At 44.4% G+C, this 115,343-nt stretch carries 108 protein-coding genes and 1 riboswitch (1 of these 109 running past the window's edge); of the genes, 49 read left to right on the forward strand and 59 right to left on the reverse strand.

What is annotated here, in order from left to right; genetic code table 11:
* From OH460_RS16355 to rfbB, 6 genes are all read right to left on the reverse strand, one after another.
* Positions 1–1,237: glycosyltransferase family 2 protein (locus OH460_RS16355; protein WP_269998680.1), on the reverse strand; the 1,237-nt coding region annotated here is incomplete at its 3' end.
* Positions 1,227–2,312: a DegT/DnrJ/EryC1/StrS family aminotransferase gene (locus OH460_RS16360; protein WP_269998682.1), complete on the reverse strand. Its 1,086-nt coding sequence runs from the start codon at positions 2,310–2,312 to the stop codon at positions 1,227–1,229. The genes OH460_RS16355 and OH460_RS16360, both read right to left, overlap by 11 nt.
* A gap of 1 nt (position 2,313) precedes the next feature.
* The gene (locus tag OH460_RS16365) at positions 2,314–3,597 is read right to left on the reverse strand and encodes an ATP-grasp domain-containing protein (protein ID WP_269998684.1); all 1,284 of its coding nucleotides are present in this window, start codon (positions 3,595–3,597) and stop codon (positions 2,314–2,316) included.
* Positions 3,594–5,483 carry a CDP-glycerol glycerophosphotransferase family protein gene (locus OH460_RS16370; RefSeq protein WP_269998686.1) on the reverse strand — a complete coding sequence of 630 codons (1,890 nt, stop codon included), beginning with the start codon at positions 5,481–5,483 and terminating at the stop codon, positions 3,594–3,596. The genes OH460_RS16365 and OH460_RS16370 overlap by 4 nt, the downstream gene beginning before the upstream one ends.
* Entirely contained in the window at positions 5,483–6,364 is an 882-nt protein-coding gene (rfbA, locus tag OH460_RS16375) for a glucose-1-phosphate thymidylyltransferase RfbA (RefSeq protein ID WP_269998689.1), read from the reverse strand. Before rfbA ends, OH460_RS16370 begins: the two co-directional genes overlap by 1 nt.
* Positions 6,364–7,449, reverse strand: a complete 1,086-nt coding sequence (gene rfbB / locus OH460_RS16380) for a dTDP-glucose 4,6-dehydratase (protein WP_269998690.1) — start codon at positions 7,447–7,449, stop codon at positions 6,364–6,366. The genes rfbA and rfbB overlap by 1 nt, the downstream gene beginning before the upstream one ends.
* A 288-nt stretch (positions 7,450–7,737) precedes the next feature.
* Between rfbB and OH460_RS16385 the strand changes: the two genes are divergently transcribed.
* The 5 genes from OH460_RS16385 to OH460_RS16405 all read left to right on the forward strand — a co-directional run bounded on the left by OH460_RS16385 (position 7,738) and on the right by OH460_RS16405 (position 12,140).
* On the forward strand, positions 7,738–8,172 hold the full coding sequence (locus OH460_RS16385; RefSeq protein ID WP_269998692.1) for a rhodanese-like domain-containing protein: 435 nt from the start codon (positions 7,738–7,740) through the stop codon (positions 8,170–8,172).
* An 81-nt stretch (positions 8,173–8,253) separates the two neighbouring features.
* On the forward strand, positions 8,254–8,721 hold the full coding sequence (secB, locus tag OH460_RS16390; RefSeq protein WP_004741403.1) for a protein-export chaperone SecB: 468 nt from the start codon (positions 8,254–8,256) through the stop codon (positions 8,719–8,721).
* A 176-nt stretch (positions 8,722–8,897) separates the two neighbouring features.
* Positions 8,898–9,962 (forward strand): NAD(P)H-dependent glycerol-3-phosphate dehydrogenase, encoded by a 1,065-nt coding sequence (gpsA, locus tag OH460_RS16395; RefSeq protein WP_116869805.1) that lies wholly within the window; start codon positions 8,898–8,900, stop codon positions 9,960–9,962.
* A gap of 130 nt (positions 9,963–10,092) precedes the next feature.
* Positions 10,093–10,914, forward strand: coding sequence for a serine O-acetyltransferase (cysE, locus tag OH460_RS16400; protein ID WP_102424919.1), 822 nt, complete (start codon positions 10,093–10,095; stop codon positions 10,912–10,914).
* 74 nt (positions 10,915–10,988) lie between these two features.
* A complete protein-coding gene (locus OH460_RS16405) occupies positions 10,989–12,140 on the forward strand; it encodes a murein hydrolase activator EnvC family protein (RefSeq protein WP_269998915.1) in 1,152 nt (383 codons plus the stop codon).
* A 157-nt stretch (positions 12,141–12,297) separates the two neighbouring features.
* Here the strand turns inward: OH460_RS16405 and OH460_RS16410 are convergent, their stop codons facing one another.
* Entirely contained in the window at positions 12,298–12,936 is a 639-nt protein-coding gene (locus OH460_RS16410) for a TetR/AcrR family transcriptional regulator (RefSeq protein WP_269998703.1), read from the reverse strand.
* Positions 12,937–13,044: 108 nt separating this feature from the next.
* The gene (locus tag OH460_RS16415; RefSeq protein ID WP_269998705.1) at positions 13,045–14,208 is read right to left on the reverse strand and encodes a nucleotide sugar dehydrogenase; all 1,164 of its coding nucleotides are present in this window, start codon (positions 14,206–14,208) and stop codon (positions 13,045–13,047) included.
* A 152-nt stretch (positions 14,209–14,360) separates the two neighbouring features.
* On the opposite strand from OH460_RS16415, the gene rfaD reads away from it, so the two are divergent.
* The 4 genes from rfaD (at position 14,361) to OH460_RS16435 (ending at position 18,663) form a co-directional block, all read left to right on the forward strand.
* Positions 14,361–15,302 (forward strand): ADP-glyceromanno-heptose 6-epimerase, encoded by a 942-nt coding sequence (rfaD, locus tag OH460_RS16420; protein ID WP_171367953.1) that lies wholly within the window; start codon positions 14,361–14,363, stop codon positions 15,300–15,302.
* Between the two features lie 122 nt (positions 15,303–15,424).
* On the forward strand, positions 15,425–16,381 hold the full coding sequence (gene lpxM, locus OH460_RS16425) for a lauroyl-Kdo(2)-lipid IV(A) myristoyltransferase (protein WP_269998709.1): 957 nt from the start codon (positions 15,425–15,427) through the stop codon (positions 16,379–16,381).
* A 19-nt stretch (positions 16,382–16,400) separates the two neighbouring features.
* On the forward strand, positions 16,401–17,576 hold the full coding sequence (locus tag OH460_RS16430; protein WP_171367955.1) for an O-antigen ligase family protein: 1,176 nt from the start codon (positions 16,401–16,403) through the stop codon (positions 17,574–17,576).
* Position 17,577: 1 nt separating this feature from the next.
* Positions 17,578–18,663 (forward strand): glycosyltransferase family 4 protein, encoded by a 1,086-nt coding sequence (locus OH460_RS16435; protein WP_269998712.1) that lies wholly within the window; start codon positions 17,578–17,580, stop codon positions 18,661–18,663.
* Positions 18,664–18,673: 10 nt separating this feature from the next.
* On the opposite strand, the gene OH460_RS16440 is transcribed toward OH460_RS16435, so the two are convergent.
* Genes OH460_RS16440 through OH460_RS16450 form a run of 3 tightly spaced genes read right to left on the reverse strand, consistent with a single transcriptional unit; the run spans position 18,674 to position 21,742 of the window.
* On the reverse strand, positions 18,674–19,615 hold the full coding sequence (locus tag OH460_RS16440; RefSeq protein WP_171367957.1) for a glycosyltransferase: 942 nt from the start codon (positions 19,613–19,615) through the stop codon (positions 18,674–18,676).
* Positions 19,612–20,619: a WavE lipopolysaccharide synthesis family protein gene (locus tag OH460_RS16445; protein WP_269998715.1), complete on the reverse strand. Its 1,008-nt coding sequence runs from the start codon at positions 20,617–20,619 to the stop codon at positions 19,612–19,614. Before OH460_RS16445 ends, OH460_RS16440 begins: the two co-directional genes overlap by 4 nt.
* Positions 20,612–21,742 (reverse strand): glycosyltransferase, encoded by a 1,131-nt coding sequence (locus OH460_RS16450; protein WP_269998717.1) that lies wholly within the window; start codon positions 21,740–21,742, stop codon positions 20,612–20,614. Before OH460_RS16450 ends, OH460_RS16445 begins: the two co-directional genes overlap by 8 nt.
* Positions 21,743–21,819: 77 nt before the next feature.
* On the opposite strand from OH460_RS16450, the gene OH460_RS16455 reads away from it, so the two are divergent.
* Genes OH460_RS16455 through OH460_RS16480 form a run of 6 tightly spaced genes read left to right on the forward strand, consistent with a single transcriptional unit; the run spans position 21,820 to position 27,907 of the window.
* A complete protein-coding gene (locus tag OH460_RS16455) occupies positions 21,820–22,191 on the forward strand; it encodes an HAD hydrolase family protein (protein WP_171367960.1) in 372 nt (123 codons plus the stop codon).
* Positions 22,192–22,193: 2 nt separating this feature from the next.
* Positions 22,194–23,771, forward strand: a complete 1,578-nt coding sequence (locus OH460_RS16460; RefSeq protein WP_269998721.1) for a capsular biosynthesis protein — start codon at positions 22,194–22,196, stop codon at positions 23,769–23,771.
* On the forward strand, positions 23,768–24,490 hold the full coding sequence (locus OH460_RS16465; RefSeq protein ID WP_269998723.1) for a glycosyltransferase family 2 protein: 723 nt from the start codon (positions 23,768–23,770) through the stop codon (positions 24,488–24,490). Before OH460_RS16460 ends, OH460_RS16465 begins: the two co-directional genes overlap by 4 nt.
* A gap of 31 nt (positions 24,491–24,521) precedes the next feature.
* Positions 24,522–25,601 carry a lipopolysaccharide heptosyltransferase II gene (gene waaF, locus OH460_RS16470; RefSeq protein ID WP_269998725.1) on the forward strand — a complete coding sequence of 360 codons (1,080 nt, stop codon included), beginning with the start codon at positions 24,522–24,524 and terminating at the stop codon, positions 25,599–25,601.
* Positions 25,602–25,603: 2 nt separating this feature from the next.
* Positions 25,604–26,866, forward strand: a complete 1,263-nt coding sequence (waaA, locus tag OH460_RS16475; protein ID WP_269998727.1) for a lipid IV(A) 3-deoxy-D-manno-octulosonic acid transferase — start codon at positions 25,604–25,606, stop codon at positions 26,864–26,866.
* 3 nt (positions 26,867–26,869) lie between these two features.
* A complete protein-coding gene (locus OH460_RS16480; protein ID WP_269998729.1) occupies positions 26,870–27,907 on the forward strand; it encodes a glycosyltransferase family 4 protein in 1,038 nt (345 codons plus the stop codon).
* On the opposite strand, the gene OH460_RS16485 is transcribed toward OH460_RS16480, so the two are convergent.
* Entirely contained in the window at positions 27,904–28,617 is a 714-nt protein-coding gene (locus OH460_RS16485; RefSeq protein ID WP_269998731.1) for a 3-deoxy-D-manno-octulosonic acid kinase, read from the reverse strand. The two genes, OH460_RS16480 and OH460_RS16485, sit on opposite strands and share 4 nt — an antisense overlap.
* A 105-nt stretch (positions 28,618–28,722) precedes the next feature.
* Between OH460_RS16485 and OH460_RS16490 the strand changes: the two genes are divergently transcribed.
* From OH460_RS16490 to coaD, 4 genes are read left to right on the forward strand one after another with little or no spacing between them, the layout of a single operon-like run.
* On the forward strand, positions 28,723–29,769 hold the full coding sequence (locus OH460_RS16490; protein ID WP_269998733.1) for a glycosyltransferase family 9 protein: 1,047 nt from the start codon (positions 28,723–28,725) through the stop codon (positions 29,767–29,769).
* Between the two features lies 1 nt (position 29,770).
* Entirely contained in the window at positions 29,771–30,550 is a 780-nt protein-coding gene (locus OH460_RS16495; RefSeq protein ID WP_269998735.1) for a glycosyltransferase family 2 protein, read from the forward strand.
* 8 nt (positions 30,551–30,558) lie between these two features.
* The gene (locus OH460_RS16500) at positions 30,559–31,593 is read left to right on the forward strand and encodes a glycosyltransferase family 4 protein (protein WP_269998737.1); all 1,035 of its coding nucleotides are present in this window, start codon (positions 30,559–30,561) and stop codon (positions 31,591–31,593) included.
* 4 nt (positions 31,594–31,597) lie between these two features.
* On the forward strand, positions 31,598–32,080 hold the full coding sequence (coaD, locus tag OH460_RS16505; protein ID WP_269998738.1) for a pantetheine-phosphate adenylyltransferase: 483 nt from the start codon (positions 31,598–31,600) through the stop codon (positions 32,078–32,080).
* 63 nt (positions 32,081–32,143) lie between these two features.
* Here the strand turns inward: coaD and OH460_RS16510 are convergent, their stop codons facing one another.
* The 6 genes from OH460_RS16510 to radC form a co-directional block, all read right to left on the reverse strand.
* Positions 32,144–33,148: an NAD-dependent epimerase gene (locus OH460_RS16510; RefSeq protein ID WP_269998740.1), complete on the reverse strand. Its 1,005-nt coding sequence runs from the start codon at positions 33,146–33,148 to the stop codon at positions 32,144–32,146.
* Positions 33,149–33,239: 91 nt separating this feature from the next.
* Complete coding sequence (gene mutM / locus OH460_RS16515; protein ID WP_269998742.1) at positions 33,240–34,049, reverse strand: bifunctional DNA-formamidopyrimidine glycosylase/DNA-(apurinic or apyrimidinic site) lyase; 810 nt, start codon at positions 34,047–34,049, stop codon at positions 33,240–33,242.
* 3 nt (positions 34,050–34,052) lie between these two features.
* Entirely contained in the window at positions 34,053–34,583 is a 531-nt protein-coding gene (locus tag OH460_RS16520; protein WP_269998744.1) for a hypothetical protein, read from the reverse strand.
* Between the two features lie 202 nt (positions 34,584–34,785).
* Positions 34,786–34,953 carry a 50S ribosomal protein L33 gene (gene rpmG / locus OH460_RS16525; RefSeq protein ID WP_002535344.1) on the reverse strand — a complete coding sequence of 56 codons (168 nt, stop codon included), beginning with the start codon at positions 34,951–34,953 and terminating at the stop codon, positions 34,786–34,788.
* A 13-nt stretch (positions 34,954–34,966) separates the two neighbouring features.
* Positions 34,967–35,203 (reverse strand): 50S ribosomal protein L28, encoded by a 237-nt coding sequence (gene rpmB, locus OH460_RS16530; protein WP_004728407.1) that lies wholly within the window; start codon positions 35,201–35,203, stop codon positions 34,967–34,969.
* 291 nt (positions 35,204–35,494) lie between these two features.
* The gene (radC, locus tag OH460_RS16535) at positions 35,495–36,169 is read right to left on the reverse strand and encodes a RadC family protein (RefSeq protein ID WP_269998745.1); all 675 of its coding nucleotides are present in this window, start codon (positions 36,167–36,169) and stop codon (positions 35,495–35,497) included.
* A 225-nt stretch (positions 36,170–36,394) separates the two neighbouring features.
* Here radC and coaBC point away from each other — a divergent pair, with 225 nt between their 5' ends.
* The 3 genes from coaBC (at position 36,395) to lpxL (ending at position 39,403) form a co-directional block, all read left to right on the forward strand.
* A complete protein-coding gene (gene coaBC, locus OH460_RS16540; RefSeq protein ID WP_269998747.1) occupies positions 36,395–37,642 on the forward strand; it encodes a bifunctional phosphopantothenoylcysteine decarboxylase/phosphopantothenate--cysteine ligase CoaBC in 1,248 nt (415 codons plus the stop codon).
* 169 nt (positions 37,643–37,811) lie between these two features.
* Positions 37,812–38,402, forward strand: coding sequence for a nucleoid occlusion factor SlmA (gene slmA, locus OH460_RS16545; protein ID WP_004741428.1), 591 nt, complete (start codon positions 37,812–37,814; stop codon positions 38,400–38,402).
* Positions 38,403–38,419: 17 nt separating this feature from the next.
* On the forward strand, positions 38,420–39,403 hold the full coding sequence (lpxL, locus tag OH460_RS16550; protein ID WP_269998917.1) for an LpxL/LpxP family Kdo(2)-lipid IV(A) lauroyl/palmitoleoyl acyltransferase: 984 nt from the start codon (positions 38,420–38,422) through the stop codon (positions 39,401–39,403).
* An 87-nt stretch (positions 39,404–39,490) separates the two neighbouring features.
* Here the strand turns inward: lpxL and pyrE are convergent, their stop codons facing one another.
* Together pyrE and rph are read right to left on the reverse strand one after the other, a co-directional pair.
* Entirely contained in the window at positions 39,491–40,132 is a 642-nt protein-coding gene (pyrE, locus tag OH460_RS16555) for an orotate phosphoribosyltransferase (protein WP_269998749.1), read from the reverse strand.
* Positions 40,133–40,237: 105 nt separating this feature from the next.
* Positions 40,238–40,954, reverse strand: coding sequence for a ribonuclease PH (gene rph, locus OH460_RS16560; RefSeq protein WP_105057741.1), 717 nt, complete (start codon positions 40,952–40,954; stop codon positions 40,238–40,240).
* 248 nt (positions 40,955–41,202) lie between these two features.
* On the opposite strand from rph, the gene OH460_RS16565 reads away from it, so the two are divergent.
* Positions 41,203–42,069, forward strand: coding sequence for a YicC/YloC family endoribonuclease (locus OH460_RS16565; protein ID WP_061033127.1), 867 nt, complete (start codon positions 41,203–41,205; stop codon positions 42,067–42,069).
* A 79-nt stretch (positions 42,070–42,148) separates the two neighbouring features.
* Here OH460_RS16565 and OH460_RS16570 read toward each other — a convergent pair whose 3' ends face one another.
* The 3 genes from OH460_RS16570 to OH460_RS16580 all read right to left on the reverse strand — a co-directional run bounded on the left by OH460_RS16570 (position 42,149) and on the right by OH460_RS16580 (position 44,976).
* Positions 42,149–42,781, reverse strand: a complete 633-nt coding sequence (locus OH460_RS16570; RefSeq protein ID WP_186171440.1) for an alternative oxidase — start codon at positions 42,779–42,781, stop codon at positions 42,149–42,151.
* 213 nt (positions 42,782–42,994) lie between these two features.
* Positions 42,995–43,420, reverse strand: coding sequence for a phosphate-starvation-inducible protein PsiE (locus OH460_RS16575; RefSeq protein ID WP_008224461.1), 426 nt, complete (start codon positions 43,418–43,420; stop codon positions 42,995–42,997).
* A gap of 185 nt (positions 43,421–43,605) precedes the next feature.
* Complete coding sequence (locus tag OH460_RS16580; RefSeq protein WP_239916901.1) at positions 43,606–44,976, reverse strand: NCS2 family permease; 1,371 nt, start codon at positions 44,974–44,976, stop codon at positions 43,606–43,608.
* Positions 44,977–45,034: 58 nt separating this feature from the next.
* A riboswitch (purine riboswitch) is annotated at positions 45,035–45,134 on the reverse strand.
* A 301-nt stretch (positions 45,135–45,435) separates the two neighbouring features.
* Here OH460_RS16580 and gmk point away from each other — a divergent pair.
* From gmk to recG, 4 genes are all read left to right on the forward strand, one after another.
* Positions 45,436–46,059 (forward strand): guanylate kinase, encoded by a 624-nt coding sequence (gene gmk / locus OH460_RS16585; protein ID WP_269998757.1) that lies wholly within the window; start codon positions 45,436–45,438, stop codon positions 46,057–46,059.
* A gap of 119 nt (positions 46,060–46,178) precedes the next feature.
* Positions 46,179–46,451 (forward strand): DNA-directed RNA polymerase subunit omega, encoded by a 273-nt coding sequence (gene rpoZ / locus OH460_RS16590; RefSeq protein ID WP_009848003.1) that lies wholly within the window; start codon positions 46,179–46,181, stop codon positions 46,449–46,451.
* Between the two features lie 39 nt (positions 46,452–46,490).
* On the forward strand, positions 46,491–48,617 hold the full coding sequence (gene spoT, locus OH460_RS16595; protein WP_019826453.1) for a bifunctional GTP diphosphokinase/guanosine-3',5'-bis pyrophosphate 3'-pyrophosphohydrolase: 2,127 nt from the start codon (positions 46,491–46,493) through the stop codon (positions 48,615–48,617).
* A 593-nt stretch (positions 48,618–49,210) separates the two neighbouring features.
* Entirely contained in the window at positions 49,211–51,289 is a 2,079-nt protein-coding gene (recG, locus tag OH460_RS16600) for an ATP-dependent DNA helicase RecG (protein ID WP_269998766.1), read from the forward strand.
* Positions 51,290–51,649: 360 nt separating this feature from the next.
* On the opposite strand, the gene envZ is transcribed toward recG, so the two are convergent.
* Both envZ and ompR read right to left on the reverse strand, forming a co-directional pair.
* Positions 51,650–52,945, reverse strand: coding sequence for a two-component system sensor histidine kinase EnvZ (gene envZ / locus OH460_RS16605; protein ID WP_105057739.1), 1,296 nt, complete (start codon positions 52,943–52,945; stop codon positions 51,650–51,652).
* Between the two features lie 166 nt (positions 52,946–53,111).
* Positions 53,112–53,831, reverse strand: coding sequence for an osmolarity response regulator transcription factor OmpR (gene ompR, locus OH460_RS16610; protein WP_008218409.1), 720 nt, complete (start codon positions 53,829–53,831; stop codon positions 53,112–53,114).
* Between the two features lie 178 nt (positions 53,832–54,009).
* Between ompR and greB the strand changes: the two genes are divergently transcribed.
* Both greB and OH460_RS16620 read left to right on the forward strand, forming a co-directional pair.
* The gene (gene greB, locus OH460_RS16615; protein ID WP_269998772.1) at positions 54,010–54,492 is read left to right on the forward strand and encodes a transcription elongation factor GreB; all 483 of its coding nucleotides are present in this window, start codon (positions 54,010–54,012) and stop codon (positions 54,490–54,492) included.
* A 663-nt stretch (positions 54,493–55,155) separates the two neighbouring features.
* Positions 55,156–57,486: a Tex family protein gene (locus tag OH460_RS16620; protein WP_269998774.1), complete on the forward strand. Its 2,331-nt coding sequence runs from the start codon at positions 55,156–55,158 to the stop codon at positions 57,484–57,486.
* A 126-nt stretch (positions 57,487–57,612) separates the two neighbouring features.
* Here the strand turns inward: OH460_RS16620 and OH460_RS16625 are convergent, their stop codons facing one another.
* Together OH460_RS16625 and bioH are read right to left on the reverse strand one after the other, a co-directional pair.
* Complete coding sequence (locus tag OH460_RS16625; RefSeq protein WP_269998775.1) at positions 57,613–58,086, reverse strand: ATP-dependent Lon protease; 474 nt, start codon at positions 58,084–58,086, stop codon at positions 57,613–57,615.
* Between the two features lie 174 nt (positions 58,087–58,260).
* Complete coding sequence (gene bioH, locus OH460_RS16630) at positions 58,261–59,037, reverse strand: pimeloyl-ACP methyl ester esterase BioH (RefSeq protein ID WP_269998777.1); 777 nt, start codon at positions 59,035–59,037, stop codon at positions 58,261–58,263.
* A 93-nt stretch (positions 59,038–59,130) separates the two neighbouring features.
* Between bioH and OH460_RS16635 the strand changes: the two genes are divergently transcribed.
* From OH460_RS16635 to cysQ, 4 genes are all read left to right on the forward strand, one after another.
* Positions 59,131–59,844 carry a ComF family protein gene (locus OH460_RS16635; RefSeq protein WP_269998919.1) on the forward strand — a complete coding sequence of 238 codons (714 nt, stop codon included), beginning with the start codon at positions 59,131–59,133 and terminating at the stop codon, positions 59,842–59,844.
* A gap of 109 nt (positions 59,845–59,953) precedes the next feature.
* Complete coding sequence (nfuA, locus tag OH460_RS16640) at positions 59,954–60,538, forward strand: Fe-S biogenesis protein NfuA (RefSeq protein WP_026084098.1); 585 nt, start codon at positions 59,954–59,956, stop codon at positions 60,536–60,538.
* A 298-nt stretch (positions 60,539–60,836) separates the two neighbouring features.
* Positions 60,837–61,388: an ADP compounds hydrolase NudE gene (gene nudE / locus OH460_RS16645; protein WP_176680704.1), complete on the forward strand. Its 552-nt coding sequence runs from the start codon at positions 60,837–60,839 to the stop codon at positions 61,386–61,388.
* Between the two features lie 34 nt (positions 61,389–61,422).
* A complete protein-coding gene (cysQ, locus tag OH460_RS16650) occupies positions 61,423–62,250 on the forward strand; it encodes a 3'(2'),5'-bisphosphate nucleotidase CysQ (RefSeq protein ID WP_269998783.1) in 828 nt (275 codons plus the stop codon).
* 130 nt (positions 62,251–62,380) lie between these two features.
* On the opposite strand, the gene OH460_RS16655 is transcribed toward cysQ, so the two are convergent.
* From OH460_RS16655 to gspC, 12 genes are all read right to left on the reverse strand, one after another.
* Entirely contained in the window at positions 62,381–63,160 is a 780-nt protein-coding gene (locus OH460_RS16655) for a type II secretion system protein N (RefSeq protein WP_269998785.1), read from the reverse strand.
* A gap of 1 nt (position 63,161) precedes the next feature.
* Complete coding sequence (locus OH460_RS16660) at positions 63,162–63,650, reverse strand: type II secretion system protein M (protein ID WP_017629483.1); 489 nt, start codon at positions 63,648–63,650, stop codon at positions 63,162–63,164.
* A 20-nt stretch (positions 63,651–63,670) separates the two neighbouring features.
* Entirely contained in the window at positions 63,671–64,900 is a 1,230-nt protein-coding gene (gspL, locus tag OH460_RS16665) for a type II secretion system protein GspL (protein WP_269998789.1), read from the reverse strand.
* Positions 64,869–65,918 carry a type II secretion system minor pseudopilin GspK gene (gspK, locus tag OH460_RS16670; protein WP_269998791.1) on the reverse strand — a complete coding sequence of 350 codons (1,050 nt, stop codon included), beginning with the start codon at positions 65,916–65,918 and terminating at the stop codon, positions 64,869–64,871. The genes gspL and gspK overlap by 32 nt, the downstream gene beginning before the upstream one ends.
* On the reverse strand, positions 65,902–66,669 hold the full coding sequence (gspJ, locus tag OH460_RS16675) for a type II secretion system minor pseudopilin GspJ (protein ID WP_269998793.1): 768 nt from the start codon (positions 66,667–66,669) through the stop codon (positions 65,902–65,904). Before gspJ ends, gspK begins: the two co-directional genes overlap by 17 nt.
* Positions 66,656–67,051: a type II secretion system minor pseudopilin GspI gene (gene gspI / locus OH460_RS16680; protein ID WP_269998794.1), complete on the reverse strand. Its 396-nt coding sequence runs from the start codon at positions 67,049–67,051 to the stop codon at positions 66,656–66,658. Before gspI ends, gspJ begins: the two co-directional genes overlap by 14 nt.
* A complete protein-coding gene (gene gspH, locus OH460_RS16685; protein ID WP_269998796.1) occupies positions 67,038–67,631 on the reverse strand; it encodes a type II secretion system minor pseudopilin GspH in 594 nt (197 codons plus the stop codon). The genes gspI and gspH overlap by 14 nt, the downstream gene beginning before the upstream one ends.
* A 78-nt stretch (positions 67,632–67,709) precedes the next feature.
* Positions 67,710–68,153, reverse strand: a complete 444-nt coding sequence (gene gspG / locus OH460_RS16690) for a type II secretion system major pseudopilin GspG (protein ID WP_269998798.1) — start codon at positions 68,151–68,153, stop codon at positions 67,710–67,712.
* A gap of 88 nt (positions 68,154–68,241) precedes the next feature.
* On the reverse strand, positions 68,242–69,465 hold the full coding sequence (gspF, locus tag OH460_RS16695) for a type II secretion system inner membrane protein GspF (protein ID WP_269998800.1): 1,224 nt from the start codon (positions 69,463–69,465) through the stop codon (positions 68,242–68,244).
* Between the two features lies 1 nt (position 69,466).
* Complete coding sequence (gene gspE, locus OH460_RS16700) at positions 69,467–70,969, reverse strand: type II secretion system ATPase GspE (protein WP_269998802.1); 1,503 nt, start codon at positions 70,967–70,969, stop codon at positions 69,467–69,469.
* Positions 70,969–72,993, reverse strand: coding sequence for a type II secretion system secretin GspD (gene gspD / locus OH460_RS16705; RefSeq protein ID WP_269998804.1), 2,025 nt, complete (start codon positions 72,991–72,993; stop codon positions 70,969–70,971). The genes gspE and gspD overlap by 1 nt, the downstream gene beginning before the upstream one ends.
* Positions 72,994–73,034: 41 nt before the next feature.
* Positions 73,035–73,916 carry a type II secretion system protein GspC gene (gene gspC / locus OH460_RS16710; RefSeq protein WP_269998806.1) on the reverse strand — a complete coding sequence of 294 codons (882 nt, stop codon included), beginning with the start codon at positions 73,914–73,916 and terminating at the stop codon, positions 73,035–73,037.
* A gap of 330 nt (positions 73,917–74,246) precedes the next feature.
* On the opposite strand from gspC, the gene hslR reads away from it, so the two are divergent.
* The 4 genes from hslR (at position 74,247) to OH460_RS16730 (ending at position 79,617) form a co-directional block, all read left to right on the forward strand.
* Complete coding sequence (hslR, locus tag OH460_RS16715) at positions 74,247–74,633, forward strand: ribosome-associated heat shock protein Hsp15 (RefSeq protein ID WP_004741464.1); 387 nt, start codon at positions 74,247–74,249, stop codon at positions 74,631–74,633.
* Between the two features lie 18 nt (positions 74,634–74,651).
* Positions 74,652–75,530 carry an Hsp33 family molecular chaperone HslO gene (gene hslO / locus OH460_RS16720; protein WP_061033109.1) on the forward strand — a complete coding sequence of 293 codons (879 nt, stop codon included), beginning with the start codon at positions 74,652–74,654 and terminating at the stop codon, positions 75,528–75,530.
* Between the two features lie 337 nt (positions 75,531–75,867).
* The gene (gene pckA / locus OH460_RS16725) at positions 75,868–77,493 is read left to right on the forward strand and encodes a phosphoenolpyruvate carboxykinase (ATP) (RefSeq protein ID WP_008218454.1); all 1,626 of its coding nucleotides are present in this window, start codon (positions 75,868–75,870) and stop codon (positions 77,491–77,493) included.
* A gap of 153 nt (positions 77,494–77,646) precedes the next feature.
* A complete protein-coding gene (locus tag OH460_RS16730) occupies positions 77,647–79,617 on the forward strand; it encodes an AsmA family protein (protein WP_269998812.1) in 1,971 nt (656 codons plus the stop codon).
* A gap of 44 nt (positions 79,618–79,661) precedes the next feature.
* On the opposite strand, the gene OH460_RS16735 is transcribed toward OH460_RS16730, so the two are convergent.
* Genes OH460_RS16735 through OH460_RS16745 form a run of 3 tightly spaced genes read right to left on the reverse strand, consistent with a single transcriptional unit; the run spans position 79,662 to position 81,964 of the window.
* Positions 79,662–80,597 (reverse strand): bifunctional GNAT family N-acetyltransferase/hotdog fold thioesterase, encoded by a 936-nt coding sequence (locus OH460_RS16735; RefSeq protein ID WP_269998814.1) that lies wholly within the window; start codon positions 80,595–80,597, stop codon positions 79,662–79,664.
* A 16-nt stretch (positions 80,598–80,613) separates the two neighbouring features.
* A complete protein-coding gene (dtd, locus tag OH460_RS16740) occupies positions 80,614–81,048 on the reverse strand; it encodes a D-aminoacyl-tRNA deacylase (protein WP_004741469.1) in 435 nt (144 codons plus the stop codon).
* Positions 81,020–81,964 (reverse strand): virulence factor BrkB family protein, encoded by a 945-nt coding sequence (locus OH460_RS16745; RefSeq protein WP_269998819.1) that lies wholly within the window; start codon positions 81,962–81,964, stop codon positions 81,020–81,022. Before OH460_RS16745 ends, dtd begins: the two co-directional genes overlap by 29 nt.
* Positions 81,965–82,169: 205 nt before the next feature.
* Here OH460_RS16745 and OH460_RS16750 point away from each other — a divergent pair, with 205 nt between their 5' ends.
* Positions 82,170–82,811 carry a DUF2959 domain-containing protein gene (locus OH460_RS16750; protein ID WP_269998821.1) on the forward strand — a complete coding sequence of 214 codons (642 nt, stop codon included), beginning with the start codon at positions 82,170–82,172 and terminating at the stop codon, positions 82,809–82,811.
* A 20-nt stretch (positions 82,812–82,831) separates the two neighbouring features.
* A complete protein-coding gene (locus OH460_RS16755; protein ID WP_269998822.1) occupies positions 82,832–83,362 on the forward strand; it encodes an AAA family ATPase in 531 nt (176 codons plus the stop codon).
* A gap of 556 nt (positions 83,363–83,918) precedes the next feature.
* Here the strand turns inward: OH460_RS16755 and typA are convergent.
* Entirely contained in the window at positions 83,919–85,754 is a 1,836-nt protein-coding gene (typA, locus tag OH460_RS16760; protein WP_008218470.1) for a translational GTPase TypA, read from the reverse strand.
* A gap of 562 nt (positions 85,755–86,316) precedes the next feature.
* Here typA and glnA point away from each other — a divergent pair.
* From glnA to OH460_RS16785, 5 genes are all read left to right on the forward strand, one after another.
* Entirely contained in the window at positions 86,317–87,726 is a 1,410-nt protein-coding gene (gene glnA / locus OH460_RS16765; protein WP_008218471.1) for a glutamate--ammonia ligase, read from the forward strand.
* 233 nt (positions 87,727–87,959) lie between these two features.
* The gene (locus OH460_RS16770) at positions 87,960–88,517 is read left to right on the forward strand and encodes a DUF4124 domain-containing protein (protein ID WP_269998825.1); all 558 of its coding nucleotides are present in this window, start codon (positions 87,960–87,962) and stop codon (positions 88,515–88,517) included.
* A 168-nt stretch (positions 88,518–88,685) separates the two neighbouring features.
* Complete coding sequence (glnL, locus tag OH460_RS16775; RefSeq protein ID WP_061033103.1) at positions 88,686–89,762, forward strand: nitrogen regulation protein NR(II); 1,077 nt, start codon at positions 88,686–88,688, stop codon at positions 89,760–89,762.
* A 107-nt stretch (positions 89,763–89,869) separates the two neighbouring features.
* Positions 89,870–91,273 (forward strand): nitrogen regulation protein NR(I), encoded by a 1,404-nt coding sequence (gene glnG / locus OH460_RS16780; RefSeq protein ID WP_269998827.1) that lies wholly within the window; start codon positions 89,870–89,872, stop codon positions 91,271–91,273.
* Between the two features lie 107 nt (positions 91,274–91,380).
* Positions 91,381–93,945, forward strand: coding sequence for a bifunctional diguanylate cyclase/phosphodiesterase (locus OH460_RS16785; protein WP_269998829.1), 2,565 nt, complete (start codon positions 91,381–91,383; stop codon positions 93,943–93,945).
* 83 nt (positions 93,946–94,028) lie between these two features.
* Here the strand turns inward: OH460_RS16785 and hemN are convergent, their stop codons facing one another.
* The 5 genes from hemN to OH460_RS16810 form a co-directional block, all read right to left on the reverse strand.
* Positions 94,029–95,420 carry an oxygen-independent coproporphyrinogen III oxidase gene (gene hemN / locus OH460_RS16790; RefSeq protein WP_269998831.1) on the reverse strand — a complete coding sequence of 464 codons (1,392 nt, stop codon included), beginning with the start codon at positions 95,418–95,420 and terminating at the stop codon, positions 94,029–94,031.
* 282 nt (positions 95,421–95,702) lie between these two features.
* Positions 95,703–96,191: a DUF2489 domain-containing protein gene (locus tag OH460_RS16795; RefSeq protein ID WP_008218483.1), complete on the reverse strand. Its 489-nt coding sequence runs from the start codon at positions 96,189–96,191 to the stop codon at positions 95,703–95,705.
* 6 nt (positions 96,192–96,197) lie between these two features.
* Positions 96,198–96,755, reverse strand: a complete 558-nt coding sequence (gene yihI / locus OH460_RS16800; RefSeq protein WP_008218484.1) for a Der GTPase-activating protein YihI — start codon at positions 96,753–96,755, stop codon at positions 96,198–96,200.
* A complete protein-coding gene (locus OH460_RS16805) occupies positions 96,755–97,393 on the reverse strand; it encodes a class I SAM-dependent methyltransferase (protein WP_269998837.1) in 639 nt (212 codons plus the stop codon). Before OH460_RS16805 ends, yihI begins: the two co-directional genes overlap by 1 nt.
* A gap of 570 nt (positions 97,394–97,963) precedes the next feature.
* Complete coding sequence (locus OH460_RS16810; RefSeq protein ID WP_061033100.1) at positions 97,964–98,581, reverse strand: c-type cytochrome; 618 nt, start codon at positions 98,579–98,581, stop codon at positions 97,964–97,966.
* A gap of 148 nt (positions 98,582–98,729) precedes the next feature.
* On the opposite strand from OH460_RS16810, the gene yihA reads away from it, so the two are divergent.
* Together yihA and OH460_RS16820 are read left to right on the forward strand one after the other, a co-directional pair.
* On the forward strand, positions 98,730–99,389 hold the full coding sequence (gene yihA, locus OH460_RS16815) for a ribosome biogenesis GTP-binding protein YihA/YsxC (RefSeq protein WP_032498332.1): 660 nt from the start codon (positions 98,730–98,732) through the stop codon (positions 99,387–99,389).
* Between the two features lie 224 nt (positions 99,390–99,613).
* Positions 99,614–100,213: a GTP-binding protein gene (locus tag OH460_RS16820; RefSeq protein ID WP_116869839.1), complete on the forward strand. Its 600-nt coding sequence runs from the start codon at positions 99,614–99,616 to the stop codon at positions 100,211–100,213.
* 265 nt (positions 100,214–100,478) lie between these two features.
* On the opposite strand, the gene OH460_RS27455 is transcribed toward OH460_RS16820, so the two are convergent.
* The 4 genes from OH460_RS27455 to hemB all read right to left on the reverse strand — a co-directional run bounded on the left by OH460_RS27455 (position 100,479) and on the right by hemB (position 105,775).
* Complete coding sequence (locus tag OH460_RS27455; protein ID WP_438356636.1) at positions 100,479–100,526, reverse strand: hypothetical protein; 48 nt, start codon at positions 100,524–100,526, stop codon at positions 100,479–100,481.
* 193 nt (positions 100,527–100,719) lie between these two features.
* Entirely contained in the window at positions 100,720–103,518 is a 2,799-nt protein-coding gene (polA, locus tag OH460_RS16825) for a DNA polymerase I (protein ID WP_269998841.1), read from the reverse strand.
* A 695-nt stretch (positions 103,519–104,213) separates the two neighbouring features.
* On the reverse strand, positions 104,214–104,654 hold the full coding sequence (locus OH460_RS16830; protein WP_269998843.1) for a GNAT family N-acetyltransferase: 441 nt from the start codon (positions 104,652–104,654) through the stop codon (positions 104,214–104,216).
* Between the two features lie 77 nt (positions 104,655–104,731).
* Positions 104,732–105,775 carry a porphobilinogen synthase gene (gene hemB / locus OH460_RS16835; protein WP_004741486.1) on the reverse strand — a complete coding sequence of 348 codons (1,044 nt, stop codon included), beginning with the start codon at positions 105,773–105,775 and terminating at the stop codon, positions 104,732–104,734.
* Positions 105,776–105,983: 208 nt separating this feature from the next.
* On the opposite strand from hemB, the gene OH460_RS16840 reads away from it, so the two are divergent.
* Positions 105,984–106,745 (forward strand): TatD family hydrolase, encoded by a 762-nt coding sequence (locus tag OH460_RS16840; protein WP_269998847.1) that lies wholly within the window; start codon positions 105,984–105,986, stop codon positions 106,743–106,745.
* A 287-nt stretch (positions 106,746–107,032) separates the two neighbouring features.
* On the opposite strand, the gene tatC is transcribed toward OH460_RS16840, so the two are convergent.
* The 7 genes from tatC to rmuC all read right to left on the reverse strand — a co-directional run bounded on the left by tatC (position 107,033) and on the right by rmuC (position 113,276).
* Positions 107,033–107,785 carry a twin-arginine translocase subunit TatC gene (gene tatC / locus OH460_RS16845; protein ID WP_102425553.1) on the reverse strand — a complete coding sequence of 251 codons (753 nt, stop codon included), beginning with the start codon at positions 107,783–107,785 and terminating at the stop codon, positions 107,033–107,035.
* A gap of 66 nt (positions 107,786–107,851) precedes the next feature.
* The gene (tatB, locus tag OH460_RS16850) at positions 107,852–108,259 is read right to left on the reverse strand and encodes a Sec-independent protein translocase protein TatB (RefSeq protein ID WP_269998850.1); all 408 of its coding nucleotides are present in this window, start codon (positions 108,257–108,259) and stop codon (positions 107,852–107,854) included.
* 3 nt (positions 108,260–108,262) lie between these two features.
* Positions 108,263–108,505: a Sec-independent protein translocase subunit TatA gene (gene tatA / locus OH460_RS16855; protein WP_008218506.1), complete on the reverse strand. Its 243-nt coding sequence runs from the start codon at positions 108,503–108,505 to the stop codon at positions 108,263–108,265.
* Between the two features lie 53 nt (positions 108,506–108,558).
* The gene (ubiB, locus tag OH460_RS16860) at positions 108,559–110,193 is read right to left on the reverse strand and encodes a ubiquinone biosynthesis regulatory protein kinase UbiB (RefSeq protein ID WP_102425552.1); all 1,635 of its coding nucleotides are present in this window, start codon (positions 110,191–110,193) and stop codon (positions 108,559–108,561) included.
* Entirely contained in the window at positions 110,190–110,795 is a 606-nt protein-coding gene (locus tag OH460_RS16865) for a ubiquinone biosynthesis accessory factor UbiJ (RefSeq protein WP_004740977.1), read from the reverse strand. The genes ubiB and OH460_RS16865 overlap by 4 nt, the downstream gene beginning before the upstream one ends.
* A 103-nt stretch (positions 110,796–110,898) precedes the next feature.
* Positions 110,899–111,678 carry a bifunctional demethylmenaquinone methyltransferase/2-methoxy-6-polyprenyl-1,4-benzoquinol methylase UbiE gene (gene ubiE / locus OH460_RS16870; protein WP_032554326.1) on the reverse strand — a complete coding sequence of 260 codons (780 nt, stop codon included), beginning with the start codon at positions 111,676–111,678 and terminating at the stop codon, positions 110,899–110,901.
* A gap of 65 nt (positions 111,679–111,743) precedes the next feature.
* Entirely contained in the window at positions 111,744–113,276 is a 1,533-nt protein-coding gene (rmuC, locus tag OH460_RS16875; protein WP_269998853.1) for a DNA recombination protein RmuC, read from the reverse strand.
* 138 nt (positions 113,277–113,414) lie between these two features.
* Here rmuC and OH460_RS16880 point away from each other — a divergent pair, with 138 nt between their 5' ends.
* Positions 113,415–114,296, forward strand: a complete 882-nt coding sequence (locus tag OH460_RS16880; protein ID WP_269998855.1) for a DMT family transporter — start codon at positions 113,415–113,417, stop codon at positions 114,294–114,296.
* 258 nt (positions 114,297–114,554) lie between these two features.
* On the forward strand, positions 114,555–115,343 hold the 5' portion of the coding sequence (locus OH460_RS16885) for a substrate-binding domain-containing protein (RefSeq protein ID WP_269998857.1). It continues 9 nt past the right edge of the window; 789 of the gene's 798 nt are visible here — the first part of the coding sequence; it begins with the start codon at positions 114,555–114,557; its stop codon lies beyond the right edge, outside the window.

Genomic DNA, 115,343 nt, shown 5'->3' on the forward strand with positions numbered 1-115,343 from the left:
AATCACCAAAACACTCAGTTTCTAGTTCAATTAGTTCATCATCCGATATAAGTTTAATCTTAATATCCATATTTGACGAATATTCTCGGATGAGACACTGAATTTCAACTTCATTTCCAGAAGATATAAACTGTGAATTTCTTATATTTGCTGATTCTAACTTTTTATTTTCAAATATGAAGGAAGGTACATTTTCAGTTAAGGTGATAGGTAATTGACTATATAACTTACCATTTTCATAGATATAAGGGAATTGCTTCCACATTTGGTTTAGATAATAGCCAAGCTCAAACTCCATCTTCTCTGAAATAAAGAAGCAAAGTAACTTTTCTCTAGGAGTCAGGCTATTCATGCTACTTAGATCAAACATTTGAAAAAACTTGCTCACCTCATTTAAATAAAATTCCCTAGTATTTCGATTTGACAGGTTACTATTTATATTAAATAGCAAGCGACTAATTGAATCTTGGGCAATGTTCAAACAAAATTCTTCATTGTTACTGAAAATAGTATTTTCATGCTCAAACGATTTCAAACGTTCTTTTAGGTTATTTAAGTCACCACTGCTCTGGATAATAGACTTGTTAGTGGTTGTTGCATCTCTTTTTCTCCAAAGATAAACAACCTGATTTGTAATTGCGATCTTTTTCGCATGAAGATATGCAGAATGAACCATAGTTCGATCTGCATATAAGAAACCATCAGGCATTCCTATTTGATATTTAGTAACAAAATCTCTCTTGAATATTTTGTTCCAATAATAGCCATCTGAAGTAATAGCCTCAAAGTCGACATATGAATTTATTACTCGCTCTTTTTGCCAAACGTGCTTTTCTCGGTCTAAAGCTATATCGACAACCTTTCCAGAAACAAGCCTCATGGGCTTGCCTATAGAGATATCTGCTTGATTTTTCTGAGCCTGCTCAAATAATAGTTGGTAGGCATTAGAAGGTACAATATCATCACTATCGATGATTGCAACATATTCGCCAGTAGCATGCTTAACACCATTATTACCGGCTACTGCTCCCCCTTGGTTACTCTGATGGATGACTTTGACATTATTATGGTTTTCTTCATACTCTCTACATATAAATAACGAATCGTCTGTACTATCATCATCAACTAAAATAATTTCTATATCATTTAAAGATTGAGACAATAATGAATCAATACACTCGTGTAAATATTCGGCTGTATTATAAACTAAAACGACAACGCTTAAATTATATTTCATTTAAAACCTCAAGTACCTTATCACAAACTAGGTTCGCGTCTTCTAAAGACAAGTCAGCGTAGAGCGGTAATGTTAAGATACTATTAGAAACCCTTTTCGCATTAATGTATTCATCGCAAGACTTTACAAAATCATAGTCAGTTGCTAACGGATAAAAATATTTCCTGACATTTACGCCGTAATCGTTTAATTTATTAAATACATAGTCTCTATCTATTTCTTGGGAAAGAACTATAGGGAAATATGCATAATTCTTTGTAAAGTTAACTTCAGAATCATGTTGAAAAGATAGTTTATTTTCAATTTGTAATCTATCTAAGTAAACTTGAGAAATGGATTTTCGTTTCTCAATTATGCTATCAATATAATTTAAATTAATCATCCCCATGGCAGCGCTGAACTCGTTCATCTTCAAGTTGCCCCCAGAAAGGACTACTGTATCACCTTGAATCCCAAAGTTTTTAAGCAATTTAAATTTTTCAAGATCACTCTCTTCTTTAAATGTAAGTAACCCCCCCTCAACAGAATGCATTACTTTTGTTGCATGTAAGCTAAACATTGAAGCATCACCCAATAAGGAAACATTTTCGTCGTCCTTATAACAACCGAAACAGTGTGCTGCATCATAAATTAACTTTAAACCATACTTATCAGCTATTTTACGAAGTGCATTATGATCCGATAGATTTCCAAAAACGTGAACTGCGAATATTGCTGTTGTTTTTGATGTAATCTTCTTTTCGATCTCTTTAGGGTCGATATTGAATGTTCTTACATCAATATCAGCAAATATAGGGGTTAAACCCTTTCGATGAATAGCAGTAATTGTTGATGCGAAAGTAAATGGTGTAGTGATTACTTCACCCGTCAAATCAAATACATCAATACACGCCTCTAATGCCATATGTCCATTAACTACAGTACTGACATTTTTAAATCCTAGACCTTCAAGCTTAGTTACGAACTCTTGTTCGATTGGGCCACTATTGGTTAGGTGCTTGGATTCCCAAATTCGTTTAATCAAATTACTATATTCTTCAAAAGGAGGAAGAAATGGTATATTTTGAGGGATCATATTAATACTTCCAATCTAACAAGAGTTCAATTGAGTCGACATCGAAAACAGGAATTTTTAATGTTCTTTTTACATCAAACCTTTCTCTAAATGAATCATCTATAAAAATACTACTTTCTGCTGATATGTGACTAGATTTCTTACTGCCATCTTTAATATGTATAATATCAGAGAATAGTCCTTTGGATATTTCAAGACTATTCAATGTTTTATAAATATCCTTATCATGCCTAGTAATTAAAAATAAGTTCACTCCCTTATTTCTACATTGATAAATAAATGACATTACAAGCGAATTAACTTTGTCAGCTCTGGTAATTGTGTCGTCAAAGTCGATGTAAACGTTATTGTATTCAAGGTTATTTGAATACCTTGATATAAGAGCTCTATCAACCGTTTGAGTAATATCATTAACACATGGCTTTACGTCTATTCCATCACGAATATAAAGACTGTTTAGGGCAAAATTCATACCTAGGTTTCTGTGCAACCCCATAGAGCCAGCAATTCGGCATGCTACTTCAAGTAAAATAAGTTTGCCTTGTGAGTTTCTCTTAACTTGGAAGAACCATGCGCCCTTCATATTCAGCCTTCTTGATATCTGGCTAGCAATACCAGCAAACTCTGACTTCAAATCTTGGACGTTAGTTGTTGATACACTGATTCCATTTCTAACCCTAGCTCTTACCCTTGGGCTCGAATAAAGTACCTTAGAGTCAGTACAACTCAAACAGTCAACAGTATACTCACTCCCTTCGAGGTACTCACATATAACGTATTCTTGGATATTCGCTATAGACTTTAACTCATCAGCATTTAATACTTTCTGAGCTCCATTAGAACCTTGGCCTCGATCGGGCTTTATGAATAGTGGAAAATCTGAACTTTTAAGATTTTCCAGGCTGTATGTTCTAGGTATAAAACCTTGGCCTGACAATGCAGAATATGTTTTTGATTTATATCTGCATATGTTAGCAACTTCCTCCCCTGAAGATACTACTTTGCAACCTAATCTTTCCTCATTTTCACTCAGGAAAACAACAGCATCATCATGTGCTGGGAATATGTAGTCAATTTTATTTATCGCCACATACTCTTTAATGAAGCCTAGCAATTGATCATCACCTAAATAAGGAGCATCGGATACTATATTTTCAAAAACAACGTTGCTATGGTCATGAGCGCTAGATATCCCAAATAATTCAATGTCTTTTGCAAACCTCAAACTATTATGTATCTCTAGACCTATTTCTGTTCCCGCAGGGAAAATAGCCACTCGTTTCATCTAAAAACTTCCTCTACTACTTGCTGTGCACAATTGCCGTTATCCAGATAGTTATATTTACGTGTAAAGTTTTCGTATCTTAACTTATACTCTTCACATATATCTTCGATATTTTCTATTGCGTCGATCAAATCTTCATGCTTATAAATGAGGGGACCTGGCATCTCTGTATCCATATCCACATAAAATCCACGCAGCTTCTCTTTATACTCTTTATAATCATACACATAGAAAAGTATTGGTTTTCTTGTCACTGCAAAGTCAAAGAAAACAGATGAATAGTCTGTAATTAGAATGTCAGATATTAACGCTAAGTCTTGTACGTCATCAAACTTTGACACATCATAAATAAAGTCTTTATATTCCTCTGAAACTAAAAGTTCGTTAACGAGATGGTGCCCTCTAATAAGAAATACAGTATCTTCCTTAAATTGACTTGCTAGCTCTTTAAAGTCTAAAGCTAGACCAAACTCATACTCCCATGCTCCTGTTGCTTGATCATCTCGCCAAGTAGGGGCGTATAAAACTACTTTTTTATTTTTAGGAAGGCCTATCTTGTCCCTTATCTCTTCTAGCTTAAGTTCATCGACCTTGTTTGATAATGGATCATTGTGAGGATAGCCAACCTCCAAAACTTTACCTTTATATTTAAACGCTCGTTTAAATATATCAGTTGAGTAACGGTTCTGACTTATCAGGTAATCCCAGTTTCTAGATTCAATAAAAAAGTTTTCTCTTGCTAAAACTTCGGGGCCCTCAACCTCTATATCAAAGCCTAAGCGCTTTAAAGGTGTGCCATGCCATGTCTGTAGATAAATGGTCTCTTTTCGCTTTGTATGAATCGGAAACACAATATTACCGACCCAATACTTTGCTCTTGCAAGGTAACGATAATACTCTTTGCTTCCACGCTTTACGCAGTCGTCAGCCCCCAAAATAGGCTCTTCTTTATTATAGCTCCAAACACATTTAAACTCGGGAAAGTTTTCTTTAATATATTCGTATATGTACTTAGGTTGACCCGAGTAGTTTTTACCGAAGAAGCTTTCAAACACAATTAGGTTTTCAATTATCGGATTATTTATCTCATTATAATAAACTGTCTTTCCTTCCGCGAAGCTGATAACTTCATCAATTCTCTTTGTATTTGCAACCCATAGAGATAGTGTTTTTGATCCCTCGGTCATATACATACAAACTTCCAAGCCATCCTCTACTTCATAAGAAATTTTTTCACGAACTTGGTAACGATCTTCATCATTTAGTATATCAGTAGATTTTTTTATTTTTAGAGGGATCTCTTGCCCATTAATTTTAGTATAGAAGTCCCAGCGAGAATCATTTTCAAAATGTTTTTCTAAAGAAAATGATATTACGCTTCCATTCTTTTTACATTCAACAATATCGCCACTATCACGGCGTTTAAGGTAAATATTTTCAACACCACTTAAGAAAAGATCAGGCCCTCTCAACTCAAATGTCTTTCCATCGATGATTTTAGTTTCCATTTCATCAAAAATTGCATTTTTGATTACCGACAAATTAAAAGAAAGGCCATCCCTCTTTGTTGCTATTGTTGTCGAGTTTCCTTTTAAACTTGATTGCTTAGAACATTTAATAAAAGGCGATATTAAAGGTAATGAAATACTTTTATTAAATATCGATACTATCACGTACAGTGAAAGATGCTGGTTTGTCGTAATGGTCGATAAATCGATATTATGATTTTTATTCCTACTAGTAAGATAGATGACATTAACACCATTAGTTAGAAAAAACTTTTTAACTAACGGAATCCTAGACGAGCACGTTATATTGGTTTTGTTTATTTTTGCTAAAAGAAAAAACCTACATATTCTTAGCAACACCAATTTTATTAAATTCATCAATAAAGTCCTTTGGCCAACTTGTTTAAATATTCGCCATATGAGTTTTTACTTAGTTCTTTAGCTCGGTTCTTAAGATGCTCCAAAGATATCCATCCTTGACGAAATGCGATCTCTTCTAAACATGCAATTTTATAACCCTGTCGATGCTCTATAGTTTGAACAAAGTTCGCCGCCTCAAGTAAGCTGTCATATGTACCTGTGTCTAACCAAGCATTACCTCTGCCTAGTAACTCCACATTTAATGCATCTCTTTTCAAGTACTCTTCGTTTATGCTGGTAATTTCCAGCTCTCCGCGCTCTGAAGGCTCGACGTTCTTCGCTATTTCTATAACTCGATTATCATAGAAATATAAACCAGTTACCGCAAAGTTTGATTTTGGTTTTGTAGGCTTTTCTTCAATAGATATAGCTTTTTGGCTGTGGTCAAACTCCACAACACCAAAACGTTCAGGGTCTGCAACTTGATATCCAAAAACGCTCGCGTTTCCTTTTTCCTCAGTTTCGTTTTTTGCTTTAATTAATTTCTCTGAGAAATGGCTTCCATAGAATATATTGTCACCTAAAACTAAACATACACTATCATCACCAATAAAGTCCTCTCCGATAATGAAGGCTTGCGCTAGACCATCCGGACTTGGTTGAACCTCATATTTAAGATTAACCCCAAAATCGGCTCCGTCACCTAATAAGCGCTGAAAACCAGCACTGTCTTCAGGTGTCGTGATTATCAGAATGTCCCTTATTCCAGCTAGCATTAAGGTCGATATAGGATAAAAAACCATTGGTTTATCATAAATTGGGAGCAGTTGTTTAGAAACACCACGGGTCATTGGGTAAAGACGGGTACCAGAACCGCCAGCTAATACAATACCTTTCATTATTTACCTCCTACCATAACACCTAGACGCTCACGCTGGTAACTGCCATCTTGTACATTTTGACACCATTTGGAATTATCGAGATACCATTGAACTGTCTTACGAAGACCTGTCTCGAAAGTCTCCTCAGGTGTCCAACCCAATTCACGTTTCATCTTAGATGAATCAATAGCATAGCGACGGTCATGACCAGGGCGGTCTTGAACATAGGTGATTTGCTCTGCGTATTTGGTCTCTTTAGGTACTAGCGTGTCAAGGATTTCACAAATCGTGTTCACAACTTCAATGTTTTTCTTTTCGTTATGGCCACCAATATTGTAAGTTTCACCTACTTTACCTTCGGTCACAACTTTGTAGAGCGCTCGTGCATGGTCTTCTACGAACAACCAGTCACGAATCTGGTCACCTTTACCGTAGATAGGAAGGTCTTTCCCTTCCAAAGCATTAAGAATAACCAGTGGGATCAGTTTTTCAGGAAAATGATAAGGGCCGTAGTTATTCGAGCAGTTGGTGACAATAGTTGGCAGACCATAGGTACGAAGCCACGCACGTACTAAATGGTCACTTGATGCTTTTGAAGCAGAGTAAGGGCTGGATGGTTCATAAGATGTCGCCTCCAAGAACATCGGGAGAGCTACCCCCTCAGGCACATCATCTGGATGAGGAAGGTCACCATAAACTTCGTCAGTAGATATATGATGGAAGCGAAACTCAGCTTTGGCTTGATCTTCAAGTTTATTCCAGTACTCACGTGTCGCTTCCAATAACGTATATGTTCCAACTACGTTCGTTTCAATAAATGCAGCAGGTCCAGTAATAGAACGGTCAACATGCGACTCAGCGGCTAAGTGCATTACTGCATCAGGTTTATGTTCTGCAAAAACGCGGTCAAGTTCTGAACGATTACAAATATCTACTTGTTCAAATACATAACGTTCATTTGAATCAACCTCGACAAGTGACTCTAAGTTCCCAGCATAAGTGAGCTTATCAACGTTTATAACGCAGTTCGATGTATTCCTGATAATATGGCGAACTACCGCAGAACCGATAAAACCAGCACCGCCAGTGACTAATATCTTCACAAAAACCCCTAACCTAACTCTTTTTGATTTATGGACTATGCACAGTGTAAACATCTTACCAAGCACGCTACCGCCCATTGGTAACAAAGCGAAAACCACACTACGCATTAAAAATTGAAAATGTAAATGGGTTCATTATCTATCTAACGGGGAATATAATCAAAAAAATCGTTAAACTTTACTTCTGATGCTGTTCAAAAATTCAGAACTCTATGTACACCAAACTCCAAACCTCGCTATACTCCTACCCTACAATTTTTCGCCCAATAACGAATAAGAGTTCAAGACATGCAAGAGTTAGTTCCATTTGTTCAAGAGAATATGATTTTAGCCATCGTATGGATCGGCTTGGTTGTTGCCATCATTGCGAACGTAATCAAAACATCAAATGCAGCGTACAAAGAGATCACTGCAGCACAAACTACACAGCTGATTAACCGTGAGAACGGCGTTGTGGTTGATATTCGTACTAAAGATGAGTTCAAAAAGGGCCATATTACTGACGCACTTCACATTTTGCCGTCAGACATCAAATCAAATAACTTAGGTAACCTTGAAAGCCGCAAAGCTGACCCAATCATCGTAGTATGCAAGACAGGTCAAACCGCTCAAGAAAGCGCTAACTTGTTAGTTAAAGCAGGCTTCGAAAACGTAAGCGTGCTGAAAAGCGGTCTAGTAGCTTGGAGCGAAGCTAACCTACCTTTAGTGAAAGGTAAAAAGTAAGCTGACCTAATCAACTAACTTTCGGGTTTTGTTCGACAGATATAAGAACAAAATCTAATTTAAATTTTTAAGGACAAGAAAATGGCTGAAGCAGCACAACAAGACGCACAACAGAACTTCGCAATCCAACGTATCTTCCTAAAAGACGTATCTTTCGAAGCGCCAAACTCTCCAGACATGTTTCAAAAAGAGTGGAATCCAGATGTAAAACTGGACCTAGACACTCAAAGCCGTGAACTTGGTCAAGGTGTTTACGAAGTAATCTTACGCCTAACGGTTACGGTGAAGAACGCAGACGACACTGCATTCCTTTGTGAAGTTCAGCAAGGTGGTATCTTCTCTGCAAGCGAAATGGAAGCGGGTCAACTAGCACATTGCCTAGGCGCATTCTGCCCGAACATCCTATTCCCATACGCTCGTGAAACAATCTCTAGCCTAGTGGTTAAAGGTACGTTCCCACAACTGAACCTAGCACCTGTAAACTTCGATGCTTTGTTTATGAACTACCTACAGAACCAAGCTCAACAAGCTGAAGGCGAGCAGGCTTAAGTCTCAAAGTAGAACTTAATCCTAACGTTTCAAACGCTAGTTAACTCTTAAATGCACATCGTAACTTCTGCGATGTGCATTTTTTCTTTACACTGTAATAAGATAGAAAGCCTTCTGATTGTTAGGAAGCTTTTCCAGAATTCTTCGATTTCCCTCATTATTTTTTAGGTGGAAGCATGACAGACACAACTCGCCCGACTAACACGGCAGACGCTTACGGTAAAGACAGCGCATACGGCAAAGAGATCTCCATGACAGTAATTGGCGCAGGTTCTTACGGAACCTCTTTAGCTATTTCCCTAGCGCGTAACGGTGCAAACGTTGTTCTTTGGGGACATGACCCTATCCACATGGCACGCCTCGAATCTGAACGAGCAAATAATGAGTTTCTTCCTAATATCGATTTTCCAGAAAGCCTGATCATCGAGTCAGACCTCGAGAAGGCTGTAACAGCCAGTCGTGACCTCCTAGTCGTTGTTCCTAGCCACGTGTTTGGTATCGTTTTAAATAGTTTAAAGCCTCATTTGTCAGCAAATTCTCGTATTTGCTGGGCTACAAAAGGGTTGGAACCAGAGACTGGCCGACTACTTAAAGATGTCGCACACGATGTGCTTGGTGACAATTACTCTCTAGCGGTTCTATCTGGCCCTACTTTCGCCAAAGAACTTGCGATGGGTATGCCGACCGCTATTTCAGTTGCGTCACCGGATGAGTGCTTCTTAGAAGAGCTGCAAGAAAAGATTCACTGTGGCAAGACATTCCGCGTATACGCAAACTCAGATTTCATTGGTATGCAGCTTGGTGGTGCGGTTAAAAACGTTATCGCGATTGGGGCTGGTATGTCAGATGGTATTGGCTTCGGTGCTAATGCACGTACAGCCTTAATTACCCGTGGTTTAGCAGAAATGAGCCGACTAGGTGCAGCTCTAGGTGCACAACCAGAGACATTTATGGGAATGGCGGGACTTGGCGACCTAGTACTGACATGTACCGACAACCAATCGCGTAACCGTCGCTTCGGTTTAGCATTAGGCTCAGGTAAAGACGTTGACACCGCACAAGAAGAAATTGGCCAAGTGGTCGAAGGTTATCGCAACACCAAAGAAGTTTGGTTACTATCAGAACGTATGGGCGTCGAGATGCCAATTGTTGAACAAATTTATCAAGTGTTGTATCAAGGAAAAGACGCACACTTAGCTGCGCAAGATCTGCTTGCTAGAGATAAGAAGTCAGAAAGATAATTTGAGCAGATGCGGGATGCGAGTAATCGAGATGCGAAGAGAATAAAAGCAGATACGAGATTCTGTTCTCATAGCTCTTCGAAACTCTCATCTCGTCACTCGCATCAGCCCCTTAAAAATGGATGGAAAAATGAAACACTGTGAACAACAAAAAGTTTGGCAATGCATTGTAAAAGAAGCTCGACAGCAGTCTGAGCAAGAACCTATGCTTGCGAGTTTTTACCATGCCACGATTATCAACCATGAAAGCCTGGGGGCTGCACTCAGTTACATTCTTGCTAACAAGTTAAAGACTGCTTCGATGCCAGCAATGGCAGTACGTGAAGTTGTTGAACAAGCCTTTGAAGAAGATGACTCAATCATTGATGCGGCCGCTTGTGATATCTGCGCGACAGTTACTCGAGACCCGGCTGTAGAAATGTACTCTATGCCATTGCTCTACCTTAAAGGCTATCACGCCCTACAAGGTTATCGCGTGGCTAACTGGTTATGGAAGCAAGGGCGTATTGCACTGGCCACTTACCTGCAAAACCAAATTTCAGTCGCATGCCAAGTGGATATCCACCCTGCAGCACGTATCGGCAAAGCTATCATGCTCGACCACGCAACTGGTATTGTTATCGGTGAAACGGCGGTAGTCGAAAACGACGTATCCATCCTTCAAGATGTTACTCTCGGCGGTACCGGTAAAGAAGGCGGTGACCGTCACCCTAAAATCCGTGAAGGCGTGATGATTGGTGCTGGTGCGAAAATACTCGGCAATATTGAAGTAGGTGAAGGCGCTAAGATTGGTTCTTGTTCTGTGGTACTACAAGCTGTACCACCACATACTACGGTCGCAGGTGTTCCCGCTAAGATTGTTGGTAAGCCAAAGACAGATAAACCTTCTCTAGATATGGACCAGGGGTTCAATGGTCGCTCACAAAGCTTTATCCATGGTGATGGAATTTAAGAGCAGATTCGGGATGCGAGTAACCGAGATGCGAAAAGATTTAAAAGCAGCTGTTGATAATGAATAAGAGCAAAATGACGATAATGATGAAACACATTCGAGCTATCAGCCGAACTCTTCTTATATCAGCCAGCCTCAGTGCTGCGCTTTTATCAATATCGTCATTTGCCGCATCTCAAGGTGAATTAAAAGGTGTGTCTAGCGAGATCTCTCGCCAGCAAAAAGCCCTCTCTTCACAGCAAAAGAAACTCGATAGCTTACAGGCAAGCCTAAAGAAACAAGAGCTATCTATAGCTGCGCTCGAAAAAGCTATCCAAGACAGTAAAAGGCAGCTTAATACGGCGAATGCAAATATTGCTAGCTTAGATACTAAGATCAAAGCACTTACCGCTCAGAAAAAAGTGCATACCGATAAGTTGGAACAACTGCTCCAAACTTACTACATGACAAGTCGTGCTAAAGCCTCATCCCACATTCTCAACACGGGTGTCGAAGAAGATCGCATAAGCCATTACTATCAACATCTTGCTAAAGCCCGTTCTGCAACAATCAAAACAATTGAACAAACACAACTCGAGTTAGAAGAAAGCCATAAGCAGCGCCAACTTGAACAAGAGCAAATTGCAACTCTATTAAAACAACAGACAACAAAGCGCGATAAATTAGCCCAGACTCAAACGCAGCGTAAGAAAACCGTTGGCAGTATAAAGAAAAACATCTCAGGTGATAAAAATTACTTAGCCGAGCTACAGCGTAATGAGACTCGCCTCAAAGCGGAGATCGCCAAAGCAGAGAAAGCAGCTCGAGAAAGACGTAACGCGGTGCCTATGGATGGCTTAGCAAAACGTAAAGGAAAACTACCTTGGCCAATCAAAGGAAAAGTTCTGCATAACTACGGTTCACGCCAAACCGGACAAGTTAATTGGAAAGGGATAGTAATCAATGCCAAATATGGTCAGCAGGTTAAATCTGTTTACTCAGGCACCGTTGTTTTTGCCGAGTATCTGCGTGGTTATGGCTTAGTAGTCCTTCTTGATCACGGCAAAGGTGACATGACGCTTTATGGCTTCAACCAAGCACTACTCAAGAAGGAAGGCGATAAGGTTAAAGCCGGTGAAGCGATTGCCCTTGCTGGTGATACTGGTGGTCAAACCCGCCCATCACTGTACTTTGAAATTCGCAGAAACAGCCAAGCTCAAAACCCAAAGCGTTGGTTGGTTAGGTAAAAGCAGATACGGGATTCGAGTAACCGAGATACGAAGAGCTTAAGAGCAGGCGCGGGACTCGAGTAATAGAGGTACGAAAAGCTTAAGAGCAGACGTAAGGTCCGAGTCGCCAATATACTCAGCTTTTCGTTTGCTCGAATCTCGTTACCCGTATCTTCTATTTAGAATTCAACGCCCTTACGCCATCTTCCAACAATGTCAGCTGTTCAAAACCTTGTACGGTCGCAATTGGTTTAACGGTCGCGATCATCTGTAGCATACCTTGATGAACAACTTGCTCAGTTATTTGCGCTTTTGGAGACATTGCAGATTGATAAGCCAACCAGCCCGATGCGATCAAGTGAAGGGAAATCACCATCGACTTCATCTCTGAATCTGTCGCTTTCAGCAAATTCAAGTCAACGAAAGCCCTCATAATATCGACAAGGTTAGTTTGCAATCTCTCTTGAACAGCCATGTAATCGAGGTGAAGTTGCTCGTCACGAGACAAAATTTCAGGAAGGTTTGCGTAGAAGAATCGGTACTTCCACATCAGAGTAAATATAGAATCTAAATAGTGTTTTAATAGCGTCAGGCTCTCTTTCTGACCTTGGATGGGAGTAAACCTTTCAAGCAATTCAGTAGAGTAGAGGGTAAAGATATCACGGACAATCTCTTGCTTGTTACGAAAGTGGTAGTATAGGTTACCAGGGCTGATCTCGATGTGGTCAGCAATATGATTAGTCGTAATACTACGCTCACCATGCTCGTTAAAAAGCTCTAAAGCAGCGTAAACAATCTTGTCACGTGTTTTCATTATTTATTAGTATCCCTATCCGTTTAGTGCTTCAGTATATCGCCACTAAACAGATAGATCGAGCTGTTAACATCTGGTCTAATTAGCACGAGCTAAAATAGAACCAAATCAATCACTACCAAACAGATCTCGAGTGTAAACCTTGTCTGCCACGTCTGCGATCTCTTCAACCATTCGATTTGAAACAATCACATCGGATACCGCTTTGAACTCAGCAAGATCAGAATAGACTTTCGAGTTGAAAAAGTGCTCTTCTTTCAATACCGGCTCAAACACAACAACTTCGATACCTTTAGCTTTCAAGCGCTTCATGATCCCTTGAATTGAAGAAGCACGGAAGTTATCCGAACCTGCCTTCATGATCAAACGATAAATGCCGACCACTTTAGGAGAACGCTTTATGATTGAATCCGCAATAAAATCTTTGCGGGTACGGTTAGCGTCAACAATAGCACCGACAATATTATTTGGTACATCTTGGTAGTTGGCTAATAGCTGTTTGGTATCTTTCGGTAGACAATAGCCACCATAACCAAACGAAGGATTATTGTAGTGATTGCCAATTCGAGGATCTAAGCCCACACCCTCAATGATCTGGCGAGAATCCAAGCCATGTGCTTCCGCATAAGAGTCAAGTTCATTGAAATATGCAACACGCATTGCTAAATACGTATTAGAGAAAAGTTTTACAGCTTCCGCTTCGGTCGAGTTAGTAAACAAAACATCAATGTTCTCTTTCTCCGCACCTTCAACAAGAAGATCGGCAAACACTTTAGCTCGTTCAGAGCACTCACCAACAATAATTCGAGAAGGGTTCAAATTATCATGCAACGCTTTACCTTCTCGCAAGAATTCAGGGGAGAACATGATATTTTCGGAGTTCAGTTCTTGTTTGATGCGTTCGGTGTAGCCAACAGGTACCGTTGATTTGATGACCATTACAGCTTTAGGATTTACTGCCATCACATCTTTGATAACAGACTCAACGGAGCTAGTGTCAAAGTAGTTGTTTTTAGGATCATAATCGGTAGGCGTTGCAATGATGACAAACTCAGCACCTTCATACACTGATTTATCGGTCGTTGCCCTGAAGTTCAGTATTTTATTTGCCAGAAAGTGTTCTATTTCAACATCAACAATAGGTGATTGCTTATTATTAAGCATTTTCACTTTTTTCTCGATGATATCCACCGCGATCACTTCATGATGCTGTGCTAGCAACATCGCATTTGAGAGACCAACGTACCCTGTACCTGCTATTACAATTTTCATAACAATACCTATATTTTTGAGCAATTAACTCAACAAAACTTATAACTTAGCTTGCCGTATCATACTCCGGTTGGGGAATTATTCCACTAGCCCGCCTTATCCATTCCTTGCTATACTCGTGATAGTTTTGTATTCAAAAGAGTTAGAGAATTATGATTATCGTAACCGGTGGTGCTGGCATGATTGGCAGCAATATTGTTAAGGCGCTTAACGAAGCGGGCCACAACGATATTCTAGTCGTCGACAACTTAAAAGACGGTAAGAAGTTCAAAAACCTAGTAGACTTAGACATCACAGATTATATGGATCGTGATGACTTTCTAACTCAAGTAATGGCTGGCGATGACTTCGGTCATATTGAAGCGATTTTCCACGAGGGTGCATGCTCTGCGACCACTGAGTGGGATGGCAAGTACATGATGCTTAACAACTATGAGTACTCAAAAGAACTGCTTCATTACTGTGTTGAACGTGAAATTCCATTCCTATATGCCTCTTCCGCTGCGACATATGGTGAAACTGACACTTTCATTGAAGAGCGCGAATACGAAGGTGCATTGAATGTCTACGGCTATTCAAAACAGCAGTTCGATAACTACGTTCGTCGCCTAACGGCTGATGCAGCAGCGCACAACGAAACACTTTCGCAAATCGTTGGCTTCAGATACTTCAATGTTTATGGTCCGCGAGAACAACACAAAGGCAGCATGGCATCCGTTGCCTTCCACCTGAACAATCAAATGAACGCCGGTGAAAATCCAAAACTGTTTGCAGGCAGCGAAACCTTCAAGCGCGATTTTGTTTATGTTGGTGATGTAGCGGCAGTAAACCTCTGGTTCTTAGAAAGTGGCGTTTCTGGTATTTTTAATCTAGGTACTGGCAATGCAGAGTCCTTTGATGAAGTCGCAAAAGCGGTGATTAAACACCACGGTAAAGGAGAAATTGAAACCATCCCATTCCCAGAGCACCTCAAAGGCGCTTATCAAGAGTTTACGCAAGCCGACTTAACTAAGCTACGTAATACAGGCTGCGATATTGAATTTAAGTCTGTCGCCGATGGCGTTGCGGAATACATGAAGCTTATTAACGTATGATAAGTTATCAAAAATTTTAGTTAGTGGCGGGCTCTATTGTCAGAGCCATCATTATTAAAATATGATCTCTCCCTGAGTTGTAAGCTCATAGCTTGCTCCCTTAATAAAAATGTAGTGTATTGATGACCACACAACGTAATGACTTTGACCCAAAAGCATACAATCCTGAGTTTGAATGGGGCTTTCTAGCACCTAAATACTGGGGTACCTGGGTCGCCGTGCTGCTGTCTTCGTTAGTTAGTTTTTTGCCTAATAGTATTCGTTTAGCTATTGCGAAATTTATGGCTAAACAAGCTGTGAAGGTCAAGAATAAAGCCAACCGTCGCGCTCGTGTAAACCTTGAGATGTGTTTTCCTGAGAAATCAATCGAAGAGCGTGAAGCACTTCTTTACCAGTCATACGTTACATCCATCTCATTTTTGATGGGCTTTGCATCCCTGACACTCAAAAGCAAAGATTGGTTAGAGAATAACACCTCGATTAACGGCCTGAGCAACCTAACCGATATTACGGATAGTGACGAGAATGTTATCTTGTTAGTACCACACACATGGGCGATCGATATCCCAGCAGTATTACTCGCGTCACGTAATCTCCCGGTATCTGCAATGGCTAAAGCCCAGAAAAACAAGCTCAGTGACTGGCTGATGCATCGACAGCGCGTACAATACGGCGGTCGAGTTTATGACCGTAGTGGTGGTATAAAACCTTTCATAAAGTCCGTAAGAGATGGTTACCTAGGTTATTACCTTCCGGATGAAGATCTTGGCCGTGAGCACAGTGTCTTCGTGGATTTCTTTGCTACTCAAAAAGCAACTATTTCTGGCCTTGGTCGATTATCTAAGCTGAGTAAAGCTAAGATTGTCCCACTATTCGCTCAATACGATAGCAACACTGGTCAATATACTCTGGACTTCTACCCCGCTTTGCCATTTCCAACAGGAAGCGAAGAAGAGGATGCGCGTATGATGAACCAGTGCATTGAAGCTTACGTAGGTAATAATCCAGAGCAATACATGTGGATATTACGTTTGTTGAAAACTCGCCCTGACACTAATCATAATCCATATGCAGTATAAACTCGAACGTGCTTTATTAATGAAAAATAGTATTACTAGTAGTTTAATATTACTCCCTTATTTCTACCTATTTATCTTTATCGCCATCTTACCTGGCGGTGAAAAGAATATGGTCGTTGGGGCCCTTATTTCTATCTTTGCAAGTTTAGCTGTTATATCAAAACAAAACATAAAGCAGAACTTATCTAATTATACATTTTGGATCGTTCTGTTATTTACCACTTTCATATCTCTAAAATATCTATTGCAAAGCGCAAGCCCAAGTATGCTTCGAGCTACATTATCGGTATCACTACTTATGCTTGTATTCCCTTTAAGACTAATCAATCAACGGTCTTTAATGTGGATGTCATTTGTTGGTTCGATTGCCCTTACAGCTTTTATAAGCTATCACCTGCTGTACTTAGGTACACGCCGAGGAGATCTTCTTCTCAATGCAATCCCATATTCCACTCTCTGTGGAACTATAGCTGTCCTTGCTCTCTATCAATTTATAGAGACAAAGAAATTACTACCTATCGCGACCACACTGCTGTCAGTTAGTAGTATCTTAATATCGGAAACCAGAGGGGTTTGGTTGGCTCTGTTATGCGCATTCTCGATTTTGCTCTTTACTTACCTCAGAACCCAAAAAAAGCGTTGGAAAATTTTAGGAGCAATGCTCACCATCTTCTTTACTATCTCTTTTGTATTCAAAGACCAACTAACAGAAAGGTACGAGAAAACTGAAAGAGAATACGCTGCGATTCAAAGTGGTGACTATGGCACATCTATCGGTCTAAGATTTCAGATGTGGCAAGCAGCAACAGAGATTGGTAAACGCAATTTTTGGATAGGTGCAGGGTCAGAGCATAAAGAGGTATTCTTAAATTTAGTTGATGAGGGGTTAATCGAGCGGAGTCTGGCTAAATTCCACCCGGATCAGTATCATAACCAGTTTTTTGAAAATTTCGCAAAAATGGGAATTATTGGATTAATTTTTACATTGATGTTGTTTTTCGTGCCGCTATATTATGCAGCAACCAAAAGAAATGAAAAAAGCAGCTTAATATTTTCTTTAGTCGCTTTCTATTTTATAGCTTGCTTAACTGATTCACCACTTTGGTATGCAGAGACGACTCTAATGTATCTAATGCTGATAATTCCGTTATGTAATGATCAACTCTCTTTCAAACAAAAAATAAAGACGAACTAGTATGAATATTTTGATTTTTAGCTCCTATAAAGATGCATGGAATAGCGTTAGACCCGAAGCAGAAATGTTCATTGAAATGTCTCGTCTTGGGCATAATATTACGATTGTAACTCAAGGTGATGCTGACTATGTTAGCCGGTTCATAGATTGTGGTATAAAAATCATCGACTGCTATCCAAAGAAAAAAATTTGTTTATCAGCAATAAAAGTGCTTCGCACAGAGTTAAAAAGTAAAACATATGACATCGTCTATGCGATGAACTCTAAGACTATACCAAATGCGGCGTTCGCTTGTATCGGGTTCAAAAAGACTCGATTAGTGACATACCGAGGGACTGTTGGTGGTCTCTACCGCCATGATCCATCAGCTTACCTAACTCACCTACACCCACGAGTTAATGGTATTAGTTGTGTAGCCCAAGCTGTAGCTGATGACGTAAAGAAACGAGTTTGGAAAATTAAAGAAAATGTCAAAGCCATTTATAAAGGTCATGACATGAGCTGGTACCAAGCTCAGCCTGCAGACCTTACTCAATTAGGTATTCCCAAAGATTCAATTATTGTAATTTGTATCGCTAACGCACGACCGAGTAAAGGTGTACACATACTTCTAGACAGTATGCGCCAGCTCGTTGATATCCCTAATCTACATCTTGCTCTCGTTGGGAGAGATATGGATACACCCGAGAATCTATTGCTGTCGGAAAAAAGTGGCATGGCAAAACGTATTCACTTTTTAGGTTATCGAAAGGATGTTCCTGAACTGCTAGCAGCAAGCGACATCCAAATCCAGCCATCGATCAGCGGGGAGGGGCTACCCAAAACTATCATTGAAGCAATGGCAATGGGCGTACCATCAATAGTAACAACGACTGGTGGTGGTAAAGAACTCCTTTTAGATGGCGAATCAGGATTTGTTGTACCAGTTAAAGACAGCACTGCGATAGCCGAAAAAATTCGATTTCTAAGCCAAAACAAAACCAAGCGAATTGAGATGGGAGAAAAAGCTAAGGGAAGAATTCGTGACGAATTCTCCACTCAGGCAACAGCAGAGCAACACATTAGTTTTTTCAAGTCACTATTTTAAGCCTCTAACCTCACTTAATGCTCTTAAAATATCCTCTAACCTTATGTCTATAGCCAGAGACTAGTCGATACGGAAGCTTAGCAGAAAAGAACGCAAGCCAAGCTTCCATTTTAGTGTCGTACTTAGCATTGAATAAGTTGAGTAGTAAAGCAATATACTTCTGGCGAGTAATAAGCTTGGGGATATATTCATGGGCGCCAATATGCCCACAATCTTTTATAATCATAGGTAAGTCATAAGACTCCCTAAGTAATATAGTTCGCCAAGATGATATAAAAGCACTCTTTGTCTCCATTTTGAGTGTGCTATTACCTACTTCATGGCGATACAAAATTAGAGAACTCATTATTTTTATAGCCTTCCCCTTCAGAAGGCTTCTAAACAAAAAAATCCTATCTTCATTAATAACCTTTGCATCAATCGGAGGGAAGTCATTGAATAAAGAGCTGTCTATAGCCATTGAGCATCCTGATGGCATGATTTTTCGTTTAATCAGAGTGTCCACATCAAAGTTAAACTTTTCTGATGTATCTCTTCTAGATACAACATTAGAATCTTCATCAATACAGTCAAATTGACTTAAAATCAGCGTTGGTTTTTGTTCAGACTTCCATAACCTGTATTGCTCTTCAATGCGTGTAGGAACTGCAATATCGTCACAATGCTGAGTGATGATAAGTGTTTGACTAAATTTCCCTCGAAGTTTGTTTATTTGAGTTGCTAGTCCAGAGTTTTTAAGGCTAATTTCTACCTCGACATCCAACCCAATAGGCTTATCTTTTAAAGCATCTTTAATAACTTCTTCGGTGTAATCGCTTGAGCCGTCATCAAAGATCATTAACTTTCTAGGCCACACTGTCTGATTAAATATGGACAGGATAGACTCTCTTGTATATTTATCTTGGTTATAAGTAAACAGCGCGACAACAACGTCATCTAATATTTCTTTCATTGGGAAGCCTTACTAATTTTTTTCTTTCTCTTTTTTAACTTGCTAGCTGTTTCAAACCTCGTTGGGAATATATGTATGCAGCGTAGTAAGAAAACCCAAAATTGTTTCCTATAGTACTTAGTAATTTTATAGTCGCGATCGCAATAACGCTTATACAACAACTCCCACTCGAAGAGTTGAATGTGTGCAACCTTTCCAGAGGTTCTCGACACTCTTGCTTTGCCTAAAAACTTCAAACACAATCCGAGCCCCAATTCACTAGCGGGCGCGACAACCAGGTTGTTTGCAATAATTTGATTGGAACGCTCAATTGCTCTATGACTACGATCCAATAAATGCTCAAGTCGAATGGATGAATCAAATTGTTTGAGCGCAGCAAGAAAAAGTGCCTGCGTACAGTCTATGATAAAATTGGGATCGCCGGGACTAATCTGCTGGCTTCCTGACGGTTTAAAGTCTTTAAATAACGGGAAGTTCCATAAAGAGAAAACATCTTTGGTTAACCCAAAGTAAAAGAAATCACTTATATGGTACGCAACTGGATAACCTTTAGCATATTTCCTAGAAAAAATATCACAAACCACGACACGTTCTTCAAGAAATGCGTCGACATCAGAACGCTTTAAGTACTTTTGCTGCAACTCTACAAAATGATTAGAGGTTAGATAGTTATCACTACGAAGTTTTAGAGCATACTTAGTCTTGACTCTTTTCAACCCTTCAACAGAAGATACAATTTGACGGTTATTGTTATACTTCTGAGGCTCACCTTCTAATGTGTAGTTACGACTGTTACTACCTGGATCTGGGGAGATAACAAGCTCATCAAAGTCTAACCCTGTGAGGTCTTGTTCTGGCCAAGTAGACAGAATAATTTGCGCGCCAGGTAGTTGCTCCCGGACCGAATTTAAGCATTTAATCGTAATATTAGGTTCTTGAGGGCGATCATTAAAATTTTGAACAGGTCCCTGAACCACAACAGTTATATCTTTAAAGTCAATCACAAAGTTTCTCGATCAGTTTAGAGTAGTGTCTGCTAACCACTTGATTTGATAAAAATGAAATGTCGTCCGGCCCTACTTTCGGAGGGCACTCCAACACTAAATCGATTTTATTAGCAAGGCTATCAACATCTCCTTTCGGAACGATCCATTCAGATAGTCGACCAGAAAGTAGCTCACCAACACCGCCAACATCCGTTGCTACTACAGGGGTGTTCAACGCCAAACTTTCAACGACAACAGTCGGTAAGCCTTCAACATCAGAGCTTAAAATATAGGCACTGGCCTTTTTATAATAGGGTAACAAGTTTTTACAGAACCCCCAAAAGACGACGTCGTCAATGACACCTAACTGCTCCGCTAGTTGCTTAAGCTCCTTAAGTTTGCGCCCTTCACCAAAGATCACCAACTTATGAGTTCTCTTCGTTTTTGCATAAGCTCGAATTAATACATCAAAACGCTTTGTTCGATCTGGACGCCCCGCAGCCATGATAAACTTATCAGGAATTCTCTCTGTAACGCCTAATTCAGCACGCATCGCTAAATCAGAAAAATCAAATCCATTATAGATTGTTTCAAGGCTAGTTGGTGTCGCTCTCATCTTGTCTAACATATCGGCTTTTACAGAGTTAGATACAGCCAACAATCGTTTGCCACTGTATACAGACTGGTAAACTAGCTGATGAAAAACTTTCGATAGTCCTTTCCTTCTTCCTAAGAAGTTATCGTACTTACAGCTATGTAAAACACCATAATGCGGTAAAGACATAGAGCTAAAGCTAATAAATATTGAGCCATGAACTATTGCAGCATCATAACCTTGCAAATGTGAATCCAGCTGTCGACTGAAGTATCTGCTGCATAAGAATTGATAGATATGTCTTCCAAAAGTGTATTTTAGGAGCCTAAACTTAAAACCAGACAAACTGCGTTGACTTTGGTTACTAAGGCCATGGACGTCAACGTGCTTATCGTTGTCTTTTAAGTCTTCCTCAGGGCGTTCAATAAAAACATAATCAACTTGCCAACCACCTTGACGTAGCTCCTTAACTACATCACGGGTTACAAGGTATAAACTCGTGTGGTAATTACCACTTAACACAAACGCTATCTTCTTCGTGTTCATTTATAGGTCTCATTTACTATAAATACATACGCCTAAATGCTAACATATCTTCTCCTCTAACATGTACTTTGCCTACGATGAAAAGACTAATTGTTGACCTAGACGGCACCATAACAACTGCCGACACCTCTGATTATAGAAATGTATCTCCTGATTTAGAGGTTATCTCACGCCTACGAGAATATAGAGCTAAAGGCTTTAGTATTACGATTTCAACAGCAAGAAATATGCGTACTTACGAGGGGAATGTAGGTAAGATAAACATTCATACTTTACCTATAATTACTGAATGGCTAGATAAGCATGATGTACCTTATGATGAAATCTTAGTTGGGAAGCCATGGTGTGGGCATGAGGGCTTCTACATCGATGACAAAGCAATTCGTCCATCTGAGTTTCGAAAAATGTCATTAGATGAGATCTATAATCTACTTGATGAGGAGCGCTAACCTTGTTCTTAATTATGTCTGCAGCCTATGTTGGTCAAGATCTAAGAGCCGAGTTTGGTTCAATTCCACCCGCTTTTCTACCTCTGGGTAATCGACGATTATTTCAACATCAAGTTGCAAAGGTTCCGCAAGGAAAGAGTATCTATTTATCTGTACCTAAATCTTACCCGGTACAGGAGTTTGACCGTCTGTGGTTAGAGGAACATAACGTCACACTATTGCCACTTCCTGACAACCTATCATTGGGTGAGTCTTTGATGGCAGCTTTAGCTCTCATTGAGCATTCTTTTGATACTGATTTAAGCATTCTCTATGGTGATACTCTAATAACTCCACCGAGTACACAAGATGTTGTATCAATATCCAAAACGGACAGTACATACAATTGGGCAACCGTTGATGAAGGAAAACCTGAATGGCTTGATACCGAGGGCGCTAACATTGGCGTGCATAGCCAAGTTGTTAGTGGTTACTTTAATTTTGCCTCACCAAGGACCTTAATTCGCTGCCTGAGCCAAACACATTGGAACTTTTTACAAGCGCTAAGCCTTTATCATGATATCAATGGTATCCAAACCTGCCAGTGTGATGATTGGTTAGACTTCGGTCATATCAATACCTATTACCGTTCTAAAGCCCTCTACACAACACAGCGAGCGTTTAACGAACTCACGATTACTGCTGATTGGATTGAAAAAAGTAGCGCAAAAGATAAAAAAATTGCAGCTGAGTCTAACTGGTTCAAGACACTTCCGAGCTCGCTAAAACACTTTGCACCACAGTACCTGGGAGAAAAAAAAGTCGATAAACGAACTGCTTATCGCCTTGAATATTTATACAACATCGCTCTGAATGAACTATTTGTATTCGCTCACCTCCCGGAGATGACTTGGAAGCAGATCTTAGATCAGATGCTTTCTTTTCTATCTGCATGTCAGAAGGAAAAAGCCCCCCTTGACGCGGCAACTGACTCCTTAGATAGTCTATTTTCTGGTAAAACAGAACAACGGCTGCAAGAGTTTTGTCAAGATAGAAGCTACGATTGGGAGCTTCCGTGGCGTTTTAACGGCAAAGCCTCTTTGAGTTTAAAAGCACTTTATGAAGCCACTCTGGATGATATACCAAAAGGCCAACAACCAAGCTTAATGCATGGCGACTTTTGTTTTAGCAATATACTTTACGATTTCCGAAAAGATCGAATCAAAGTAATCGACCCGAGAGGAATTACCTCGAGTAATATCCAAAGCATCTACGGACACATCCAATATGACATAGCAAAAATATGTCATTCAGTTATCGGGCTGTATGATTGGATCATCGCTGGCTATTATCACGTTGATACTCATGATTATCGAGTAAACTTTTCTCTTGCTGATACCGAACATTTAACCAGTATCCAACAGATGTTTATTGATGCATTAACTAAACACTACGCTTTGTCAGAATCAGCATTGTATGCAATGCAAATTCAACTGTTTTTATCTATGCTTCCATTACATAGTGATGATCCAGAACGACAAGATGCTCTGATGGCTAACGCCTACAGACTCTATTATCTAATGCTAGAGAACAAGAAATGATCATAATTCCAATGGCGGGGCTGAGTTCTCGTTTCTTTAAAGCTGGTTTTAAGCAGCCTAAATACATGCTTGAAGCACATGGTTGTACATTATTCGCTCACGCAATCAACAGTTTTAAAGACTACTTCTCTTCCGAGCATTTCCTATTTATTGTTCGTGATGTTCAGGACACTCCTCAGTTTGTGGATCAGCAGGCAACCTCTCTAGGTATAGTGTCTTATGAAATTAAGATTTTGAACGAGGAAACGAGGGGCCAAGCAGAGACAGTATATTTAGGAAGTCAACACTGTAATGATCATGAACCTATCACCATTTTTAATATTGATACTTTTAGACCCGGCTTTAACTATCCGGCTTCGATGGATCAATGGGATGGATATCTAGAGGTTTTTTCAGGTGAAGGGGATAATTGGTCTTATGCTCGCCCTGTATCCAGTAAAACTACCAAGGTCATTGAAACCGCAGAAAAAAGACGTATTTCTGATTTGTGCTGCACAGGGCTATACCAGTTTTCGTCACTGAAAGACTATCGAGATAGTTACCTTCACTATCTATCTTTGCCTGCAGAGCAATGGGATAAGGGAGAACTCTATGTCGCTCCTCTTTATAACTATTTGATTCAGAGAAACAAGAATATCCATTACCACTTAATAGACCGCAACGAGGTTATCTTTTGTGGTGTTCCTGATGAATACTACGAGTTTTTAGAGCAAAAATAGTATCAATCAAAGAATAAGAAGTAGCACATCGATGAAACGAATTTTAGTTATTGGCCCATCTTGGGTTGGAGATATGGTCATGTCTCAATGCCTTTATAGCACTCTCAAACAACAAAAACCTGATGCTATCATAGATGTGATGGCTCCAGCGTGGTGTCGGCCAATACTAGAGCGTATGCCCGAAGTAAATAAAGCTCTGTCTTTACCTTTTGGTCATGGCGATTTCAAATTCTCAGAGCGCCGTTCTCTTGGGAAATCTTTGCAAGGAAAATACGATGAGGCCTACGTACTACCCAACTCAGCAAAATCGGCCTTAATTCCATGGTTTGCCAAAATTCCTGTCAGAACAGGGTGGAAAGGAGAGATGCGCTTCGGTCTTTTGAATGATATTAGACCAAACAAAAAGTCCTTCCAATTCATGACTGAACGCTATGCTGCACTAGCCTACCCAAAAGAAAAAATGACGGGCTCGGAAGCACTTGGCGGATTAGAAAAGCTACCCAAACCTAATCTCTATATAGACAAAAAATCACAGAAGCTGGCTGTCGAAAAGTTTAACTTAAAAACTAAACGCCCAACTGTAGGTCTATGCCCTGGAGCTGAGTTTGGTCCAGCAAAACAATGGCCAACAGCGCATTATGCAGAAGTTGCATCCGCTCAAATAAAGAAAGGGGCACAAGTTTGGTTATTTGGTTCAGCAAAAGACAGTGCTACGACTCAGGAAATCATTTCACACATCCCCGAGCCATTAAGAGAGCATGTCTTCGACCTAGCGGGAAAAACAAGCTTAATCGAGGCCGTTGATCTATTAGCATGCTGTCAGACTGTAGTCAGTAATGACTCAGGGTTAATGCATGTCGCTTGTGCTGCCGGCTGTGATGTTGTAGGTGTCTACGGCTCTACTTCACCCAGTTATACTCCACCATTAGCGAAACGCAGCACCGTTGTACATACTGAAATAGAATGCCGTCCTTGTTTCAAGCGTGAATGCCCCTATGAGCATTTAAAATGCTTGACTGAGCTAAAGCCAGAAAAAGTTAATCATGCAATTCAAGAGCTGATTAAACAAAGGCTAGAAACGATTATCACAACTTCCAAAGTAAACTCGTAATTATGGCGATTCGCTTTATCTATACACTCCTACTAGCGTTAGTTGCACCTTTCCTATTGCTTTCCTTGTATAAGAACAAGCCTGGAAAGCCCAAATTTGGGTCTCGCTGGAAGGAGCATTGGGGACAGACTCCAAAAACCGATGGCGTGGATCCTATTTGGATCCACGCCGTATCAGTAGGCGAATCTATCGCAGCCACTCCGATCATCCGAGAGCTAAAAGCTCTTAACTCACAACGTGAGATTGTAGTTACCACAACTACAAGTACTGGTGCTGCGCAAATAGATAAGCTCGGCGATTTAGTCACGCACCGCTACATGCCCATAGATTTTCCTTGGTGCATAAGCGGCTTTCTAAAATCCGTGCAGCCTTCGAAAATGATAATCATTGAAACTGAGTTGTGGCCAAACACGCTACATCAAGTGGCGAAACTTGGTATCCCTATTGTTGTGGTCAATGCTCGCCTTTCCGAGCGCTCCTGCTTAAGGTATCGAAGATTCCAATATGTTTTTAATTTGCTATCAAAAAATATCACAGCGTTACTTTGCCAGTACCAAAGTGATGCGGACCGATTTATAAGGCTCGGTATTCAAAAAGAGCGAATTAATGTAACTGGCTCGATTAAATTTGATATCGATGTATCACAGAAAATAGTTGATGAAGGTAACTCTTTGCGTAAGCAACTAGGGAAAGATCGTCCAGTATGGATTGCAGCTAGCACTCACAAGGGTGAAGATGAAATTATCCTTGCTGCGCATCAATTGATTTTACAAAAGAAACCGAATGCTCTTTTAGTTCTCGTTCCTCGTCACCCAGAAAGGTTCCATGACGTCGAGTCGCTTTGCAAAAATTCAGGAATGAATGTAACAAGAAGAACAAACGATAAACTTTATAGTAATAATACAAACGTCTACTTAGCAGATACTATGGGAGAGATGATGACTCTGATTTCTGCAAGTGATATTTGTTTTATGGGAGGAAGTTTGTTGGGTGGCAAAGTCGGAGGTCATAATTTCATTGAGCCTGCTGCACTAAAAAAGCCTTGTCTAACAGGTCCAAGTTATTTTAATTTTTCAGATATTGCACAGCAACTTATACAAGTTGAAGCGCTCCAAGTTATAAAATCACACGATGAGCTTAGTCTCCATATACTCGGTTTAATTGATTCTCCAGCTAAGAGTGTTCAGATGGGAACCAACGCACTAAGTGTAGTAAAGCAGAATCAAGGGGCTCTCAAAAAAACAATTGGCATGATAGAGGTTTGATTGATGAAACTAGTAATTTACAGAAGAAAAATATTTACCTCTAGCGGTGCAGGCCAGCTCATTGTCATGCAAGCAAAGAAACTGAAAAAATTAGGTAGAGCCTTTGAATTAACTTGCCAAAAAGGCTGGGGAACCCTTTGGTTTAAGCACTTTCAACCTGCAAAGAAAGCAAAGGTGGTCAACGATAAGTTAATAATTAATGAGTCACAAAACACTGCTATCATTGACCATGAAGGTAGCCTCCGGAATGCTGATCTTACATTTATCCACAATGTTCCATTAACGAATATTGTACATGATGAAAATAGCTTCACGGGATGGCTTAGACGAAGTGAAAACCATGTGTTTACTCCCTCACAATGCGCAAAAAATGTAATGGTCGGCCTAGGAATAGAGGAATCTCGAATATCTGTTATCCACCCGGGTTACAACCACCAAAAATTTAACCCAACAGCCAAAGCACAACATCAGCATAAAGCCAAACAAGCTCTTGGTTTAGGGGAGTACTCAAAAGTTATTGGCTTCATCACCTCTGGACACTTTGAGAAGCGTGGATTAAAGGAGTTTTTGGACATTTGCCAAAAGGTAGCGACAGAAAGAGACGACATTGCATTTTTTGTTCTAGGTGCCAAAAGAATCCCAAAAGAGTTAAGTCAGCATCCAGCTCTATCTCTCAAACAGTTCCGCTACAAACCAAGTAACTCTAAACCCAATTTTTGGTTAAGCTCGTTGGATATTTTTGTCTACCCTGCAAAATTCGAAGAGTTTGGAATGGTTGTAGCTGAAGCTCTGGCTATGGGCACCCCTGTCATTACGACGCAAAACGTTGGGGCTCACGAGATATTAAGTGAAGAATTTAAAGACTGGATAAACCCTTCTGTAGATGTAGATTGGTTTTCAGAACGCATACTTCGATTAGCAGACGACAACAATCTTTTCGAAGGCCTAGTCAAGGCTGCCGTTAAATCAGCAGCCTATGACGATACCGACTATGCTACCCGCTCTTTGGCCGCTATAGATAAACATCTACTGCAAAGTTAGTATTCAATAGAATGGTAGCCCTCAAGTAGGTGTTGCCATTCTTCCTCTCGCCAATGAATTCCTAAGTTCTTTTTTTCTTTTCTATAAGACCGCAATAAACGCGCAAGATTATCACTTTTCCACTTATCGCCAGCTTCTACACGGCACTTATCAAAGTCAATAATCCACACGGAATCCGATTGATCCAATAGAATATTATGAATATTGAGATCGGTATGGTTAACTTGTTCTTGATGCATTTTGGCTATCATCTTTCCAATACCTTGATAAAGCTCCTTAGTTAACTCCTTGTCTTTAAGGATAGCGACCAAATCTTTAGCTACTGGGATTTTTTCAACTAAAATATCGGCTTGATAAGTCCAACCAGTTTTCACAGCGCTAGCGGCTACGGGCCTAGGCACATTGACATTGGCTCTATGAAGCCTATCCAAGATCATCATTTCTTCATAACAACGTGTTTTGTTCCAATTAGAAAAGCGATAACGATCTTCTACCAATCTTCCAAACAAGCCACCGCGGCGATAATGACGCAGAGCAGCATGAATATTGCCTAAATTAACAAACCAAGTCGTGCCTCTGCCTTGAGCACTACCGATCACTTTATCGTGCTCCTTCCAAAAGTCAGGATCAAACAATTGCGGTGATGCTTCATCAATCAGTCGACTCTCATACCATATAACCTGATTTTCTAGCAGATATTGTTTAATCATTTTATAAATCACCAATTAAAGATACTGACTAAATAACCTGAATATTTTACATTTATTCTCCGTATCTGCATAATTCGTATTAGTCGTTTCTGATTGAAGTCCCTTATGGCTCTATTTTCTTCTGCCCCAAAAAAATTATGTGTGCTCCGTCTTTCAGCAATTGGAGACGTTTGTCATGCTATCTCGGTAATACAAGCTATTCAGCAGCACTGGCCTACTACTGAAATCACTTGGGTCACAGGCAAAGTGGAAGCCCAACTCATTCAGGATCTACCAAATCTTAAAGTAGTCGTGTTCGATAAACAGCAGGGCTTTGCTGGAATGCGAAATGTTTGGAAGGAATTGTCAAATACCCGCTTTGATTGCCTTTTACATATGCAAGCTGCTCTTAGAGCAAGCGTACTTTCTCTCGGTATAAAAGCTAGGTATAAAGTAGGATTTAGTCGTAATCGAACTAGAGAAGGGCAATATTTCTTCACTAACAAACACCTACCAAATACCAGTGCTTTCCATGTTCTAGACAACTTTGCAGAATTCGCACGCTACATCGGTGTCCCGTTTGATAAACCGCAATGGGATATTCCTTTGAAACAGCAAGAATTAGACTTTGCAAAAGAGAATATACCCAACAATACATTGGTGATATGTCCTTCTGCGAGTAAGGATGAACGTAACTGGTTGACAGATAGGTATGTTCAGCTAATCGACTACGCTCATAGAAAAGGTTTAAGTATTACTCTATGCGGTTCTCCCTCTGAGAGAGAGGTGTTATTGGGACAAAAGATTGAAGCTTTATGTACATCACCTGTTAACAATTTAATAGGCCAAACAAATCTCAAGCAACTTATCGCAGTGCTCGCTAAAGCTCGTGTCGTAGTAGCCCCTGACTCCGGACCTGCTCATATGGCAACAACACAAGGTACACCCGTAATAGGGCTTTACGCACATAGTAACCCTGAACGAACAGGGCCATATAATAGCCTCGACCTCGTTGTAACTTCCTACGATCGCCATATTAAAAGTCAATCTAAATCAGCTTCATGGGGAACTAGAGCCAAAGGTGATACACTTATGGAAGCTATTACTTTTGAATCAGTAAAGGAAAAGCTAGATAGCACCTTAAACAAAAAACGTAAGTTGAGCGAAAACTGATATGGCAACTCGTGTGAGTATAGGCGTTCTTATGATCGTCAAAAATGCAGAACAACACTTGGAGAAGACCTTGTCTTCCGTTTCAAGCTGGGTGGATGAAATCGTGATTTTGGACTCTGGCAGTACTGACGGTACCTTGGATATCGCAAAAAAATATACCGATTCTGTCTATCACCAAGACTGGCTTGGTTTTGGTCCTCAGCGACAAAAAGCGCAAAGCTTGATGAGCAGTGATTGGGTTCTACCACTCGACTCTGATGAAGAGGTATCTCCTGAACTTAAAGCATCTATTCTTCATGCAATAAAAACAGATGATGGTAAATCAGTATATAAAATTAACCGTTTAACTGAAGCTTTTGGCAAATTTATTCATCACTCAGGGTGGTACCCTGACCGAGTAACTCGTCTCTACCCAAGGCTAGTCACACAATATAATGACGTCCTAGTGCATGAATCAGTGATTGTGCCTGAGGGTTTTAAAGTCAAGCAATTAGATGGTGACCTATTTCACTATACAATTGACTCTATGCCGAATTACGTCCGAAAGACTCAACACTATATGGAAGCTTGGGCAGATCAACGAGAAGGAAAAAAGTCGGTATCACTGAGTAGTGCAATCAGTCATGGTTTTTTCCGATTTTTCAAAATGTATATTATCAAACGCGGATTTCTTGATGGAAGACATGGGTTGTTACTAGCCCTACTTAGCGCTAATACAACATTTACACGCTATGCGGACCTATGGCTACGAGATTACATGAAGAAGAAGAGAGTTGAGTAATAACTACTATGAAAATATGTCACGTTAATCTAGCTTCAGGGTACCATGGAGGCGAGAATCAAACACTTCAGCTCATAAAACAGCAGCTTAACCTGGGATATGAACTAACGGTTGTCGCTAACCCGAAAAGCCCTTTCGCTAAAGCAGTGCAAGAGCTAGGGTGCAACTGTATTTTAACCAAGCATTATCTATTCAAACATCAACGTTCAATTACTCAAGGCTTTCAGGTTATCCATGTTCATGAAGGTCGTGCTATTTATTGGGCTCTGATTCAACATTTACTCTTCAATATCCCTTATATAATCACACGCCGAATCGACAACTCGCTCAAGAAGAAATGGCTCTCTAACTTAGCGTACGAGAAAGCAGATGCTCTTGTTGGACTGAGCCGGGAGATTGTATCGCGAATTAAATCTGTATATCCGAATAAACTGGTGGAATGTATCCCTAGCTCTCCTGTACGTTACCCTAGCAATAAACAGAATATATCTAGAATCCGCCAGCAGTTTACAGGTGACTATTTAGTCATCCATGCCGCAAATATGCTTGACCACAAGGGCTTCGATGTAACAGTAGAGGCAGCCAGAACTCTCTCTAAACAGGACCCAAGTATCCATTTTGCTTTGCTTGGTGATGGGAAAATCCGATCTGAGTTAGAGAAAAAGGCTCACGGATTAGACAATATTAGTTTCGTCGGAAAACAAGAGCAAATGGGTGACTGGTTCGCAGCTGCGGATATGCTTGTTCACCCGTCATATTCAGAAGGACTTGGCTCAGTGATTCTCGAAGCTCTTGACGCAGGGCTGCCAGTAGCAGCCAGCAACGCCGGCGGTATTCCAGACATTATTGACCATGAGAAGTCAGGTTTATTAATTGAGCCCGGGAATTCAGATCAACTAGCCCAAGCTATTCTAAATACAAAAAATAACGAGCGACTTCGCACGTCAATCCTCCATGGCGCAAAGCTAAAACTCAAGACTTTCCGTATTGAGTACACAGCTCAACGTTATGAAGAACTATACGCAAACCTAAGAAAAGAGTAACTCAATGAAGAAGAAAGTTATTTACCCAGGTACTTTTGATCCTATAACTAACGGACATCTTGACCTCATTGAGCGTGCAACGAAGATGTTTGATGAGATCATTATTGCGGTAGCTGCAAGTCCAAGTAAAAACACTTTGTTTACCTTAGAAGAGCGTGTAAACCTAGTGACAGATGTCACTGCAGATATGCCTAATGTTATAGTCAAAGGTTTCTCTGGCTTAATGGTTGATTTTGCTAAACAAGAACAAGCTAACATACTCATCCGTGGCTTGCGTACTACGGTAGACTTTGAATATGAGTTCGGCTTAACCAATATGTACCGAAGGCTCTTACCCGGTCTTGAAAGTGTGTTTCTAACCCCATCCGAAGAGTATGCATTCCTCTCTTCGACAATAGTTCGAGAAGTGGCTATACATGGTGGAGACATAAGTCAGTTTGTGCCACAGAAAGTTGCAGATGAGATCAAACTGAAAACAGTGAAATAACCTTGCATTCAAAAACAAAAATAGCGCTCGTTGAGCGCTATTTTTTATGACTGCAAATGGGTTTTACAGTGAGTAGTAATCCTTGTACCAATCTGCGAATGCCTTCGCGCCTTCTTGGATTTTAACTTGTGGTTTGTAGCCTACTGCTTCAAATAGATCTTCAGTATCTGCGTAAGTTGCGTATACGTCACCAGGTTGTATTGGCATGAAGTTCTTCTTCGCTTCGATACCTAAAGCCGTTTCCAATGCTTCAACGTAATCCATCAATTTAACTGGGCTACCATGACCGATGTTAAATACGCGGTATGGTGCAGAGCTGGTTGCTGGTGAACCTTGCTCTACTGTCCAATCTGGCTGTTTTTCTGGAACTCGGTCTTGTACACGAATAATGCCTTCAACGATATCATCGATATAAGTGAAGTCACGCATCATGTCGCCGTTGTTGTAAATGTCGATCTCTTTACCCGCCACGATTAAGTTCGCAAACTTAAACATCGCCATATCAGGGCGGCTCCAAGGGCCGTAAACCGTAAAGAAGCGTAGACCTGTTGTCGGCACATCGTATAGGTGAGAATAGGTATGCGCCATCAGCTCATTCGACTTCTTAGTCGCTGCGTACAATGAAATTGGATGGTCAACACTGTCAGCCGTGTGGAATGGCATTTTCTGGTTCAAGCCATATACCGAGCTTGAAGAAGCATAAACTAGGTGTTCAACCTTATTATGACGGCAGCCTTCCAAAATAGCTAAGTGGCCAACAAGGTTGCTGTCCGCATAGGCCATTGGGTTATCGATTGAATAACGAACGCCAGCTTGTGCTGCTAGGTGAATCACACGGTCAAATTTTTGCTGCGCAAAAAGCTCAGCAATACCTTCTCTATCAGCAAGGTCAAGCTCGATAAAGGTAAGGTTTTCATGCTCAATGCGCTTAAGGCGGTCATGTTTCAGAGAGACTTCGTAGTAGTCATTAAGGTTATCGATACCAACAACCTCATGTCCTGCTGCACATAGTCGCTCTGACACTGCAGAGCCAATAAAACCAGCAACGCCAGTTACTAAATATTTCATTCTACTATTCTCAATTCATATAATTAGTACAATTGTAGCCACTCGCTAGCCTACCGACTAGCAATAAAAAGTGAACACGAGTTCAGATTTTCTATACTTGGCACTCTTCGCAATAAAACGTATTGCGCTGACCGATTTTTAGCTCTTGAATCAGCGCTTCGCAGCTTGGGCACTTTTCACCTGCTTTACCATACACTTGCAGCTCTTGTGCGAAGTAGCCTGGTTTACCATCAGCCTGAGAAAAATCTTTCAGCGTAGTACCACCTTGCTTGATAGCCGTCGCGAGTACTTGCTTGATCTCATCGGTTAATAAGATCCATTCGGCTTTGGTCACCTTGTTTGCTAATCGTAACGGGTGGATTTTTGCAGAGAACAAGGCTTCGTTAGCGTAGATATTCCCGACACCAACCACCACTTTGTTGTCCATTATGAACTGCTTAACCGCAACTTTGCGCTTTTCTGCCTTTTCAGCGATGTAGATAGCATTAAAGTCGTCGGTTAACGGCTCAGGACCAGAGCCAAGCAACACAGAGTGGACTTCATCAGGCGCTGACCACAACCAAGCACCAAAACGGCGTGGATCGTTATAGCGCAGCACTTTACCGTTAGTGAGCTTGAGATCGACGTGATCGTGCTTTGCCGCCGGAAAATCGGCATCTAATACACGCAGTGATCCTGACATCCCAAGATGAACGATGGCAGTTCCCGCATCGGTTTCAATCAACAGGTACTTAGCACGACGCGAGATCGCACGAATCACCTGCCCTTCTAGATTTTTAAGCTCTTGTGGAATATCCCAGCGCAACTTCGGTGTGCGAAAGGTCAGTGTCTTAATAGTCTCGCCGACTAAATGAGGCGAGATCCCCATGCGGCTTACTTCGACTTCGGGTAACTCAGGCATAATCTAATCGTCCGATGTTGAAGGATTGTCTTGGCTAAGACTTGGAAACAGGTAGCTCTCTTCAATAGACACCGCTAACCACTGATCATTCCAGTTTTTTAACAACCAAAACTCAGGCAGCTGATAATAAGTAATGCGTTGCGGCTCTTCTTGGTCTTGATACCACACTTCTATGGTATGAGGAGTGCTGAGCTGAGAGGCAAGGTCAGTATAGGTTTGTGAGTCAATCTCGGTGCCAACAAGCTGTTGCCAGCGTTGAGCGCGTTCTTGAGCGCTAATGCTTTGAGCTGGGGCGGAGCCTTTCAATTGATAACCCCACTGACCATCTTCGAGTACCAATGACCACTTAGCAAAGTGCAACGCTTGAAGCTCTGCTCCAGGATTTAACAGATAGGGATAAGGGCTACTAACCTGTTGCTCAGGTTCTGGCTCGATAAGATACGCTTTGATCAAAGTAGGAAGGTTGAGCACCCCAATAAAAGCGATCACGCTTAACATGAGTATGTTGTTCCACCTGCGTCCACGATATCTCATCTGATTCTGCCATCTAACCTATTGAGCCTTCAGTATATCGTGAAAGTGGCGATACTTTCTATGTTGCTATTTGTACCAGCTAGATCCTTGTAAAGACTAAAAGGTACGTGAGGTCACCAAATTTTAGATATAAAAAAACCCAGCGATTAAGCTGGGTTTTTCAATTCTTTCTTCTACTGAAGAAGAGCCAAAAAAGCATCAATTACTTGATTTTCGCTTCTTTGTACATAACGTGTTGGCGAACTACTGGATCAAACTTTTTGATCTCAAATTTGCCTGGCATGTTACGCTTGTTCTTATCAGTTGTGTAGAAGTGACCAGTACCTGCAGAAGATACTAGACGAATTTTCTCACGAATGCCTTTAGCCATTGCTTAATTCCTCTTAAACGTTTTCGCCACGTGCACGGATATCAACAAGAACAGCATCGATGCCTTTCTTATCAATGATACGCATGCCTTTAGCAGTTAGACGTAGTTTAACAAAACGTTTTTCGCTCTCTACCCAGAAACGATGAGTTTGTAGGTTCGGCAGAAAACGGCGCTTAGTAGCATTGCGTGCGTGTGAACGGTTGTTACCCGTTACTGGACGCTTACCAGTTACTTGGCATACTCGGGACATGAATGTCTTCTCCAATCGTTTCAGCTCGATATCAACCTTGGTGGCCGAACCTCTCTATCAATTAAAATAGAAGGTAAAAACCGTTATGGAAAATCCATACAAGGCTATCAAAGGTCGCGCATTATACTAACTTGACACGCATTGCTCAAGACCCGAACAGATCCTTTTTGCGGATTTCGTGATCTTTTTTTGTGCAGCGCAGCTTGCTTGAGTAATCAGAGCTGATTTTAGGTCTAAAAATGTGGGCGGAATGATAGCAGATTTAACGTAGTTAACAACCTAAAATGTGATTCAAATCCATCCGCGCTCAGCAAAAGAGACAACTTCGCCGTCTCCGACCACAAAATGGTCGAGAATTCGAATGTCCACCAGCGCTAAGGCATCAGTCAATCGACGAGTTATTCGTCTGTCTGCTTGGCTTGGCTCTGCAATACCCGAAGGGTGGTTATGTGCCAGAATGAGGGCGGCTGCATTATGGTGAAGTGCCCGTTTAACGACCTCTCTGGGATAAACCGATGCAGCATCAATCGTCCCCTCAAACATCACCTCATCCTTTATTACCCTATTTTGGTTATCAAGAAACAATATATAGAAGGCTTCTCGCTGGCGGTCGCGCAACATACTCGAGAGATAAAGCTTAGTATGGCTTGGGCTGGTCAGTGCATCGCCTCGAGATAAGGTCTCAGCAAGGTAACGCTGCGTCATCTCCAGTACGGCTTGCAATTGAACATACTTCGCCTGCCCCATCCCCTTGTGAGCACAGAACTCAGCTTGTGTTGCTGAAAAAAGGTGCCTAAGCGAACCAAAGTTCTTAAGCAGCTTGTCTGCCAGCTCTAGAACGTTCATTCCTTGCGTGCCCGTTCGAAGAAATATGGCTAGCAGCTCTGCATCACTCAAAGAATCAGGCCCTCTGGTGAGTAGTTTCTCTCTTGGCATCGATTCAGCAGGCATTTTATTTATCGGCATAGAAGAGCAAATCCATTGCTTATGAACATAACCCATCAGCGTAACTATCGTGTATCCAGAGATCCTTTTATAAAGAGAAAGTCAGCCGAGCCATCAACACAATCGTGTAATTGATAAGTTTGATAACGCCAATTTGATGAGCGTCAAGTCTGTTCAAGTTCTGCTTCTAGGCACTCATCCTTTGTTCTGATATCGTAAGTTGCAGAAAAATTAAGGAACAGAATCATGCAAACACAGGTTAATCCACTGAGTAACGCTGACCAACAAGGCCTAGCAGGGAAAAAAATTCTTCTTGGTATTAGTGGTGGTATCGCTGCTTATAAATGTGCCGAGCTGACTCGACGTTTGGTTGAGCGAGGGGCACAAGTGCAGGTCGTTATGACCAATGCCGCTAAGGAGTTCATCACTCCACTGACCATGCAGGCGGTCTCAGGAAGGCCTGTATCTGATAGTTTGCTTGATCCTGCTGCTGAAGCTTCAATGGGTCACATCGAACTCGCAAAATGGGCTGATTTAGTATTGTTAGCACCGGCGACTGCCGATCTTATTGCACGCATGACTGCAGGCATGGGTAATGACCTACTGACCACTTTGGTTTTAGCGACCGATGCACCAGTTGCGGTATCACCGGCAATGAACCAACAAATGTATAGCCACCCTGCGACTCAAGAGAACATCGCGACGCTAAAACGTCGTGGTTGTGAGATTTGGGGGCCAGCGGCTGGCGAACAAGCGTGTGGTGATGTAGGCATGGGCCGCATGTTAGAGCCAATGCAGCTTGTGCACCGCTGTGAAGACTTCCTCCAACCTAAGCCACTTGCAGGTCGTTCAGTGCTTATTACTGCAGGGCCAACTCGTGAAGCCATTGACCCTGTGCGTTACATCACCAACCATAGCTCAGGAAAAATGGGCTACGCGTTAGCTGAAGCCGCAGCTAAACAAGGTGCGACGGTCACGCTAGTGAGTGGTCCTGTGTCACTCACTACTCCAGACAAAGTGACTCGCGTCGATGTCGATAGTGCTCAACAGATGTTTGATGCCGTTACTGCTCACGCCGCTCAACACGATGTTTTCATCAGCTGCGCCGCGGTTGCCGATTACCGCCCAGAGAGCATTGCAGACCAGAAACTTAAAAAAGTAGATGGTAAAGATGACATGTCTATTCACATGGTGAAGAACCCTGATATCGTCGCTTCTGTCGCGGCAATGACTGAAGGTCGTCCATTTACAGTAGGGTTTGCGGCTGAAACCCAAGATGTTGAGAAATATGCGCGCGGTAAGCTAGAGCGAAAGAACCTCGATATGATTTGCGCTAATGATGTATCTGTTGAAGGTCAAGGCTTCAATAGTAGCAGTAACGAATTGCACCTTTATTGGAAAGATGGCGATAAATCTCTGCCATTGGATAGCAAAGGTGCGCTTGGATTCCAGATCCTTGAGCAGATCCAACAACTGCTAGAAAAGAATCACTAACTCACTGATTAGAGCAACATTGTCGGATAAATAGACAATTTTGAGCTGACAATCTGCTGACACCTCTCGATTCTGTTGACCTAGGGCTTACAAAACTAGGAAACAGAATTGAATGGTGTTTATAATCCTTCTTCACTCAATCCTCATCTTTAGGAAAGGAAGTAAATAGATGGCTGGTACTCGAAAATCAAACCGTCGTGAAGAAATCCTACAAGCTCTCGCACAAATGTTGGAATCGACCGAAGGTGCTTCTCGTATCACGACGGTAAAATTAGCCAAGCAAGTTGGCGTTTCTGAAGCAGCACTTTACCGCCACTTCCCTAGCAAAGCTCGCATGTTTGAAGGCCTTATCGAGTTTATTGAAGAAGCCTTGATGTCTCGAATCAACCGCATTCTGGATGAAGAGAAAGACACGCTAGAGCGTATACGCCTAGTACTGCAACTGATCTTAGTTTTCTCAGAACGTAACCCAGGCCTGACTCGAATTTTATCTGGCCATGCTCTAATGTTTGAAAACGAGCGCCTACGTGACCGCATCAATCAGCTATTCGAACGCATTGAGACTCAACTTCGCCAAATTCTGCGAGAAAGAAAGCTTCGTGAAGGGAAATCATTCCCGGTTGATGAGAAAATCTTAGCGGCACAATTGCTCGGCCAAGTTGAAGGCAGCCTAAATCGCTTTGTGCGTTCTGACTTCAAGTATCAACCAACAGAAAACTTCGATGCTTATTGGGCACTACTCAGCGCTCAGATTAAGTAGCAATCCAACTTTAAGTGATGGTTATGACGAAAACTTCTCCGACAAGCAGCACTGCACAACACGTTATTACTAAGCCGCCTTTTACACTGGCACTGCTTCACCCGAAATATTGGGGAGTATGGTTCGGCTTTGGGTTGTTGGCGCTTATTGTTAACGTTCTACCTTACCGCCTACTATTGCTGTTAGGCCGCTCATTGGGCACTCTAGGCGCCCGCTATGGCAAAAAACGCGTCGCAGTCGCCACTCGCAATTTAGAACTCGCCTTCCCAGACAAGCCAGCAGATGAAGTTGCGGCTATGGTGAACGAGAACTTTAAGAATACGGGCATGGCACTGATCGAAACCGGTATTACTTGGTTCTGGCCGACGTGGCGCTTTAAGCGAATCTTAGTAGATAAAGACACTCAGATGCTGCGTGCGCACAAAGCCAATGGTAAAGGTGTTCTTCTGTGCTGTGTGCATGCCTTGAACCTAGAGATCACCGCACGAGCGATGGCTGTTCTGGGTATCCCTGGCTTAGGGGTGTATCGCCCACACAACAACCCTGCTTATGAGTTCATTCAATACCGTGGTCGTACCCAAAACGGCAACCGCCTAATTCACCGTAAAGATGTGAAGCGCATGATCCGAATCTTGCGTCAGGGTGAGATCCTTTTCTACCTTCCAGATCATGATTACGGCCGCAATAAGTCAGTGTTTGTACCGTTCTTCGCCGTGCCTGATGCGTGTACGACTACTGGTACTAGTATTCTAGCTTACACCAGCCGCTGCGCGATTGTTCCAGGCTCTGGTTTTAGAAACGACAACGGCAAATATGAAATCATGGCCGATGAGTCCATCGAAGATAACTATCCACAAAAAGATGAAAAAGCGGCCGCCGCTTACATGAATAGCTATCTTGAGAAGATTATCTTACGCGCACCAGAGCAGTGGATGTGGCTACACAAGCGTTTCAAAACCATGGAAGACCCAGAAGCTGAACGCGGTATTCGTTATAAGTAGAGTAGCCGCTATAAATAATTGAACCAAAAGAAAAGGGGCTGATGATTCATCAGCCCCTTTTGCATTCTATAGCTATAACAAATTGTATTAGATGCCGTACTGAGCGCGGTACGCTTTCACTGCTTCAAGGTGCGCTACGTCAGTGCCCTTCTCTTCAAGGAAAGTTACTAGGTCAGTCAGGCTCACGATAGAGATAATCGCACAACCAAAGTCACGTTCTACTTCTTGAATCGCAGATAGCTCGCCTTTACCTTTCTCTTGGCGGTCAATCGCAACAAGAACGCCAGCTAGGTCAGCACCGTTCGCTTGGATGATTTCCATCGATTCACGAATTGCAGTACCTGCAGTGATTACGTCGTCCACCAGCATGATACGACCTTCCAGTGCGCTACCGACTAGGTTGCCGCCTTCACCGTGGTCTTTCGCTTCTTTACGGTTAAAGCAGTAAGGCGTGTCTACATCGTGGTGATCGGCCAGTGCAACTGCTGTTGTCGTTGAGATTGGAATACCTTTGTATGCAGGGCCAAACAGTACATCAAATTCAATACCAGAGTCCGCTAGTGCTGCGGCGTAAAAACGGCCCAAGCGCGCTAGGTCACGGCCTGTGTTAAACAATCCAGCATTGAAGAAGTAAGGGCTCTTACGGCCAGACTTTAAAGTAAACTCACCAAACTTAAGTACTTCTTTCTCTAGTGCAAATTCAATAAATTCACGTTGATATGCTTTCATGCTCATCCTCTATGTTTACTCAATAAAACTTAAATTACGCTCTGCACTGCCCTTTAGGGTTTTACAGACAAAAAAATAGCCCCCAATCTGGGAGCTATCTAAAAACTATTCTGCCAACGCTGCTTTCTGCGCTTCGACGATATCGGCAATGCCCTTATTCGCCAGGGCTAAAAGCTTCATCAGCTCTTCGTGGCTGAACGGTTCGCCTTCTGCGGTGCCTTGAATCTCAATCATCTTACCGTCTTCCGTCATTACAACGTTCATATCGGTATCGGCTGCTGAGTCTTCAACGTACTCAAGGTCACACAGTGCTTCTGCACCAACGATACCCACTGAAACTGCCGCTACGTGGCCTTTCATTGGGTTCTTTTTCAGTTTACCGCTGTCTAGTAGGCTCTTGATTGCGTCAGCCATTGCTACGCTTGCACCAGAGATAGACGCAGTACGTGTGCCGCCGTCTGCTTGAATAACATCACAATCAACCGTGATCATGATTTCACCCATCGCTTTAAGATCCACAACAGCACGTAGGCTACGAGCGATCAGACGTTGGATTTCCATCGTACGACCACCTTGCTTACCGCTCGCCGCTTCACGACGGTTACGAGTGTGCGTTGCACGTGGCAGCATGCCGTATTCAGCCGTTACCCAACCCTTTCCTTGACCTTTCAACCAACGCGGTACGTTTTCTTCTACCGTCGCATTACATAGAACTTTTGTGTTGCCGAACTCAACTAATACAGAACCCTCAGCATAAGCTGTGTAGTTACGAGTAATTTTAATTGGACGAATTTGATCTACAGCGCGGTCATTTGGACGCATTGGTATCTACCTTATTAACAGTCTGAAGTGATTTACTATCGAAAGCGTGCATCACCTAAGAAAGGGGTGAGACATATTTGATTGGGGCGAGATTATATAGCAGTTTACTGTGCAAAGCTATTTACCATTCGAAGACGCTGTTCAAGAAAAGCGATTCCTTAGTGAAAGTGATGAGCTTCGGCTGTCACCCGTAACGTGATACTATGCGTGCGCGTTATTTTCAGAATGATAAAAGACAGGAAAATTCGATGATTTATAGTATGACCGCGTACGCACGCAAAGAAGTAAAAGGCGATTGGGGCAGCGCAGTATGGGAAATCCGTAGTGTAAACCAACGCTACCTAGAAACTTACTTCCGTATGCCTGAACAGTTCCGTGGTTTAGAGCCAATCCTACGTGAGCGTTTCCGTAAGCGCCTAGCGCGCGGCAAAGTAGAATGTAACCTACGCTTTGAAGCTAACCCAGCAGCAAAAGGCGAGCTAAGCATCAACGAAGGTTTAGCGCAGCAAGTGATCAATGCGGCGAACCAAGTGATGACCATGACAGGTGAAGAAAGCCGTCTGAACCCATTCCAAGTCATGAACTGGCCTGGTGTGATGGAAACGCCTGAGCAAGACATGGATGCGATCAACAAAGACCTGCTAGCAGCGTTCAACGATGCGATTGCAGAGTTCATTGATGCTCGTGCTCGTGAAGGTGAGAACATGAAGGCGCTAATCGTACAGCGCTTAGACGCAATCACTGAAGAAGTAGTAAAAGTACGTGCACGCATGCCTGAGATCCTAGAATGGCAACGTGAGAGACTGCTTAACAAATTTGAAGAAGCGAAAATTGAGCTTGAAGGTTCTCGCGTTGAGCAAGAGCTAATCCTACTCGCACAGAAGTCCGACGTAGCCGAAGAGCTAGACCGCCTAGACTCTCACGTGAAAGAAGCCAATGCAGTATTGAAAAAAGGCGGCGCATGTGGCCGTAAACTGGACTTCATGATGCAAGAGTTCAACCGTGAATCAAACACGCTAGCGTCTAAGTCTATCAGCACTGACATCACAGCATCAGGCGTAGAGCTAAAGGTTCTTATCGAACAAATGCGTGAGCAAATTCAGAATATTGAATAAGCCAACGCAGAGCTAATACAAGTAAGCCTCTGCATCGAAAGATGCAGGGGCTTTTCTTTATTTTAGTAATAAAGGACCATCAACATTGATGCTCAGGTAAGTCTTTCGTTTTGTAGAGATTGGCAATGTCGTGATTCTTGTCGCGATGCTTGGCTTCATCCTCTCTGATACGGAAAAGCACATCTAAGAATGTTGCGCCCTCAGGCAAGCGATAGTAGGTAATCGCGATTTCTGGCGCAGGGTGGTTGGGCAGAGCCCCCTCTTCAATTTTGGATATGTACTCTGAATAGCTGTTGCAAGCTTCCTCTTCAAAGTAACCGACAATCCGATGCGCAGTTTTAGATGAAACTAGGTAGATAACACCGTAGATGATGAGAAAGACAAACTGCAGTAACATCACTAAGATGCGTTCTATAATGGACGGCTTGGTAACGGTCAGGAAAATCATCAAATGCATCCGTTCATTGTCTGCTTCATCCAATAGCTCTTTGATCCAGCCGCCGTCATCTTTCATACGACGTAGTGCTTTAAGATGGTTAAACACCCCTGCGACCATGCCTGGTACAGCCGCAATAGTTTCCAACAACATCGCACGTTTGGCTAAATGTTTTCCATAAAACAGGTTAAGCGTTTTTTTGAGAAGTCGAGTAACAAGAAGCGCAACCTTTTCGGAGAATATTTCAGGTTTATAATGAGTGCTTTCAAAATGCATAGCGTGTTCCTTATATGAGTCTAATACTAACCAATCAACATTCATGCCAGAACACAAAGCTTTATATATCAAGGTAAAACCAAACAAAAGAGTCATTAAGACACAACAGGAGCAAACAACAAAAAGACACCAAAATGTCTTTTTGACACTCAAGAGATAATAAAAAACCCAGCAACATGGCTGGGCTCTTAAATAACTTATAAATCGACGGTTTTACTCGTCCGGCTGCTTGGTTCGAAGGTCCACATACGGCCAGTAGTGATGACCAACTCGAATCAGCAAGGTTGCGGCCGCTAGAATAAATGCTGCTAAAGATAGCCAAACAATCAGAACCGCATCGAGTTCCTTCATTCCCAGAGTAATGTAACGAGCGATCGCCATCATCGCGATGTAGATTGGATAACGCACAGGGATCTTACCGTTCATCACAAACTGCTGAACCATGGCCAACACTTCGAGATAGATGAACATCAGCAGAATATCGGTCAGTTGTACTCTGCGCTCTGTGAAGACGTGCATGAACTCCTCAAGCATCGCAAACAGTGTTGCAAGGGTAATCGCCACCAGCAGCACCGCTTCAAGAATATGGAAAACCTTTAAGAAAGGCTTACTGAAAGATTTGGGTAAATGAGAAGGCATAGTCACTCTTCAAAAATAATTAATCCAATCTCTACAATAGCATGCCTCAATATAAGTCGCTCCTTCTCTATCGGAGAACACCATCAATGGCACACCTTTTGTTGAAGCAGATACAAAAATAGCCCCACATTCACTGCAGAGCCATTTATTCATTCTTTGTCTCAGCTTAACTCGGCAGATTAACCTTAAAGCAGAATCAGGTAGGTTAGGAACACCACACACAGGCCATAGATTAACGGGTGAACTTCTTTACCCTTACCCGCAACAACCATAGTGAATGCGTAGCTGATAAAGCCCATCGCCATGCCGTTTGCAGGTGAGAAGCTTAGTACCGTAAACATGATGGTGAAGAAGGCTGCGATGCGTGACTCTTTCTTCTCCCAGTTGATCTGACCAAGGCGACCCACCATGTAGATGCCTACTACAACCATCGCTGGCGCAACCATAGCTGCCGAGAAAATAGAAAAGATTGGGTATAGGAATAGCGAGATTAGGAACAAGCCCGCAACCATCACGGCCGCTAAGCCCGTTTTTGCACCTTGAGAAGAGGCAATGCCCGACTCAGAGAAAGCAGTAATCGATGTGGTACCAAGAATCGAACCAATCACCGTACCACCCGCATCTGCCACTAGAGCAGACTTCGCATTTGGCACCTTACCGTCTTTATCGATAATACCTGCATCACGGCCAACACCAACAATCGTGCTCAAGCCATCAAAAAAATCAACAATCAGGAAGATAAGTACGATGAACAATAGGTCGAACATTTTCTCAGCAGTAAACGCAGAGAAGTCGAAGATAGCGCCGAAGCTACCTGCCATACTCGGTGGCATCGCCACTAGCTGCTCTGGGATTGGCGCATTTGATGTCCCCATGAACACGTCAGCTAGGATTGTCAGTGCAATCGCTGATACGAATGAGATAAATGTCGCTAGCTTGATATCACGAACCATACAGCCAAGCGCAATAAAAATACTGATGTAAGCGATGATCACTTGTGGGTCTGAGATATCCCCTAAGCCAACCAATACAAACGGATTAGAAACGATGATGCCCGCATTCTTAAGGCCTAAGAACGCGATGAACAAACCGAGCGATACCGTAATCGCCAACTTTAAGTCCTCAGGGATCGATTCAATCATCGATTTACGAATATTGGTCAGAGAGAACGCAAGGTACAAAATACCAGAAAGGAAGATACCAAATAGCGCTTCATTCCAAAGCACGGCAACAGAACCACTCAATAACAGGCCTTTGAAAAAGCCATTCATGCTCATGCCCGGTGCTAGCATCACAGGGTAATTACCCCAGATGCCCATAATTAACGTCGAGATAGCCGCAGCCAAAGCCGTTGCAGTAAATACCGCACCTTTATCCATACCCGGGATACCACCCAAAATCGCTGGGTTAACCGCCAGAATGTAGCTCATTGCTAAGAAAGTAATGAAACCTGCGTACAGCTCAGTGCCGATCGTGGTCTTTCTTTCAGTGATTTTAAACATTGAATCAAGCGAACCAGAGGTGTTCTGGGCTTTCAGGGTGGAATCGGTACTCACAACAAAACCTTTGCAATAAATTAAGAATTTGGGGATTCAAATGCTGTGAGAATAGAGAGGTCTCTACACTAAAAACTGTAGTCACCAAGATAGGCTCGGTAGTAGAAACATTTGACCCATTTCATCAAACATATACAGCATTTAATCGTTTGCGCGGATTGTAAGGATTGAGATTAAAACTTCAACAAATTTTGTTCAGATCACATAAAAAAGTACCGATGACGAGTCATTACATTTCTACAAAGATCGTCGAGAAGATCATTCGCTAATAAATAACGATCAAGCCAGTTGTTCTCAATCATCTAAATATGCTACTCTTCGCCTCCATTTTTCTGACCTAATTTTCACCAGTTGCCGCTATATACGCGCAATTACCGGAACGTAATTAAGGTCAGTGCTATCTTTTATAGTGTAGGTTTATCGCCTTCACTCAATCCAACCAACAGTGGAAATATACAGATGGGCAAAGGTACTCTTTACATCGTATCTGCACCTAGTGGCGCAGGTAAGTCGAGCTTGATCTCAGCAATGCTAGAAACCAATCCAACCTACGCAATGAAGGTATCTGTTTCACACACCACTCGCGGTATGCGCCCTGGTGAAGAAAATGGTGTTCACTACCACTTCGTAGAGAAGCACCACTTCGAAGACCTGATCAATAAAGGTGAGTTCCTAGAGTACGCTGAAGTATTCGGCAACTACTACGGTACTTCACGCGTTTGGATTGAAGAAAACCTAGACCGCGGTATCGATGTATTCCTAGATATCGACTGGCAAGGTGCTCGTCAGATCCGTGAACAAATGCCTCAAGCGAAGAGTGTATTCATTCTTCCACCATCAAATGGTGAGCTAGAGCGTCGTCTAAACGTTCGTGGTCAAGACAGCGACGAAGTTATTGCGAAACGCATGAGCGAAGCGAAGTCAGAAATCTCTCATTATAATGAGTATGACTACGTGATCGTGAATGATGACTTTGATGCAGCCCTAATGGACTTCAGAGCTATCATTCGTGCGGAACGCTTAAAAGAAGATAAGCAAGCAGCTAAATACAGCGGCATGCTTACTGCTCTACTGGCGGAATAAGCTAGCAAGGCTAGATTTTCCATTGAGATAAGTATACGGTGATCTAGAAAGTCTCTAGTTAAACTTGTATACTTTCTCGTCATCAAAAATTTATTAGTTAATTACTATTTGGAGTCCTCATGGCACGCGTAACTGTTCAAGACGCTGTTGAAAAAGTTGGCAACCGTTTCGACCTAGTTCTTATTGCGGCTCGCCGCGCACGTCAAATGCAAACTGGCGGTAAAGATTCACTAGTGCCTGAAGAAAACGATAAGCCAACGGTTATCGCTCTTCGCGAAATCGAAGAAGGTCTTATCACTAAAGACGTACTAGATGCTCGTGAACGTCAAGAGCAACAAGAGCAAGAAGCGGCTGAACTTGCAGCAGTAAGCAGCATCGCTCACACTCGATAAGAACGTCATTCGAACTAATTAACCTTCCGGGCCTTTAATTTGTATCTATTCGATAGCCTCAAAGACGTTGCCCAAGAATACCTAACAGAGCCTCAAATTGAGGCTCTGCGTCAATCTTATGTGGTAGCGAGAGACGCCCATGAAGGGCAAACCCGCTCAAGCGGTGAACCATACATTATCCACCCTGTAGCTGTTTCAAGAATCCTGGCAGAAATGCGTCTGGATATCGAAACCCTACAAGCTGCTCTACTTCATGATGTGATTGAAGACTGTGATGTCACTAAAGAAGATCTAGAGGAAAAATTTGGCAATACCGTTGCTGAATTGGTAGATGGTGTATCTAAGCTGGATAAGCTTAAATTTCGTGATCGCAAAGAAGCGCAAGCAGAGAACTTCCGTAAGATGGTTCTCGCCATGGTGCAAGACATCCGCGTTATCTTGATCAAATTAGCTGACCGTACTCACAACATGCGTACGCTTGGGGCACTTCGCCCTGACAAAAAGCGTCGTATTGCTCGTGAAACCCTAGAAATCTATTCTCCACTAGCTCACCGTCTTGGTATTCATAACATCAAGACCGAACTAGAAGAGCTGGGCTTCGAAGCCCTCTACCCTAACCGTTATCGCGTACTGAAAAACGTAGTGAAAGCTGCGCGTGGTAACCGTAAGGAGATGATTCAACGTATCCATAGCGAAATTGAAGGCCGCCTTGAAGAAGTTGGTTTACCTGCTCGCGTACTTGGTCGTGAAAAGAACCTGTTCTCCATCTATAACAAGATGAAAACTAAAGAGCAGCGTTTCCACACCATTATGGACATCTACGCTTTCCGCGTGGTGGTTGATACCCCAGATACTTGTTATCGCGTACTTGGTCAGGCCCATAGCCTGTACAAGCCTCGCCCAGGCCGCATGAAAGATTACATCGCGGTACCAAAAGCCAACGGCTACCAATCTCTGCACACATCAATGATCGGCCCTCACGGGGTGCCCGTTGAGGTTCAGATCCGTACTGAAGATATGGATCAAATGGCAGACAAAGGTGTCGCGGCGCACTGGTCTTACAAAGGCAATGGCTCACGCAGCAGTAATGGCACAACCGCACAGGTTAAAGCACAACGTTGGATGCAGAGCTTACTTGAGCTACAACAAAGCGCGGGTAACTCATTCGAATTCATTGAAAACGTTAAGTCTGATCTGTTCCCAGATGAGATCTTCGTGTTCACGCCGAAGGGTCGCATTGTCGAACTTCCTGCTGGCGCAACAGCGGTCGATTTTGCTTATGCGGTACATACCGATGTCGGCAACATGTGTGTAGGTGCTCGTGTAGACATGAACCCTTACCCACTCAGCAAATCGCTGAAGAACGGTCAAACGATTGAGATCATCAGTGCTCCGGGCGCACGTCCGAATGCAGCATGGCTCAACTACGTGGTGACATCACGTGCGCGTACTAAGATCCGTCAGGTTCTGAAGACTATGCGCCGTGAAGAGTCGATTACCCTTGGTCGTCGCCTACTGAACCACGCACTTGGTGAACACTCGATTGGTGATATCGGCCAAGAGAACGTTGAACATGTATTGTCTGATCTTCGTCTCGACAGCATTGAAGACTTGCTAGCGTCAATTGGTCTTGGTGAGCTGATGAGTATCGTGATTGCTCGTCGCCTACTAGGTGATGCTGACGAACTGACTGAAGTAGAAAACAACAGCGACACGCCTAGGAAGAAACTTCCAATCCGTGGTGCTGAAGGTCTACTGCTAACGTTCGCCAACTGTTGTCACCCGATTCCAGATGATCACATCATTGCCCATGTCTCTCCAGGTCGTGGTCTTGTGGTTCACCGTGAAACGTGTCCAAACGTTCGTGGTTACCAAAAAGAACCAGACAAGTACATGGCGGTGGAATGGTCTGACGATTACGACCAAGAGTTCACAGCTGAACTTCAGGTTGATCTGCAGAACCACCAAGGTGCACTGGCTGAGTTAACTAACGTTATCTCGAAAACAGGCTCAAACATTCACGGTATTTCAACCGAAGAACGTGATGGACGCTTGTACACCGTGACAATCTTGCTGACCACCAAAGATCGTGTTCACCTTGCGAGCATTATGAAGAAGCTACGTGTGATGCCACACGCACTCAAAGTAAGACGCCGTAAGAACTAATCAAAGTAAAGATGAGGGATTCGAGATGGCGAGATGGCGAGATGCGAAGAGCAAAAGACTTCGTGACTCACTATCTTGGCTCCACATCTGATTTAGTTTTTTGAATATCGATAGATAAAGCGATAAGGCAGATGAGAGATACGAGTCTCGAGATGCGAAGAGCAAAAGCTTTTCACCACTCAACTTTTCGTATTTCGAGTCTGCTTTAGTTTTTTATAGCGCCCTATTCCTCTCATATCCCATTTACATACACCCCGTACTCGCTCTTAGTCTTTTCGTATCCCGTTTACTCGAATCCCATAACTGCTCTTATCCTTCCGAATCCCGCATACTCGCATCCCATATCTGCTCTTACCCTTTCGCATCTCGTTTACCCGCATCCCATATCTGTTCTTACCTTTTCGCATCTCGCTTACTCGCATCCCATATCTGCTCTTATCCTTTCGTATCTCATTTACCCGCATCCCGTATCTGCTCTTATCTCTTCGAATCTCGTTTACCCGCATCCCGCATCTGCTTCTAAGCTTTATCCTGTACAAAAATCCAGTAAAATGCTTGAATAGATCATCACTCTTACGTTTATGAGCCTTGTTATGTCACAGCTTTTATCTGCTATCCCTCTCAACTCTTTATCTGGAGTCGGCGCTAAAGTCGCAGAGAAACTGGAAAAGGTTGGGCTTAACAATGTGCAAGACCTGCTGTTTCATCTGCCTTTGCGCTATGAAGATAGAACGCGTATCTATCCGATCATCAAACTGCACGCCGGAATCTGGGCCGCAGTTCAAGGCAAGGTGATGAGTGTCGATACCATTTTCGGTAAACGTAAGATGTTGGCGGTAAAGATCAGCGACGGTAATGGCACCATTACACTGCGCTTTTTCAACTTCACTGCAGGTATGAAGAACAACTTTGCCGAGGGCAAGCAAGTCCATGCTTACGGTGAAATCAAGCGTGGCAATATGGGGCTTGAGATCGTCCATCCCGATTACAAATTCTTTGCTCCAAGACAGCAACCAGACGTGGAAGCAAACCTGACTCCAGTGTACCCAACCACTGAAGGACTGAGACAAGTCACGCTGCGTAACCTGACCGACCAAGCGTTAGAACTGATCGACAAAGCAGCCGTCAATGAGCTGCTACCGTCTGGCTTATACGATCATCAAATTACCCTAGCACAAGCACTGCATACCATTCACAGACCGCCTCCGGGTATCGACCTAGAGTTGTTTGATGAAGGTAAACACCCAGCACAGCTGCGCTTGATTATGGAAGAGCTACTGGCTCAAAACCTATCGATGCTGTCGGTCCGCAGTAAAGGACAGCAAGACAAAGCGATGCCGCTTCCTCCAGTGAATACCCTCAAAGATAAGCTACTGGCTCAGCTGCCATTCTCGCCAACCAATGCTCAAGCACGCGTAACCCGAGAGATTGAAACTGACTTAGAAAAGCCACACCCAATGATGCGCTTAGTACAAGGCGATGTAGGTTCAGGTAAAACCTTGGTTGCAGCACTAGCGGCTGTTCGCGCACTGGAACATGGCCAGCAAGTAGCACTGATGGCACCAACGGAACTATTGGCTGAGCAGCACGCAATCAATTTCGCCAACTGGTTTGAAGCCATGGGGATTCAAGTCGGTTGGTTGGCAGGCAAACTAAAAGGTAAGGCTCGAGAGACTGAACTGGCGCGCATTGCCAGTGGCGAAGCGCAAATGGTGGTCGGTACTCATGCCCTATTCCAAGAACATGTCGAGTTCAAAAACCTTGGGTTAGTCATCATTGATGAGCAACACCGATTTGGTGTCCACCAGCGATTAGAGCTGCGTGAGAAAGGCGCTAAGCAGGGCTATTACCCACATCAGTTGGTGATGACCGCAACACCGATTCCGCGAACGCTCGCCATGACAGCCTATGCCGATCTCGAAACCTCAATCATTGATGAGCTACCTCCGGGACGAACACCGATTCAAACCGTAGCGATCCCTGATACTAAACGTGATGATATTGTCGAACGGGTGCGTAATGCGTGCCTCAATGAAGGCAAGCAGGCCTATTGGGTGTGTACGCTAATTGATGAATCCGAAGTATTGGAAGCGCAAGCTGCTGCAGACACTGCAGAAGAGCTGCAACGCAAACTACCTGATGTAAAAATTGGTTTAGTACACGGCCGAATGAAACCTGCCGAGAAACAGGCAGTAATGCAGGAGTTCAAAGAAAACAAACTGCACCTATTGGTTGCGACTACGGTGATTGAAGTCGGTGTGGATGTTCCGAATTCGAGCTTAATGATCATCGAGAACCCAGAACGTCTTGGCCTAGCTCAACTTCACCAATTGCGCGGTCGTGTAGGCCGAGGATCAGTCGCAAGTCATTGTGTACTGCTGTATCATTCTCCACTATCAAAAACCGCTCAGAAGCGCTTAGGCGTACTGCGTGAAAGTAACGATGGCTTTGTGATAGCACAGCGTGACTTAGAGATTCGTGGCCCCGGCGAACTACTTGGCACCAAGCAAACCGGCTTGGCCGACTTTAAGATTGCCGACTTGGTACGAGACCAACGTCTAATCCCAGAAGTGCAGCGTATTGCTCGTCATATTCACGATAGCTACCCAGACAACGCCAAGGCGATCATCAACCGCTGGCTGGGTGAACGCGATGTTTATTCGAAGGCTTAGTTAACGCTGATACCGCATTCAAAACGCAAAAGGCTTCCATAAGGAAGCCTTTTTCTGTGCATTACTTTAATAAACCAAGAGCGAGATTCCCTACTCCTTCGTTCCTCACGATAGGGAATGACGAAAGGTTGCGGATTGGTATCGTCCGACTCAGATTTTACCACCAGTCTTACTCACCCCCTTTCTCTAGCGTCAGTTCTACATAGTAAGAAAGAGCTTCAAGGTTAAGCACACCGTTTGTGCTCGATGAACCTGAATACTTATCACACCGTCATCCCCGAGAGGGAGGAATGACCGAGCCGGGGATCTCTTAATAGTTCCCCGAACCAAATTCATCGCAATCACACGGACCGATGACAACTAAGGTTTAACAGGGAAACTGATCTGCGCTTTTAAGCCACCTTCACTTCGGTTATTGACCACCACTGCGCCTTGGTGTTGGCTGACAATTCGTTTTACGATCGCCAAACCTAAGCCTGTTCCTTCACTACCACGAGCCGTATCGCCTCGAGTGAAAGGTTCAAATAGCTTGCCGATCTGGTCTTGCGGAATACCCGGGCCATTATCTTCTACCGTTACCCATGCCAGTTTGTTATCCGCTGTCATGCCAGTTGATACCTTGACCCAACCATTACCGTAACGCAGCGCATTCACCACCAAGTTACTCACCGCACGCTTCATCGCGATCGGATTGCCTAATGCAGGCTTCATGGTATCCGGAATATCAGTTTCAATCTGCACCTCATAGCCACCTTCAGAACTTGATACCTCGCGGGCAATATCATCCACAAACACCGCTTGGAATGATTCACGATCGACAGGCTTCAAGTAGTCCATAAACTGGCTAATGATCTCATTACACTCTTCGGTATCACTGATGATCCCTTCCGCTAAATAGGCATCTTCTGGCGACATCATCTCGGTGGCCAAACGAATACGTGTTAATGGCGTGCGTAAGTCATGGCTGATACCCGCCATCAACAAAGCTCGGTCTTCTTCTAACTCTTGGATACCTTTCGACATTTGGTTGAAGGCACGAGTTACTGAACGAATCTCTTGAGCACCTTGCACAGGCAGTGGCGGTGGAATATCACCACGACCGACACCCTGCGCCGCTTTCTCAAGTGCAATGAGTGGGCGGTTTTGCAATCGGATGAACAACCAACCACCAGCGACAATCAACATCGCCATGATCAAGCTATTACGAAATAGCGGTGCAAAATCTTCTTCTTGTAGCTCAGATAGTGGAATTCGAATCAATGAGTTAGGCAGTTGTGCTATGTCCATCCACAACACATAGCTCTCTTTACCTAAAATCAGCCGCACTTCTGTTTCAGAGCCTAATTCTTTGGTCATCTCCTCACTCATCAGGTCAATCGATACTGCGTGGTAATACTCACCCGCTGCTTCGCTGTCCTTGGCGTGGACCGTTACTCCAAGTTGCTCAAGTACGCGCTGGCGCAGTGGTGCGTCGATCTCGATATCACTGCCTTGGTCCAATACTAGGTTTAACTCGTGCGCCAATATCTTATTAAACTGCTGTAAGCTCGGCATCAAAGCGTAGTTAAACACGGCGTAGTAAGAAAAGATTTGGCTAGCGACCAATAGCGTTAAGAAAAGCACTATCGACTGAGTAAAGGAGCTACGTATGCGCATGGGGCACCCAAAGTGTAGAGAGAAAAAACAAAGCGTTATATGACTATAACTCTAAACAATTATCCTGAATACAAAACGGGCCATCACATATCAATGAGATGGCCCGTAAATAGAGAATTCTGAATCACAGAATCAATAAAGCTGCTGTAGAGCTTACTAAGCTGACTTACACAGCCTTACCATCAGGAACAAAGACATAACCTAAGCCCCACACCGTTTGGATGTATCGAGGCTTGCTTGGGTCTTCTTCCACTAGACGACGCAGACGTGAAATCTGAACATCGATAGAGCGCTCCATTGCTGAGTACTCACGGCCACGAGCCATATTCATCAACTTATCGCGAGACATTGGCTCACGAGCATTGGTAACTAGTGACTTAAGCACTGCAAATTCGCCCGAAGTAAGCGGCATTGGCTCTTCGCCACGGAACATTTCGCGGGTACCTAAGTTCAAGCGGAACTCACCAAACTCAACCACAGACTCTTCTGTGCTTGGTGCGCCTGGTGCTTCAATCACTTGGCGACGTAATACTGCTTTGATACGAGCAAGCAATTCACGTGGGTTAAATGGTTTTGGTAGGTAGTCATCAGCACCCACTTCCAAACCAACAATACGGTCCACTTCATCACCCTTTGCAGTAAGCATCAGGATTGGTAGCGAGTTGTTTGCATTTCTTAGACGACGACAGATCGATAGACCATCTTCACCCGGCAACATTAAATCCAATACCATCAAGTGAAAATTTTCACGGGTTAACAGGCGGTCCATCTGCTCACTGTTTGCCACGCTACGCACTTGAAAGCCCTGCTCTGACAGATAGCGCTCTAACAAAGCACGTAAACGAGCATCGTCATCGACCACTAAAATTTTGTAGTTTTCTTGCATGTAATGGTTCCACCTATTAAAGCTTAAACCTAAGGCTAAGCATTCTTGGTAAATTGTATATTGGTATAAGACATTAAAAATGTAACATTATTGGAGAAAAAGTCGCCTAAATAATTGTTAACGCATGTTGCCTTTCTATATATTCTATCTTAGATCATCATTTCATTAAGTCAGATTTATGAAAACCAAACTTATCACCCGAGAAGGTTATAACAAACTCAAAGCCGAACATGACCACTTATGGCACGAGAAACGCCCTGAAATTACTAAGATAGTCACTTGGGCTGCAAGCCTTGGAGATCGCTCAGAAAACGCAGATTACACCTTTAATAAGCGTTTACTTCGCCAGATCGATCGCCGAGTACGTTTCTTAAGAAAGTTCTTACCGGATGTCACGATCGTTGATTACTCGCCACAACAAGAAGGTAAGGTATTTTTCGGTGCTTGGGTCGAAATCGAGAATGATGATGGGGAAATTAAGAAGTTTCGAATTGTAGGTCCAGAAGAGATCTACGGCGATGCCAAAGGCTATATCTCTATCGACTCACCAATGGCTAGAGCTCTGCTCACGAAAGAAGTGGATGATGAGTTTACGGTAAAAACACCGGAAGGCGACAAAGAGTGGTTCATTAACTCGATTCGCTACGCAGACAACAAATAATTCTACTTATTAGTCACTTAGCGATGTGCTGAGTATCTAGAAAACCCAAACTCCAGATAAAAGAAAACCCCGCAAGGCTTTCGCCTAGCGGGGTTAAGTCTCTATCGCAGCAATCCGGCTACTGTTTATCTCTTCGAGATAAGGTGCTCCCTGCATCTTTCCTTGATAGTGGCTAAATCCTTTAACCAATTTCCTTTTTGTTCATCGCCATCCTAGCGGTGTCCATTCTAGCCTGTCATCCTGACTGGCGAATCTCATCCAGAGATTATCACTTCCTTGCTGACCACTCATCCTAAGTAATCAAATCTTCATCCTGAAGATACCTAGTCCATTAGGCTTTTTCCTGTTCCTGCCAACTCCCTGTCGACAAGTTAAATATTACGGTAATTGAGCGAGTTTCCTAGATAGTCCCAAAAAACATTTCAGGTGGGAAATGTGCCCACAAACACACAATCAAATAAAATCAGCAGCTTAGGGTTATATCAAGACTATTTCATCGGTTTAAAGTGACTTAGTCTCACATCACTTGTAAGAGATCTCGCACAAAGCGGGTATCACAAACGGAAATTCGACTTCTGACAGGATAATTACACAGTCAAAGCTAGAAAAAGCGTACGCTCACCCCCATGTATTTGTCACGATATTAAATAAGAGATTCATCGGATGAGCCAAGCTATCTGTCGACTGATCGCTGAAGAACTGAATGTTCGTTCTGAGCAAGTCACCGCTGCAGTAACCCTAATTGACGACGGTAATACCGTTCCCTTTATTGCCCGCTACCGTAAAGAGGTTACGGGAGGCTTAGACGATACCCAATTACGTAACCTTGATAGTCGCCTTTCTTACCTTCGTGAACTTGATGATCGTCGCCAAACAATTCTTAAGTCGATTCAAGACCAAGGTAAACTCACGCCAGAACTCGAGCGTGATATCACTCAAGCCGACAGCAAGACTCGTCTAGAAGATTTATACCTACCTTACAAACCAAAGCGCCGCACTAAAGGCCAGATCGCGATTGAAGCGGGTTTAGAACCACTTGCCGACACACTGTGGAATGAACCACAGCACGATCCAGAAACGGAAGCGGCGAACTTCATCAGCAACGATAAAGGCATTGCCGATACCAAAGCCGCTCTCGATGGCGCTCGTGCGATCATCATGGAACGTATTGCGGAAGACGCAAATCTGCTAGAAAAGATTCGCCAACATCTAACACGCAACTCAGAACTAGTCGCTCGTGTGGTAGCAGGTAAAGAGCAAGAAGGCGAGAAGTTCAAAGACTACTTCGAGCACAACGAAGCTCTCAGCAAAGTGCCGTCTCACCGCGCACTTGCGATGTTACGTGGCCGCAATGAAGGCTTCTTAACATTGGCTATGAATGCAGACCCAGAGCAAGAAGAAGGCGCTCGTGGTTCTTACTGTGAAAACATCATCTCTGATCACTACGGTATTACTCTTAGCAGTGCACCTGCAGATGCATGGCGTAAGCAAGTAATCAGCTGGGCATGGCGTATTAAGGTTTCTATGCACATGGAAACCGAACTCATGGGCGCGATGAAAGAGCGTGCAGAGATCGAAGCGATTGAAGTATTCGCCACCAACCTAAAAGACCTACTGATGGCTGCTCCTGCTGGCCCTCGTGCAACGCTAGGCCTAGATCCAGGCTTACGTACCGGTTCGAAAATCGCGGTTGTTGATTCAACAGGTAAGGTTCTCGCGACAGAAACCATTTACCCTCACCCACCACAAAAGCAATACGACAAATCAGCTCACATTGTTGAGCAAATGGTTCGTCAGTTTAACGTTGACCTTATTGCGATTGGTAACGGTACCGCTTCACGCGAAACCGATAGCTTTGTGGCTGATGTGATTAAACGTGGCAACCTCAAAGCGCAAAAGATCATCGTTAGCGAAGCCGGTGCATCGGTGTACTCAGCATCTGAATTAGCAGCGAAAGAGTTCCCGAATATGGACGTATCACTGCGCGGTGCTGTGTCTATCGCGCGTCGTCTACAAGATCCTCTAGCTGAGCTTGTGAAGATTGACCCTAAATCGATCGGTGTGGGCCAATACCAACACGATGTAAGCCAAACCATGCTTGCTAAGCGCCTAGATGCGATTGTCGAAGACTGTGTAAACGCGGTGGGTGTTGATGTGAATACCGCTTCGGCTGCGCTGCTAACTCGCGTAGCGGGCCTTTCTAGCGCTATCGCTCAGAACATCGTCGACTACCGTGATGAAAATGGTCGCTTCGAAGCGCGTACGACACTGAAAAAAGTCGCTCGTTTGGGACCAAAAGCCTTTGAACAGTGTGCTGGCTTCCTGCGTATCATGGACGGCAAGAACCCGCTAGATGCATCATCGGTGCACCCAGAAGCTTACCCAGTGGTGAAGAACATCGCTGAAAAAAACCAGAAAGACATCAAGTCTTTGGTAGGTAACACAGACTTCCTACGCGGCCTGCATGCTATTGATTACACCAATGAAAACTTTGGTGTACCTACGGTGACTGACATCATCAAAGAACTGGATAAGCCCGGCCGTGACCCTCGCCCAGAGTTCAAGACTGCAACCTTCGCTGATGGCGTAAACAGCGTTTCAGATCTAGAACCAGGCATGATTCTAGAAGGCGTGGTGTCGAACGTGGCCAACTTTGGTGCCTTCGTGGATATTGGTGTTCACCAAGATGGTCTAGTGCACATTTCAGCGCTCACCGATCGCTTTGTCTCTGACCCACGTGAAGTGGTTAAAGCCGGTGACATCGTGAAAGTGAAGGTGATGGAAGTGGATGTTCAGCGTAAACGTATTGCACTAAGCATGCGTATGAAGGACGAGCCTGGACAAGACAACCGTGCTCAACGTTCAAGTGCACCTCGCACACAAAACCGCTCGAATCAAAACTCGCAAGGTGGTCAACGCCGTCGTGAAGAGCCACAACAAAATGCCGCGATGGGTGGTGCATTTGCCGCTGCTTTTGCTAAAGCGAAAAAATAATCCGTTAGCTCATCTAAAAAGCTGGTGTGCTTAAAACAGAAAACCTGCATCCCTTAGGGTATGCAGGTTTTTTTATTATGTGTTCAAAAAAGACATCGAAGTTTAGTCGAATCATCAATCTGCGATTCATAGCACGACTAACATCTCTGACGGAGCATGAGGCGCAACAGCATGACCATAATGATACTTTATGACCTTACGTCGTTTCTCCATCTGTCCTTCCTGAATCGCCGCATCTAAAACATGCTTTGGCAGGCGGAAACGCATGGTATAGCCTTTGCCTTGATCAGCACTGTATGTTTTCAGTGCCAATAAGCTGAACAGCCTATCAAAAGGGTCTTGTGGCTCTTCTTGACTAACCGAATTGGCCTCTGACTCGTTCTCCATTTCATAACCTGGATGGTCTGAAGGATCCCAAGCCGACTGCTGCCTTCGTTTGTCGTCTGATTTTACCTTACGCTCTGCATTGGCTCTTGCCAATGCTACTGCGGGAGCAACAGGTTCTCGGACTCTATTATCACGCGCAACTTGCTCTGTTTGCACATTAACGGACGGGGCGATTAGTGGCACACTCACTGCAGTTGCAGGTGACACAATCATCGCGAACTCTCCTCAAGAATCGCCCATCACTATTGCCATAACACTGTTGTACCGAGAACGCACAACAGGCATAGCCCAACTTACCGCAATCAGCTCTGGAGAGAGTTAGGTCTGAGTATCATGCAGTGTATTGGTTAGGTTATATATCGACCAAGCCGGATATAAATTTAGCAATTATTTTTGTGCGAAGCTGACAAGCTCACTGCAAAAGGCATCCGCTTCGGTCATAAACGGTGCATGCGAAGACTGCGTGAAGATGTATTGCTCAGTATGAGGCAAGGCTGTGCCCAAATCTTTGGCGACCTTGATTGGCACGAGCCCATCTAATCGACCATACAAGCGCAGCATAGGCACTGAGATCTCAGGTAGCTGTTCACGCAGGTCAACATCAGACAACATCTTTAAGCCCGCTAATAACGAATCAGGATTAGGCAGCGGGCGAGATAACACCGCTTGCTTGAGCTGTTTGACATCTTGTCTTGCTGACGGGCTGCCCATGGCTTGCAATGCCATAAAGCGTTCGATGGTGGTTTGGAAATCTTCCACCAGCTGTTCGGTGAATGCGGTTAATACGTTGGGCTGAATACCTCGCCATAATACAGGCTCTTTTTCGGCAGCAAATTTCGGCGAACTCGCAACCGTCACCAGTTTACTCACGTAATCTGAATGATGGAGCGCCATGTGCGTCGCGACCAAACCACCGAGTGACCAGCCGACCCAAATCGCCTGCTTTGGCGCTTCGGCCAACAGTTGTTGAGCTATCTCTTCAAGATCTTGAGCATGACAATGAGAACTGTGTCCATACCCTGGCAAATCGACAACGTGTACACGGAAATCGGCCTCTAACGCATTCACGGTTTGCTGCCATACCGCACCGTTCATTCCCCAACCATGAACCAATACCAAATCGGGTCCCTGCCCTGAAACATGCCAATACAACGCGTCACTCATTCTCAATATTCCCTACTTTTTCCATCAGCGATAATGCGCGCTTTTCAGTATGGTGAGCAAAAGGAACACCATAACCCAAAAGCATCGCGAGCTATGTTATCCGATTGGCTACAAAAACACACACCACGTCTGGTCACACCTCAATGCCACCTGTGTAAGCTAGATAAATGTCCTAGTGATACACATCCTCGATGGTGCAATTCTTGTCTCAAACTCTTTGAGCCAGTACCTCGCTGCCAACGATGTGGCTTAAAAACCGTCACCACCGTTGAGCAGTGTGGTGAGTGCTTATCCAAGCCACCACCTTGGCATCGCCTCTATTGTGTTGGCGATTACACCTTTCCAACCGCTGGTTATATTCAACAAATGAAGTACGCCGACAAGTTCTGGTTTGCTCGCGACTTGTCGAAACTATTAGCCTCACGCATTGAGGAGCCCGCATCGTTGCTCACGAGTGTCCCACTGCATTGGCAAAGGTACATTCATCGTGGCTTTAATCAGAGTGAGTTATTGGCGCGTTACACCGCTCACGAGCTCAACATCAAAAATGCCGTTTTATTTAGACGAACCCGCTCAACGATTTCCCAACAAGGGCTCACCAAGCCGGCAAGAAAAAGTAATCTAAAGGGCGCTTTCGTTCTGAAAAATTTAAACTTTTCAGCGACGGATTATTCGCACGTCGCGATAATTGATGATGTTGTAACCACAGGCAGTACTGTGTATCAATTATGCCAATTACTACTTGAAGTAGGGGTGAAAAGGATTGATATTTACTGCATCTGCCGCACTCCTGAGCCCTCTGGATAACTGGTGTGAGTCGCTACTTGTACAGCAATCCAACAAAAAAGGGCTGAATTACAAATCTGACAGGAGTAGAATGGCGCTAATAGCCTACAAATTTACTCAGGTATTCGTCGTGTCAAATATTACTATTACAGAAACAGCTCAAACTCATTTTGCCAATCTGCTGTCACAGCAGCCTGAAGGTACAAACATTCGTGTGTTCGTGGTAAACCCAGGTACACAAAACGCTGAGTGTGGTGTTTCTTACTGCCCAACAGATGCGATTGAAGCATCTGACACAGAGCTTAAGTTCGAAGCTTTCTCTGCATACGTAGATGAGCTAAGCCTACCGTTCCTAGATGAAGCTGAAATCGACTTCGTTACAGACAAAATGGGCTCTCAACTAACACTTAAAGCACCAAACGCTAAGATGCGTAAAGTATCAGACGATGCGCCGCTTCTAGAACGTGTTGAATACGCAATTCAAACACAAGTTAACCCACAACTTGCTGGTCACGGCGGTCACGTTAGCTTGGTAGAAATCACTGAAGACGGTGCTGCTATCGTAGCATTCGGTGGTGGTTGTAACGGTTGTTCTATGGTTGACGTGACTCTAAAAGAAGGCATCGAGAAAGAACTTCTTCAACAATTCGAAGGTGAACTAACTGCTGTTCGTGATGCAACTGAGCACGATCGTGGTGAGCACTCTTACTACTAATCACTGATTTAGTGTTAGTCGCTATTTGAAAGGTTGATGCGTGAGCATCAACCTTTTTTGTTTTCGGGCTGAGCATACACACTCTAATCCAGGCTTCCTATGCTCTTGTATTCCTTATGCTAGTCGCCAATATTCTCGCCTCGTTACCATCTTGAGTAAGGTATTCAAGTGATCGCAATCGGTTCCTGCTTCAATAATTCTCGGATATGAAAACTCGGATCTAGGAACTCAACGTCATTTCCCCTATATTAGAATGACTTTATAAGAAAGAATTCCAATGAGCTAAGGAGCGAGCGCAATGACAAAAAGGACCAAGCCAGAAATTTTGGCTCAGCAAACTGTCGCTCAATCAAAACTATTCTCTATCGAGTCTCTCGACTTACGCTTTTCAAACGGTGAAGAGCGCACTTACGAACGCATGAAGCCTAGCGGGCGCAACGCAGTAATGATGGTTCCGATTACTGAGCAGGGCGATATTCTATTAGTGCGTGAATACGCCGCGGGTACTGAACGCTATGAGCTCGGCTTTCCGAAAGGGCTGATTGATCCAGGTGAGCAACCGAGTGAGGCCGCAGTTCGTGAACTCAAAGAAGAGATTGGCTTTGGTGCCAACAAGCTCACTCCACTAAAGGAAGTGATCCTCGCTCCCTCTTACTTTTCTAGCAAAATGACGCTGTTTATCGCAGAAGACCTCTATCCAGAGAAGCTAGAAGGTGATGAACCTGAACCACTGGACATTGTGCGCTGGCCGCTTGCTCAAGCCGAAGAGCTATTAACGCATCTCGACTTCTGTGAGGCTCGCAGTATTACCGCCCTACTATTGACCCTTCGATCACTCAATAATAATTAAAGCCAAAGCGCACTCGAAGAGTAAGAGAATATTTATGCCAACAACAAAAGATTTGTCTCATCTCCTACCCTCTGTGATTGAGGTTGCTCGCTCTGCAGGCCAACTCATCTTAGAGATCTACGAAAAGAAAGATTATGAAGAGTTCACCAAGAGTGACGACACACCAGTCACCAGTGCCGATCTGGCAGCGCATAAGCTGATCTCGAAAAAGCTCAGTGAGCTAACCCCAGATATTCCAGTACTGTCTGAAGAAGCCGCTGACATTAGCCTAGAAAAGCGCGCGCAATGGGATCGTTACTGGTTAGTTGACCCATTAGATGGAACACAGGAGTTCATCGCAAGAAGTGGTGATTTCGCGACAATTATCGCCCTAATCGAGCACAACAAGCCGATAATGGGTGTGGTTTATGCGCCTGTTTCTGGTGTGAGCTATTACGCTTACAGTGGCAAAGGGGCTTGGAAGATCCCAGATCTTAATGACAGCGTTAAAATTAAAACGCACCGTCACGAGCTGCCAAACCAGTCAATCGCAATGGCGATCAGCCGCCGCCAAGATATCAATCGCATCACGAGCCGCATGAGCTCGGCTTGGAACTATGACTTGGTACCTCTTGGCTCTGCCGCACTGAAAGCCTGTTTAGTCGCAGAAGGTGCTGTCGATTGTTATCTGCGCCTTGGACCTACTGGCGAGTGGGATACCGCAGCAACCCAGTGCATTGTTGAGGAAGCTGGCGGTCGTATCTTGAGTACTCAACTAGAGCCGCTCTCTTACAACGAAAGAGAGACCCTTGAGAACCCGAATTTCATTGTGCTTGGTGATGCGGACTTACCTTGGGCAGAGATCCTACAGGGCAAAGACTAAAACCACTTAGTCTCATAACAATCTGATATTCAAATAAAATGGGCACCTCAGTGGGGTGCCCATTTTTTTATATTGCTCTCGGATAGCTAGCGGATAACCAACGGATACTAGCTCAGAAATCGATACTGGGCTAGAAACGCCCTTGATAGCTAAACTGGTACTTACCTTGGCTATCTGGGTTACCTAGCCACTTAAGTTGACTCTGCATTGCTGGCGGGAACTCAGCCCCCGGTTTAAACCATGCTGCTGAGGTGTAGCTTTGATTAGGCGTAACACTCGCAGAAAACTCACTATCTACTTGGTCGCTCTTCTGAGTACCTTTTGCTGCAATAGTATTGTCTTCACAGGTAATGTCGGCAATCACTGGGCCTAGGTCTAACGAACCCACCGGAGAGTCAACTGCTGCACCAGACCAAGCAAGCGTACCTTCTCCCGCTTGGCACCAAGGCTGAGCGTGAACCGCATGCTTGATCGTCAGTTCAACTTGTCCACTAATTGAAACCGGAACGGGAATCGCTGGCGCATACTTCATCACATTAGCTGCAGGCATTGATGCCACTAAGTTTTCCGCATACGCGCCACTCATGCTGTACCCAACACGCCCTTTTCCTGACAAGTTCATGTCGCTATTGCGACCAAAACGAACCGCTAGCTCTGCTTTGGCTTGGAACAGTTTAGAGAACTGGAAGTCCCACTGTACTGAGCCGTAATTGACACGTTGCCACACGACATTGTTGGCGCGACCTTGCCAAACCGTCCCTTCAACACCTTCAATGTTCAAGCCACGTACAGTAGGTGCATGCTTAAGAGCAAATGAGGCCGGTAAGTGCAGTAACAGGCTAACCGAGAAAAAGACAATAAAGATGCCACCAAAGAGCAAACCTAACTTCAAAGATAAACCGCGTTTCACATTAACCTCGTTTAAACTGTAGTCGGTTGACGTCAATAACCCCGGGGCTATCAGAACGATCAATGTCCATGAACTCAACCTCAACACCCTGCTTTTCTTTCAGGTATGTTAGCCAATCTACGAACTGATTAAAGGGTACAGGTTTAACCCATACTTGCAGCATCTCGCCACGTGGCTGTACACGAATTAACTCAATCTTAAAGCGGCGCATAGAAGCAGGTACGGATTGATTCAAAGGCTGACTAGCACTGATGCCGCCACTGCCTCGTAGTTCAACCACTTCATTGGCTTTGTTGGTTACCCAAGCCAGCAGTTGCTTCTCGCTCTGAATGCGGCTTTGCGCGAGTTCAGCTCGCTGACTGAGTGGCTGTATTAGCCCCCAATAAACCACACCTACCACCAATAAAATTGAGCAGCCGACAACTAATCGCTGCTCCCTTTGACTTATTGAAGTCCACCACGCTTGGAGTGGCTCAATCATATTTCTCATCACTGATCTCCTTGCGCAGGTTACTGACGGGGTTTAAGAGTAAAGCTGCCAAACACAGCATCGCCATTACGATTCAATGGCCCTTGCTCAACGGTAAACTTCTCTTCGAGCTTCACTCTCGCGGTCTCAAAATTTTGAAAGTCAGAGCTTTTAGCCTGTAGTCGAACCTCAGAACGGTTGCCATCGTAACGAATGCTTTCGACTTCAATCGATTTCACCTGCCCTAAAGTCTCTGGCAACAAGGCTAGCCATCCCAGTAAGGAGTCACCATCGCCTGAACCGCCATACTTCTTGGCTTCATCGTTCATCTGACGCTTAAGGTAGCTGACAGTTGGAATACGCTGTTTACCTGGTAATACCGTTCTAAAGATGCGCTCACTTTCCATTCTGTAAGCTTCGGCTTGCGCTTCATATTGCTGAACCTTCAACACCTGTTGAGTCACAATCACCGCCACCAGCAAACAAGCCGCAATCGCCACTTTTTGCCAAACACGCCAATATTTACTGAATGAAGATTTGGTTTTAAAGGTGCCAGTCAGTAAATTCACGCTACTTGTAATCGCTTGTTGGCTCAGTAAAGACATCACCAACTCAGCAGGCTTAGCTTGCCACTCCACTCCACTTTGCTGTTGAACGTCGTCGCTCGGCATTGAGGTGTAACTGAAGATCGTCGCAGGCTTTTCTTCATCATCAACGACAACCCAATCACTTTGCAAAAACATTGGGAGCCATGCTTCACTGATTGATACCGCCTGATAGTTGCCTTGGCGCAATAGCCAATGCTGGTCTATCTGCAACGCACTGATACCTTGTTCTTCAAAAGGTACGGCTAGTGTATCTGGCAGCACCTTACGGAAGACAATATTGGCTTCGCGGAACTGTTCTAAAGCTTGTTTTAACCATTCACGTTCAACACCACACACGGTCGCATGAGTGGCGTCTTTATCTAAAATAGTCAGGTGTAAGTCTTCGATATCTTGTGCAACTTCGTCTTCTAACAAAAACGGCAGCATAGAATCGAACTGGCGAGCAGCACCTTTCGGGATCTCAACACGCTTAATTAAGCATTCGTTTCCCGGCAATAAAGCGATGCAGCTGCGCTTTTCAGCGTAAGGCGTTAACTCGTCAAGCTGTTCCCAGCTAGACAATTCGCCACTTGCTATCACTTCTTGTTGGCTTGTCGACCAAACTAACCACTGCACAGGGCTTTGTGGTTCGCTACTCAGTCGAACGGTCAGAAACTCGCTCACTGATTCCTCCAAAACGACGGCGTACTACCGTCACTGTTTCTCGATTACTACTATAGAAAAGCGTCCGTATACGTACACGTGACTGCTCAACTAATACCTCTGCATCTAGCTCAAAATAGGCGCTATCTACAGTTAAATATGCTTTGGCTTTTTTGCTGACTTCGCCACTGACACCAGCAATGGCAGACTCTTGCATAAAAGCATCCACCGTATCCCAACCATCAAATGGACGTTTGTCTATCAGCTGTTTCGCATCCGATTCACTTAAGCCCGGAGCAAACATCGCTTCCAATAGAGGCGCTTGCTTTTCCGTTAGTGTATTCACGTTCAAACGGAAATCATCGCTAGGCAAAGCACAAACAAATGGGCGAACCTTATTCATCACCTCACCCGTGACTTGGTACACCGCTCGTAGCTCTGATTCGTCAGCCATTAGGCCATTAGCTGCCAAGTAAGATGGCTTCATCGCCTCATAGGTACTGTCTTCTACGCCAGCTGAAGAGGTCGCTCGAGTGTCGCTATCAACAAACTCCCAGCTTGAATGCGCGATAACCTCAGCTTGATAAGGCTCAACGTCTTGGTTCTCCAATAAGGTCTGCCAAACTGTCACTAAGTAAGGTGTCTGGTTGCTTGAAGTCGTCGCAATGCCAGCTAGCGCATTAAGATTAAAACACGCCTGAGCATCAACGATACGCCCCTTAACTTGGCCATAATCGAGTGGGTAAACTTGCTCTTCTAACGCCCACGGTTGGCTTAAGTTTACGGTATCACTGTCTTTGTAGCTTTGCCTAATACCATCTTGCACAAGCGCTTCTACGCCAATGCTGTACCAATAGGCCTGTTGGTAGTTGAGCTGGTTACCAACGCGTTTAAACTGAGTAAACAGACGCTCAGACATACTGCCAGCAATGGTTGCCATGATCGCCAGTAGCATCAAAATAATGATCAGCGCGACACCACGTTGTTTTCGGCCAAAAGCCGACCTTGTCGCTACAAGCTTGTTAGGTCGATGAGTCATTATTCCCCTCACTACCACCTGAAGAGTCGCTGCTTGAAGAATCATCAGCCTGATCTAGGGTTCCACCGGGAGTAAGATAAACTCGTTCAATCTCACCATAATCTTTCAGTGTCAGCTTGAGTCTCACCGCTTTAGGAAGTGATTTGTCGGTTTGCCACTCTTTGCCCCAGCGACTCCCATCATAAAACTCGATTTCAAAGCCTTCTACATCATCAAGAAGCGGAGTAATCACACCCTCTTGGCCTGCAGGGGTATCTGGATAACGCCACCATACACGCTCAAGCGTTTCTTCTTTGATGCGGTAGCCAACCTTGGTGACTTCTCCGCGAGGAAACTGCTGTTGTGGGTTGTGCCAACCAAGGCGAGTAAACATGATGCCAACACTGTCGGAATCCAGTAGATACTCTTTCATTAATATCAGCTTAGATGATGCTTCTTCACCATTGGTACGAAATTGTCGTACTGCCATCTGGCGAAAATCATTATCTAAAATGACCAAACTACGTTGTAGCTGATTCAAACGGGCACTGCGCTCGATTGAAAGCTCGTTGCTTCGTTGAACTTGATTTACGACCTGATAAGCCGCCATACTCAACGTGGCAAAGATAGCGATCGAAACCAAGACTTCAATTAAGGTAAAACCTTTCCCTTTTGAAGATAGACCTTGTTTGCGAGGCATTCGTTTATTAACGGACATGCTCTTACTTAGCGACTTGCTGTTAGTTAACCACATGCTCTTAGTTGACCACATAGCTTCGCACCGTAACGACTGGAGACGCTTGCTTACTGGTTGCAGCACTCACGTCAAACGCCTTTAATAAATCATCGCTGGTATCAATCGGTGTGACCTTCCAGAACCACTCTCTTCCCGCTAACTCTTGTGTACCCTGTGCTTTTTTCAACTTCTCAGGATGCAGCATTACCAAGGCCATTTGATTATCCACAACCATAGCGGCGAAGGTTTTTTCTTCTAAGTAACTGAGTGTATTGATGTGCTGAGTAACAGCTCGAATCACACTGATCGCCGCAGTAGCGAAAATAGCGAGTGCCACCAACACCTCAAGCAGAGTCATTCCTCGAGAACCAAGAGTCATACCACGAGAGCGATAAGGAGAACGGTTATTCTTCTTCATCTTCTTCTCCCGGTTCAAGTAATCGAATGACACCATTGTCTAACACGCGAATACGCCAACCATCTTGTACTGTGTCACCCGTATTTGGGTAGAAAGAGAGCGTAAAAGGTGTTGTTTCAGCACTCGACAAGATGTAGATCTGTGGTGGCTTCGGTTTCTTTTCCTCTTCAAGATCAGCAAACATATCTTCATCAAATAAGCTTCCCGGATTAAAAAGGCGATCGTCATCTTCCCAAGCGCCACCGCCGAGTGTCAGCGTCAGTGCGAGGTCTTCTGGCAATTCAGTGGAAGAAGGGATCTTTTCGAACTCAGTTTCTTGCCAACCATCAGACTTCAAAGTCATCAGAACGTAAGTCGATTTCTTTTCATCAACACGAACGCCAAAATCCAAGCCACTTAAAATAGCTTCTTCATTGAGTAGCTGAACTCGTTGATAAAAACTTTGAGCGTATTTTTTGGCAACATCTTTACTATTGGTAGGAATGGTCGCTATCACCGCGACCGCCGTTACTGACAGTAATACCAGCACCAAAAGAATCTCAATCAAGGTGAAACCTGGCTGTGTTTGCTTAGTTTTCACCTTTAGACTCCATCTGTTTACGTCCTACCATCAATAACGAATCAAGCAACAATAACGCATCAAGCAATGAGCCGAGGCTTAGTGAAAGTCTTGCATGTTCCAGTTGCCGATATCTGCAGCAATACCTTCACCACCTTCTTGGCCATCAGCACCAAGCGTAAAGATATCAATAGTGCCGTTATCACCAGGGCTTAGGTATTGGTACTCGTTACCCCAAGGGTCGTTTGGCAGGCGCTTGATGTAGCCACCGTCACGGTAGTTACGAGGCTCTGGGCTGCTTGGCTTAGAAACCAATGCATCAAGACCTTGATCCGTTGTTGGGTAAACGCTGTTATCCAGTTTGTACATATCTAGCGCGTTCTCTAGCGCCACGATATCAGTGATGGCTTTTTGTTGGTCAGCCTTCTCTTTGTTACCCAATAGGTTAGGTACAACAAAGCTCGCCAATACGCCAAGGATAACCACAACAACCATCACTTCTAATAGGGTAAAGCCTGATTGTTTCTTCATTTTATTTTTCATTATTTTCTCCAAATTACAGACCGTGAGTTGAAGGTAATGATGTCCCTCTTCTCGATAATCCAAAAACTAACGTATGATGAGCAATACGTTAACCGCTCATTAAATTGTTCATTTCAAGCATCGGCATTAGAGTCGCCATCACAATGAACAGCACTAAGCCTGCCATCAAAGCGATAAGGGCTGGGGTAAATATGCCTAGGGCGATATTCACGGTCGACTCAAAACTTTGGTCTTGGTTATCAGCCGCTCTTGTCAGCATCTGTTCCAATTGACCACTCTGCTCACCACTGGCAATCATATGCAGCATCATCGGCGGGAAGAGCTTAGTATGATCAAGCGCTTTTCGCAGGCTCGCCCCTTCTCTCACGCTATCTGATGCTTGCAATACTTGTTGTTTGACATAGTGGTTCGACATAACGTCAACCGCAACCTTCATCCCCTCAAGGATTGGAATCGCACTTGAGGTACAAATTGAAAGTGTGCGTGCAAAGCGAGAGGTGTTGATACCTTTCGCTATCTTGCCGATCAGCGGGATACTCAACAATTTGCGATCCCAACTTAGACGCACGCCCGGTCTTTTGAGCGCGGTCTTAATCAACACAATCACGCCAATGATCAGCAACAGTAATTGGATGCCCCAATCTTGGATAAATTCACTCGATGCCAATAAAAATTGGGTTGATTGAGGAAGCTCTTGTCCCATCTGGATGATTGGTTCAACGATCTTGGGTACTACCGTTGCTAATAGGAACGAAACGATAGTCACCGCAAACACCACCAGCACCACAGGGTAGATCATCGCTTGCAGCAGCTTAGAGCGCATCTTTTGGCGATTTTCGGCGTAATCGGCTAATCGCTCCAGTACCGCGTCTAAGTGCCCAGATTTCTCACCTGCCGCCACCATGGCTCTAAACAGTTCATCAAAGATGTGCGGGTAATCTGCCAAGCTATCCGCTAATGAGTACCCTTCCGTCACTTTAGAGCGTACTGCCAATAACATAGTGCGAATACGAGGCTTCTCCGATTGCTCTGCCACGGCCTTCAAACACTCTTCTAGCGGCATGCCTGATTGCACCAATGTAGAAATTTGGCGAGTAATCAAAGCAAGGTCTGGCGTGCTGATACCACGCTTAAAACCAGTAGAAGGCGCGCTGCCTCCTTTACTGCTTTTTGCTTTGGCTTCAGCCATTTCAACCGGCATTAAGCCTTGTTCTTTTAAGCGCTGACGAGCCTGACGAGCGTTATCCGCTTCAATCGAGCCCTTTTTGCTTTTACCCTTGGCATCCAGTGCTTTGTATTCAAATGCCGCCATACTAGACTTCCTTGGTCACGCGCATCACTTCTTCTAGGGACGTTACCCCTTTCAGAACTTTGCTCAAGCCATCATCTCGAATACTTGGTGTTGTGCCACGAATTGCTTTCTCAATCGCCTGTTCGCCAGCCTCACTGTGAATCAGCTCTTGTACCGACTCGTCAATCATCAGGAGTTCATGAATACCGGTACGGCCTCGATAACCTTTGTGGCTGCAGTTTTCACACCCTTTGGCATGGTAAAGCGTCAGGCTGTCTTTCTTCTTCAACCCAAACAGCTTCTTCTGTTCTTTGTCTGCTTCGTAAGGTTCTTTACAGTCGTTACACAGGGTGCGAACCAAGCGCTGAGCCAAAACACCCAGCAGCGAAGAAGAAATCAAGAAAGGTTCGATACCCATATCACGCAGACGCGTGATCGCACCGATTGCCGTATTGGTGTGAAGAGTCGACATCACCAAGTGACCCGTCAAAGAGGCTTGAACGGCAATCTCAGCGGTTTCTAAATCACGGATCTCACCAATCATCACCACATCGGGATCTTGACGAAGAATGGCACGCAAACCACGAGCAAAGGTCATATCAACCTTAGGGTTCACTTGTGTTTGACCAATGCCATCGATATCGAATTCGATTGGATCTTCAACGGTAAGAATGTTGCGTTCGTTACTGTTGAGCTCTTGCAGGCCAGCATACAAGGTTGTAGATTTACCCGAACCTGTAGGGCCGGTAACCAAGATAATGCCGTGCGGGCGTTGAATCAGTTTACGGAAGTTTTCGTGGTTCTCTGCCGTCATACCCAAACTGTGCAAGTCTAGACGAGTCGCGTTCTTATCCAACAGACGCATTACCACGCGTTCACCGTGTGATGAAGGCATGGTAGACACACGAACATCGACCGCTCGACCACCGATACGCAGAGAAATACGACCATCTTGTGGTACGCGTTTTTCCGCAATATCCAGTTTAGCCATAACCTTCACACGTGACACCAACAGCGGGGCCAGTTTACGGCTCGGCGCTAAAACATCACGCAACACACCATCAATACGGAAACGGATAGACAGTGACTTCTCGAAGGTTTCGATATGAATATCCGAAGCACCTTCTTTGATCGCCTCACCCAACATCGCGTTGATGAGCTTGATGATTGGCGCATCGTCTTCTGACTCAAGCAAGTCTTCATCTTGCGGCAACTCTTCTGCCAACGAGAAGAAGTCGTCGTTGTCGGCACCAATGTCTTCCATTAGCTGACGAGCTTCCGACGAGTCACGCTGATACGCATCGGTCAGCTTTTTATCAAATTCGTCTGCGCTGATCGCTTGTGGCGTGAAGCCGTTTTTCACAACACGGCTTACTTCAATGATCGCCGCCGACTTCAGAGGTTCCACATAGTAAAGCACCGGAGGACGCTCTGGGTGCTGATATTCCAACACCATCTTATAGCGATTCGCAAAGCTAAACGGCAAGCGCTGATAAGTACGTGCCGCCCCTACCAATTCAGCCATTATTCTGTTTCCATCTGTTCAATGAAGGCTTGAAGTTCAGCCGGGTAACTCATGCTTTCGCCAAATTTAGGCAGCACTGGAATATTATCGTCATCCATCAGCTTCAGGCCCTGCTCTGACTTATACAACTGCTCAGCACGAATAAAGTTGTATTTACGCTGAGTAATACCATCGGCCGTCATACCATCACGAATAATAGTCGGCTTGATGAATACCATTAGGTTCTTTTTCTCAACCTGAGTACTGGTTGATTTGAACAGGTAACCAAGAAATGGGATATCACCCAAGAATGGCACCTTAGCTTCACTTTCCAGTGCGCGTTCGTCAATCAAGCCACCCAACACCAACATCTGACCATCTTCAATGATAACGGACGTGTTCAGTTGACGCTTGGCAAAGCGCACATCAACTGCACCATTCGCACCCAATACATTCGACACTTCTTGTTCAATGTTGAGCTGAACCGAGTTACCTTCGTTGATTTGTGGTACCACTTTCAGCTTGATACCCACTTCTTTACGTTCAACCGTTTGGAATGGATTGTCGTTACTTGAACCTGCGGTTGAACCTGTTAGAACCGGAACCTCTTCACCCACAATGAACGACGCTTCGCCGTTATCCATTACCGTAATACTTGGGGAAGATAGGATATTTGAATTTGAGTCAGTCGAAACAGCACTAATAAGGGCTGTCCAGTCCCCCATAACAAGAGGTAACGCTGCACCATTCAAGCCACCTAGAGCAGAAGCTAATGTGCTGTAATCACCTTCTTCAGTGGTAGTTTCGTTACGAACAAAATCACCGTCTTCATTATAAACCGCTGTAGTCGTAGTTGAGTCTTTGGCTTCTTCTAAACCAACCATTACTTCACCAATTTTCGGGCCACCATTAGAGAATTGAATTGCTCCACCATGCTCTAGAGAACCCCATTGCACACCAAGGTTGATGCCGTCACCTTCAGCCATTTCGACAATCAAGGCTTCGATCAACACTTGAGCACGACGAATATCTAGCTGAGCGATCACATCTTGCAACGCGTTCATGATGTCTGGTTGGGCAGTAATAACTAACGAGTTGGTATCACTGTGTGCAGAGATCATCACTTGGTTACGTTGCGATGAGCTGCCTTTAGTTGATGACTGCTTCTCTGATTGCAGGTTGTCCGACACACCTTTCAACACATCAACTAAATCTTCAGCTTTCGCATACTTAAGGTAGATAACTTGGTTGTTACCCTTAGTAGCCATTTCGACATCAAGTTGCTCGATAAGCTTTCTTAGACGGCTACGAACCTTAGGGTCACCTGAGATAAGGATTGCGTTGGTACGCTCATCAGCAACCAATTTAGGCTGAAGGAAGGCAGGTGTATTCTTTGCGTCTGTGGTTTTATTCAGAGCATCAACAATGCGTACCATCTCGGCTGCTGAGGCATTCTTTAGCTCAACAACTTCAATTTCTTTGTCACCGGCTTGGTCAACACGCTTGATGATTTCAGCTAAGCGATTTACAACTGCCGCTCGGCCAGTAATAAGAATAATGTTGGCAGGGTCGTAGTGCACAACGTTACCCGCACCTGCATTGTCGTTCAGTTGACGAAGCAGAGGAGAAAGCTCACGAACCGACACATTACGCACCGTCACAACTCGTGTCACGACGCTATCGCCGTTGATTGAGTCACGGTCACCGACTACTGGAATTGCCGATGTTTTAGAGTCTTTGGCTTTGATGATCTTCAGAACACCCGAGTCCATTTCAACGACCGCGTACCCGTACACCTCTAAAACATTTAAGAAGAAGCTATAATATTGCTCTTCATTGAGTACGTCGTAGCTACGTACATCGATTTTCCCGCGCACCGATGGGTCAACGATGATCGTCTTCTCAAGGTTACGACCAACGATATTAATAAACTCTTGAATATCAGTGCCCTTAAAGCTGGCACTAAAATCACTAGCGATGGCTGCGGGTGTGCAGATTAAGCTTCCTGCCAGTAACCATGCACTTTTCTTAAACCAATGCTTCACGTACTTCTCCTACACTTTCGTCCTTCGTTAGACGCAAAGTTTTAAAATTCAATAAACACTTCATGTTGTTGCCCATCTCGCTCAACGACCAGGTTTAGCTCTGTTAGCTCTGAGATGGAACGAAATATGTTGCCCATAGCGGCGGGGTCTGTCAGGTCTTGCCCATTTAACTGAGTGGCAATATCTCCGTTTTGGAGCCCAACAGAGTTAAAAAGTTCTGAATCTTTGCCAGGGCTCACACGATAACCAATAACACTATCGTCGCGCTTCACCTGAGACAGGCGAACATATTGGAAGATTTGTTGCGGATCTTTCATTATCTTCGCTTTAATTTCATCCAACTTCTCTTCTGCAGAAGCCGGGTTATTACCACGAACAGATGAAGAAGCGCGAGGTGGCGCAGGCGCTGATACTGCTAAGCGCTTGTACTCGATACCTTCAAGCATCAAGGTTTCATCACGGCCTGAGTTATCAATGATCACTCGATCCACTAACACGGCTTTGAGCTTAGCTCTGGTGCCTTCTATCTCTTCGTTAATTCCGTAGGTTGCTTGCGTGCCACGATTAGCAATCACCGCTAAGCTTAATTTGGGATTCGAACTGGCAACCGCACCCACCAATACCAGGTTCAATCGCGTCTTTGGTGCATCTTGGATCACTTGTTGCTCAACCACTGGAGCCGTAGTTGGGTTATAGGCACCAAAAAGGTTACTCTTCTGCAAAGATGAGATATCAAGGGTCGATTGAGGTGCAGAAGACGATGAAGCAGTTGCTTTCCAAGGCACGACTGTTTGCTCGGCAGGTTCGATAAACCATGCAAGCTGTCCTAAAATCCATGCAGAAGCTGCAATCAACACACAACAAATAGCGAAGCTCAGTTTCTGCTGAAGTACAAATCCATTATGTAATAAGCGGCTCAACATAGGAGAATTTCCTATACGATTTTTGAGCTCTAAAAAGTTCACTTCCCTTGCCCCTTCTCATGACAACAAACGCTGCAAACTATTAAACTTTCAGATTTTTTATTCATTCGTTCGATACCGAGCTTATATAAGCATAAGATCTTGAACTATATCATAGCAAATCGATAAATCGGCATTACATAGCGATTTTGCAATATGACTTGAAAAAAATGCTAACCGCCTCCACATAAAACTTCTACCTAATGTGATAAGCATCATCAAAAACATGTTGCGCACTGTTCACTACAGTTAAACCGCATTCATTTCTCACTTAATAAGGCACAGCCCTATATGAAAACTTCTAATGAAGCTGTCAGACTCGATAAATGGTTGTGGGCAGCACGCTTTTACAAAACTCGGTCTATTGCTCGTAACATGGTCGATGGTGGCAAAGTCCACTATAATGGTCAGCGCAGCAAGCCAAGTAAGATTGTCGAACTTGGGGCAGTTATTACACTGCGCCAAGGTAATGAAGAAAAGACGGTAACGATCGAGAAAATCTCAGCCCATCGTGGTGGAGCACCGATCGCTCAAACCCTCTATGAAGAAACCACCGAGAGCTTGGCAAAAAGAGAAGAGTTTGCAAAACAGCGTAAACTGCATGCACATAACCCAGCTCCAGAGCGTCGCCCTGATAAAAAGCAACGTCGTGACATCATCAAGTTCAAGCATCAATAAGCTAGAAGGAATAGCCAAATGGCAAACAATGTTTTAAATCGCTACCTATTTGAAGACCTATCAGTACGTGGTGAATTGGTACAAATGGATGAAGCGTACCAACAGATTATTTCTAGCAAGGAATACCCAGCTCCAGTACAAAAGCTGCTGGGTGAGCTATTGGTTTCAACTACGCTACTGACTGCGACCCTAAAATTTGAAGGTTCTATCACTATGCAGCTGCAAGGTGACGGCCCAGTATCTCTAGCAGTTATCAATGGCGACCATAACCAGAAGATTCGCGGTGTTGCTCGCTTTGAAGGCGAAATTGCTGACGACGCAGGTCTACACGACCTAATGGGTAAAGGCCACCTAGTGATCACTATCGATCCTAAGAAAGGTGAACGCTACCAAGGTATCGTTGGTCTTGAAGGCGACACACTAGCTCAAGTACTTGAAGGTTACTTCGCAAACTCTGAGCAGCTTAAGACTCGTCTATGGCTACGTACTGGTGAGCACGAAGGCAAAGCACACGCTGCAGGTATGTTGCTGCAAGTTATGCCTGATGGCACAGGTACTCCAAATGACTTCGAGCACTTAGAGCAACTAACAGACACAGTGAAAAACGAAGAGCTATTCTCTCTTGAAGCAAACGAACTGCTTTACCGTTTGTACAACCAAGAGAAAGTACAGCTGTTCACTCCACAACCGGTTGAGTTCTTCTGTGGTTGTTCTCGTGAACGAAGCGCAGCAGCGATCATTACCGTTGCTCAAGAAGAGATTTACGACATCCTAAGCACCGAAGGAAGCGTTGCTCTGCACTGTGATTACTGTGGCACAAACTACTCGTTCGATAAGAACGATGTTGATGCACTGTATGCAGAAGCAGCAGATAAAGGCAGCAATACGGTTCATTAATTTACGTCGTACCAAAAACACGTAATTTACCCCAAAAAGGTCAGCACTAAGCTGGCCTTTTTTGTGATCAAAATAGCGCAAACTTCGCAACATCTCGTAATAAAATCACCGCTTAATTTTAATCAATTAATAATGTTCCCGCCCCTAGCGCAAAGGTTTGCGTACAGGATAGACTAGTTGGGCCAATATGTGACGAGACACTTAAAACCCCATGGTTAATATGGATATTTTTTGAGCTGTATCCCTGTTTCCCCCGAGTCTCGTTGCTAGCATGGTGAGCAGATAACAATAAAAAATTAATACAAAATCCCTACAAAATATCCTACAAGGAGCACCTATGACCGTTATGGAACATACTAAGGCTGCACAAATTGATCTAACTAAGCACGGACTTACTGGCGTTACCGAAGTTCTTCGTAATCCTAGCTACGAGCAGTTATTCGTTGAAGAAACGCTGCCTGGTTTGGAAGGCTACGAAAAAGGCGTGGTAACGGAACTAGGCTCAGTTGCTGTTGACACTGGTATCTTTACTGGCCGCTCACCGAAAGATAAGTACATTGTTAAAGATGACACGACCCGCGATACCATGTGGTGGTCAGATCAAGGCAAAAACGATAACAAACCGATCACAACTGAAGTATGGAACGAGCTAAAAGAGCTTGTAACAACTCAGCTATCTGGCAAGCGCCTGTTTGTGATTGACGGTTACTGTGGTGCTAACCCAGATACACGCTTAAGTGTACGTATTATCACTGAAGTAGCGTGGCAAGCGCACTTCGTTAAGAACATGTTCATTCGTCCAACAGACGAAGAGCTAGCAACGTTCGAGCCAGATTTCGTGGTAATGAACGGTGCTAAAACAACCAACCCTAATTGGGAAAAACAGGGCCTAAACTCTGAGAACTTCGTTGCTTTCAACCTAACAGAGCGCGTTCAAATCATCGGTGGTACTTGGTACGGCGGTGAGATGAAGAAAGGCATGTTCGCAATGATGAACTACCTACTTCCTCTGCAAGGTATTGCTTCAATGCACTGTAGTGCAAACGTTGGCGAGAAAGGCGATGTGGCGGTATTCTTCGGCCTATCTGGTACAGGTAAAACAACGCTATCAACAGACCCTAAACGTGAGCTAATCGGTGATGATGAGCACGGTTGGGATGACGACGGTATCTTCAACTTTGAAGGCGGTTGTTACGCGAAGACGATCCGTCTATCTAAAGAAGCAGAACCAGAAATCTACAATGCAATCCGTCGTGATGCACTGCTAGAAAACGTAACGGTTCGTGGCGATGGTTCTATCGATTTTGATGACGGTTCTAAAACAGAAAACACTCGTGTTTCTTACCCGATTCACCACATCGACAACATCGTTAAGCCAGTATCAAAAGCAGGTCACGCTCAAAAGGTTATCTTCCTGACTGCTGATGCATTTGGTGTACTACCACCAGTTTCTAAACTGACTCCAGAGCAAACGAAGTACCACTTCCTATCTGGTTTCACAGCGAAACTAGCAGGCACAGAGCGCGGCATCACAGAGCCAACTCCAACCTTCTCTGCAGCGTTTGGCGCGGCGTTCCTAACGCTTCACCCGACTCAGTACGCTGAAGTACTTGTAAAACGCATGGAAGCAGCTGGCGCTGAAGCTTACCTAGTAAACACGGGCTGGAACGGTACTGGCAAACGTATCTCTATCCAAGATACGCGTGGCATCATCGACGCTATCCTAGATGGTTCTATCGACAAGGCTGAGACTAAGGTTATCCCTATGTTCAACCTAGAAGTACCTCTAGCGCTGCACGATGTTGACCCAGCGATCCTAGACCCACGCGACACGTACACAGACCCACTACAATGGGAAAGCAAAGCGAAAGATCTAGCAGAGCGCTTCATCAACAACTTTGATAAGTACACTGACAACGCTGAAGGTAAGTCACTGGTTGCGGCAGGCCCACAACTCGACTAATTCAAGCATCTGCTCGGGCTAAGCCAAAAGCGAACGCCCATTTAAAACGATATTTTTGTAGCAAGCCCCTCTTTTGAGGGGCTTTTTTGTTGATGCTTGCCCCTTTTTGTTCCACTCTGTTTTAAGACTATTGAAATGTAAGGCTTTCAGGGAATGAAAAAGGTATTCATGGTGTTCGGCATTGTGTTGGCTATCGCCGTTGCGATTATCGCAGCGTTGCTATTAAGCCTACAGACTCAATACCGTGCGGATGTTGCTAACTTTTTTATCAAGCACACGGTTGACCAACCGGTGGTCATTGAAGATGTCGAGTATCAAGCACCTTATCACATCACCCTAATGGGAATCACCTATACCCAACCAGAAAAGCAACCACCTCTGTATATCGATAAGGTCGATCTCTGGTTCAGCCCTGACTCTCTCATTAAAGCCAAACTCGTCTTAGACTCTGTATTAATCAGTGGTATCCAGTTGGAAGCGAACGATCTAGAAACGCTCTCACCACTGTTAACCGAACAAAAGCTCAAGCTCCGCCAGTTGGCAATCAATAACCTGGATTTTTCAACAAACAGCTTTAATGTGCGAGGCATCGACCTGCAGATCGCCGAGCCAACCTTTAGCAATAATCAAACACTGCTGCCTTACGGCAAAACCCAACTTTCCGCTTCGCAACTCTATTGGCAAGGTGAAGCCTTCGATAACCTTCTGATCGACCTTGACCTTAAAGCGAGCGACAGCACCCTTTATGGCGCTTCGTTTGAGTGGCGCGGAGCCAAAATTTCTGGGCAAGCAGAGCAATATAAGCATGATTGGTCATTAGTGAACGTTACCGTTGATGGCTTACGCCTCAACCAGCAGCAAACTCAGAGCCTAGTGAGCAAAGAGTGGGATGTAGCGGGCATTCGTATCAACCATATCAACAGCTTAGATATTTTACGTAGCGACATCGAATGGCAAAGCGGACATCTTGCAGCCTTTGATGCTTCATTAGAAAACATCAAGTTACCTTTCGAGCTTTGGCGACAACAGAAAGCACTTTTCTCTCTGCAAGCCGAAGGAGTCACTGTTGATGATGACATGTTTGTCGAGCCAAATATCAAGCTAAGCCTAGAGCCAAACCAGATACAGATTGAAGATTTCTACACTCAAGTCCTGCAAGGCACCGTTCAGCTCAACGGCGAAGTCACGCCCAGCAGCATTGAATTAGCACAGCTCGATCTGCAAGGCATTAAATGGGTCACAGAAAACCAAGATAAACCTCTGCCAGCCATGCGCCTATTACCTTGGCTTAAAGAGCTTCAGCAAGTCTCTATAGAACGATTGAATGTAGAACGCACTCAACTTATCCAGCTTGCACAAAAGCCTTACTGGCAAGTCTCTGGGCTGCACATTGAAGGACACCAAGTTCAACTGCTGCAAGAGAGAAAGCTAGGTTTGTGGCAAGGGAAGCTGATGGCGAGCGCCAATGATGCCAGCTACAAAAATATTCTCAGCGCACAGCCTGTGGTTGAAATGAATAGCGAACAAGGGAAATGGACGCTGACACGTCTGTTTGCACCTCTCAGAAATGGCTACATTGAAGCTAATGCGACACTCGATTTTAACCAAATCAGTAAGCCATGGAGCATAGACATCTCAGCCGATGGCTTGCCTATCTCACCCATGTTGCAGCAACTCGACTTACCACTCGATGCAACAGGTTATAGTGAGTTTGAGCTTCAAGCTTCTGGTCTCTACGGTGATTCGCTCATGTTGGGCTATTCAACCACAGGTCAACTTAAAGGCAGCGTTCGCCAGGGTGTGATGACCTTTAACGATAAGCTTTCTGAAACCTCGACCGATAACGTGTTTGAAATCCCTGAACTCAGCGCGAATTTTGACCGTGGTCGCTTCACACTAGAACCGATGCACATTATTGGTGCATCGGCCGTAGAAGAAGGCTCACAAAGAGTTCAAACGCTTAATGGTGAGGTTTCTGGAGAGCTAGACCTACTCAAAGCAGAGCAACACTCTCTCTCAATTATGCTGTCCGACCCATGCAACCAAGTCTCTGGCAAACTTGATCAACCGGAGTACGCAGCGATTAATGACTGCCAACAAAAAAGCGCCACTCCAAAGGAGTAGCGCTTTCAATTCATAACTCAAGCTATCATCAAGCAAGCGTGAAGTTATTCGCTCACCTTGCTGTCACTCGACAGGATCTTCTTGTAGTCAGGGATCAACATATAGGTTCCGGTAAACTCTACCGCTTCCACGTCGCCACTATGAATGGTCACGTGAATAATGATACGAGCCTTTCTTCCTGATGCGAGGCGATCCAAATCACCACTGATACCATCTAAAGAAGTAGAAGCGACAGGGTTTTGCTCGACCGGATGACGGTAACGAATATTACTGTCTGCCAGAACGATGTCGCCGGTTAGGCCGCGCTCTTTCATCAGTAACCATGTCATCCCCCAACCCGTTAAGGTTGCCAGAGTAAAAGCTGAACCAGCAAACATAGTGTTGTGAGGGTTCAGGTTTGGATTCAGCTGAGCACTACACTCGAACTGATAACCTGTGTACTGGTTGATCTTGATACCCATCTTATCGCTGATAGGGATCTGGTGCTCCCAACGCTGCTGAAGCTCATTACACCATTCGGGCTTGCGCAGAACATCAGCCATTGGATCAAGTTGCTTCACCATCTGTTGGTGGCGTACAGGGCCGCGTTGGTCGTTAATCTCACCACGACGTTCAAAGCTGTTCTTTTCATAAAATGAGATCGCATCTTCGCGCGCGTTACACACCAAGCGCTTAGCGCCTTCTTGGCGTGCTAATGACTCTAGCGCAACTAATATCAGTGAACCCATGCCTTTGCTTCGGCGTGAGTTCTTCACCGCCATGTAGCGAATCTGACCTTCTAGATCGGGCGTAATGTATAGGCGGCCAATCGCCATCGGGCGACCACGACCATCGACAATCATGCGATGGTGACTCATGCCATCGTACTCGTCACGCTCTGAACCTACTGGCATTCGCCAAGGTTCACGCAACATCTGCCAACGAAAATGGTAATACTTGTTCAGTTGATTTTCGGTGGTTGGAGTTATGAGTTTAAACATGCTTATTCCTTTAAGCTTAAACCTGCAGCCAGAATGTTACTGGGCCATCATTAACCAGAGACACTTTCATGTCAGCTGCGAAGCGGCCACGTTCCGTTGGCAACACTGATTCACATTGGTCAGAGAAATAATTGTAAAGACGCTCGGCATCTTCTGGGTGAGCACCACGAGAAAAGCCTGCTCGTGTGCCTTTTTTGGTATCGGCTGGCAGTGTGAATTGAGAAACCACTAACACCTTGCCATTTACCTGCTTCACGTTGAGGTTCATTTTATCGTCTTCATCTCCAAAGACACGATAAGTCGTCACTCGTTCCATCAAACGTTTCGCTTTGGCTTCGTCGTCACCTTTTTCTACGCCCAATAGTACTAATAAGCCTTGTTCAATCTCACCAACTACTTCGCCATCAACACGGACGGCAGCTTCACTTACTCTCTGAATCAGTGCTATCACTGTTGTTTCCTTGCTCTGTGATTTTGTCGTTATCCGTGGAGTGTACCATTATTTTTTGCGTCTCACTCCACTCTTCCTTCTCACCGAGCGCAGCCGTCACCTCAGCCCCCACCAACACTATCAACCAGCATAAATAAACCCAAACAAACAGAATCGGGATAGCCGCCAACGCGCCATAGATCACCTGATATGAAGGGAACTGAGTAATATAAGCAGCGAAGCCTTTCTTACTGAGTTCGAACAGTAATGCTGCTACCAAAGAGCCAGCCGCCGCATGAGAAAAGTGGATTTTCTTATTAGGTACCAATAGGTATAAACCAAAGAACGCAAAGAAAGAGAGAATCAGAGGGAGCTTGCGAATCAGAGTATTAAAGGCACCGGACACCACTTCGTTTTGTAGCAAGCTTAATGATGTCACATATGAGGTGGCTGCAATGCTCGCCCCAACCAAGATTGGCCCGAGAGTGAGCACCATCCAGTACATCGAGAAAGACAGTACTGCACGTCGCTTCTCGGTCACACGCCAGATGTAGTTTAAGTTCTTATCGATGTTAGAGATCAGCATTAGCGCAGCGATAAATAAGAACACACTACCAACCGCCGTCATCTTGCCCGTGTTGGCGACAAACTCCAACAAGGCACCATGCACCGCATCCCCTGACGCTGGAACAAAGTTAGTAATGATGAAGTTTTGAATCACGATACCCACATCCGCGAACACGGAAAATGATGACAAGATAGAGAGTAAAACCGTCAACATGGGTACGATTGAGAGTAAGGTAATGTACGCCAGATACCCCGCATTCACGTTAACTCGATCATGCGTCATACGCGCTAAAAGATAGCGAAAATACTGGATACTAAGTATGCCGACCTTTCTTATCTTCAACTTGTAACTCCCTAGTAACTCGTTCATAGTCCTAATTATTATTCCGATATATCAATCACAGTGAATAAGTGTTCAAAAATAGCGTAGGAAAAAGGCTTGAGAACAAGGCAGCGTTTTTTGACAAGTAGTTATTCTACAATCAAAAATTCTAACGCCGTTATCGAGCATTTTAACAAGCTAGGTTGAGCGGTTATTTACTACGATTGATATTATTTAACTATAGGAAACAAGGATGCCTTATTTAATAGTTATAGTCCTCTCTATTTTTACTCTTACTGGATGCCAATCCGCTTATTACTCTGCAATGGAGCAAGTGGGCTATCACAAACGTGACATCATGGTCGACAGAGTAGAAGATGCAAAAGAGTCGCAGCAGGATGCTCAGGAAGAGTTTACCAGCGCACTTGAAGCACTCAGCAGCCTGACTAATTTCAGTGGCGGCGACCTAGAAGACATGTACAACCAAATCAACGATAAATACCAAGACAGCGAAAAAGCGGCGCAAAATGTGACTGACCGAATCGCTGCGATTGAAGATGTGTCTGATGCGTTATTTGAAGAGTGGCAAACCGAACTCGACCTCTACACCAGTGACTCCCTACGTCGATCGAGTGAACAAAAACTGCGTGAAACTAAATCGTCTTACCAAACCATGCTGTCAGCCATGAAGCGTGCTGAGAAGAAGATGGACCCAGTACTCAATACTCTGCGAGACAACACCCTTTATCTGAAACACAACCTCAATGCGAGTGCGGTTGGTTCACTGCAAGGTGAGTTTATGAGCCTAGAAAAAGACATCGCGTACGCGATCAAACAGATGAATGCAGCGATTGCCGAGTCGGAGAAATTCCTTGCTCAGCTGAATCAAAAGTAGACAAAACAAGATAAGCCCGTATGAACCCAATCATTATAACTGGCGGCCCTGGCGCTGGAAAAACCACACTGATTAATGCGTTGGCTGATACGGGTTACCCCACCTTCGCAGAGTCCTCTCGCCAGTTAATAGAGCAGCAAAGTCAGCTTGAAGGCGGTATCTTGCCTTGGCTAGACCTTCCCGGCTTTGCTCGCCTATGTTTAACCGTCATGAGCGAACAAAAAGACCAAGCCCGTCAGCATCCAGTTGCCTTTCTCGATCGTGCCATTCCAGACATTTGTGGCTATTTGGCTCAGGCGAAACTAGAGATAAACACAACCTACCGAGAAGCGAGCCAAGGTTATCACCCCCAAGTGTTGTTCTGTCGCCCTGAGGCTTCAATTTATGTACAAGATGATGTGAGACCTTATCCGTTTGAGGAGGCGTTAGAGATTCACCACGCGTTAGAAAGAGTCTACCAAGAACTTGGTTATGAGGTGGTTGAAGTGCCGTTTATGCCAGTCGAAGAACGGCTTCAATTCGTTGAGCGTTACTTAGGTATCAAAAGCTAGATCCCCAACTCGGTCGTTCCTCCCTCTTGAGGATGACGAAGACTTAAACACTCTTCGCATCTCGTTTAACCGTATCTAAACAAATTTACCGTCATTCCCTACAGTGAGGCACGAGCGTGATAAGGAATCTCTTCCATGCCGTAAAGAGATTCCAGATATTTCGTTCCTCAATTCTGGAATGACGATTCGATGACAGGAAATGGATAAAAGAGAACGGGCACCGAAGATACTCACCCTCTTAGTACTTTGCTATCTCCAGTCTAAACACGCTCTTCGTATCCCGTATATCGCTTATTCGTAACCACCAAACAGACTTTCGTCATTCCCTACAGCGAGGCACGAGCGTGATAGGGAACCTCTTCCAAGCCGTAAAAAGAATCCAGATATCTCGTTCTTCGATTCTGGAGTGACAACTCTGTGAATAGAGATGGAACACGCTCTTCGTATCCCGCATCTCGTTTACTCGTATCTTAGCTAACTAAAAAACAAAAGCCCTGAGCAGCTTGGCTACTCAGGGCTTTCTTATTTATTTAGCTAGAAGCTAGTCAGCGAGCAATTAAGCTTTAGCTGGACGTGCTGCACGCTTACGTTCGTTTTCAGTAAGAAGCTTCTTACGGATACGAATGTTTTCTGGCGTTACTTCTACTAGTTCGTCTTCGTCGATGAACTCAAGAGCTTGCTCTAGAGTGTGACGGATAGGTGGCGAAAGAACCTGTGCTTCATCAGTACCAGATGCACGAACGTTCGTTAGCTGCTTACCTTTCAGACAGTTTACGGTCAGGTCGTTTGAACGGTTGTGAATACCGATGATTTGACCTTCGTATACTTCGTCTGCGTGCTCAGCGAATAGACGACCACGCTCTTGTAGGTTGAATAGTGCGTAAGTCAGAGCTTTACCGGTTGCGTTCGAGATTAGAACACCGTTGTTACGTTGACCAATTACGCCACCTTTGTGTGGACCGTAGTGATCGAACGTGTGGTAAAGAAGACCAGAACCAGACGTTAGCGTTAGGAACTCAGTTTGGAAACCGATAAGACCACGAGAAGGCATCATGAAGTCCATGCGAACACGGCCTTTGCCATCTGGAGACATATCAGTTAGCTCACCTTTACGTAGACCGATGTTTTCCATGATGCCACCTTGGTGCTCTTCAAGCACGTCGATTGTCACAGTTTCAAACGGTTCTGTTAGGTTGCCATCTTCGTCTTTCTTGATGATTACTTCTGGACGAGATACTGCTAGCTCGAAGCCTTCACGACGCATGTTCTCAATCAGGATAGAAAGGTGAAGCTCACCACGACCAGATACACGGAAACGGTCTGGATCGTCTGTTTGTTCAACACGTAGTGCAACGTTGTGTACTAGTTCTTTCTCTAGACGCTCAAGGATGTTACGTGAAGTTACGAACTTACCTTCTTTACCCGCGAACGGAGAAGTGTTTACTTGGAACGTCATTGTTACTGTTGGTTCATCAACAGAAAGCGGAGTCATCGCTTCAACGTTGTTCACGTCACAGATAGTGTCAGAGATTTTAAGCTCACCAAGACCAGTGATTGCAATGATGTCACCAGCGTTAGCTTGTTCAACTTCGTGACGGTCAAGACCTAGGTAACCAAGTACAGTACCTACTTTACCGTTACGCTTCTTACCGTCAGCGCCGATGATAGATACTTGTTGGTTTGGCTTAACAGAACCACGAGTAACACGTGCAACACCGATAACACCTACGTAAGAGCTGTAATCTAGTTGAGAAACTTGCATTTGTAGTGGACCGTCAAGGTCAACAGCTGGCGCGTCTACTGTATCAACAACAGCTTGGAACAATGGTTCCATGTCTGTACCAGTTTCGCCTTCAGTCATTGTTGCCCAACCGTTTAGAGCTGAAGCGTAAACAACTGTGAAGTCTAGCTGCTCATCAGTCGCACCTAGGTTGTCGAAAAGGTCGAATACTTGATCCATAACCCAATCAGGACGAGCGCCTGGGCGGTCAATCTTGTTGATTACAACGATTGGCTTAAGACCGTGTGCGAATGCTTTTTGCGTTACGAAACGAGTTTGAGGCATTGGGCCGTCAACTGCGTCAACGATAAGCAGAACAGAGTCAACCATAGACATGATACGCTCAACTTCACCACCGAAGTCCGCGTGTCCCGGGGTATCTACGATGTTGATGCGGTAATCATTCCAGTTGATTGCTGTGTTCTTAGCAAGGATGGTAATGCCACGCTCTTTTTCGATGTCATTCGAATCCATGACACGCTCTTCAGCTTCACCACGAGACTCTAGAGTACCTGACTGTTGTAGCAGTTTATCAACCAAAGTCGTTTTACCGTGGTCAACGTGCGCGATGATCGCGATATTTCTTAACTTATCAATCTGTGGAGTAGACATGGATTCTCGATTCACTCATAAAAGTAGCCGCAAATGACCTCTGAAAATAGAGGAAATGCCACTAGCTTGATTAAAAAAACGGTCAATAATATACCAGATTTTAGACAAAAACCCAGAAATATGTGATCTGAACCAAGGCTTTTTTCTTAGTTAGCGATTCACATTGGCTTAACTTTGATTCAGTACAGTGTTGGCTAGCAAAATCTGTAGGATTCTAAAAAGTCTCGTTCGCGAGTAACTCGCCGAAACTCTGGCTAAATAACAAAAGTGGATTGACAATGTCTGCAATTCATTGCTGAATGGTGTTCGCTTTTGTCTCATATTGGTGCACAGACAAACAATCGCACCAACTTGGTGCAAACAGAGATCATTTTGGTGCAAAATCAGAAGTAAGCGAAACAACAAAACAAGTAAATCATTGAAATTAATGGAATAATTTTTTTGGCACGCTTTTGGCTATAGATAAATCAGCATCGATTAATGCACTTGTTAGACATTAATCAATGCTAGTTTCAACCGAATCGAGCTAATACCGAATTAATAACACTGGAGGTTATCCAAGATGTCAGTAGAAAATGTACTATCCCTGATCCAAGAGAACGAAGTTAAATTTATCGACTTACGTTTTACTGATACAAAAGGTAAAGAGCAGCATATCTCTATTCCTTCTCACCAAGTTGATGCAGACTTCTTCGAAGAAGGCAAAATGTTTGACGGCTCTTCAGTAGCTGGTTGGAAAGGCATTAACGAATCTGACATGGTAATGATGCCAGACGCAGCATCTGCTGTACTGGACCCATTCACAGAAGACGCAACACTAAACATCCGTTGTGACATTCTAGAGCCTGCAACAATGCAAGGCTACGACCGTGACCCACGCTCTATCGCTAAACGTTCTGAAGAGTACCTACGTTCTACTGGTATCGCAGACACAGTTCTAGTTGGTCCAGAGCCAGAGTTCTTCCTATTTGACGACGTTAAGTTCTCAAACGACATGTCTGGTTCTTTCTTCAAGATCGACGACGTAGAAGCAGCTTGGAACACAGGTACTGAATTCGAAGGCGGTAACAAAGGTCACCGTCCTGGCGTTAAAGGCGGTTACTTCCCAGTAGCTCCTGTAGATTCATCTCAAGACATCCGTTCAGCAATGTGTCTAGTAATGGAAGAGATGGGCCTAGTAGTTGAAGCTCACCACCACGAAGTAGCAACTGCGGGTCAAAACGAAATCGCAACTCGCTTCAACACGCTAACAGCAAAAGCTGATGAAACTCAAATCTACAAGTACGTTGTACACAACGTTGCTCACGCATTTGGTAAAACAGCGACATTCATGCCTAAGCCACTAGTTGGTGATAACGGTTCTGGTATGCACGTTCACCAATCTCTAGCAAAAGACGGTGTTAACCTGTTTGCTGGTGATAAGTACGGCGGCCTATCTGAAATGGCACTTTACTACATCGGTGGTGTAATCAAGCACGCTCGTGCAATCAACGCGTTTGCTAACCCATCTACAAACTCGTACAAGCGTCTTGTACCTGGTTTCGAAGCACCTGTAATGCTTGCTTACTCAGCACGTAACCGTTCTGCTTCTATCCGTATCCCAGTAGTACCAAGCCCTAAAGCACGTCGTATCGAGCTACGTTTTGGTGACCCAGCAGCTAACCCATACCTATGCTACTCAGCAATGCTTATGGCTGGCCTTGACGGCATCAAGAACAAGATTCACCCAGGCGAAGCTATGGATAAAGATCTATACGACCTTCCTGCAGAAGAAGCAGCTGAAATCCCAACAGTTGCAGAATCTCTACAAGAAGCTCTAGCAGCGCTTAGCGAAGACCGTGAATTCCTAACAGCTGGCGGCGTATTCTCTGACGACTTCATCGATTCTTACATCGCTCTGAAATCTGACGATGTACAACGCGTGAACATGGCTACACACCCACTTGAGTTCGAACTGTACTACTCAGTTTAATCTCAGGTAGAGATAAGCCATTTCTTACTGCAACCTTGTAAGAATCGCTAACTAAATATTAGGCTCGCCTCGCAGGCGGGCCTTTTTTATATTCTCCCAACCCCTCCTTCTTCGTAACATGCCTTAGATAATAGACAAAAGCCCTCAGAGCCTGTCGAACTAAATACAATAAAATCAATAACAAAGCTAACGCCAAACGTGAAATCACCTAACGGTGGAAAGAGGCCAACCATATGAAAAACATACTGTTCCTGATCGGGTTAACAGTCGCACTCTCATGCTCTGCTCAAACGGTTTATACCTGGGTGGATGAAGATGGCGTACTCCATTTTAGTGATACACCAACAGGCGAAGGTGCCAAGTCACTTCAGCTTCCGGATGTGCAAGCCTCAGCACCCGCACCTAAATTTGAGAGCTCTCAACCCGTTGACGCAAAAGCTTCAACACCCTCTCCAAGCCAAGAGCAACCTAACACACAACAACCTGAGCGAGAGGTCCCTGCACCACTAGCTCTCACCATGCTCACTCCTATTCACGATCAAACCATTCGTAGCAACCGTGGGTTAGTCTCGATTCAAATCGAACTCAACCGCAAACTGGGCATTGGTGAGCAACTGCAATTGATGCTCGATGGGCGACGTTATGGCGCACCACAAACTCAACCGACTTGGCAGTTGAACGATATCGATCGAGGTACTCACACCATTGCAATTCAAGCACATAGAAGCGGCAAGCTTATTGCATCTACTACTCCAGTCACCGTGTATTTACATCGAGCGACGATCAAGTAGGCCAATGGGTTAAAAGAGACTGAATTACCGCGATTTTTCACCTGTTCTCAACAGCTTTCAGCAACTTTATTGAATTATCTTTAGCTTCTGATTGATATGCGCCATACTTGAACTTAGCTACGCACCAATTTGGTGCAGTGAGAAAAACACCAGTTCAAGGACGAAACAGTGAATCGATCAGCCAAAAGCGACAGCATAGATACACACCATCTTTCCAACGCCATTCTCGACAATATGGTGACTTCGACATTGATGCTCGATGAGCAGTTATACGTGCGATACGCCAACCCGGCGGCTGAACAACTCTTTTCACAAAGTGCGAGACGCATTGTTGATCACCCATTAAGTCAACTTATCCAACACGCCTCGCTCGACTTAGCGCTTCTAACTCAACCTCTACAAAGCGGCCAGAGCATTACCGACAGTGACGTTACCTTTGTCGTCGACAACCGCCCGCTGATGCTTGAAGTGACGGTTAGTCCAATTACCTGGCAGCGTGAAACCCTATTGCTCGTAGAGATGCGCAAGATAGACCAGCAAAGGCGCCTTAGCCAAGAGTTAAACCAACATGCGCAACAACAAGCGGCGAAGCTGTTAGTGCGCGGTTTAGCTCATGAAATAAAGAACCCTTTAGGTGGCTTAAGAGGGGCAGCGCAATTACTTGGAAAGATGCTTCCCGATCAGTCGCTGAATGAATACACCCAGATCATTATTGAGCAAGCCGACCGCTTGCGTGCTCTGGTCGACCGCCTACTTGGCCCACAAAAGCCGGGAACCAAGTCAGAAGAGAACCTCCACCAGATACTCGAAAAAGTCAGACAGTTGGTCGAGCTCGAGTCCGGCTCCACACTGGCGATTGAGCGAGACTACGATCCAAGCCTGCCACCAATAGTGATGGACTCAGCGCAGGTGGAACAGGCGATGCTCAATATCGTGAGCAATGCGGCGCAGATTTTAAAGGCACAAGATTCGGGCAAAATTACTATTCGCACCAGAACGGTGCATCAAGCCAACATTCATGGTCAGCGACACAAACTCGCGGCACGCATTGAGATCAGCGATAACGGCCCGGGCATCCCCGATGAATTAAAAGACACCCTGTTCTACCCCATGGTCAGTGGCCGTGAAGGCGGCACAGGGCTGGGACTATCCATTTCTCAGAACCTGATCGACCAGCACAACGGAAAAATCGATGTTGAGAGCTGGCCAGGGAACACCACATTTACGATTTACTTGCCGATTTAAACGAAGTGACACCTCTCAATGAGAAACTGAGTTTCAGGCAAGGAACGAATACAGAACAATAAAAACAATGATTATCACAATAGATTTGGCTGCAAAGGAATTGAATTATGAGTAAGGGATACGTTTGGGTCGTCGATGACGACAGCTCTATCCGCTGGGTAGTAGAAAAGACACTTTCATCAGCTGATATAAAGTGTGAAACATTTGCTGATGCAGAGAGCGTACTACTTGCGCTTGAGCGCGAGACGCCCGATGTACTGGTGTCTGATATCCGTATGCCCGGCATTGACGGGATCGAACTATTGCACCAAGTGCATCAGCGCTCTCCCGACCTCCCGGTGATCATCATGACGGCGCACTCCGACTTAGATGCCGCAGTCAATGCTTATCAAAAAGGTGCCTTTGAATACCTGCCTAAGCCATTTGATATCGATGAGACGCTAACGCTCGTAGAACGAGCGATCGCCCACAGCCAAGAGCAGAAGCGCGAACAAGCCAGTGAAGCCTCTGAAGAGACCAATGCGCCAGAGATCATTGGTGAAGCTCCGGCAATGCAGGAGGTATTTCGGGCTATTGGTCGTCTGTCTCGCTCATCAATATCAGTACTGATTAATGGTGAGTCGGGTACCGGTAAAGAGTTGGTTGCTCACGCTTTGCATCGTCATAGCCCAAGAGCAAAAAAGCCTTTCATCGCACTCAATATGGCGGCAATACCGAAAGACCTCATCGAATCCGAACTGTTTGGTCACGAGAAAGGTGCCTTTACCGGCGCTAACAGCGTTCGCCAAGGACGCTTTGAACAAGCCAACGGCGGCACACTATTTCTGGATGAGATCGGTGACATGCCACTCGATATTCAAACTCGCTTGTTGCGTGTACTTTCTGATGGTCAGTTCTATCGTGTCGGCGGTCACTCTGCAGTTAAGGTAGACGTTCGTATCGTTGCGGCAACCCACCAAGATCTAGAGCGACTAGTGCATGAAGGCGATTTCCGTGAAGATTTGTTCCACCGACTCAACGTTATTCGGATTCACATTCCTGCCCTACGTGAACGTAAACAAGATATCGAAAAGTTGACTCATCACTTCCTAGCCTCAGCGGCTGAAGAACTTGGTGTGGAAGTGAAGACACTGCACCCAGAAACCATAATCAAGCTGAATCAGCTAAATTGGCCGGGTAACGTGCGTCAACTAGAGAACATCTGTCGTTGGTTGACCGTGATGGCGAGCGGAAGTGAAATCCTTCCTTCAGACCTACCACCGGAGCTATTGGAAGAAAAAACCGTCGCACCATCAGGTACTGGAGATAACTGGCAGCAGCTACTTGCTAATTGGGCAAAATGTGCGCTTGATTCAGGAGAAAAAGAGCTGCTCACTTATGCTCTTCCGGAGTTTGAACGTATACTGCTAGAGGCTGCACTCAACTATACGAATGGTCACAAACAAGACGCAGCCAAGGTTTTGGGCTGGGGAAGAAACACCCTAACTCGTAAACTCAAAGAACTGTACTAGGCCTTATATGACTCTCGATGCAGCTACTTTTTAACCAAAAAAGTGTCGCTTGGTTTGAATAGTGTCGGTACAATTACAGTACACTATTCACCAAAGTTGTAGCAACGATGTCTTTGAAAACACAAATTACATTGAGAACCGCTGTGGTTCTGCCCTTCGTGCTGATTTTTCTGTTCACTATGGGCGTAATGGTTTTCACTCAAAAGCAAAGCTACCAAGAGATGGTGAGTGATATTAGTGCACGCCAGCTAACATCACTCACAGATAACGTTCATCAAAGCCTAGATGAGTTCTTAGAGAAGCCATTTCACGCCAACCTCTCGTTAAGCCAAAACATCGGCTATCACAAGCTGTATCAGCCTGGAAACCTTAGCAAGGTTCAAGACTACATCCTTTATAAGTTTTCTGACCATTTCACAGCCGTCCCTCAATTAGATGTGATCGGCTTTGGTTCAGAAGACGGTAACTATGTCGGTTTTCGTAAAGAGGCCAACAACGGCTATACCTTAATGCTCCAAGATGACCGCACTCAAGATCAGCTGGTTATCTATCGCGGCAGTAAGATCAGTGACGATATTCGCTCGGTCATTTCCGGATACGATCCTAGAGTTCGTCCTTGGTATCGTCCTGTTGTCAATGACAAACAGCCGTCATGGTCTCCAATCTATGCCAACGCGGACGAACGCCAAGAGATCACCCTTTCAGCTCTTGCTCCTATCTATGACGACAACGAGTTCAAAGCGGTTATCGTTAGCGATATCAAGATCAACACCTTCAACGCGTTCTTAAGAGAACTGAAGGAAAAAACCGATGCGTCAGTTTACATCATCGATCAACAGCAACGTTTAGTCGCCCACTCTGGCGCTGGCAGTGTGATTTCTTGGGGAACAGGCAAAACTAATAGAGGCCAACGCTTATTAGCTACCGAGAGCGCTAATCCAATAATACGCGAGAGTGCTAGCTACGTTGACCAACTGCACTTGATTGAAAAAGAGGGACTCCAACGCTTCAGATTCACCTTAGATGGCGAACAGTACTTCAATCAAATCACTCCCTACCAGGATGAGCATGGCATCACTTGGTTTATCGGTATGTCGATACCCAAAACCAACTTGCTTGGCGAGCTGCCTGAAAATCAAAGAAATAGCTGGCTAATTGGACTTACCGTGAGCTGCATTGGCATCATCCTAGGCTTAATCGCCTTTAACCGTGTTACTCAGCCAATCACCTCAACCGCTGATGCGGCAAAGCGCCTTGCCAACGGTGATTGGGATACCAATATGCCGAGGTCTGGCCATATCTATGAAACCAGTATGTTGGTTGAAGCGTTCAATGAAATGGCCAACAACTTAAAGGCCTCATTTAAGCAATTGCAGTCTCAACTGACCTACGACTCGCTCACTAAGCTATATAGTAGAGAAGGTTTGATCGATGCCGCTAAGAAGAGTGCAGCTAACGAGAAAGGCACGCTATTCTTGGTGGGTATTGACCGCTTCCGCGACATCAATGACAGCCTTGGCCATTACAATGGTGACCAACTATTGATCATATCCGCGGCACGCTTACGTGGCATGCTACCTTCAGAGTATCTACTGGCTCGTACTGGTGGTGATGAGTTTGCTATCTACGCACCGAGCGTCACTCAAGAGAGTGACGTTCAGCTGCTGGCAAATCGCCTACTGCAGACCTTCGCCTCTCCGTTTGCAATGGAATCTGAGAGCGTGATGATTAAAGTCTCAATCGGTATTGTCCATGTGTCCAATGAGCAAGATTTTACCGTGTGGCTTCGTAATAGCAGCATCGCATTGAGTAACGCCAAGCAAGACAAAGCCCGCGTCAGTATCTACAGCCCGGAAATGGGGAACGCTTCTAGGCATAGAACCAAGATGTTGGCGCGCCTCAATAAAGCGATCGACCTTCAACAGTTCGAACCATTTTATCAGCCAATCATCGATCTCGAATCAGGCTCAACCATAGGGGCTGAAGCGCTAGCGCGTTGGGTAACAGATGAAGGCATTATCTCGCCATTAGAGTTTATTCCTCTTGCCGAGGAGAGTGGGCTCATCTACGACATAGGTAAGCAGATCCTGCACAAGTCCTGTCGAGATACCGCCATCGCAATCGAGTCAGGCAAGTGGAGTGAAGACTTCTCTATTCACGTTAATCTCTCAGTTGACCAGCTTAGTGAGAATGGGTTCATTGATTTAGTGAAGAAGACTCTGAGTGAGACCAAGCTACCAGCGAAGAACCTCACCTTGGAGATTACCGAATCGCGAATCGTCGACAACGACCCAACGGTCATCGACAACATGCTGACACTCAAAGCATTAGGTATCTCAATTGCGATTGATGATTTTGGTACCGGGTATTCGTCGCTGGCCTACCTACAAAAACTGCCATTCGACTGCCTTAAGATCGACCGCAGCTTTGTCAGCAAGCTCGATAAAGAGAACCTAGACAGCTCAATTGTTGCCGCTATCGTCAATATCACCAAAGGCTTCAAGGTTAGCTTAGTCGCTGAAGGGGTTGAGACTCAGCAGCAAGCTGACTTGCTAAAACAGCTGCAATGTCCGCAGGCACAGGGCTTCCTATACAGTCGCCCGGTGCCGTTTGACCAATGGCCGACTGATCTTGCTAACGCTAAACAAGGCCGCAAACAGACTACTGCCTAAGCAAGCTAAGATTAGAGTAAGCCGAATACAAAAATGCCAGCATCATGCTGGCATTTTTTATGTGTTTATTCTTGAGCGAGTGATTAGATAACGCGTGAGAACTGCTGTTGGCGAGCCTTAGCACGCAAGTATTTATCGAAACACATACAGATGTTACGAATCAACAGACGACCACGAAGCGTTACACGGATTTCCTTGTCGTCTACCTCAACCAAGTCATCGTTGATGAAGGTTTGCAGAAGCTCTAAGTCTTCTTTGAAGTAACGATTAAAATCAACAGCGAACTCAGATTCGATCATCGTCTTGTCGAGTTTGAAGTTACAGATCAGCTGCTTAATCACTTCACGACGCAGTAAATCATCGTTATCTAGTGCTACACCTTTCCAAAGCGCATGGCGAAGGTCATTCACTTGAGCGTAGTATTTCTTAAGTTCTTTTTGGTTTTGCGCGTAAGAGTCACCCACCATGGAGATAGCCGACACACCAAAACCTACTAGGTCACATTCGCCCTGAGTCGTGTAGCCTTGGAAATTACGGTGCAACACACCTTCACGCTGCGCCACTGCTAGCTCATCTTCAGGAAGTGCGAAGTGGTCCATACCGATAAACTGGTAACCAGCCCCCGTTAGAGTCTCGATAGTATCTTGCAAGATCGCCATCTTCTCTTCAGCTTTTGGCAGGTCTTCATCTTTAATCTTACGCTGCGCCGCAAACAGTTGTGGCATGTGAGCGTAGTTAAATACCGATAGACGACCCGGTTTCATCTCCAGCACTTGCTTCAACGTTTCAGCGAACAATGCTTGAGTCTGCTTCGGTAGGCCGTAAATCAAATCTAGGTTCGTTGAACGGAAGCCAAGCTCTTTAGCACGCTGAACCATAGCGATAATGAACTCTTCATCTTGCTCACGATTAACCAGCTTTTGCACTTCTTTATTGAAATCTTGAACACCGATACTCAGGCGGTTGAAGCCTTCGTTGCGCAGGTGATCCAGCACATCGAGTTCAATCTCACGTGGGTCAACCTCGATGCTGATCTCAGCGTCAGCAGTGAAGTTAAACTCATCACGTAGAATCATCATTAGACGCGTGATTTGTGTCTTACTTAGGAAGGTTGGTGTACCACCACCGAAATGCAGTTGAGTCACTTCGCGACCATTCAATAAAGAAGCACGTTGGCGGATTTCATGCTCAATCACATCTAGGTACTCGTCCGCTTTGTGCGAGTGACGAGTAATCACCTTGTTACAACCACAGTAGTAACAAAGCTTATGGCAGAACGGGATATGCACGTAAAGCGACAGTGGACGCTCTGGGTATTGCGTACACGCCATGTCGTAATCAGAGACGGTAAACGCTTCATGGAACTCCAACGCAGTTGGGTATGAAGTGTAACGAGGTCCCGAATAGTTGTACTTGTTTAAGATTTCTTGGTCCCAAACGATTTGCTGATTCGTTGTTACTGGCTTGCTCGACATAGCGGTACTTCCAATTTAGATCCGCGAGAACCTAGGCTCTCTCAAATCAATTTACATACATTAAAATATAGACGGGTTATTTTGCCACACGACCTTTAAGGTCGTTTCAAGACAAAATCCATTTTCTAGATAAAAACTCAGAACTGCTAGCTTGATCACTAACAATGCACCGGAATACAGAGGCGCAAAAGGTAAGAAGGCTCATTTATCTCTCGGGTTAAAGATAATTCATCTTAAAAACACCGGTAGTAAACAAGCCTCTATATTTAATAGTCTTAGTGACTAGATCATCTGGATGTTGATTTGGTTATTAAGAGGCTTAACCTTCTCTTGCAACCTTTTCAAATCTTCGATGACTGCATCGTTCAAGCGAGTCTCTGCCTTGTGGCGTGTGAGATTCTGCTGCATGCGCTCTTTCTTTGTCAGTTCCTGCCTTTCTTCTCCGCGTGCCATATCTTTAACGATATGGTACAGCTCGGAAAGGGCCGGATATTCTGCGTCAAGGTCGACACGCTCATCTCCCTGAACATTATCCATGATGATACACACTCGGATACTGATCTCAGGCAAATCACACTGGCCTTGAATACCCGCAAGACACAAAGTATTTACGTTTTCGTAAATCGTCGCGTTACGTTTTTCAATCGCTAGTGCTTGATGCTGCTTTTGCAACTCCGTCTGCTTCTTCACTTGAAGTAGAAGGTAACCTGCGTAAGAGCCCAAGCCGAGAATGATAATTCCACCAGCAATTGCTAATAAGGTTACGTTCATTGGCTATTAACCTTTAAAGCTGTCTAAGTCGATGTCTTCGAACTGAGATAACAAGTCTTCGTCAGAGCTTGCTTTCTTTTTCGATACAACGGGTGCTTCTTCGAAGATTTCTTCTTCATCGTCTTCTGGCTCTAGCAAACCTAAACGGCCCATTAGGTGCTCAATGCGATCAAGCTTCTCATCAACGAACTTCTGTAGACCAGCACCTAGGTTTTCACCATTTTCGATACGATCTAGTAGTGTGTTCAGCTGTGGATCATTCTCAAGCATCTCTAACTCTTGCTCGTTAGATAGCTTACGCTCTTGCTTAGTCAGCTTCTTCACTGGTTCAACGATCAGTGGGATTTTTTTCTTGCTACCTAAACGTGGGTCGCGATCTTGTGCAGCTTTACGCTGTTTTGCTTCGCTACCATCTGAGTGGCGGCTACCCGATTTTAGGCCCTTGCGCTTTTTAATACGCTTACGTTCACGACCTTCAACGTCAGATTCGCTACGGTTACGAGTAACGATAACTTCAGGAGCACCATATGCTCCCGGCTTTCTAGATTTTTTACTACGGCTCATTACTGGGTCTTCCTCAGTAAAATTACATCATTTCCAATAAATTCGAGTTCGAGCTTATCCCGCTCAGCCAAAAACTGGAATGTTTGACGACTAAAGAAGACGACATGTGTCGGGTCATTCTTATAGTGCCAACCAGCAAACGCGTCCACGTCTATTACTAGCTTGGTCATCAGACCAATCCAGCCCTTGGGCTTAACTAAATTCAACCATTGCTGCCACACCTGATCTGGGTGGTAAAGATGCTCTATCACCTCGGTGGCAGTCATAAAGTCATACGTTTTCTCCAGCACAGAAGTTTCTGGGTGGTAGTAAATATCGTATAACTCCATGGTGTGTCCGGCTTCTTCTAACATAATAGATAGCGTAGGGCCTGGGCCACAACCAAAATCCAACCCGTGTGAGTTAGATGAAATTTTGTCTGTTAATGGATCCGCGATGCGAGATAAAAAGCGGCGATAACCAGCATCACTAGGATCGTTCTCATGAAGATCATAGTGCGCTTTCTCTTCGTTTGCTTCTAACCTTTGATCTGGTTTTACAAATACCAGCTCACATTGCTGACACTGCAGATAGGCTCTGCGTTTGTCTTCAAAATAGTGATTCACGCCATGGTGATGGCATAAGGGACAAGTATACATAGCACATCCTTAAACAGGGATGCGAAACATACCAGAAACTGCGTTTATAGTGGAGAGGTATTGGGTGTTTTTTCATCAAATCAATAAAAAAAGCGATAGGAAAACCTATCGCTCTCTAAATCTGCCTATATCGGCCAAAATTTGCATACTCAACTTGGTACACAAATCTCCATTTGTTATTGGTGCTTTCCATGCCAAATTTGTTTGTTGTTCATCGTCCTGATGAGTTTTGGCTATCCTTTTCTAACACCTTGTTGCTGGGCTGTCCTAGCCTGATCCGTTTCTGTCTATACCGTTAGACTAGATGATCATCCATATCTAAGTCAGCTCCTAGCTGATGGCGGTTACTTTACCGTGTTACAAAAAGACTACAATAGTGCGACTTCACACTTTCGCACACAAATTGATCACACATAGATAAATTAGACATAAAAAGACAAAGCATCACTAATATCTATTAAATAGCCCTTGAAAAAGAAAACGCCCCAATCATTTCTGATCAAGGCGTCTTCTTCAATCTCGCTCGAACGTACATTTCTTCACTCTGGCTAAGAGCGAGAAACCGACAAATTAGTGTAGACCACCAACGTACTTCGATAAGGTATCAATTTCTGCGTCTGTTAACTTTTTAGCTACATCACGCATCATCGCATTCATGTCGTTATTACGGCTACCATCGCGGAATTTTTCAAGTTGAGCCTTGATGTATTCTGCGTGTTGACCTGAAATTTTAGGGAAACCTGACAGCTCGGTGCCGTTACCACGAGGGCCGTGACAAGCGATACACGCTGTTAGGCCGCGCTCTGCGTTGCCCGCTGTGTAAAGTACCTTACCTTCATCAACTACGTTTTCAGGTGTAGAGTTGTTAGAGATAGGTAGAGATGCGTAGTATGCCGCTAGGTCAGCCATATCTTCTTCAGATAAAGGCATCGCCATTGCACCCATTACAGGTTCATAACGACCTTGCTTACCACCACTCGTCATACCTAGCTTAAGCTCCTTTAACTGCTTCTCTAGGTACTTCTCATGTTGACCAGCCAACTTAGGGTACTGAGTGATCAGACTGTTGCCGTCAGCACCGTGGCAGGCAACACATGTTTGTGATTTGGCTTTACCAGCTTCAATACTACCTTGAGCCCATACTGAGCAGCTGGCTAAAAGACTCAAAATTAGCGCTAATTTCTTCATGACATTCCATTATAATTATCAAGCTTCCAGTACCACTCTATGTTGCCACTCATGGTACAATAGGCGACCTTATGCCGAGCACGGTTATTTTACACAAATTCACAAAAAAGTAATCAATCGACTACACAAAGTCGAGATGGAGTTAACAGTGAGCGTAAAAATTCATTATCAAAACACGCATTTCATTACCAGTGCACCTGATATTCGTCACTTACCAGAAGACGAAGGGATCGAAATTGCGTTTGCAGGACGCTCCAATGCTGGTAAATCTAGCGCGCTAAATCGCGTTACCAACCAAAAAAGCTTAGCGAAAACCAGTAAAACACCTGGTCGAACTCAGCTTATTAACCTATTTAAGGTAACGGACGGTTGTCATATCGTCGATTTACCTGGATACGGTTTTGCTCAAGTACCGCTTGAGATGAAGAAAAAGTGGCAGAAGTCGCTAGGTGAATACCTACAAAAACGTGAATCGTTAAAAGGTTTGGTGGTATTGATGGACATTCGCCACCCGATGAAAGACCTAGACCAACAAATGATTTTCTGGGCCATTGATAGCCGTATTCCAGTACAAGTACTGCTAACTAAGGCCGACAAGCTGAAACAAGGCGCGCGTAAAGCACAGCTGCTGAAGATTCGCAAAGATGCAGAGTCTTTCGGTGGTGATGTCGCCGTTGACGTATTCTCTTCATTGAAAGGCATTGGTGTTGACCAACTGCGTAACAAGATGGATGAATGGTTTGCTCCAGCGCTTGCTGAACAACTCATCGACGAGCTAGAAAACGAAGAGCACAACGATTCAGAGTAACCTCTATATATAGAGGGAGCACATAGCGAATCGATCGCGACTTCAACAGATCGCACCTTATCAATACCCTGCCTTATATAGGTGGGGTATTTTTTTGTCTATAAATTAGCGGTTTAAACTCAAAAACCGAGAATAAAAAGCAAGATAAACCCGTTACAAACAACAGAAGTGAACCATACTAAAAGACAAACTTTTACAAACAGTACAATGAGAAAGGAACACTCATGTGGAAAATACCCCTAGTCACAATGGCACTGATAATGGTTTCATTTTCAGGGTTCGCCTCTGAAGCAGACACAACAGAAACTCCGCTGATCAACGTTGATATGACCTTAGACTTAGATGGTATGGAGAAATACGCTCAAGATGCGAGTGAGTCTCTTGAGGTAATATCACAATCGCTGCAGGCCATCGTTAATAACCCTAACCTTAGCGACGAGCAACAACTGGCGCTTAATCAAACGGTTGAAAGCATCAACAAACTTGCCGATACCACCAAGACCTCGCTCCATCAACTGCCACAAGCCTTAGACCAATCTCGCGTTGCCTTTAAGCAGACAAGCCAAACGCTGCTCGATGATATTCAAACCAAGATCATCATTGCGTTGGTTGCCGTTGTCGGTGTGATTATTATCGCCCTAACCGCGATTTATCTACTGATCTTGAAGCCAATGCAGCAAACCTTGGTAAAGGCGACCAACAATATCTCCTCAATGGCGCAGTCCATACAGATCACCGCCGAAGCCCTCAAGTACAGCACAGAAAAACAACAGCAAATCATGGACTACATTGAGCATTCACCCACTCAATGCACTGATAAATAGGGCGCGAGCGATCAATCCTTTATCGGCAACTTGTAAAATAAAAGTTATTTCAAATAATAAAACAATCATTTTATGTGTGGATTTAAATTACCAATTGCTGATTGAATTCCAAATTCACCACGAATGAAAGAGAGAAAGAAGACACGTAAAAAGCGTAATAAAAGCACTAGAAATGGGGCGTTTTTCAGGGGAGTTGTAGGGTAGAAATATTTTTCTTTCGCACAAGAAAAAACGCCCCAGTCAAATACTGACTGGGGCGGCTGAATCAGCCTAATCCAATAACGTGAAACAAAAGGTCTGAAAGATAGAACATCTTACCTCTGTACCCTACGAGATTTAATGTACAACAATTGCTCAGAAATGAAAACAATTTTTGTAGTTTTTTTTCATGAATGTTTTATTAAAACACCCAAACTCTTTTCCCAACCCAACTTTATTTGAGACAAAAAAAAGCCAGTGTTTGTGCACTGGCTCATACTAATTTACTCAATAAGGTCAAAAACTGATTAGTGGGCTTGATCCCAGTTGTCACCGTGGCCAGCTTCCGCCACCAACGGTACTTCTAGCTCAGCAGCAGATTCCATCAATTCTTGTACTTTACTTTCAATTTCGGCTAAAGATGACTCTTCCACTTCAAATACCAATTCATCGTGTACTTGCATCAGTAGCTTAACTCGACCATCACCTTCCGCTTGAATCCACTCATCAACCAACAACATCGCTTTCTTGATGATGTCTGCCGCTGTGCCCTGCATTGGCGCATTGATCGCCGCACGTTCAGCTGCCTTACGACGCATACCATTACGCGATTGGATTTCAGGTAGGTGCAGACGACGACCGTAAATGGTTTCAACGAAGCCCTGGTCTGAAGCAGCACTACGCGTATCTTCCATGTACTGCATCACACCAGGGTAGCGCTCGAAGTAAGTATCCATGTAGTGCTGTGCTTCACCACGAGGAATACTGAGCTGCTTAGCCAAGCCAAAGGCACTCATGCCGTAGATAAGACCGAAGTTAACCGCTTTAGCACGACGACGTTGCTCAGAAGTCACATCCTCAATATTAACGCCAATGATCTCAGCTGCCGTTGCCGCGTGGATATCTTTTCCTTGTTGGAAAGCTTCCAGAAGTGCTTTATCTCCCGATAGGTGCGCCATGATACGCAATTCAATTTGAGAGTAATCGACCGCTAGAATCTTCCAACCATGCTGTGCAACGAATGCTTGGCGAATACGACGGCCTTCTTCATTACGAATTGGGATATTCTGTAAGTTTGGATCGGTCGAAGACAAACGACCTGTCGCCGTTACCGCTTGATGATACGAGGTGTGAACACGACCCGTTTCCACATTGATCATCTTCGGCAGCTTGTCTGTGTAAGTAGACTTCAGCTTCGCCAGACCGCGATATTCGATGATTAACTTAGGTAGCGGGTAATCTAACGCCAGTTCCTGTAGTACTTCTTCATTAGTTGAAGGCGAGCCAGATGGTGTTTTCTTGATAACAGGCAGGCCCATTTTCTCGAACAGAATCGCTTGTAGCTGTTTCGGCGAGTTCATGTTGAACTCTTGCTCAGCAATCTCGTAAGCTTTTTGTTCTAGCTCATCAAGACGAACCGCAATCTCTTGTGACTGTGCACCTAACAACATGTCATCAACGAATACACCGGTACGTTCAATGCGAGACATGACTGGAATCAGCGGTACTTCGATCTCTTCATAAATCGCTTTTAGCTTTTCGTCTTGCTCGATATTTTCCATCAAGCGGTTATGCAGACGTAGTGTTACGTCAGCATCTTCAGCCGCATATGGAGACGCTTCACCCAACTCAATCTGGTTAAACGTCAGTTGTTTCTTACCTTTGCCCGCAATCTGCTCAAACGAGATACAGCTGTGTTGTAAGAAACGTAGCGCTAAGCTGTCCATGTCATGTTTACCGCCAACGCTATTGAAAACGTAAGACGCTAGCATGGTGTCATGCTTAATGCCTTTCATCTCAATACCGTAGCGCGCTAAAACGCTCATATCGTACTTGAGGTTTTGACCCACTTTAGCCTGTGCATCATCTTCAAGAATCGGTTTCAGCTGTTCTAGTACCCAATCACGATCCAGTTGCTGTGGTGCGTCTAGGTAGTCATGAGCAACCGGTACGTAAGCGGCAACGCCTTCTTCGGTTGCGAATGATAAGCCAACCAGGTTAGCCACCATGTAATCTAGGCTGTCTGTCTCAGTATCAAAAGCAAACACCTCTGCCGCTTTCAACTTCTCTAGCCAAGCGTTGAAACTCTCTTGATCAAGAATAGTTTCGTACTTGCTACGATCAATCGTCACTGCTGAAGTGTTCATTTCAACGGTTGAGGTTGCCGATGCACCACTGCTACGTACAGCGCCAGATTTATCATCGGCTTCAACTACGCCAGTACCGCCCTCAAGAAGCTCATTCAGCCAAGATTTGAAGACCAGTTGACCATATAGCTTAATTAGCTCATCGGTGTTTGGTTGGGTTTTTACGAGTGACTCTGGTGTCTCTTCAAGTTCAACATCCAGTTTAATCGTCGCCAGTTGGTAAGACATTTCAGCGTTGTCTTTATTGTCGATAAGCTTCTTAGCCATCGTCTTAGAACCACGGAAACCAAGCGCTGCAATATCATCTAGGTTTTGGTACAACTTCTCGATGCTACCAATGCCTTGTAGTAAAGCAGTTGCTGTTTTGTCACCAACACCTGGAACGCCGGGAATGTTATCCACTTTATCGCCCATCAGTGCAAGGTAGTCGATAATCAGCTCAGGTGGGATGCCAAACTTCTCTATCACGCCTTCGCGATCCATCACCACGTTGGTCATGGTGTTGATCAAAGTAACGTTGTCATCAACCAGCTGCGCCATATCTTTATCGCCAGTACTGATCAAAACCGGCATGCCCGCTTTAGATGCTTGAGAAGCCAGCGTACCAATCACATCATCCGCTTCAACGCCTGGGATCGAGATAAGTGGTAGACCCATTGCGCGAATCACGCTGTGCAAAGGTTCGATCTGACAACGTAGATCATCCGGCATAGGTGGACGATTAGCCTTGTACTCTGGGTACATGTCATCACGGAACGTCTTTCCTTTTGCATCAAAAATAACCGCAATACGATCAGAAGCAAATTGACGCATCATGCTGCGCAGCATGTTAACTACACCGTAAACCGCGTTAGTCGGGATATCACCATTGCTCATGGTGCCAGGGTAAGCATGAAACGCGCGATATAAGTAAGAAGAGCCATCGATCAGAATCAATGGATTATCAGGAATACGAGCCATAATGTTTGTGTATCCAGTAAGTACAGAAATTATCTGTTAAGAATGCCACGTCTGTTGGTTGGATTCCACGTTGTCGATCCGTATCCGTTCACTCGGTTGTGTTCGATATAATCAATTTGTTGTTATTTTTTGTTCTTAGATATAGGCGTTCTGTGGATAACTCTGTTTATATTATTTATCCACCCTGTTGAGAACTAAGACAAACAGCGCAAAAAACACAAACAAACCATTGAAAATAAAGTAAAAATTTACAGATCGAACAGATGATCAACGATCTTTTTAAGATCTTGCGTTGTGGAAAAGAATGCTGATGGCGTTTTATTCATAAAAATACGTGCCACTAAATATGCATCTTGTTGAAATGGTAGGCATAAAAAAAGCGACACCCGAAGATGTCGCCTAGCAAAAACCGGTAAAGCCATTCAAATTGAATACCACAGCTGTACCTAAAAGCTATAAATTACACTGGAAGCAATGTGAGCAATGTCGTGTCAAAAAGAACTTAGTACAAGTTCGCGAGAATTCTGTTGGGTAACCAAGTTGATACTCGATTACTTAACATCCTTGTGAACATTTCCTCATTCCCTAAGACAGGTTTAATAATAATGATTCTCATTTAATAGTCAACCACTAAATGATAATAAATCTCATTTAATTTCGTTTGACTGATTAATGCCACGAATTCGAGACGTTACTTATGCCGATAGTTGCTTCACGAAATGAATACGATGCTCTCGAATATCCTCTTTTTCTTCCAGTTTTTCGATTTGGTAACCATTCCTCAGTAATAGGCGCAGCATAGCAGGAAACTGATTACGCGATTTCACTTTGAGTTGTTGGTAGCCTTGTTGTTTCACCCACTGCTCTTGCACATCTAATTGAGCCTGTGCGACTCCTTTGTTTCTCGCGAGCGGCGATACACCACCAAACCAACTGTAAAAAGTGTTCGGTTCCAATTCATAGCCGATCTTAAAACCCAGTAGCACGCCCGCTTCTTCCGCGACTAAAATCAAACTCTTTTTGCCTGATAAGCGTTGTGAAAGAGAAGCCACACTCTCTTTTTGAGCAAACTCGTTAATCTGCTCAACAACCGAAACCACTTCTTCCAGTGAACCTTCACGTACGATGACTGACATACTTTCCACCCTCATAAACGAAAGGGTTGGCACGACGGCCAACCCTTTAAACAATCTTTTAGCTTAACCTAAAGTCGTTACTTTTCTCTTAAATGTTCAGCGGCCTTTGCATTGTCTTCAGCTAGCCACTCAGCGACATCTTTAGCAAAGTAAGTTAGGATGCCATCCGCACCAGCACGCTTAAAGCACAGTAGTGATTCCATAACTGTATCGCGCTCTTTCAGCCAGCCATTTTGAATCGCCGCTTTGTGCATCGCGTATTCGCCAGACACTTGGTATGCATACGTCGGAGCTTGCAGCTCATGCTTCACACGACGCACGATATCTAGGTAAGGCATGCCCGGTTTCACCATCACCATGTCCGCACCTTCGTTAAGATCCATAGCGACTTCGTGAATGGCTTCATCACTGTTTGCAGGATCCATCTGGTAGTTCTTCTTGTTACCACCTTTCAGGTTAGACGCACTGCCGACAGCATCACGGAATGGGCCGTAGTAGCACGACGCGTATTTCGCAGAGTACGCCATGATTTGAGTGTGAATATGACCCGCTTCTTCTAACGCTTCACGAATCTTACCGATACGACCATCCATCATATCCGATGGGGCAACCACGTCAGCACCCGCTTCAGCGTGAGAAAGTGCCTGTTTGATCAGCACTTCTGTTGTCTCATCATTCATCACGTAGCCATCTTCATCGATGATGCCATCTTGGCCATGTGTGGTGAACGGGTCTAACGCGACATCTGTGATAACACCAATGTTCGGCACATGTTCTTTTAGTGAACGTACAGCACGCTGAACCAAACCTTCAGAGTTATGGGCTTCAGCCGCGCATAAGCTTTTAGCATCTTGGTTCACGACTGGGAATAGAGCAATCGCAGGAACACCCAATTTAGAAAGGTAATCCGCTTCCTCAAGCATAAGGTCGATCGACAGGCGTTCAACACCCGGCATAGACTCTACAGGCTCGCGGCGGTCTTTACCCATTAGGATAAACATTGGGTAGATTAGATCATCCACAGACAATTGATTTTCTGCCATTAGGCGACGGCTAAAGTCGTGCTTACGCATACGGCGCATACGGCGACCTGGGAATTGACCTTGAATTGAAACAGACACTAGATTCTCCTTGCCTAGTCTAAGTACCGAAATACTTAGATATGAAAAGTGCTAAATACAGGCAAAAGCATATCACTGATGGCTCAGGACGCTAGCAGTAAAATATAAAACCCACTCAAAAACAGGGAGAAATGGCAAAAAATGACCTTCTCCTCACACTGCCGTATACTCATGGCAACTCAGTAAAGACCGCATTCAGGATAAAACAATGATCGACACCCATGCTCATATTTACGCTAGCGAATTCGATGAAGACCGCGAACAGGTAGTGCAGCGCGCACTGGCTCAAGGTATTGATACGATTCTACTACCAAACATCGACCTAGAATCTATCGAGCCAATGCTAGCAACGGAAGCTCAATTTCCGGAAGTATGTCGTTCAATGATGGGCTTACACCCTTGTTATGTGGATGGAAATATTGAAGAAACGCTAAAGACCATTCGCGCTTGGTTCGATAAACGCGACTTTATCGCAGTGGGTGAAATCGGTATCGACCTCTACTGGGATAAAACCTTTAAAGCCGAACAAGAGATGGCTTTCGTTACCCAACTGCAGTGGGCAAAAGAGCTCGACTTGCCGGTGGTGATCCACACTCGCGATTCAATAGAAGAGACCCTGACTCTGCTAAAACAAGAACAAGACGGCAGCTTACGTGGTGTATTTCACTGCTTTGGCAGCAGCCTAGAAGAAGCTCAAGCGATCAATGCGCTCGGCTTCCACCTTGGTTTAGGTGGTGTTTCGACCTTTAAGAATTCAGGTATGGATAAGGTGATACCACACCTAGATATGGACTTCGTTATCTTAGAAACAGACTGCCCTTACTTAGCGCCAGCGCCAAACCGTGGTAAACGCAATGAACCTGCGTACACAGAGCTAGTCGCAAAGCGCATTGCAGACCTAAGAGGCATCACTCTAGAAGAAGTTGAAAAAATTACAACAGACAACGCTAAGTCATTGTTTGATTTATAAATAATGTAGATAACCAATTTCTATTGTTTTCAATAAAATTCATTTGTTAAAACAGGGTGACATGTATATTATCAACCGCCTGCATATAGAGGTAGTTAATAATGTGTGACCACTCACAATACTTACAACGTCAGCATCGAACTCTATGGCATAAAATCTTGGGCATTAAAGAGCTCTATGTATGTCAGAACTGTGGCTATCAGTTGAAAATTCGATAACGAAGAAGAATAAAAAAGCGGCCTAAGGCCGCTTTTTTTATTCTTTGATTTTTGCTGCAGAGCTCTGACTTACGATTCCGCTTCTTCTTCATCAGCATCAGGCTTACGCACATAAAAGCGAGCGAAGAACAGACCGATCTCAAATAGGATACACATTGGAATCGCCAACAGTGTTTGAGAAATCATATCTGGTGGTGTCAGCATCATACCGATAATAAAAGCACCCACGACAATGTAAGGGCGCTTCTCAGCTAGCGCTTTAGGTGTCGTTGCACCCGTCCAACACAATAAGATAATCGCCACTGGTACTTCAAAGGCAATACCAAAAGCAAAGAACAGTGCGAGTACAAAATCGAGATAACTCGATATATCCGTCGCAAACTCTACCTGCCCTAACGAGATAGCCGTAAAGAAGCTGAATACCAATGGGAATACCACGAAGTAAGCAAACGCCACACCACAGTAAAACAACAGAGAACTTGAAGCCAAAAGCGGCATGATCAAGCGCTTCTCATGCTTGTATAAACCCGGAGCCACAAAAGCCCACACCTGATACAAAATAAACGGCACCGCGACAAACACAGCAGCAATTAACGTTAGTTTTAAAGGTGTGAAAAATGGCGATGCAACATCGGTTGCGATCATCGTCGCCCCTTCAGGTAGGCGATCTACCAAAGGTGCTGATACGAATTCATAAATATCATTAGCAAAATAAATTAGCCCGATAAACACGACTAAAACGGCAAGAATCGAACGTAGTAGTCGATTGCGGAGTTCTAGAAGGTGACTAATTAAAGGCTGTGTCTGCTCAGTCGAAGACATTTCAAACCTCTTAAACAGGAAGATCGAAAAGGAGCCGCATGTACCTGGCGACCCCTCCTTGCGAGACTATTCGGCTTTCTTATCTGACGGTGCTGAAGCTTCACTGTTCACCTGAATGGTTTCAGATTCCACAGTTTCCGTGACACTAGGTTTAGTCTCACTTGGCTTATCAGACTCAGGCTTAGCGTATGGACGTTGAACTTCAGCAGCGGCCTGCTTAAGTTCATCGACTGACGCTTTAAGGTCTGGAGATAAATCTTCCATACCCATTTGTTCCGCCTTGCGTAGATTTTCTTGTAGCTCTTGCACCTTAAGCTCGTGAGAAAGTTCATCTTTCACACTGTTTGCCATACTTTTCGCCGAACCCACAAACTTGGATACACTGCGAATTGCTACAGGCAAACGCTCAGGCCCTAGAACCACTAACCCAACGACAGATATTAATACCAGTTCCCAAAAACCGATATCAAACACGATTTACGCCTGCTCTTTGTCTTTCTTTGTTTCAGCAGTCGCTTCTGTCTTCTGCTGTTCAATATTCTTTGGTTCGAAGTCTGCGTCTTTCTTGTCTGCAGGCTTTTCATCATCGCTCATTGCTTTCTTGAAGCCTTTAACCGCTGAACCTAAGTCACCACCCATACCGCGCAGTTTCTTTGTTCCGAATAGCAAAATTACAATTACAGCAATGATTAGAAGTTGCCAAATACTGATACCACCCATTGTCATTGTCCTCGGGTCTGTCTACACAAAAAAATATAAAGAGAGTCTACTGTCTAACGACGGTAAGCTCGCCAACTAAGCAGCCAAAATGTGACACCTGCGATGCCACAGCCCATAGATAGCTGCTCATAAGGGCTTGAAACTAATATTGCGGAGCATACGACTAAAGTGGCTCCAACGCCAAACAAAAACTTTCCAGTTGCTTGCTGACGCTTACTCTCTCGGTAACCTTGGTAAAGCTGATCCATTCTGTGGTTCATCGCTTTACCTTGGCGCAAGCTGTCATAAAGTAACTCTGGCAGCTCTGGCAGTTTTTCTGCCCAGAATGGCGCTCGCTCTTTCACTGCGTTGATCACAGCTTGCGGCCCCACCTGATTCATCATCCAAGTTTCAAGGAAAGGCTTTGCGGTTTCCCACAAGTCGAGTTGTGGATACAACTGACGACCTAACCCTTCAACATACAACAAGGTCTTCTGCAGAAGTACCAACTGAGGCTGAACCTCCATGTTGAAACGTCTTGCTGTATTAAATAAGTTTAGCAACACATGGCCAAATGAGATCTCACCCAGTGGCTTAGCAAAGATCGGCTCACACACCATGCGGATCGCGAACTCGAAATCGTTCACATTGGTATCGTGCGGTACCCAGCCCGAATCAACGTGCAGTTCTGCGACTTTACGATAATCTCGGTTGAAGAAAGCCAGCAAGTTTTCAGCTAAATAACGCTTATCTTCACTGTTGAGTGTGCCGACAATGCCACAATCGAGGCCAATCCACTGAGGGTTGTCTGGATTCTCTGGGTTAACGAAGACGTTCCCCGGGTGCATGTCGGCATGGAAAAAGCTGTCTCGGAACACTTGGGTGAAAAATACTGTCACACCACGTTCCGCCAGCAGTTTCATGTTGGTGCCGTTGGCTTTTAAGGTCTCGACATCTGATACCTGAATACCATAAATACGCTCTGATACCATCAAGGTTTCGCTGCTTAAATCAGGAATCACCTCAGGAACGTATAGCTCTTCGCTGCCTTCAAAATTACGACGCAGTTGAATGGCATTTGCAGCCTCTCGGCGTAGGTCCAATTCATCAAGTAAGGTTTTTTCGTACTCGTGAACCACCTCAACCGGTCTTAAACGACGTGCTTCAGGAAGCGACTTAGCGACTATACTCGCCATTCGATGCATCAGTTTTAGATCTGCATCAATCACCGGGCGAATATCTGGTCGAATTACCTTCAGAACTACCTCTCGGCCGTTCTCTTTTAATTTCGCGGTATGTACCTGAGCAATAGACGCTGAAGCAAGCGGTGTAATATCGAAGTCAGTAAACCAGTTGTCTAAACTGCCACCCAGTGCCTTCTCCATATCTTGCTTAGCCAGTTCACCATCAAACGGCGCCACTTGGTCTTGCAGCAATGCCAACTGGTCGGCGATATGAGGGGGGAACAGATCACGACGTGTCGACATCATCTGTCCAAACTTGATCCACACCGGACCTAGCTCTTGCAAAGCCAGACGTAGACGATGCCCTAACTCTTTATCTTTGTGCTTGTTCTTAATCCAAAACAGTGACTTTCTCGCCAATAGAGGCGCTTTGGTCAATTGGTGTTCTGGCATCAATTCATCAAGGCCATATTCCAACTGTACCTTGATAATATGATAAAGACGTTTCAGTTCTGTTGGGGTCATGCTTTCTCCAACAGAGCGTTCAACTTAGCTTCAAGGCGTGCAGCTGAGCTTTTCACGTCGTCAACCTGATCGCAAAAATGTGCCACCTCTAATGGCGCTGGAGCGATCTTCCACTCTTCAGTCAGAACCTGAGCGAAGTGGTTTTGATGTTTGGTCGCTTGCTTAGCCACAAGGCCACCAACATTCTTAACGCCTTGGACCAAGGTATGAGCCACCACATCACCTGTCACGCGAGACAACCACTCTTCCAAGTCAGGTTTGCAGTCTGTCATCAGCTGAGAAAACTTCTGTGCCAACTGAATATCACCTTCCAAAATCAACTTATCTTGCTTGATAAGCTTAGTGATATTCGATTGCTCACGCAGTTCAGGTAACACGGATAGGTTCAAAGATAAGTAGCAATCAGGTTGCCCTTCGTATTCTGACAACACATCAATTTGTTGGCTGAAAACGAACGTAAGTGTTTTATTCAACTCTTTCAAATTGACTTGAATGATCTGCCCTTTTAAACGAGACAAACGACGAACCAGTGCTGGGTCATCGTTTACTAGCGTATTCAAAGAGGTTTCAATAACCGCGGTTACCAATGGATCAAATGGCATGACTGTCCTTACCTTTGAAAACGGATAAGCCTTAACCTATCCGTTCTATCTTTAATTCTTATTTTCTATCTAACACGCTCAAAGCACTTGCTACCAAGTTCAACTAGAACTTGTAACCTCGGTGCAGCGCAACAATGCCGCCCGTTAGGTTGTAGTATTTCGTATTCTCAAAACCGGCTTCTTGCATCATGCCTTCCAGCGTTTCTTGGTCTGGGTGCATGCGGATAGATTCTGCAAGGTAACGGTAGCTGTCTGCATCGTTAGCAATCAACTCACCCATTTTTGGCAATAGGTGGAATGAGTACGCATCGTACACTTTAGAAAGTGGCTCAAGCACTGGCTTAGAAAACTCTAAAACCAATAGACGACCGCCCGGCTTAAGCACGCGGTACATAGAGCGCAGTGCTTTATCTTTATCAGTTACGTTACGCAGACAGAAGCTGATGGTAATGCAATCGAAGTAGTTGTCTGGGAAAGGCAACTCTTCAGCATTCGCTTGTACGTAATGTACGTTGCCAACAATACCGCTATCACGCAGTTTATCGCGGCCAACATTCAGCATTGAATTGTTGATATCAGCAAGAACTACGTGGCCTTTTTCACCAACGATGCGCGAGAATTTCGCCGTCAGGTCACCAGTACCACCACCAAGGTCTAGAATACGCTGACCAGGGCGAACGCCACTGCAATCAATCGTGAATCGTTTCCACAAACGGTGAACACCACCCGACATTAAGTCATTCATGATGTCGTATTTAGCGGCTACAGAGTGAAATACCTCTGCTACTTTCGCGACTTTTTCGTCTTTCGCGACTGTTTCGAAACCAAAGTGTGTGGTTTCTGACTCTACTGCTGAATTTGTCTGCACGCTTGTGTCCATAATGCTGTTATCTACCATGGTAAGTTCTCATCGACAGCGCACTCTGTGTTTAGAGGCGCTGCGGCCGATTAGTTTACTTTATCCTCAGCGGGTTGTCTTTCTACTAAGGAGGCATTTTCTGAAAAAGCCTCATTTTGCGCCATTTCTGTCAAGCCAATAGAGATAGGTTTCTTCACCTCAACGCCTAATTGCTTGAAGCTTTCCGCCTGACGAATCACGTTACCTCGGCCTGTTACCAGCTTATTCATGGCGCCTTGATAGCTTTGGTTCGCCCTATCTAGCGAGCTGCCAAGGCCTTCCATATCATCGACAAAGAGGCGTAGCTTGTCGTAAAGCTTGCTTGCGCGTTCGGCAATCACCTGAGCGTTCTGGTTTTGCCTTTCATTGCGCCACAAGTTATCAATGGTACGCAGTGCCACCAGCAAGGTGGTTGGGCTAACCAAAATAATGTTTTGCTCCATCGCGTCTTTCACCAAGCTAGGGTCAGCCTGAATCGCCACTTGGAATGCAGGCTCGACCGGAATAAACATCAACACGTAATCCAAGCTTTGGATGCCTTTGAGCTGATGATAATCCTTCTGGCTCAGTCCTTTGATGTGCGCTCTCAGTGAGACCAAGTGATCACGCAATGCGGCATCACGCTGTTGATCGGTTTCGGCATTGAAGTAGCGTTCAAACGCAACCAACGCCATTTTTGAATCCACGACCACTTGCTTATCTTGCGGCAAGTGGACAATCACATCCGGTTGATAACGCTTACCAGCATCGTTTTGTAGATTCACTTGCGTTTGGTATTCATGTCCTTCTCGCAGGCCAGACTCAGCAAGCACACGAGCCAATACTACTTCACCCCAGTTACCTTGTTGCTTGTTATCACCCTTGAGCGCTTGAGTTAGGTTAACCGCTTCGCGAGTCATACTTTCATTAAGGCGCTGTAGATTCTTCAGTTCATGCACCAAGGTGTGACGCTCTTTGGCTTCTTGGCTAAAGCTGTCATTAACCTGCTTCTTAAAGCCTTCTAATTGCTCTCTTAACGGTGAGAGTAGCCCCTCTAGGCTCTGCTTGTTTTGTTGGTCGACCTTAGCGGTTTTGGTTTCAAACAGCTGATTGGCAAGATGCTCAAACTGCTGCTTCAGGCGTGATTCAGCCTGCTCTAACAATTGCAGCTTTTCGCTATTGGCAAGATTTTCTTGATCGTGCCTTGCTTCTTGCTCACGCAGTTCAGCCTCCAACTCAGATTTATGATCTTTCAACACATTGATCTCATCAGCGTACTGCTGGCGTTCTTGTTTGACCGCTTCGAAATAGCGAAGCTTTTCCATCGCAGCCATCACCTTGCCGTGCGCTTGTTTAAGCTCGAATGCGGCTTTGTCTCGCTCATCATCTAGCTCATCGAGCTCTTGTTGCGCCTCTGCAAGTGAGGACTTGAGCTGTGACTGCTGTGATTCATGCAACAAACGATCAGACTCAAGTTGCTGCTCGAGCAATCGCTGCTGAAAAGAGAGTTTCTGTTTAACCCACCAACCCACGACGCCGCCACTGACGAGTGCGCCAGAAATTGCAGCAATAAGCGTTGCCTGATGTTCGATAATCCATTGCATGATAATGATTTAGCCTAATTGGAAATAACTCATTAAATGGTATTTTGATACTGGATAAATGTCCAGTTTGCCGTATTAAAATTCGACAGATAGACTAAGCGCTCCGTATTCAGTCCCACCCAATTAGAATGAGTTGCCATGAACGAACGTCGTGCCTTGGGCTTTGGCCTTTCCGCAGTACTGCTGTGGTCAACGGTCGCTACTGCTTTTAAGCTGACCCTTGCTGAGTTTTCACCTATCCAAATGCTGACCATTGCCAGCATTGTGTCGTCGATTGCGTTGATCGCGGTCTGCGCCTTTCAAGGTAAGCTTTCTCAGCTAAGCACAACATTCCTATCAAACCCTTGGTACTACCTACTGCTTGGTTTGGTTAACCCACTGGCCTACTATCTGATTCTCTTCAAAGCATACGACCTGCTGCCAGCTTCTCAAGCTCAGGCCATCAACTACAGCTGGGCTATCACGCTAACGCTGATGGCAGCCGTTTTTCTGGGGCAAAAGATTCGCAAGCAAGATTGGGTGGCTTGTACCTTCAGTTATGCGGGTGTGGTTGTAATTGCTACCAAAGGCGATGTACTAGGCATGCAGTTCGATAGCCCACTTGGTGTGGCATTAGCTCTACTTTCAACTCTACTTTGGGCGGGCTACTGGATTCTCAACACCAAAAACAAGGCTGACCCTGTGGTAGGTGTACTGCTTGGGTTCTTAGTGGCGCTGCCCTTCGCAATTGGTTTAACCGTTTACGAGGGCGAGAGCTTTAGCCAAATCACAGCGAAAGGTTGGATGGCAGTGACTTACGTAGGCCTGTTTGAGATGGGGATTACCTTTGTATTGTGGCTATCAGCATTGAAGCTCACCAACAACACGGCCCGTATCAGTAACCTGATTTTCGCATCACCTTTTATCTCTTTGATGCTACTTTCCACCATTATCGGCGAAGAAATTCACCCATCAACCCTGTTTGGTTTAGTGCTGATTATTGCTGGTTTGGTGATTCAACAAATCAAAGTAAGTAAATAGATCGGGCTCATTATAAAACATAGCTTTCTAACCTCTTCTCTTGATAAACATTGTTAGGTGCCGACCTTCTCAAGGCTGGCACCTAAAATCGCGAACTATCCACTTCTTTGCCCCTCAACTACCCCCTCTATCTCATTGAGAAAAAATAAAATCACAACCTAAGTAACAAGGCTGAACAAAAAAATTTACCTTTACTGCATCCAATCGATGAGCTCTTGCGTCTCTTGTAAGCATTTTGAGTTTAGATTAGGAGAAAAGATGCAACTTAAACTAACTACTGTAGGCCTAAGCATACTGATTGCGAGCACTTCAGCACTCGCCTCACCCCAACTTGATTCAGACATCACCCATCAACCTCAAGATGGAGAAATCAATATCTATGGCCCAGGAGGCCCCGACACCGCTCTTCGTCGTGCCGCAGAAGCTTTCAGTAAAAAAAGTAAGGGGACGGTAAACGTGATCGCTGGGCCTGAATCAAAGTGGACGAAAGACGCACAGCAAAATGCTGACCTAATCTTTGGAGCCTCGGAACAATCCATGAGTGCTTTTGTTGAAACCTACCCCTTTATTACCGATCAAGATGTAGAGCCAGTGTACTTGCGCCGTGCAGTGATTGCGGTCCCAAAAGGGAACCCAAAAAATATCAACGGGATTAAAGACCTACTCGAAAAACCAGCACGAATAGTCGTGACTGAAGGTTTAGGGGTTTACAACACTTCCGGTACAGGCGTTTGGGAAGACGTCGCAGGGCGCACAGGTTCACTGGCTGACGTACAGAACTTTCGCAAAAAAATCATTGCTTACGCTAAAGGCAGCGGAGCAAGTTTCAAAGCTTTTCAACAGCAAAAGGCTGATGCGTGGATCACTTGGATTCACTGGCCACTCAACCATGCCGATAAAGTCGACTATGTAGAAATTGAGCCAGAAAGACGTATCTACCGAGATCTCACCCTAGCAAAGGCAAAAGGTGCAGATCCACAAACTCAAGCTTTCATTGATTTCGTTAACAGCAGTGAGGGAGAAACCTTTTTCACTCGCGAAGGTTGG

The sequence above is a fragment of the Vibrio sp. Makdt genome, assembly GCF_027587015.1.
Taxonomy (GTDB): Bacteria; Pseudomonadota; Gammaproteobacteria; order Enterobacterales; family Vibrionaceae; genus Vibrio; species Vibrio chagasii_B.

Excerpts from the sequence above, each read along its gene's own strand:
- OH460_RS16360 (WP_269998682.1), bottom strand. The coding sequence starts at position 2,312 with ATGATCCCTCAAAATATACCATTTCTTCCTCCTTTTGAAGAATATAGT.
- OH460_RS16365 (WP_269998684.1), bottom strand. The coding sequence starts at position 3,597 with ATGAAACGAGTGGCTATTTTCCCTGCGGGAACAGAAATAGGTCTAGAG.
- OH460_RS16370 (WP_269998686.1), bottom strand. The coding sequence starts at position 5,483 with ATGAATTTAATAAAATTGGTGTTGCTAAGAATATGTAGGTTTTTTCTT.
- rfbA (WP_269998689.1), bottom strand. The coding sequence starts at position 6,364 with ATGAAAGGTATTGTATTAGCTGGCGGTTCTGGTACCCGTCTTTACCCA.
- OH460_RS16385 (WP_269998692.1), top strand. The coding sequence starts at position 7,738 with ATGCAAGAGTTAGTTCCATTTGTTCAAGAGAATATGATTTTAGCCATC.
- secB (WP_004741403.1), top strand. The coding sequence starts at position 8,254 with ATGGCTGAAGCAGCACAACAAGACGCACAACAGAACTTCGCAATCCAA.
- gpsA (WP_116869805.1), top strand. The coding sequence starts at position 8,898 with ATGACAGACACAACTCGCCCGACTAACACGGCAGACGCTTACGGTAAA.
- cysE (WP_102424919.1), top strand. The coding sequence starts at position 10,093 with ATGAAACACTGTGAACAACAAAAAGTTTGGCAATGCATTGTAAAAGAA.
- OH460_RS16405 (WP_269998915.1), top strand. The coding sequence starts at position 10,989 with ATGACGATAATGATGAAACACATTCGAGCTATCAGCCGAACTCTTCTT.
- OH460_RS16410 (WP_269998703.1), bottom strand. The coding sequence starts at position 12,936 with ATGAAAACACGTGACAAGATTGTTTACGCTGCTTTAGAGCTTTTTAAC.
- OH460_RS16415 (WP_269998705.1), bottom strand. The coding sequence starts at position 14,208 with ATGAAAATTGTAATAGCAGGTACAGGGTACGTTGGTCTCTCAAATGCG.
- rfaD (WP_171367953.1), top strand. The coding sequence starts at position 14,361 with ATGATTATCGTAACCGGTGGTGCTGGCATGATTGGCAGCAATATTGTT.
- lpxM (WP_269998709.1), top strand. The coding sequence starts at position 15,425 with ATGACCACACAACGTAATGACTTTGACCCAAAAGCATACAATCCTGAG.
- OH460_RS16430 (WP_171367955.1), top strand. The coding sequence starts at position 16,401 with ATGAAAAATAGTATTACTAGTAGTTTAATATTACTCCCTTATTTCTAC.
- OH460_RS16435 (WP_269998712.1), top strand. The coding sequence starts at position 17,578 with ATGAATATTTTGATTTTTAGCTCCTATAAAGATGCATGGAATAGCGTT.
- OH460_RS16440 (WP_171367957.1), bottom strand. The coding sequence starts at position 19,615 with ATGAAAGAAATATTAGATGACGTTGTTGTCGCGCTGTTTACTTATAAC.
- OH460_RS16450 (WP_269998717.1), bottom strand. The coding sequence starts at position 21,742 with ATGAACACGAAGAAGATAGCGTTTGTGTTAAGTGGTAATTACCACACG.
- OH460_RS16455 (WP_171367960.1), top strand. The coding sequence starts at position 21,820 with ATGAAAAGACTAATTGTTGACCTAGACGGCACCATAACAACTGCCGAC.
- OH460_RS16465 (WP_269998723.1), top strand. The coding sequence starts at position 23,768 with ATGATCATAATTCCAATGGCGGGGCTGAGTTCTCGTTTCTTTAAAGCT.
- waaF (WP_269998725.1), top strand. The coding sequence starts at position 24,522 with ATGAAACGAATTTTAGTTATTGGCCCATCTTGGGTTGGAGATATGGTC.
- waaA (WP_269998727.1), top strand. The coding sequence starts at position 25,604 with ATGGCGATTCGCTTTATCTATACACTCCTACTAGCGTTAGTTGCACCT.
- OH460_RS16480 (WP_269998729.1), top strand. The coding sequence starts at position 26,870 with ATGAAACTAGTAATTTACAGAAGAAAAATATTTACCTCTAGCGGTGCA.
- OH460_RS16485 (WP_269998731.1), bottom strand. The coding sequence starts at position 28,617 with ATGATTAAACAATATCTGCTAGAAAATCAGGTTATATGGTATGAGAGT.
- OH460_RS16490 (WP_269998733.1), top strand. The coding sequence starts at position 28,723 with ATGGCTCTATTTTCTTCTGCCCCAAAAAAATTATGTGTGCTCCGTCTT.
- OH460_RS16495 (WP_269998735.1), top strand. The coding sequence starts at position 29,771 with ATGGCAACTCGTGTGAGTATAGGCGTTCTTATGATCGTCAAAAATGCA.
- OH460_RS16500 (WP_269998737.1), top strand. The coding sequence starts at position 30,559 with ATGAAAATATGTCACGTTAATCTAGCTTCAGGGTACCATGGAGGCGAG.
- coaD (WP_269998738.1), top strand. The coding sequence starts at position 31,598 with ATGAAGAAGAAAGTTATTTACCCAGGTACTTTTGATCCTATAACTAAC.
- OH460_RS16510 (WP_269998740.1), bottom strand. The coding sequence starts at position 33,148 with ATGAAATATTTAGTAACTGGCGTTGCTGGTTTTATTGGCTCTGCAGTG.
- mutM (WP_269998742.1), bottom strand. The coding sequence starts at position 34,049 with ATGCCTGAGTTACCCGAAGTCGAAGTAAGCCGCATGGGGATCTCGCCT.
- OH460_RS16520 (WP_269998744.1), bottom strand. The coding sequence starts at position 34,583 with ATGAGATATCGTGGACGCAGGTGGAACAACATACTCATGTTAAGCGTG.
- rpmG (WP_002535344.1), bottom strand. The coding sequence starts at position 34,953 with ATGGCTAAAGGCATTCGTGAGAAAATTCGTCTAGTATCTTCTGCAGGT.
- rpmB (WP_004728407.1), bottom strand. The coding sequence starts at position 35,203 with ATGTCCCGAGTATGCCAAGTAACTGGTAAGCGTCCAGTAACGGGTAAC.
- radC (WP_269998745.1), bottom strand. The coding sequence starts at position 36,169 with ATGCCGATAAATAAAATGCCTGCTGAATCGATGCCAAGAGAGAAACTA.
- coaBC (WP_269998747.1), top strand. The coding sequence starts at position 36,395 with ATGCAAACACAGGTTAATCCACTGAGTAACGCTGACCAACAAGGCCTA.
- slmA (WP_004741428.1), top strand. The coding sequence starts at position 37,812 with ATGGCTGGTACTCGAAAATCAAACCGTCGTGAAGAAATCCTACAAGCT.
- lpxL (WP_269998917.1), top strand. The coding sequence starts at position 38,420 with ATGGTTATGACGAAAACTTCTCCGACAAGCAGCACTGCACAACACGTT.
- pyrE (WP_269998749.1), bottom strand. The coding sequence starts at position 40,132 with ATGAAAGCATATCAACGTGAATTTATTGAATTTGCACTAGAGAAAGAA.
- rph (WP_105057741.1), bottom strand. The coding sequence starts at position 40,954 with ATGCGTCCAAATGACCGCGCTGTAGATCAAATTCGTCCAATTAAAATT.
- OH460_RS16565 (WP_061033127.1), top strand. The coding sequence starts at position 41,203 with ATGATTTATAGTATGACCGCGTACGCACGCAAAGAAGTAAAAGGCGAT.
- OH460_RS16570 (WP_186171440.1), bottom strand. The coding sequence starts at position 42,781 with ATGCATTTTGAAAGCACTCATTATAAACCTGAAATATTCTCCGAAAAG.
- OH460_RS16575 (WP_008224461.1), bottom strand. The coding sequence starts at position 43,420 with ATGCCTTCTCATTTACCCAAATCTTTCAGTAAGCCTTTCTTAAAGGTT.
- gmk (WP_269998757.1), top strand. The coding sequence starts at position 45,436 with ATGGGCAAAGGTACTCTTTACATCGTATCTGCACCTAGTGGCGCAGGT.
- rpoZ (WP_009848003.1), top strand. The coding sequence starts at position 46,179 with ATGGCACGCGTAACTGTTCAAGACGCTGTTGAAAAAGTTGGCAACCGT.
- recG (WP_269998766.1), top strand. The coding sequence starts at position 49,211 with ATGTCACAGCTTTTATCTGCTATCCCTCTCAACTCTTTATCTGGAGTC.
- envZ (WP_105057739.1), bottom strand. The coding sequence starts at position 52,945 with ATGCGCATACGTAGCTCCTTTACTCAGTCGATAGTGCTTTTCTTAACG.
- ompR (WP_008218409.1), bottom strand. The coding sequence starts at position 53,831 with ATGCAAGAAAACTACAAAATTTTAGTGGTCGATGACGATGCTCGTTTA.
- greB (WP_269998772.1), top strand. The coding sequence starts at position 54,010 with ATGAAAACCAAACTTATCACCCGAGAAGGTTATAACAAACTCAAAGCC.
- OH460_RS16620 (WP_269998774.1), top strand. The coding sequence starts at position 55,156 with ATGAGCCAAGCTATCTGTCGACTGATCGCTGAAGAACTGAATGTTCGT.
- OH460_RS16625 (WP_269998775.1), bottom strand. The coding sequence starts at position 58,086 with ATGATTGTGTCACCTGCAACTGCAGTGAGTGTGCCACTAATCGCCCCG.
- bioH (WP_269998777.1), bottom strand. The coding sequence starts at position 59,037 with ATGAGTGACGCGTTGTATTGGCATGTTTCAGGGCAGGGACCCGATTTG.
- OH460_RS16635 (WP_269998919.1), top strand. The coding sequence starts at position 59,131 with ATGTTATCCGATTGGCTACAAAAACACACACCACGTCTGGTCACACCT.
- nudE (WP_176680704.1), top strand. The coding sequence starts at position 60,837 with ATGACAAAAAGGACCAAGCCAGAAATTTTGGCTCAGCAAACTGTCGCT.
- cysQ (WP_269998783.1), top strand. The coding sequence starts at position 61,423 with ATGCCAACAACAAAAGATTTGTCTCATCTCCTACCCTCTGTGATTGAG.
- OH460_RS16660 (WP_017629483.1), bottom strand. The coding sequence starts at position 63,650 with ATGAGAAATATGATTGAGCCACTCCAAGCGTGGTGGACTTCAATAAGT.
- gspK (WP_269998791.1), bottom strand. The coding sequence starts at position 65,918 with ATGACTCATCGACCTAACAAGCTTGTAGCGACAAGGTCGGCTTTTGGC.
- gspJ (WP_269998793.1), bottom strand. The coding sequence starts at position 66,669 with ATGTGGTCAACTAAGAGCATGTGGTTAACTAACAGCAAGTCGCTAAGT.
- gspI (WP_269998794.1), bottom strand. The coding sequence starts at position 67,051 with ATGAAGAAGAATAACCGTTCTCCTTATCGCTCTCGTGGTATGACTCTT.
- gspG (WP_269998798.1), bottom strand. The coding sequence starts at position 68,153 with ATGAAAAATAAAATGAAGAAACAATCAGGCTTTACCCTATTAGAAGTG.
- gspF (WP_269998800.1), bottom strand. The coding sequence starts at position 69,465 with ATGGCGGCATTTGAATACAAAGCACTGGATGCCAAGGGTAAAAGCAAA.
- gspE (WP_269998802.1), bottom strand. The coding sequence starts at position 70,969 with ATGGCTGAATTGGTAGGGGCGGCACGTACTTATCAGCGCTTGCCGTTT.
- gspC (WP_269998806.1), bottom strand. The coding sequence starts at position 73,916 with ATGTTGAGCCGCTTATTACATAATGGATTTGTACTTCAGCAGAAACTG.
- hslR (WP_004741464.1), top strand. The coding sequence starts at position 74,247 with ATGAAAACTTCTAATGAAGCTGTCAGACTCGATAAATGGTTGTGGGCA.
- hslO (WP_061033109.1), top strand. The coding sequence starts at position 74,652 with ATGGCAAACAATGTTTTAAATCGCTACCTATTTGAAGACCTATCAGTA.
- pckA (WP_008218454.1), top strand. The coding sequence starts at position 75,868 with ATGACCGTTATGGAACATACTAAGGCTGCACAAATTGATCTAACTAAG.
- OH460_RS16730 (WP_269998812.1), top strand. The coding sequence starts at position 77,647 with ATGAAAAAGGTATTCATGGTGTTCGGCATTGTGTTGGCTATCGCCGTT.
- OH460_RS16735 (WP_269998814.1), bottom strand. The coding sequence starts at position 80,597 with ATGTTTAAACTCATAACTCCAACCACCGAAAATCAACTGAACAAGTAT.
- OH460_RS16745 (WP_269998819.1), bottom strand. The coding sequence starts at position 81,964 with ATGAACGAGTTACTAGGGAGTTACAAGTTGAAGATAAGAAAGGTCGGC.
- OH460_RS16750 (WP_269998821.1), top strand. The coding sequence starts at position 82,170 with ATGCCTTATTTAATAGTTATAGTCCTCTCTATTTTTACTCTTACTGGA.
- OH460_RS16755 (WP_269998822.1), top strand. The coding sequence starts at position 82,832 with ATGAACCCAATCATTATAACTGGCGGCCCTGGCGCTGGAAAAACCACA.
- typA (WP_008218470.1), bottom strand. The coding sequence starts at position 85,754 with ATGTCTACTCCACAGATTGATAAGTTAAGAAATATCGCGATCATCGCG.
- glnA (WP_008218471.1), top strand. The coding sequence starts at position 86,317 with ATGTCAGTAGAAAATGTACTATCCCTGATCCAAGAGAACGAAGTTAAA.
- OH460_RS16770 (WP_269998825.1), top strand. The coding sequence starts at position 87,960 with ATGAAAAACATACTGTTCCTGATCGGGTTAACAGTCGCACTCTCATGC.
- glnG (WP_269998827.1), top strand. The coding sequence starts at position 89,870 with ATGAGTAAGGGATACGTTTGGGTCGTCGATGACGACAGCTCTATCCGC.
- OH460_RS16785 (WP_269998829.1), top strand. The coding sequence starts at position 91,381 with ATGTCTTTGAAAACACAAATTACATTGAGAACCGCTGTGGTTCTGCCC.
- hemN (WP_269998831.1), bottom strand. The coding sequence starts at position 95,420 with ATGTCGAGCAAGCCAGTAACAACGAATCAGCAAATCGTTTGGGACCAA.
- OH460_RS16795 (WP_008218483.1), bottom strand. The coding sequence starts at position 96,191 with ATGAACGTAACCTTATTAGCAATTGCTGGTGGAATTATCATTCTCGGC.
- yihI (WP_008218484.1), bottom strand. The coding sequence starts at position 96,755 with ATGAGCCGTAGTAAAAAATCTAGAAAGCCGGGAGCATATGGTGCTCCT.
- OH460_RS16805 (WP_269998837.1), bottom strand. The coding sequence starts at position 97,393 with ATGTATACTTGTCCCTTATGCCATCACCATGGCGTGAATCACTATTTT.
- OH460_RS16810 (WP_061033100.1), bottom strand. The coding sequence starts at position 98,581 with ATGAAGAAATTAGCGCTAATTTTGAGTCTTTTAGCCAGCTGCTCAGTA.
- OH460_RS16820 (WP_116869839.1), top strand. The coding sequence starts at position 99,614 with ATGTGGAAAATACCCCTAGTCACAATGGCACTGATAATGGTTTCATTT.
- polA (WP_269998841.1), bottom strand. The coding sequence starts at position 103,518 with ATGGCTCGTATTCCTGATAATCCATTGATTCTGATCGATGGCTCTTCT.
- OH460_RS16830 (WP_269998843.1), bottom strand. The coding sequence starts at position 104,654 with ATGTCAGTCATCGTACGTGAAGGTTCACTGGAAGAAGTGGTTTCGGTT.
- OH460_RS16840 (WP_269998847.1), top strand. The coding sequence starts at position 105,984 with ATGATCGACACCCATGCTCATATTTACGCTAGCGAATTCGATGAAGAC.
- tatC (WP_102425553.1), bottom strand. The coding sequence starts at position 107,785 with ATGTCTTCGACTGAGCAGACACAGCCTTTAATTAGTCACCTTCTAGAA.
- tatA (WP_008218506.1), bottom strand. The coding sequence starts at position 108,505 with ATGGGTGGTATCAGTATTTGGCAACTTCTAATCATTGCTGTAATTGTA.
- ubiB (WP_102425552.1), bottom strand. The coding sequence starts at position 110,193 with ATGACCCCAACAGAACTGAAACGTCTTTATCATATTATCAAGGTACAG.
- OH460_RS16865 (WP_004740977.1), bottom strand. The coding sequence starts at position 110,795 with ATGCCATTTGATCCATTGGTAACCGCGGTTATTGAAACCTCTTTGAAT.
- rmuC (WP_269998853.1), bottom strand. The coding sequence starts at position 113,276 with ATGCAATGGATTATCGAACATCAGGCAACGCTTATTGCTGCAATTTCT.
- OH460_RS16880 (WP_269998855.1), top strand. The coding sequence starts at position 113,415 with ATGAACGAACGTCGTGCCTTGGGCTTTGGCCTTTCCGCAGTACTGCTG.